Origin of the sequence: Clostridium algifaecis (assembly GCF_017874415.1) — a bacterium.
GTDB lineage: Bacteria > Bacillota > Clostridia > Clostridiales > Clostridiaceae > Clostridium_B > Clostridium_B algifaecis.
The window spans coordinates 1-115,343 of the sequence record NZ_JAGGLM010000005.1 but is presented as its reverse complement, the minus strand read 5'-3'; the positions used below and the strand labels follow the sequence as shown (position 1 = coordinate 115,343).

Sequence of the window (115,343 nt, the reverse complement as noted above, 5' to 3'; positions counted from 1 at the left end):
CAGTTTCCCCCATTGACATCAGAAGAATCTATATATATTTTGTGTAACTCCCTGCAATCTTTTCTTATAATAGAGTTTACCCTTTTATCATTTGTAGCAATTACTACAATATGCTTATCATATATGTACTTTTTATCATATTCTCCTATTAAACTGTGTACACTTATATTGTCCTTAAATTCATTAAACTCATCTGAAAATTCTTTTGATAAAATCCAAACGCTGCACTTTCTGCTTAGAAAAGTTTTTAATTTTATACAGGCAGCTCTTCCACCACCTATTATAATAATTTTTATTTTATCCGATAAAAGTGTAAGAAATAATTTTTCATCCAATTTAAACACCTCAGTACAGTTATATCATAACTATTAACTCTTAACTATTAATTTTTAAACCTTGAAGTATTTTTATAGCGCGATTATTTTTATCTCTATCCTTTATAGCAAGTCTAATATATTCTTTGGAAAGTCCCCTGTAATTGTCACACTGCCTTATCACCAATCCACTATCAAGACATTTTTTGTACAACACATCACACGTTATATTTTTAAGATGGCAAAGCACAAAATTTGCATAAGTTTTATATGTTTTATCTATTATATCAATTTTATTCAGCTGATTAAGCATAATTTCTCTCTCAATGCTTATCCATCTTAGAGAATTTTTTATGTATTCTTCATCTTTAAATATGTATTTAGCTGCCATTTCTGCAAAACAATTTATGTTCCATGGATTTTGCCTACTCCCGATGTTTTCCAAAATCAATTTATTCTTTGAAATTCCATAACCAAATCTTACACCTGGCATTCCAAAAAATTTTGTAATAGCTCTTACTATAAATAGACATTTATAATTTTTCAATTCATCAATAAAACTATTTTCCGTCTTTCCCGTAAACTCAACAAAAGCTTCATCTATTATTATAGTTTTATTATATCTCTCACAATAGTCCAGTATATTCTTGAAATTTTTCTTATCTATAATTCTTCCATTAGGATTGTTTGGATTTCCTATTATAAGTGCTTCAGAATCTTCCAGCTTTTTTATAATGTCCTTGTAATCAAAATCCATATTCTCGTTAAGAAAGGAATATTTTATATCTAAACCCCACTTTACTGAATTTTTTTCATATTCAATAAAAGAAGGAACAACTATACATATACTTTTAAAACAGCCTATAGAGAGATCTATTATTTCAGCTGCCCCATTTCCGACAATTATATTTTTTTCTTCAATAGAATCTGCATTTAAATAATCTCTTATATTTGTTTTAAGTTCTCTATATTCTGCATCTGGATATACATCTGAAAGTTTAACTGCTTCATATATGTTGTCAATAAAACTTTTTGGTACCCCAAGTGGATTTATATTCGAACTAAAATCAAGAAGTTTTTTCCCTTTTAAAATTCCATCTGTATATATATCTCCCCCATGTTCCATATAATCACATCCTATTTTATAGTACTTCTTTGAATATTCCATACGTTAAAACAGCCGCTGCAATGACCATAATAGTTTCTGATAAATACATAAGCTTTATACAATTATTTATATGTGAGAAATCAAGTTTTACTTTTTCATCTCCCAATGTTGGCTTATAGACAATCTCTCCAAAATAAATATTTGTTCCACCCAATTTTACTCCCATGGCACCTGCTGCCGCTGCCTCAGGATATGCACAGTTAGGACTTTTGTGGTTTTTTCTGTCCCTCACCATTATTTTTACAGTTTCTAAAATATTTCCTCCAACTGCAGGAGCTGCAATGCACATTAAAACACCTGTTATTCTTGCTGGTATTAAGTTAAAAATGTCATCTACTTTAGCAGGAAAAAATCCTATATGTCTGTACTTTTCATTCATATAGCCAAGCATAGAGTCCATTGTATTTACTGCCTTATACATCATTGCAAGAGGGGCTCCAAAAATAATTCCATAAAAAAGTGGTGCTATAACTCCATCTGAAGTATTTTCAGCTACAGTTTCAACTACTGCCCTTGTTATCTCATCTTTATTTAAATTTTGAGTATCTCTTCCTACTATATAAGAAAGTTTTACCCTTGCATCCTCTATATCATTTTTTTCCAAAGAACAGTATACCTTTTTTGCCTCTTTGCTAAGGCACCTTGCAGAAAGAGCAGTGCAAAGCAGCACAGTATTTATTATATTAAAAGCCAAAATATTTGTTTTAAATATATATAGGACTGCAAATGGGATTGAAAAACTAATTGAAATCATAATTAAAACTATAATTCCTCCAAAAGTTTTAATCGCTATTTCACTCTTAAATAATTGTCTGCCTCTCTTTTCCAAGAAAGATACTAACTTTCCCATAAAAATCACAGGATGTGGAAACCATGTAGGATCTCCTATTATTAAATCCAGCAAGACCGCTGCTACAACATCTATTAAATTCATAATTATAAAAGACTGAGCCAAATAAATTACCTCTTCCTTATTTTCCTGAAACTATATCATATATAATATCCATATCTATATTATTTCTAACTATATCAGCGAGTTTATCCAGCTCTTTATCTCTAAAATTTTCATAATTTTTTGATTTTCTAGTACACATGCCTTTGCTTTTTCTTACTTTATTCAATATGTACTGTCTAAAATTTATGCCATCAAAAACGCCGTGAATATAAGTTCCCATTATATTATTTTTATCATTTACAGCACCATCTTCCATGGACACCTTTTCTCCATTCTTGCTGTTTATACTAAATAACGACTTTGATCCTTTTCCATATTTCGAACTCCCCATATGAATTTCATAACCATATACTTCTGAATTACCATCCATACAATTTTTGCTTTCACCTTTTACTCTAGATGTAACTTTATCTTTTTCAAGTACAGTATCCACGTTTAAAAGTCCCATTCCATATGTATACAATGTACTGCTTTCGACTTCATATGGATCTTTTATAGAAGTACCCATCATCTGGTATCCGCCGCATATTCCTATTAAAATTCCATTTTTACTATATTCTTTTATACTGTCCTCAAGGCCGCACTCCCTTAACTTTATTAAATCATCTATAGTATTCTTACTTCCTGGAATTATAAGAATGTCAGGTCTTCCAAGTTCATCCTCAGAGCTGACAAATCTAACTGATACATCATCTTCCTGTTTAAATGCGTCAAAGTCTGTAAAATTTGATATATGTGGAAGTTTTATGACAGCTATATCTATTGGTTTAGCTGTACATTTACTATTAAATGAAATTGCTCCATCTTCATCCTCCAGCTTAAGATTGAAGTAAGGTACAACTCCCATACATGGCACTTTAATTATGTCCTCTAACATACTCAGCCCTGGTTTTAATATTTCTATATCACCTCTGAATTTATTTATTATAGTCCCACGTACTCTTTTCCTTTCATCATCTCTTAAAAGAAGCATGGTTCCTGCAAGAGATGCAAATACGCCGCCCTTATCTATATCTCCTACCAAAACTACTGGAGCATCTGCAATCTCTGCCATTCCCATATTTACAATATCTCTATCCCTTAAATTTATCTCCGCCGGGCTTCCTGCGCCCTCCATTACAACTATGTCAAATTTACTCTCCAAATTTGAAAAATGCTCCTTTAGCATATCTCCAAATTTAGTCTTCATATTATGATATTCTAATGCACTAGCATTACCATAAACCTCACCATTTAATATTATTTGGCTTTTTTTATCAGAAGTAGGCTTTAAAAGTATTGGATTCATATAAACCTCTGGCTCAAGACCACATGCATATGCCTGAAGTACCTGAGCCCGTCCCATTTCTTTTCCATCTAAAGTTATGTATGAATTCAAAGACATATTTTGGGACTTAAAAGGTGCTACAGAATATCCGTCCTGTTTAAATATCCTGCAAAGAGCTGTAACAATTATACTTTTTCCTACGGACGATCCCGTTCCTTGAATCATAATTTTACCCATAAAAGCCCTCCAAAATTACAAAGTTATTTACTTTATATTATTCTCTATTAAAAATTTATCATCATTTATCACAGCATCATAACTATCATCTCTTATTATCCTGTGATCTTCTGAAAACACAAGTGCCCTTTTAAAAACACCTTTTACATATTCAAAATCATGAGTTGAACATATTATAGTCTTTCCTGCATTATTTAATTTTATAAAAAGCTCTCTCAGAAATTTCTTTCCCTTAGGATCTATTCCATTCATAGGTTCATCTAAAGTAAGTACCTCTGGATTAAGTGCAAGTACAGATGCAATAGCTACTTTCTTCTTTTCACCGCCGCTCAAATTATATGGCTGTCTATGCTTCAAATCATATATGTCAAGTAAATTCAGGCAATCATCTACTCTCATCCTAACCTCTTTTTCATCCATTCCCATCTGCCTTGGACCGAATGCAATTTCTTCATATACATTCTGACAAAATAGCTGAGAATCTGAATTTTGAAATACAAATCCAACTCTTTTATGAAATGATTTGGAATACTTTGAATCATCAAGCTTTTTTTTACATATATTTATATTATCAAACAAATAATTTCCACTTGAAGGGAATATAATTCCATTTACAAGTTTTAGAAATGTTGATTTCCCACTTCCATTAGCTCCTATAAGTGCAACTGATTCCCCTTCTTTTATATCTATATCTATATTCTTAATTACTTGAAGATCATTATAATTAAAACAGACATCTTTAAACTCTATCATTTAAACCTTCACTCCTGCCATGTAAAAATACAACGCTATAACAAGTATACTGATTATACAATATAATAAATCCGACATTGTAAACTTAAATTTAGAAAAATTTTTATATTCTCCGGTAAATCCCCTGCATTCCATAGCAGAATACATTTCTTCACCCATTTCATTTGACTTTAAAAATAGAGTTCCAATTATTTTAGGTACTGAAGAATATTTTTTATTATTCTTTCCAACTGATTTAAGTTTTAAAGAATAAAACATATTTAACGCAAATTGGCCCAAAATATAAATGTATTTTATAGTTATATCAAATACCAATATAAATATATCCGGTATAAAAAATACTTTTAAAGATCTTGTTATATAACTCCACTTCGTGGTACAAGAAAATATATTTACAATCATTATAGTTCCAAATATCTTAGATATAAGAATAAAACTATTTATAATATTTCCCGTTAATATTGAAGGTATAAGCATTATAAGAGTAAAGATTGGTACAATCATGCTTAAAATAAGTATATTTTTTATTTCATCTGCATCCAAAGAACTGAGGAGTAATAAAAAATATATATCCACAGCAATTACATACATAAAATTTCTAGATACAGATAAAAATACTATATTTAAAATCATAAATATAAGTTTTATAACTGGATTTATTTTATATATAAACCCACTTTTTAATTTATTTCTTCTTTTGATAAGTGACAAAACCTTTAAAATAGAGAATATACTTTTGTCTATAAACTTGTCCGAATCTTTTTCAGGTATGTAATCATCTTTTTTTAAAAGCCAATCTTTCAAATTCGACCCCCCTGTCAGACACTCTTATCGCATTTTTATAAGGTATTATTTATTCTTGTGTGAAAACAACGTATAAAGTACAATTATTACTACTATAACACCACCAGCACTAATTATACTACAAATAATGATTAAATCCATTATCATTTATTAATCATCTCCAATGATTACATACAATTATTAATTGTGCTGTAATCCTCCAAAAATATACCACACACCAATTCCAACACCGACTCCATTTTTCTGTTCTTCCATTAAAAAATCAAGTATTTTATTCTTATCAATTAATATAACCTCTATGTCCTCGGAATCCTCCAGATTTTGTTCTGGATTTAAATTTTGCGGCAAATTCTCATCTATTTCAACATTGACTAACGTAACCGTATCCGACAGCAAAGCTGCATTAGAATAAAGAACAGGGCTTATTGATTTAACTTTTCCAGTATAGCCTGTTTCTTCTTTTAATTCCCTTAGTGCATTTTTTGCTGGATCACTGTCTTCCATAAGTCCTGCTGGAAATCCAATAATATAATTATCAATAGGTGCCCTGTACTGTTTTATAAGTACATATCTATTTGACGGACAAAGTTTAGCCAGCATTACTACAGTATTTACAGTATTTGTCCTTTCTATACTCTCCCACTTTAATTCTTCATTCTTTTTTCCTGAATAAGTTATTTCTTTAAGAGCTATCCAGTCACCTTTATACAATATATTTTCACGTATTTTTTTCATATAAAAGCCTCCATTATTATTAATATAATTTTTTAATTTCTTCTCCAATTATTTTAAAACCTTTTTCTATATCTTCATTGCTGACCCTTGGAAATCCAAGTCTGAAGGTATCTTTTCCGCCGCCATCCGTATAAAATATATCTCCAGGAGTAAATATAACTCCCCTGCTGCAGCAATTTTCAAGAAGCTTTCTTGAATTAATATTATCAAGTTTTACAAATATGTGAAGGCCTCCCTCACCATATATCCTGCTCCTTATAATATATTTTTCAGCAAGCTTTATTGCCACTTCATATTTATCTTTATAAAATTTTCTAGCTTTCTTAATGTACTTTTCAAAATTGCCTTCTCTAAGGTAATCACAGAATACTGCCTGGTCAAGAAAAGATGTATGTATATTTCTGCTTCTCTTTGCACTTTCCAGGTATCCTATGAGATTTTTATCTGCCAGTATCCATCCTATTCTAAGTCCAGGAAAAAGTATTTTTGAAAAACTTCCTATATATAAAACACTATTTCCGCTTCCACTTAATGCTGCAATTGGGGATACATGATCGCTTAAATATCTAAGTTCTTCGTTGAATCCGTCTTCAACTATAGGAACATTATGTTTTCTAAGAATATTATAGAGTTCAGTTCTTTTTTTAGGAGACATTACAATTCCTGTAGGATTGTGATAAGAAGGTATGAAATAAGAAAGCTTAAATTTATCCCGGTCAAGTTTTTGTGATAAATCATTTAAGTTAATTCCTGTACTTTCCATGTCTATCCCTGTTATATTCAACTTATGCAGCCTCATAATTTTTATAGCAGTATTATGTGTTGGGTTCTCGCATATAACTTTGTCTCCTTCGTTTGTAAGACATGAAAGTATTAAATCAAATCCTTCTGTAAAGCCATTTGTTATGAGTATATCTTTTCCTGATGTATCAACTCCCTTATTTCCCATATATTTAAGGAGATATTCAATTAAAGGTTTATACCCTTGAGCGTATCCATAATTTAATATCTTGCCGCCTTCTCTTGAAATACAATTCAAAAATGACTTTTTAAAATTCTCAACGTCAAACAATTTATCGTCAGGAGCTATGCTCTTAAAGGATATCATTCCTTTTTCCCATTTAATTTCACTTTTAATTATATCAAGTTTTTCAGCTTCACGTGCATAATTATTTATTCTTTCATCCCAGTTTATATCCCATTTTTTCTGAAAATCAACCTTTACATCGGAAACAAAAGCCCCTCTGCCCCTTTTTATATAAATGAGACCTTCATCCTGCAGAAAATCATAAGTATAAATTATTGTATTTCTACTTATCTTTAGCATGAGAGCCAATTCACGTGTGGATGGTAACTTTTCACCAGCTGTAAGCATTCCTCTAAGTATCATATTTTTTATATAATCTTTCAGTTGTATATATACAGGTCTCTTCTTATCAAGTTTTATATCAAAAAACATAATTTCACTCCCATTACCATTTGATATCCATACTTATATTTTTGCATAAAATTAGTTATGTTCACAAGCATAGATATATAATTAATATTTAGTTCATATTTCAAATATAACATAAAAAAACTGAGAACACTTATTTTAAAAAGTATCTCAGTTTCTCCACAAACACTGTAATTCATTAAAATGCTGGTATTATACTCCCTTTGTAGTTATCCTGTATATATTTTTTTATTTCAGGAGAATTTACAGCCTTTACAAGTGCCTTAACATAAGGCTTATCCTTATCTTCTTTTCTTACTACAATTACATTTGAATAAGGTGATTCCTTTGATTCTATTGCAATAGCATCTTTAAGTGGATTTAATTTTGCTTCAAGTGCAAAATTTGTATTTATAACTGCTGCATCTACATCTCCTAAAACTCTAGGAAGCTGTGGTGCATCTAGTTCCTGAAACTTCAAATTCTTTTTATTTTCAGTTATATCAAGTTTTGAAATGAGTTCTCCTGATTTAACTTTTATTACACCTTCACGTGCTAAAAGCTTTAATGCTCTTGCTTCATTAGTAGGATCATTAGGTACGGCAATCTCAGCACCATTTTTAAGTTCCTTTAAGTTCTTGATTTTCTTTGAATATACTCCCATTGGTTCAAGATGAACTTTTGCTACATATACCAAATCTGTACTATTCTTTTTATTATATTCATCTAAATATGGTATATGTTGAAAGAAATTTGCATCTATATCTTTAGACGCAAGCGCCTTGTTTGGAGTAACAAAATCTGTAAATTGTTGGATTTTCAGATCATATCCTTCTTTTTTAAGTATTGGCTTTACTTTCTCAAGTATTTCAGCATGTGGTTTTGGTGTTGCACCTATTGTTATTACCTTTTTGTCATCCTTTGCTGTATTCCCAGTGCTGCTGCTTTGTGTTCCACAGCCTACTAAGGCTACAATAAGTACTGAAGAAAACACAGCTGCTAGTATTTTTTTTATGTTTTTCATAATAAGTCCTCCTCATAAATTAAAAATAAAATAAATAAAACTCGAGGAAATCCTCGAGTAAAAAGACTCACTGATTTTCTCATCTTTCAGCTTTCGCTGCTGGAGTTAGCACCATGTATAAATACTGGTTGCTGGGTTTCATAGGGCCAATCCCTCCACCTCTCTTGATAAGTTAACTTAATATTAAATTTTACTTTAGAGAAAGTATAGCATTAGCAATATAAGATGTCAACGCCAGCTTTCAATATTCATAATATATAATAAAAATGCCTTATATATTGCAAATATCATATTTTTTTAATATATTTTTAGTTAATTATTCAGCACAAACTTTTTTTGCTTCCTTCAGTGAATATTCAACTATTTTATCAAGAAGCTGACTATAAGATATTCCTACAGCTTTTGCACTTTTAGGGAATAGACTATTTTTTGTCATTCCAGACAAAGTATTCAATTCAAGTACATATGGTATATTATCTTTTACAATTAAATCCACTCTTACATAAACTCTACATTTCAATGCTTTCCAGCAGTCAAGTGAAATTTTTTGAATTTTTTCTTCAAGTTCATCCGGAAGTTTAATTACTACTTCATCCGAGCCGCCATCTGTATATTTTGCTTTATAATCGAAGAATTCCGTTTTAGGTTTTATAGTAATTATTGGGAGAGTTTTCCCATTTAGAACACAACAGGTAACTTCTTCTCCTTTTATATATTCCTCAATCATAACTTCTTCATCATATTCAAGTGCCTCTTTGACAGCATTTTCTATATCTTCTCTTCTTTTAATTAAATTAGTTGCAACACTTGAGCCACCTGAATTAGGTTTTACAAATACAGGATATCCGATTTTATCTAAATAATCATAATCTATTTCATCTATAGATTTTACACACATCCACCTTGCAGTATTAATATCTTTGCTTTTAAGAACTTTTTTTGTCATATCCTTATCCATACATATTGCACTTGTAATAGGACTGCATCCCGAATAAGGTATATCTAAAGTATCAAGCACAGATTGAACCGTTCCATCTTCTCCAAATTTTCCATGAAGTGCAAGAAACGCAAAATCTATATCTTTTGTCTTTGTTATTATGTCTTCTTTTTTATCTATAACTACAGGAACTATTTCATACTTATCTTTGTCGAAACAATTCATTATTTCTTTTCCTGATTGCAATGATATTTCTCTTTCAGAGGATATTCCTCCCATAACTACTCCTATTTTCATATATATTCCTCCATAAACTACTGATTATATATTATATTTTATACAATAATTCAAATAAAGAAAGAGCCACCTTACATACAATTTATATATAAGGTGGTTCTCAATAAAATTCATTTTTCTACTTTCACGGCATTTTTCCAAGCTCCATGCTTTTAACTGAATTTTTTACTTCCTCCATGCTTTTATCTAAACTACTTTCAACAGCTGCTGTAATAGCTCCTTCTACAAAAGCACAATCAACTATTTCAACATTTTTTTGCTTACTCTCATCCAAAAATTCTATTGCCATCTGCGCATTCATATAGGAACTTCCAAGATCAAATAATATTATAACCCCATCATCGGAATATACCTTTTCTATAGCTTCAACAATCTTATTTACATCAGTTCCAAGCCTTCCATCTTCAGTTCCTCCTGCCGCTTCAATTTTTACATCACCTGCCATAGGGAGAGAAAGTTCTTTTATTCCTTCTGCAACCTTTGGACTATGTGAAACTAAAACTATACCTACCATTATAAATCTCTCCTTTCTAGTTTAAAGTCATTATTTTATAAAATTATAAACAGTTTCAAGTATAATAGCACTCGAAGTTGCTCCTGGATCTTTATGCCCTATGCTTCTATCTCCAAGGTAACTTGCCCTTCCTTTTCTTGCTGCTATCTTTTTAGTGTCTTCAGCTCCATTAATTGCAGCTGTACTTACTTCTTTTAATATTTCTTTTTCATCTTTTCCATCATCTTTTGCCTTTTTTGCTGCATCGTATGCTGGTATCAATGAATCCAACATAGTCTTGTCTCCTGCTTGTGCTTTTCCTCTCATTACAACACCATCAATTGATGCTTTAAGTACATTTATAAAATCATCAATGTCCATATTATCTTTTCCAGAAACTACGACAGCTGCCTTCATAAAAGCAGTTCCATAAAGCGGTCCTGATGCACCGCCTACATTCGATACAAGGGCCATTCCAGTTTTTTTAAATATATTTCCTATATTTTTACCATCATCATCTTTTAACTTTTCTTTAACTGCTCTGAATCCCTTACTCATATTAAGACCATGGTCTCCATCTCCTATTGCAGCATCAAGTTCCGTTAAATAAGATTTATTTTCTTCAATTTTATCTGCTATTTCATTTATTATTTGAATTACTTTTTCTCCAGATATCATAATAATAGGCTCCCTTTACAATTTACTTTATTAATTTAAATGCAGGTGTATTTGCAGTATCCCCCAAAAACTTTTTAAGCTCTGAATCCAATTTCAATACACTTATAGAAAATCCAGCCATTTCAAGTGAAGTCATATATTCACCCACAAATGTCTTATGAATTTTAACACCTAAAGCACTTAAAATTTCATTTACTTTTCTATTTACAATATAAAGTTCCATTAGTGGAGTAGAGCACATTCCATTCACCATTACTGCAACTTCATCTCCTGAATTTAATGGCATATCTTTTAATATTTTATCTAACATATGTTCTGTAGTTTCGTCTGCAGTTTTAATTTTTTCTCTGTGAGTACCTGGTTCTCCATGTATGCCCATACCAATTTCTACTTCATCTTCAGGAAGTTTAAAATTTGGTTTTCCTGCTGCTGGAACAGTACAGGAACTAAGTGCCATACCCATACTTCTAACATTTGATATTACTTTTTCAGCTACTCTTTTTACATCTTCAAGTTCAAGTCCGGCTTCAGCTGCAGCTCCTGCAATCTTGTGAACAAAAACAGTACCACAAATTCCTCTTCTTCCTGTTGTAAATGTACTATTCTCTACAGCAACATCATCATTTACAACTACTGATTCTACTTTTATTCCATCCATTTCAGCCATATCTTTTGCCATATCAAAATTCATTACATCTCCGCTGTAATTTTTAATAACCAGAAGAACGCCTTTCCCTCTATCAACTGCTTTTACTGCCTCATAAACCTGATCTGGAGTTGGAGATGTAAATACTTCTCCTGCAACTGCTGCATCAAGCATTCCTTCCCCCACATATCCACCATGAGCAGGCTCATGTCCGCTTCCTCCACCACTTACAAGAGCAACTTTATTTTTACTCAAGTCAGTTCTCACCAGTACATTTGCATTTTCAAGTTTCTTTAAATATTCAGGATGTGCCTTTGCTATGCCTTCAAGCATTTCACTTAAAACATTTTCAGGATTATTAATCATTTTTTTCATTATAAAATTCCTCCAGTTTTAATAATTCTATTAAAAATAATCTTATAAATTAAAATCAAGTTTATTAACACAAATATATTTAAGCAAAATTCATGCCAGGATTAATACCTTATTTATAGGATATTCTTAAAAACAGCTATAGTAAAAAGTATCAATATGATATTTTTTACCTTGATACTTTTTCCCAGCTTATTTTTTTCTCCAAGTTATATTTTCTTGCCTTAGATGCTATAGTTTTATGTGTCAGTCCAAGCGCTTTTCCTGCTGCATTATAGCTTCCATACTTTTTAAGTGCTTTTTCTATTATAAGTTTTTCATAATCTTTCATTGCCAGTACATCGTCTTCATCTAAAATTCTCCTGCTTATTGAATCTATTTTTTCCTCGCTGCATACATTTTTTCTATCTTCAATCTTGCATTTATTATTTAGCTTTGTTCCACATATATAAGGTGGCATATCATCTATTGTAATATATTCACCATCTACTAGAGCATATAATCTCTCAAACAAGTTTTCAAGTTCACGCACATTGCCAGGCCATGGATAGCTGAGAATAGCTTCCATAGCCTCATTTGTAATTCCACGTATCTTTTTATTCCTAAAATTCTTAAACTTGTTCATAAAATGTTCCACAAGCAGTGCTATATCCTGTTTTCTATCTCTAAGAGGCGGCAAAAATATTGGAATTACATTTAATCTATAATATAGGTCTTCTCTAAATTCACCCTTCTTTACCATTTCCTCTAAATTTCTATTTGTTGCAGCTATTATTCTAACATTTATTTTTATTGTCTTTTCTCCTCCAACTCTTTGGAATTCTTTTTCCTGTATAGCCCTTAAAATCTTAGATTGCATATCTTTTTCCAGCTCGCCTATCTCATCCAAAAACATAGTACCATTTTGTGCTAATTCAAATTTACCAAGTTTTCTCTTTATAGCACCCGTAAATGCACCTTTTTCATGTCCAAATAGCTCACTTTCTAAGAGATTTTTAGGTATAGCTGCACAATTCACTCTTATAAAAGGTCCCTTATAGTTTGTACTTGCATAATGGATTCCTTCTGCAATAAGTTCTTTTCCTGTACCGCTTTCACCTCTTATTAAAATAGTGGCATTACTTTGGGCAGCCTTTAATGCAATCGAAAGTGCATCAATTATTTTGCCACTTTTGCCAATAAAATTCGAAAACACCATTTCAGGCTTCTTGGTTCTTATAAGTTCCTCTTCTAAATATTCAGCTTTAGCCGATACCTTACTGAGTTTTTCAGTTAATTTTTCAACCTGCTTTAAATTTTTTACTACAGACACAACTCCTATAATTTTATTATCTACAACTACAGGATTTATATTAGAAATTACAGTTATTCCATTTTCTTTTTTAATTATGGCATTATTTATACTTTTTCCACTAACTAATACTTTATGCCTTGCTCCATTTGGAGATATTTCCCTGATATTCTTTTCAAGTATATCATTTCTGCTGATACCAAGTATATTTATATAGGCATCATTTACATAGTTTATATTTCCTTTTGCATCTATAAAACATATACCATCCTGTACAGATTGAAGTATTAGCTGTAGTCTTTTTTGAAGCTCCTTTACTTCATCCAATTCAAATTTTACTTTTTCAAAGCTTGATATATCTTGAAATATTCCAATTGCCCCTTTTACTTTTCCATCAATTACAACAGGAGTCCTGTTTATAAGAACAATTCTTTCCCCTATAACTTGTTTTATCATGAGTTCAGATTTTCCCGTGTTATTTACTACATTAAGCCTTGAATTTTCTATAACCTCATTTATTTTTTTACCTATAGCCGCGTTTTCCTGTATACCAAAAAATTTTTCCGCAATAGAATTAAAAATTATTATATTGTCTTTTTCATCAGTTACTATAATTCCATTTACTATATTCTGAAATATTTGTCCCATAGTAATGACACTATTATCTATGATATTATCAATTTGATTTATGGTATTATTATCATTTAGTCCAAAATCCTTCTTGAAAAAATCTACTACATCATCCAGTGCAGCTGTTTCATCCTTGCCCTGTACCTGAATAATTATTTTTTCCTTATCTTTGATTTTTAAATTTACAAGCGGCATCAAGCTTGTTGCAGATACCTTTTTTCTATCTTTAGCACTTATAAAAATTTCTACACCATATTTTCCTTGTATATCATTAGTCCTATGAACTATGGAAGCCGCAGCCCTGGCATGAATTCCTTTTCCGTGATTAATCACAATAGTTTTTTCAATCAACAAATTCACTCTCCATTAAAGATTTCTTAAAATATCTTCTGTTTTTGTCATGGCTAATGCAACAGAATTATCAGATATTCCATAATATATATAAATTTCATCATTCTTTTTAACAGCACCACAAGGAAAAACTACATTCTTGAAAAATCCTTCTGTTTCATAATTTTCCTTTGGTTCAAGTATTGGCTTTTCACTTCTTGAAATCACTTTAGACGGATCATTAATATCAAGCAGCAGTGCTCCCATATAATAGTGTTCATTCTCATCCACTCCATGATAAAGTTCAAGCCATCCTCTTTCAGTTTTTATAGGTGGTATTCCCGCCCCTATTTTACTTGAATCCCAATACCTTTCCCTAGTACAGGCTAATACCTTATGATTTCCCCAATCAATTAAATTTTTAGATTCTGATATCCATATTACAGGTTTTCCTGAACTTTTAGATACAGGTCTGTTTAATGCAAAATACTTTCCATTAATCTTCTCTGGAAAAAGAACTGCATCCTTATTCTCGGTACTAAAAATATTGCCTAATCTTCTATAACTTTTGAAATCACTGGTTGCAGCCAAACTTACTACTATACCATATTTTGATACAGCACTATACGTAATATAATAAATATCATCTATTTTGCTTATTCTAGGATCTTCAATACCAAAACCTTCATATTTATTTCCAGGAAAGATAAAAGGTTTTTCATCTACCTTAAAATTTATGCCATCTCTGCTCCTTGCAAGTCTTATATGTGACATTGAAGTAAGATATTTAAAATCCGAATCACTGCCCACTTCTTTAACTACTCTTGAGTCGCTAAAATCATACTTTTTATCATTAGTATTTAATTCAACAATCTTTATGGACTGGCTATTTTCATCTAAAACTGGTACTTTAATACAATCATCATTTGATTCTCTTACCCTTTCAGCTGTTCTTACGGCAAGTATTATTTCACCATTATATTCAGCTGCTCCCGGGTTAAATGCTCCTATAACCTGAAAATTTTTATTTGATGGTTTCACGTCTTTAAAAGTTATAATAGGATTATTCTCATATCTTTTCATATTGGTGTTCCCCCACTATATTTAATTTTCATGCATATATTCATAAAATGGATTGTCTATTTCAATTGTCTGTGCCTCAATATCACTTATGCCCGCAAACAAAATTGCTTTTTTATCTTTAAATTCAAGTCCTCCGCTAAATACTACATCATACAAGCTCACGTCCTTGCTTGGACCTGGGAGGAAATCTTCTCGCTCTGCAATTATCTGTACGTCCTTGTATTTTAAGGAATTAATATCTAAAACAAATGTCATTGGATAATAATGTTTTATTCCAGATTCATCCATCTTGGCTATATGTCCTAAAAGTCCTATATTGTCATTATCAATAGGATATATACTATTGATTCCACCCCATTCGTCGTCATTAAAAAAATCATTTAATATAGGTGCATCTTGAATTACCCCTATGCTTAAATCATTTAATCTCTTAATTTTCGTGAAACCTATTTTTCCTCTTCCACCTTTACTTCCCTGTGGTCGGGTAAATACTCCTATTGTTCCATCTTTTAACTCCGTTATACGTAAATCCTTCATTCCATCCGGACCCACAAAGAAAAGCTTTAAGTTAAAGATGTCACTACCTTTATACATTATTGTTCTCCATATGAGATCATTTGGATTATTTATGTCTTTAAATACTTCTACTCCACCTATTACCATTTCATTGCCTATCCTTGTAAAAAATGGATCTTCAAGATTTATAACAGGTGATTCTATTATATGGCACCATGCATCTTTATATTCTTCAAAGAATAATACCATAGAATCATTGGTTCTCCTTGACTCAACTCTTCCTGCTATAACCACTTTTCCTTTATTATAAAAAGGAGCAGTTATATTATAAACATTCTTGTTAAATATGCCTATAAAATTCATCTTTTTTGATTTTTTCTTACATTTCTTGTTTCTATAATTATTCAATAGTTCATCACATGTAATAATCATTTAATTTCACACCTTCTTAATCTACTATAAAATAAACCCCTTACTTACACTAGCAAGGGGCAAAAACTATAATGATGCTTTATATATATTTACTACATCTTCTTTAGAAAGTGGTTTGAATTCTCCCAGTTTTCCATGTCTTGTTGCACCTTCTGCCATCTTTTCAAAATTTTCATCTCCAATATTCAACTCACTGAGTTTAGATGGAAGTCCTAAAAGTTTGAAAAATTCTTTAGTTTTATCTATAGCTTCATGCGCTATATGAAATTTATCCTTGCCTTTATCAATATCCCACACATTAACTCCATATTCCGCAAAATTATTAACTGTATTCTCGTCAAGAACATATTCCATCCAGTTAGGTGTAAGTATGGCAAGCCCTACTCCATGAGTAATATCATAAAATGCACTTAATTCGTGCTCCATGCCATGTACAGACCATCCTTTCTTTTTTCCATATTCAATAAGTCCGTTAATAGCAAGACTTGAAGTCCACATCAAATTTGCCCTTGCATCATAGTTATCTGGTTCTCCAATAGCTATAGGGCCATATTTTATACATGTCTTTAATAGGGCTTCCGCCATTCTATTTTGAATGAATGCTCCTTTAGTATTATTAAAATAATTTTCAAGTATATGGCTCATTATATCAGCTGTTCCAGCAGCCGTTTGGCCTTTAGGTACTGTAAATGTATATGATGGATCTAATATAGAAAATACAGGAATCAAGCATTTGCTTCCTGTTCCAAGCTTTTCTTTTGTTTCTTCATTTGTAATTACTGCAAATTTATCCATTTCAGAACCTGTAGCTGCTAATGTCAGTATACTTGCAATAGGAAGTGCTTTTTTTATTTTAGATGAATCAACTACAATATCCCATGGATCTCCTCCATAGTAAAATCCTGCAGCTATTGCTTTTGAACAGTCAATTACGCTCCCACCACCAATGGCAAGTATAAAGTCCAGTCTATTTTCCCTGCAAATGTGAATACCACATCTTACACTTGATATTCTTGGATTTGGATCTACACCTGATAATTCCCAGAATCTTATCTTATTTTCCTTTAAAATTTTAACGGCTTTATCGTATATTCCATTTTTCTTTATGCTTCCTCCACCATAAACAATAAGCACTTTAGAACCATATCTTTTTATCTGTTTTCCTAAAACGCTTATCTGGTCTTTTCCAAAAAAAACCTGGGTTGGAATTGAGTAATCGAAATTAAACAACTTTAAACATCTCCCTAAAAATATATTCATACCTATTTAATATGCAGAAGTAACCATAAGTGCAAATACTTATGGTTACTATGAATCTTGATTGTAACTCAATATATCTATTTTAAAATTTCCAGTGCTTTATTTACTACATTTTCTACTGTGAATCCAAATTCTTTAAATAATACTTTAGCTGGTGCAGATGCTCCAAAATGATCAATTGATATAACTGCTCCATCTAGACCTACATACTTGTGCCATCCAAACGATACTGCTGCTTCAACTGCAACTCTCTTTCTTACCTGTTTTGGAAGAATTTTTTCCTTATATTCTTCACTCTGCTTCTCAAATAATTCAAATGAAGGCATACTTACTACTCTTGCATCTATATTCTTTTTAGCAAGTTCATCTGCTGCCTTATAAACAAGTTCTACTTCTGAACCTGTAGCCATAAGTATTATATCTGGAACTGGTTTTTTTGAATCTTTTAGTATATATGCACCTTTAAGAGCATCAATACCTGTCTCATTGTAAAGTGGAAGATTCTGTCTTGTAAGTACAAGGCAAGTTGGTCCTTGAGCCTTGGTAAGTGCATAATCCCACGCTGCTGCTGTTTCTTTTGAATCTGCTGGTCTAAACACTGTCATATTAGGAATACTTCTAAGTGCTGCAAGCTGTTCAACTGGTTCATGAGTTGGTCCGTCTTCACCTACACCTATACTATCATGTGTAAGTACGTATGTAACAGGAAGTTTCATAAGTGCTGATAATCTAATAGCACCTTTCATATAATCTGAAAATACAAAGAAGGTACCTACATATACTTTGAGTCCTCCGTAAAGTGTCATTCCATTTGCCATAGCTGCCATAGCATGTTCTCTTATTCCAAAATGGAAATTTCTTCCCGATCTATCCTTTGCTGAAAAGTCTCCTTCTCCATCTAAATAAGTTTTGTTTGATGGAGCAAGATCTGCTGAACCACCTACTAAATTAGGAACCAGTTTATCAAGTTTATTTAAAAGTTTACCTGAAGATGCCCTTGTAGCCATTGGTCCGTCAAAATCCCACAAATCCTTTTTAGTATCCAAATCAACTGAAACTTTTCCACTTAACCACATCTCAAGTTCTTTGGAAAGCTCTGGATATTTTTTATCGTATTCTGCTTTTAATTTTTTCCACGCATCTTCTTCGCCGGCTAATTCCTCTATTCTATTATCTAAATAATTTCTTACTTCATCCGGTACATAAAAATCTTTGTCATAATTCCATCCTAAAAATTTCTTTGTAGCCTTTAATTCTTCTTCTCCAAGTGGTGAACCATGAGCTGATGCCTTGCCCTGTTTGTTTGGAGCTCCATATCCTATTAAAGTCTTTACCATAACAAGACTTGGTTTATTCTTTTCAGCTTTAGCTTTCTTTATAGCTTCATCTATTTTATCTACATTATTTCCTTCTTCAACTTTAATTGTCTGCCATCCACACGCTTCAAATTTTTTTGGAATATTCTCTGTAAATGCAATATCTGTACTTCCCTCTATAGTTATATCATTACAATCATACACAAGTATAAGTTTTCCAAGTCCTAATTTCCCTGCAAGTGATATTGCCTCTAATGCTATACCTTCCATCAAGCAGCCATCACCTGTTAAAACAAACGTATAATTATCTATTATATTAAATCCCGGTTTGTTAAATTTAGCTGCCATAAACTCTTCAGCAGCAGCCATTCCAACAGCGTTTGCCACTCCTTGTCCAAGTGGTCCTGTAGTAGTTTCAACACCTGTTGTATGACCATACTCTGGATGACCAGGTGTTTTGCTTTGCCATTGACGGAAATTCTTTAAATCCTCCGCAGTTAAACCATAGTTAAATAAGTGAAGCAGGGAATAGAGCATAGCAGAACCATGACCGGCTGAAAGTACAAATCTGTCTCTGCCTAGCCATTTTGGATCTTTAGGATTGTGTTTCATATTTTTAGCCCAAATTGCATATGCTTCCGGAGCAGCACCCATTGGAAGTCCCGGGTGTCCCGATTTGGCTTTTTCTACCATTTCTGCTGAAAGTATTCTTATATTATTTACAACTAAATTATCCAAATTTTTCATATACCTTTCACTCCTCTTTTTGTTTAAAACTATCAATACACTTTTAACAACGTGATGTAAACTCTTACTTAAGATATCTACTATATTGTACAAAAGTTTTGTATTATATTCAATACACAATTTTCAGCATACAATTAAATAACTTTTTATTTATATAAATCGTACAGGAAAATACTAAAATATAACTATGACTTGAATATGAGACTGCAGCCTGTATTTTGTTCAAATTTATGCTTTATATTATCCATCTTTGTTATTTCTTCAGATTTTTCAAGCTTCAATAATAATGTTAAATCATTTCTATTAAAAGAAGGATTTTTTTTAAGCTTTATATTTTCTAAATTACACAGCAAAATTGCCATATTTATTATTTCATTTTGATTTACGCTATCCGATATTTTTATATTCCACCCTGTTTTTTTTGAAATATGCTCTATATTTTTTTCATATTTTTGTCCAATTACAGGAGTTATAAAACTAAGCTCTATGTATTTTCCATTAGCATAAGATTTTATACTTTTTTTATAAGGCTTAAAGTCCATATATTTAAATTCATCATCAATTAGATCCAAAGCTTTATTTTGTTCCATAATATTTGAATTATCACTTTCTATAATATGAGTTAATTCATCATTATTTATACCGTTACCTGAAAATTTAATAAAAAGCTTCATACCTGTACTATTAATAAATTTTTTCATAATTTCATCATTTACATCAGTTTTTGAATCCAAGCTAACTTCAACTTCATTTTTGTCCAATCTATAGGAAATTTTTTTAATATCAGCACCATTCATAATTTCTTTTATAATTCTGGAACATTCATTTATATTTACAGAATCTGAAATTTCTACATTCCATTTAGTATCACTTTTAAAATTTTTAATTACATCATATATTTTATTATCTACTATAGATGGAAAATTAAAGCTTAAAATTACTTTTTTTTCTTCATAAATGAGACTGGCCTTCTTGAATTTGAATTCTCCAAAATATTTATTTATAAAATCATTCAATTCATTTGGTTTTAACTCTCTTGGTTTCAATTCTTTCTCTACTTCTTCGCTGGATTTTGCTTTAAATAAAAAAAGTCTCTTAGTATTGTTTTCAAAATAAATGGAATTTAGTATATTTTTTTCAAAGTCAAGTATATAATTCGAATTTTTATCTCCATTCCACACTCCATTCCATATATATATAAGTTCTTCTACAGTAAAAAATCTCTGATTATAATTAATATTTACAAATTTCCAGAGTTCTTTCAAATTTTCTTTATTTAATTCTTCTTTTTTGAATAGACACTTATATATATTTCTATTCAACTGTTTTCTTGGATTATTTATATATATACTATAGCTTTCACCACAACCAGGAGAATATATCCTTGCCCTTACATCATATGAAATTTCCCTTGAGAATTTTTTAATTACTTCCTCATTTCCATGTACCATAAATATATTTCTCGGACTCAGCATCTTTATAACAGACTTTATCTCCTCTTTGTCACTATGAGCTGAAAGTCCAACTCTTTCCACCCTGCATTTTACTGGAATTGTTCTTCCATTTAATTCTATTTTTTTGTCTTTCTCATCTTCGTCAAGTAAGTTCAAAAGTTTTCTGCCAGGTGATTCTTCATCCTGATAGCCTGTTATAACTATATATGAATTTTCCATTGGAGCTATTTTTTCTGCATAATACTGACTAAAACCACCAGTAAGCATTCCCGAGCTCGAAATTATAATGCAGCTTTCTTCGCTCTCCAGTATATCTTCTCTAACTTTTTTGTCCTTCACCGCTGTTATATTATCATCATAGAATGGTTCTATTCCTCTTAATATTTTTTTCCCGAGAGAATTCTTAAGATAAAGTGGATTTAGCTTATACACTCTGTTTATGTCCCTTATCATACCATCAACATATATTTTTATATTCTTAATAATTCCTTTATTAATGGCCTTTTTCATTATAAGTATTACTTCTTGTGCCCTTCCAAGGGCAAATGCAGGTATTAACATTTTTCCTTTGTTTTCAATACAATCTCTTATAATTTCAATTAATTTTTGTTCTTCAACTTCTCTATTTGAATGAAGTCTATCGCCATATGTAGTTTCAAATATACCAATATCCGGTCTTAATTTAGGCAACTTTAACCCTTCAACAGTCTTCTGTGAAAATACAGAAAAATCTCCAGAATAAAATACAGACCCTTCAGGTGATTTTATATATACACATGAAGCACCTGCTATATGACCTGCCATGTAAAAACATATTTTTATATCTTCAAATATAGGAAACTCCACCATGTAATTTATAGGGAATACACGTGTTAACATTGCTATTACATCTTTTTCTGCATAAAGAGGTATTTCAGCTTCTCTATTATTCATTATTTTCAAACTATCATAGAGAAGTACTCTCATTAAGTCCTTTGTCATTACATTAGTATATATTCTTGCCATAGGATATTCTTTGCTTATTATAGGGAGACACCCTATATGATCCATATGGGCATGACTTATAATTATAGCATCTACTCCACCATTTTCTTGAATAATTTTAAAATCTGGAATAGGATCTTTTGAAGAACTCTGTCTTATTCCGCAATCTAAAAGTAGATTTTTATTATCAACCTTTAAAAGTATACAACTTCCACCTACTTCTAAGGCTCCTCCCAAAAAAGAAACTTTCAATTAATGCCACCTTCTGTCCAAATTACATTATTATTAACTATATTTTTACATTATAGCATACATTAATAAAATAAGCAGTAATATATTAATATATCAAGCTAAGCGCAGTAAATACACTTTATTTACTGTATAACTGCAATTTTATACTTTGTATTTATTAAAATTTTAAATTATAATGATCTTTATATTAAAGGTAAAGATGGAAATAAGTAATTAAGTAAATCACAAAGAGAGATAGTGCATGGTGTAAACTATTTGATATACTTTATGAAATACATTCCTGAATCGCAGGTTGAAATTTTTAAAGTAGGCTGAGCCGATTAATCCACGTTACGGATAAGAGATGAACAATATTGGTTTCTGAAATAGGGTGGTACCACGACATTAAGTCGTCCCTTAAATATAGGTGCTTTTTTTATTTTTAATTTTAATTTTAATAATTTCAGGAAACAATCGTTGTTTAAATTAGGGTGGTACCACGAGCATTTCGTCCCTTTTCAGGGGCGTTTTTTTTATGTAATTTTATAATCTCTTACTTTTACACTATACACTGTAATTGTGTAAAGTGTAAAATATCATGAACTATTAATTATTAACTATCAACTAAAATGAATGGAGGATATCAGAAATGAATATATCTTTAATAATAATCATAATTTATATATCTATGCTTTTTGTAATAAGTTTTTTTGCAAGTAAAAAAGCTAAAGAAGGCGGCGAAAGCTACACTTTAGCTGGAAGACAACTTACCACCCCTCTTGTAACCTGCTCACTAATAGGACTTGCTATAGGCGGTGCTTCGACTATAGGAGTTGCAGAACAAGCCTATGATTTAGGTCTTTCAGCAGGCTGGTACAATGTTGCCTGGGGTATTTCTGCTATAATTATGGGACTTGTAACCGCTAGTAAATATAGACAATTTAATGTATCTACAGTTCCTGAGCTATTTGGTAAATTCTACGACGAAAAAGGTAGAATTATCTGTGTAGTATGTCAAATAATTATTTTAATTGTAATAGTTTCATTGCAATATATTGCAGGTGGTGCAATGCTTTCATCTCTTTTACCTGAAATATTTACAATAAAAACAGGTATGATTGTAAGTGCCTGCGTATTCGTAAGTATAACTTTTATAGGTGGAATGTGGTCTTCAGGTTTATCAAATTTATTCAATGTCCCTTTAAAATATACCGGAATAATATTATGTACCATAATGGCTGTAATCAAAAGCGGCGGAATTCAAAATGTAAAAATACATCTTCCACAAAATATACCTTATTTCAGTCCGATAAAGGGTGTTGGAATATGGGTGATTTTAAGCTGGATGCTGGTTATGACTACACAAGTTATGTCAATGCAAGGTCCTGTACAACTTGCATTTGCATCTAAGAGTCCTAAAGTTGCCAAAAGAAGTTTTGTAATTGCTGGATTGCTGATGATTCCAATAGGATTTTTATGTGCGATAATTGGAATAACTGCCAAAGTGTCATTTCCAAATGTAAGTGCCACTTTAGCATTGCCTAAGATGATACTATCTCTTAATCCTGTAGTTGCAGGAATAACACTTGCTGCACTTTGGGCCGCAGATGTATCAACTGCCTGCAATTTACTTTTAGGAGCATCTACATTATTTACAAATGATATATATAAAAGATTTATAGATTCAACAATAAAAGATAAAAAACTTCTTATAATAAATAAAGCAGTTGTAATTTTACTTGGTATATTGACTTTTATTCTTGCCTTATCAATGTCAGGAATTCTAAAAACTATATCAATAGGTTTAAGTCTCTCTACCGCATTTACTATTGTATTTTTATTTACAATATTTCTTCCTAAATTATGTAGAAAAAGTTCGGCATTCTATACTACTTTAGCCGGAATAATAGTTTTATTTATGTGGGAGATAGTACCTTCATTCAGAATATTTCCCCATGTAATATTTATGGAGTGGCTTGTATGTCTCATAACATTTTTATTAATTTCAATAATTGATAAAAAATATATTACAATATAAATTAGATTACAGAATAATACATTTTTTAAAAATGTATTATTTTTTATGTTAAAAATACGATAATATGTTAAAATAGAGGTGTAATTATTAATAATTTTAATTATATATTTAAAATCTACTTTATATTTTAGAGAGAGACAAGGTGATATCATGAAAAGCATCAAGAATAGAATTATTATTTCAGTATTATCTTTAACTTTAATTTTATTACTATTTTCATCCTGCGGCAGTTATTTTTTATCAAAAAATATTCTTATGAATCAATATAGTAGTAAAATGGAGTTGGAATCACAAAAATACTCAGAAATTATAAATGGTTGGATTAATAATCAGACCACTATATTTAATGGAATTATAAATAATATGGAAGCTAATAATATTATAGGTGATAATAATAAATCTCTCACTTATTTTAAACAAGAACTTAGCTCAAATACGAATATTTCCGATTTATACATGGGCCTTCCTGATAATACTATTTTAGATGGCTCTGGATGGACACCACCATCCGGGTATGAAACTACTAAAAGGGATTGGTATAAAAATGCAGTTGAAAAAAACAGTTTAGTATATGTTCCATATTATGATCTAGTAACTAAAAAAATGGTAGTATCAATATCAATGCCTATATATAAAAATGGCAAATTCATAGGAGTAATATCTGAAGATATAAAAATGAATTCCATAACAGATGCCATTGAAAAAGAAAAGCCATCAAGTGATAGCTACGGTTATTTAGTAGATGACAAGGGTAATGTACTTGTTCATCCAAATAAATCCTTAAAGCCTCTTGGCGACAAGCTAAAAAATTTAAATAATTTCATGGGTGGAAAATATAAATCAATTACGTCTATAAATAATAATTTGATTAGCCTAAATGATTATGATGAAAAAGATAAATATTTTTTCCCTTGTAAAGTAAAATTAACAAACTGGATTGTAGGCTTTTCAGTTTCTAAAAATGAATTTACCAAAGACCTTAATTCACTTATAGTATTAAATCTCATAATTCTTGCTGTATGTATAATTATTGCCATATTAATTTCTCTTAAAATTGCCAGAACTATATCTGATCCTATAAAAGACATAAGAGATATTATATCAAATTTAAAAGAACTAAATTTTAATTACAATAGTCAAAAATTAAATTCTGTAATTAAAAATAATGATGAAGTTGGAGCCATCGGAAAAGACATAAGCGAACTTTCTAATACATTAATTGAAATAATAAAGGATATACAATCTATTTCCTCTGATGTACTTAATCATTCAGCAAGTATATCCAAATCGCTAAATGAAACATCAAAATCCATATATGAAGTATCAAAGACTACAGAGCAAATGGCAGAAGGCTCTATAAGTCAAGCAAATGAATCTCAAAATGGATTGGAGAAATTAAATGAGCTGTCTTCTCAAATAAATGAAATTTCAATTATGGCTGAAAGTATTAAAAATTACTCTTACAATACAAAAGATGTTAATTCAAATGGTATAAAATCAATACAATTACTGAATACAAAATTAAAAGACAATAGCAATGCTTGTAATAAATTGTCATCGAGTATTGAAAATCTATCAAAGAATTCAGGTTCAATAAGTGATATAGTAAATACTATAGAGTCAGTTGCAGAACAAACTAATTTACTTGCATTAAATGCTGCTATTGAAGCTGCAAGCGCTGGAGAAGCAGGAAAAGGCTTTTCTGTTGTTGCAAATGAAGTTAGAGTATTATCGGATCAAACTACCGCAGCTGTAAACAAAATTTCAAATGTGTTAGATGAAATACAAAAAGAAATAGAACTTGGTAAATTAAATTCAGATGCTGCCGATAAAACAAATCATGAAGCTAATGAGAGCATAATAAAGTCAAACGAATCTTTTAGTATGATAGAAAAGGCTGTAAATAAAATGCTTTCTAATATAGAAAATCTCGTTCCAAAGATTAACGAAGTGAACTCAAATAAAAATTCCGTTATAGAATCCATAGAAACTATATCTTCTATCTCACAGGAAGCTTCCGCCGGGAATGAGGAATTAGCTGCTTCTGTCGAAGAACAAAATAACTCTGTAGAAAATATAACTGATCGTATGAAAAAGCTTAAAGTCATTTCTTCTGATTTGAACAAAATAGTAAATAAGTTTAATTTGTAAATGTAAAAAATAGTAGATTGCATATAAAAACAATCTACTATTTTTATTATATAATTCTATTATTTATACAAATTTCAAGCTTATATCCAATGCTTTTACAGAATGAGTAAGAGCACCTATTGATATTATGTCTACTCCAGTAGCTGCAATATTTTTTATATTGTTCTCTGTAACATTTCCAGATGCCTCTAAAATAAATTTTTTATTAACCATTTTAACAGCTTTCTCCATAGTATGAATATCCATGTTATCAAGCATAATAACATCAACTTCCGCAGACATTGCTTCTTTAAGCTGTTCCAGGTTTTCTACTTCCACTTCAATTTTAGTAGTAAAAGAAAGTTTGCTTTTTATTCTTTTAACAGCTTCTTTTATAGATCCTACTGCCTTTATATGATTATCCTTAATCATCGCAAAATCAGATAAATTCATTCTATGATTATATCCACCGCCTACAGTTACAGAATACTTATCTAAAATTCTAAATCCAGGAAGTGTTTTTCTTGTATCTACTATTTTCACATCATAATCTTTTACTAAATTGACTATTTCATGTGTTTTAGTTGCAATACCAGACATTCTCTGAGTTATGTTTAGAGCTGCCCTCTCACCCTTAAGTATTGATTTAGAGCTGCCATCTATTTCTCCAATAATACTACCTTTCTGAACTTCACAACCATCTTTTAATTCACTTTTAAACTTTATATCACTGTCTACAATTTCAAACACTCTCTTTAACACGTCAATTCCCGCAATAACACCGTACTCTTTTGCAATAAATTTTCCATTTGACATTTCACTTTCAGAAAGTAAATTATCTGTAGTAACATCCCCATAATTTACATCTTCTATAAGAGCATCTTTAATAAGTTTATCTACTATTAAATAATTCAAATAAAATCACCTCACATCAAACTACACTATGTCTTGAATATTCTTCAACATAATTGCTTCCTATGGAATCCTTTGTATTTAAAATAGATTCAATAATACTTCTTGCTACCAGATACATATTATAAACTTCCGCATCAAGTACACTATTAAACTTTAAGTTTTCAATTTTAAATAAAACTTCATCTACAAAATTCAATGCATTTTGAAGTTTATCTATATTTCTAATTATGCCTACACTGCTATCCATTAATTTTTTCAAATCTATTCTGAGTTTTAAAAAATCAACATCAAATTCCTGTCTGCCTTTATTAGGCGGATTATTTCTTGTATTTATAGTGCTTATATTATCTTCAAAATCATAATTAATTCTTTTTGAAATATCCCCGGCTGCTCTCTTTCCAAAAACTACTGCCTCTATGAGAGAATTGCTAGCCAGCCTGTTTGCTCCATGTACTCCAGTACAGGCACATTCTCCTACAGCATAAAGATTTGTCATATTAGTTCTACTATACAAATCTACTTTAATTCCACCCATGAAATAATGTTCGGCAGGAATTACAGGAATATAATCCTTTTCTATTTGAAGACCATTATTTTTACATTCAGAATAAATTTTATTAAATCTATTCTTGAGGAAATCTCTATTATACATAGTTGCATCTAAATAAACACAATTTGAATTACTTTTATCAATCTCGTGACTTATAGCTCTTGCTACAATGTCTCTCGGAGCTAATTCCATCCTATTATCATATTTTTTCATAAATCTTTTCCCTGATGAATTTCTTAGCATTGCCCCTTCTCCTCTTACTGCCTCTGATATTAAAAATAGTTTATTATCAAAATCTTGTGAATAAAAAGCTGTAGGATGAAATTGAATGTACTCCATATTATCCAATTCTACATTTGCTCTAATTGCCATGGCAATTCCGTCTCCTGTAAGAATGTCAGCATTTGTTGTTTTTGAAAAAAGTTGCCCAATTCCACCTGACGCCATTACACACTGCCTTGATTTGAAATATACAAATTTATCTTTATAATATGCCACTATTCCGTTGCATTTATTGTCCTCTTCAATAATATCCAGTGCAAAAACATTCGGTATTACTTCTATGTTAGGAGCATTTTTAACTTCTTTTATAAGTGCATCCATTATTCCTTTACCAGTAGAATCACCATTTACATGAAGAATTCTTGGAATAGAATGATTTCCCTCAAAAGATCTATAAAAATTGCCTTTTAAATCCCTGTCAAAATTAACACCTAATTTTATTAAACTTTCTATTGCTTCTTCAGACTCATCCACAAGCGTATTTACAGCTTCTAAATTATTAACATAACAACCTGCATTTATAGTATCTTCAACATGGAGCTTCCTGTTATCATCTTGTATGCTAGCTGCAATCCCTCCCTGAGCCATACATGAATCCGAATCATATATGTCCTTTTTACTTAAAACAGCTATTTTTAAGTTTTTAGGCAGCATTAATGATGTATAAAGGCCACCTATTCCAGCTCCAACTATAACTACATCATAATTTCTATTTTCACAATGATTTTCATTATAATAAGCTAAATATCTTTTCAATTCATATCACCCTGCCTTAATTTATTCAAAACATAACATTTTCTTCATAGACTCAAGTGCATTTATCCTAATATCTTCTGAGATAAATATTTCATTTTCCATATTCAAAAGAGAATTATAGACATCCTCAAGTGACGTCATTTTCATGTTTTCACATACGAGCCTGGGACTTAGCAGATAAAATTTCTTTTGTGGATTATCTTTTTTCATTTTATGGAGAACCCCAATTTCAGTACCTATTATAAATTTCATTTTATCTGATTTGTCCGCATGGTCAATTATCTGTGCAGTACTTCCCACAAAATCTGCACTTTCTCTTATATCTGCTGAAACTTCAGGGTGTACAAGAAACTCAGCATCTGTATGTTCCTCTTTTGCTCTAAAAACATCTTCCACAGTTATCCTAGCATGTGTAATACAATTACCCGGCCATGAAATTATCTTCTTTTCCGGAACTTTTTCTGCTACATAACCTGCAAGATTTTGATCAGGTACAAATATTATTTCTTTAGAACTTATATTTTCCACAACTTTAACTGCATTTGACGATGTACAACATATATCACTTATAGCTTTAACCCCGGCTGATGAGTTAACATAGCACACAACCTTTGCATATGGATATTTATTTTTCTCAACTTGCAGCTGTTCTCTGGTTATTGCATCTGCAAGGGGACATCCTGCAGATTTTGAAGGAAGTAAAACCACCTTGTCAGGTGATAGAATTTTTGCACTCTCTGCCATAAATCTTACTCCACAGAAAACAAGTACTTTTTTATTTATTTTTGCTGCAGCCTTGCTAAGTGCAAAAGAATCTCCTACAATATCAGCTATATCTTGAACTTCGGGTACCTGATAATTATGTGCCAATATGCAGGCATCCCTTTTTATTTTCAATTTATTTATTTCATTTATTAAAGATGACTTGTCCATTTTTACACCCCTAAAACAATATTTTTTGATTAATGTATATACACAAGTATATACTATTTTTTATTTTTTAACAATATACAAAAACGTTACTACAGAATGGATTTCATGTAGTAACGTCTTTATTTTCATTATTTATATATTTTAAAATTATCCACGTGGAAAAAGATACAGAAGTATACATAAAAAGTGGCATGCACTTCCCCCAATTACAAACAAATGCCATATTGCATGATTATATGGTATCTTATCAAACAGATATAGAACTGCACCTAATGTGTAAATAATTCCACCTGCAAATAATAGTACTATCCCTGATGTTGGAAGCAGCTGAACAAGAGTTTTCATAGCAAAAACTATAATCCATCCCATTCCAATATATATCATTGTAGAAAGCACATTAAATTTTCCTATCCAGAACACTTTCATTATTATGCCGACAAGAGCCAGGCCCCATATTATTCCAAATATCAGCCATCCTATTGTAGGTCTTAATACTGTCAATGTAAATGGAGTATATGTACCTGCTATAAGAAGATAAATTGAAGAATGGTCAAATATTCTAAATAGCTTTTTCACTCTCATATTGGTTATACTATGATACAGAGTAGATTCCAGATAAAGCATAAAGAGTGAAATTCCATAAATAGTATAACTTATAACATACCACTTATCCCCTTTTTCTTCTGCAAATACAATTAAAAGTACTAATGCTGCAATTGATAGAAGCGCCCCAATTCCATGAGTTATAACATTTGCAATTTCTTCTTTTCGTGTGTAAAATTTTAGATTCCCTTCCAAACAAATCACTTCCTGAAATAATTTGATTATATTTCAACACATAGTTTTAAAAACTATGTGTTATATTTATTATAATATCACAATATATACAAGTGTTCAATATTTATATTAAATTTATATATAAATATTATGTTCAATATTTCATATTTCATATACTAAATATTTATATTTTTTATTTAAAATGTATTGTATAATAAATATTGAATAATTTTCAATGGAATGAGGTAATAAGATGTTAAAAAGAAGTATTACAAATGAACTAGCACAAAACTTCATTAACTATTTAAACGAATTGGACAAAGAGAAAAATAATAAAAATTATAATGAAGCTTTAAATTTAATAGATACAGCTTTTAAAGACATATTCAAACTTGATGGAAAATTTTTTAGTTCATTTTCCACTAAAAATCTTATAGATATGGCCAGTACAAAAGGAGGAATAAGCATTGACAAGTGCGTAATGATGGCAAAACTACTGGAGGAAGAAGCTATTATACTAGAAGCACAAAATAAACTTGATGAGGCCTTTTACATAAATCAAAAATCCTTAGATATATTTTTATATGCCTATATGGATGAAAATAGCACTTGTACCCTAGATAAATATTTTGATGATATACAACCTATAATAGATAACGTTTATGAATACAAACTTCCAGTTTCTCTTGAGACTAAAATAAGGGACTATTATGTAATTTCAAATAAATACAGCAATGCTGATAATGTAGTATATGATATATTAGAACAAAATGATTATAATGAAAATTTAATAAAAGATTCATTGGATTTTTATAATAAGATTTTACTAAAAGAGAATTCAATTTTGGAATCTGGCGGAATTACAAAATCTGAAATTAAAGAATCTATAAATGAATTAAAGTCAAGACTATAGCTAGAAATTAAATGACAGTATATCAGCTGATATTTATATAATCATCAACTCGTATACTGCCACAATTATTTTACTATTCTACCTGCTTACTATAAGATTTACTCTTAGCTGTAAGTGAAAAATAAGAACCAATAAGCATTAAGCATATTCCTGCAACCGTATTAAGTGGTATTTGCTCACCTAAAATAATAAGTGCAAGAATAGGTGCAAGTGCCGGTTTGATAAAAAATACTACAGATGCCATGGCTGCTGAAGTTTTATCCATAGCTAGAAAATAAAACATATATCCGAAACCTGTTACTACAATTCCTAAATAGATTAAAGCAACTACATTTGAATGATTTATTCCAGCTAAAATTGGTATATTTGACATAAATTCAAAGCTGCCTTTTGGATTTATCATGCTTCTAATTGCGGAAAGTTTTGATATTAATATAATTACAAGCATAATAACATCGCCAACAAGGAAGGTAATGCAATTTAAAGCTATACTTCCATACTTTGAAGATCTTTTCTTTCCCATAACACTATATACTGAAAAAGTTATTGCAGAAAGAATTGAAAGCACTATACCTTTCATATCCCCGCTTGTCCCAAAAGGATTTAATATAAAAACTATGCCTATCAAGCTTAGTAAAATAGATATAATGGTGTTTCTTGTCAATTTCTCCTGTAAAAAAAGATAAGCAAATAAAATTACAAACACAGGATTGGAGCTAAAAATTATGGCCACTGTTGATGCCTTTGTATAAACAATGGCAAGTTGAAAAAGTGACATACTTATAACCACACAGAAAAGTCCTGTACATAAAAAATAGTAAATATCATCTTTTTTTAATTTAACATCTTTCTTTTTCAGTTCTTTTACAGCAAATGGCATTAAAATTAATCCTCCTATTAGGAATCTAAGGAAATTTAATTGGAGAGGATTTAGTCCCACTGCTAATTTACCTGTAATTTCCATTGTACTGAAAATTACGGCAGCCAAAATAATATATGCATAACCCAATTGTACAACATCTCCCTTAAAATAATAATCTGGGCATACTAAAAAAATACAAAGTCCGCCATGCCGTAAGCCTAAGTTATTTGATCCCGTTCCTAAACAGGTGGGCACCGCCTTTATTGCTTCATGTTATCAATTATTTGAAATCATTCCACAAAAAGAGCTTAAGTTCCCTTTCAAAATGTGTTGGGTCAATATGAACTTAAATTTACGTACACAGCAGAACTTATTATTTAACTTTATTATACTACACAATTTTTGATTTATTCTAAAATAATACGATAAATTTCACTATTTGTCTTTTTCTTTTACTTCTATGCTGAGTTCTTTTAATTGAATATCATCTACAACATTTGGTGCTTCCGTTAATGGACAAAATGCATTTTGATTCTTAGGGAATGCAATTACATCCTTTATGTTATCTGTTCCAGCTAAGAACATTACCATTCTGTCAAATCCATAAGCGAGTCCACCGTGTGGTGGTGGTCCAAATTTAAATGCCTGGAGCAAAAATCCGAATCTCTCCCATGCAGATTCTTCCGTAAATCCTAAAACTTCAAACATTTTTTCCTGAAGTTTAGTATCATGTATTCTTATACTTCCTCCACCCATCTCTTCACCATTCAATACTATATCATAAGCCTTTGCCCTAACTCTGCCAGGATCACTTTCTAGATATTGTATATCTTCATCCATTGGCATAGTAAATGGGTGATGTTCTGCTTCAAATCTTCCTTCTTCTTCATTATAGGATAAAAGTGGGAATTCTGTTATCCATACAAATCTAAACTCATGGTTGTTTTCAAGAATACCTGTTTCCTTAGCCATATGGACTCTAAGTGCACCAAGGCTTTGAAATACAACTTTATTTTTATCAGCTGCTATTAAAATCAAATCTCCAACTTCAGCTTTAATTTTTGTAAATATTTTATCAATTGTTTCCTGTTTTAAAAATTTAGATATAGAAGATTTTATGCCATCTTCTCTATTTTGTATCCATACAAGTCCTTTTGCACCATAGTCTTTTACAAATTCAACTAATTTATCTATCTGTTTTCTTCCCATAGTTGCACAATCAGGTACTTTAATAGCCCTAACAGAACCGCCTGCATCAATAGCGTTCTTAAAAACTTTAAAGTCCATATCACGTACTTCATCTGTTATATCATTTATTTCCATGCCAAATCTTAAATCAGGTTTATCACTTCCGTATTTCTCCATAGCAACTTTGTATGGCATTCTCTCAATTGGAAGTTTGACATCCACATCTGCTATTTCTTTAAATACCTTTTTTATAAGCCTTTCATTCAATGACATTATATCTTCTGCTTCTACAAAAGACAATTCCATATCCACCTGTGTAAATTCAGGCTGTCTATTGGCCCTCAAATCCTCATCCCTAAAACATTTTGCAATTTGAAAATATCTATCATATCCAGACACCATTAGAAGCTGCTTAAAAAGCTGTGGTGATTGTGGAAGCGCATAAAATTTTCCCGGATAATTTCTACTAGGTACGAGATAATCCCTTGCACCTTCTGGAGTGCTTTTTGTGAGTACAGGTGTTTCCATTTCTAAAAAGCCTTCTTTATCCAAAAAGTCTCTTATTACTTTTGCAGTTTTATGCCTTATTTTAAATATTCTCTGCATATCCGGTCTTCTTAAATCAAGATATCTATATTTTAATCTTATATTTTCAGCTGCATCCAAATTTTCTTTTATATATATAGGTGGTGTTTCAGATTCTGAGAATATATTTATGTACTCACCTTTTAATTCAACCTGACCTGTTGGAATTTCATTATTTACTGACTGTCTTTTGACTAACGTTCCCTTTATTGCTATACAATATTCTGATTTTACCGTATCAGCTTTTTTAAAAGCTTCTTCATTTATTTTTTCTCCAAATACAGCCTGGATTATTCCTGTTCTGTCTCTCAAATCTACAAATATAAGTCCTCCGAGGTTTCGTTTTCTTTGAACCCATCCCATTACTGTAAATTCCTGTCCTATGTTTGTTTCTCTAAGCACACCACACATAGAAGTTCTTTTTAGTCCTTGTAAAGATTCTCCCATTGTTTTTTCAACTCCCATTATAAATATTATGTCTCGTAATTATTTTATTAAATTGACTATTTCATCTAAATCATCTAACTTTAATTCAAACTGTTCGCCATCACTCATTCTCTTAAATCTAGCTTTTCCAGTTTGTAATTCATTTTCTCCAAGTACTACTGTAAATCTAGCACTAATTTTATTTGCATATTTCATCTCAGCTTTTACACTTCTATCTGTATGATCACATTCGCATCTCAAATTTTTTTCTCTAAGTGTGTTTGCAAATTTTAATGATCCTACTCTTGCATCATTGCCCATAGAACCTATATATAAATCTATATAAGGCTTCTTTGGTATCTCTATTCCATTTTCTTTAAGTGTAAGCAGTGTTCTTTCAATTCCCATTCCAAATCCCATAGCAGGAATAGATGGTCCTCCTACTTCCTCTATAAGATAGTCATATCTTCCACCTGCACATATTGTTATGTCATTGTTTATTATCTCAAATACAGTTTTAGTATAATAATCTAATCCCCTTACGATAAGTGGGTCGACTTTAAACTCTATTCCAAGAGCTGTCAAATATTTTTTTAGTCCTTCAAAATGCTCCCTGCAGTCATCACACAAATAATCTAATATCTTTGGTGCATTTTTAATTATATCTTTCTTTCCATCTATTTTGCAATCCAATATTCTTAAAGGATTTTTTTCAAATCTAGTTTTGCAGGTATCACAGAGTTCATCATATCTATCCAATAAGTACTTTTTAAGTGCATCATTGTATTTTTTTCTACACTTTTCACATCCTATACTATTTATGTTGAGCTCTATGTTATTAACTCCCAATTCCCTGTAAACTCTCATAGCAAGACTTATTACCTCTGCATCAATTGATGGTCCTTTTGAACCAAAAGCCTCTATTCCAAATTGATGATGTTCTCTTAATCTTCCTTTTTGAACATTTTCATATCTAAGAGCTGGAGTAAAATAAAATAATTTTGTAGGCTGAACTTCATTATAAAGGCTTCCCTCTACAAAAGCCCTAACAGCAGGTGATGTACCCTCAGGTTTTAATGTAATGCTCCTTCCTGCCTTATCCTTGAATGTATACATTTCCTTCTGAACTACATCCGTAGTTTCTCCAACTCCTCTTTGAAATAACTCAGTATGTTCAAATACAGGAGTTCTTATTTCTCTATGTCCATAAGCTGCCGCTATATTTCTAAATTTATTTTCTAAGTATTGCCATTTATATATTTCATCAGGTAGTACATCTTTAGTACCCTTAGGTGCTTGAATAGCCATAAATAATTACTTCCTCTCATTTAGTTTAATACTTTAAGCATAAAACCATTATATATTCCATTTGTTATTTTTTCAAATTCAAAATATCAAGTTTACAAAAATGGATTTGAAATTTTCTCCCTTTCAATAGATGTCTTATCTCCATGTCCTGGCAGTACTATTGTATATTCTGGAAGTACCATTAATTTCTCTTTAATGCTTTTTATTATAGTATCAAAATCTCCGCCTTCAATATCTGTCCTTCCTACACTCTGACAGAATAAAGTATCTCCAGTAAAAACTATGTCATCTACTAAAAAGCTCACTCCTCCTGGAGTATGCCCTGGAGTATATAGTGCTTTCACTTTAAGCTTTCCAACATTAAATACGTCTCCATCATTTATGAAATTATCTACGGCTTCATCAACATTTCCATACATATAAGATCTTCGTTTCATCATATTATAATCCTGTTCATTTATGTATACTTCTGCACCGTACAAATTTTTTATATCCACTACTGATTCTGTGTGATCAGCATGACCATGAGTTAACAATATGTATTTTACTTTATTAATTTTCAAATCATCCATAGCACTTTTTATAATTTCTGTATTACCACCTGGATCAATTACTGCACATTCATTTGAATCTTCATCTAAAAGTATATAACAATTAGCTAAATACATGCCAACTGGCATTCTCTTTATTTTCATAACAGCACCTCTCTTCAATAATAATTTTTAAAAGTTCTTTTTACTATCTAAAAGCATAGTAACAGGTCCATCATTTTCTATAGAAACAAGCATATCTGCTCCAAATTTTCCAGTTTCGACTTTTTTTACTGAAACCTTACACTGTACTACAAATTCATTATATAACTTCTCCGACTCATCACCTGAAAGTGCTTGTATAAAACTAGGTCTTCTGCCTTTTCTACAGTCTCCATACAAAGTAAACTGAGATATCAAAAGAAGTTCTCCTCCTACATCCATAAGTGATTTGTTTAATTTTCCATTCTCATCTTCAAATATTCTAAGATTAATTATCTTGTCTTTTAAATATGTTATATCTGAAATTGTATCATCCTTTGTTATTCCTATAAGGACATTCAATCCTTTACCAATTTTTCCTATAACATTGCCGTCAACTTTAACGCTAGAGCTTTTAACTCTTTGGACTACAGCTCTCATATAATACACCTCTAATTATTTGTTCTAAAAACTTCAGTTACATTTTTAATCCTTCTAAGCTTTTTCATGACATCCCTAAGATCATTTACTTCTGTTATTTTAAGCTTCATTCTTATGATACATATACTATTTTTTACAGGCTTTGCATCTATTGCATAAAGTGAAGTGTTGCTATCACTTATTACCTCAATAGAATCTTTCAAAAGTCCCGGCCTATCTTCTCCTTTAAGCTGTATTTCAGTAATATATTCTACTCCCTTTGGTTTTCCCCAACCAACTTCAACTACGTGATTTTCTTTATTTTTCAATAAATAATCTATATTTTTACAGTCACTTCTATGGATGGATACACCTCTTCCTTTAGTTATGTACCCAATAATATCATCACCTGGCACAGGATTGCAGCATTTGGCAAATCTAACAAGAACATTGCTTTCACCCTTTACTATTACGCCGGGTGATTTATTTTTTCTTTTACCTAATCTATTATTTGATTTACTTATTTGATCCTGTACTGCTTCCAGATTATCTCCATCATTTTTCAAATCCTTGATGTAAACTTCTCTTAATCTGCATACTACAGTAGACAAATTTAGGGCACCTACTCCAACTGCAGCATATAAATCATCCATGGAATTCATTTTATATTTTTTAAGTATGGTGCCTATTGCTTCACTTTTTAGTGCTTCTCCAAAATTATATCCCTGCTTTTTAGTTTCTTTTTCCAAAAGTTCCTTGCCTTTTATTATGTTTTCTTCTTTCTTTGCTTTTTTGAACCATGATTTTATTTTGCTCTTGGCCTGATTGCTCTTTACAATATTTAACCAATCTATACTGGGACCCTTTGAGTTACCCGATACAAGTATTTCAACTATCTCTCCAGTCTTAAGTTTGTAATCAAGTGGAACCATTTTCCCGCTTACTTTGGCACCTGTGCATTTATTCCCTATATCCGTATGTATCTTATAGGCAAAATCTATTGGTGTAGCCCCATAAGGTAAATTTATAACTATGCCTTTAGGCGTAAATACAAATACTTCATCCGAGAATAAATCTATTTTAAAGCCTTCCATAAACTCTTCTGCATCAGAAGTTTCAGTCTGCCATTCAAGCATTTCTCTTATCCATGTCAGTTTTTTATCTATAGTATCCTCAGTTTCCACACCTTCTTTGTACTTCCAGTGTGCAGCTATACCATACTCAGCAGTTCTGTGCATTTCAAAAGTTCTTATTTGAATTTCAAATGGTTTCCCCTGAGGTCCTATTACAGTTGAATGAAGTGATTGATACATATTAGGTTTAGGCATTGCTATATAGTCTTTAAATCTCCCTGGTATCGGCTTATACATAGTATGTGCTATTCCAAGTGCTGCGTAACAATCCTTCACTGTATTTACAAGTACCCTTACTGCCGTTAGGTCAAATATCTGGTCTATAGTTTTATTCTTTTTTACCATTTTTATATATATACTGTAGAAATGTTTTGGTCTTCCTTCTATATCTGAACTTATTTTCGCATCATCAAGACTTTTCTTTAATTGATTTATTATATTTTCTATGTATTTTTCCCGTTCCGCCCTTTTTTCCGCTATTTTTCTAACTATAAAATAGTATTCATTTGGGTTTATATATCTAAGTGCCAGATCTTCCAATTCCCATTTAACCTTTGACATTCCAAGCCTATGTGCTAAGGGAGCATATATATCAAGAGTTTCTTTAGATTTTTCCTTCTGTTTTTCCACAGACATATATCTCAATGTTCTCATATTATGAAGTCTATCTGCTAATTTTATTATTATAACCCTGATATCCTTTGCCATAGCAAGGAGCATTTTTCTGACATTATCCGCCTGCTGTTCTTCTTTGCTTTTATATTCTAGCCGTCCAAGCTTAGTTACACCTTCTACTAAATTAGCTACTTCACTGCCAAATTCCTTTGCTATATCCTGATGGGTATATTCTGTATCTTCTACAACATCATGAAGAAGTCCAGCTATTATAGTATTAGTGTCCATGCCCATATCTGCAAGTATACAAGCTACATCTACAGGGTGTATTATATACGGTTCTCCTGATTTTCTTTTCTGTTTTTTATGGGCATTTTCAGCAAAATAATATGCTTTTTTTATCATCTCTTTATTTACATTTGTACAGCTCTTATCTATCTTTTCAATTAATTTTTCCAGCATACTCTTACTCCCTAAAATCAATGGCTGGTTTCACAAACCAGCCATTATTTTTTATTACCATTATATTATATACCGTATAAACTTTCAATTTAAAATTTCACTAAAATCATACAATATCAAGTTATACCACATAAGCTCATATAAGTTGAGGATAAAAGATTACAAATCAAACATTATATTTGACTAGAGAAATTACATCATAATCCTCTAGTTTTTCTCTTCCTTTCAAATCAGTCAACTCTATAACAAAATCAACCGTTACAACTTTTCCTCCCAATTTTTCTACAAGTTTAGCAACTGATGACATAGTACCTCCTGTTGCTAAAAGATCATCTATCAAGGCAACTCTCTGTCCTTGTTTTATAGCATCCTTATGAATTTCAAGTGCATCATTTCCATATTCAAGATCATAGGTTATCTTTACTGTTTCACATGGTAATTTTCCTGGTTTTCTTACGGGAACAAACCCAGCTCCTATAGCATATGCTACTGGTGCTCCAAATAAAAATCCCCTCGCCTCTGGACCTACAACTACGTCAATATCTTTATTTTTTAGATATTCAGCCATTTTATCTACTGTATATTTAAAAACTCTCTTATCTTCAAGAATTGTAGTTACATCTTTAAAGCTTATACCTTCTTTTGGAAATCCTTCTATAACCCTTATCTTATCTTTTAAATCCACTAATATACCCCCTTAAACTTAAAACTACAAAATCTATTACAACTTAATATATTATCATAAATGTATTAAAATTACCATTAATACACATTCTTCTATTCCACAATCTCATTCTTTAAATATTTTGCTATCTGCACTGCTCTATCCATATTTTCAGTAGTAAAAAGTTCTACAGCTATTCTTGAATTATCTATGTATCTGTTACTTACACTTGAAGGTGTCATATTCATTGAAAGTTTAAATATACTTTCCCTGTTTATTGTTTTTATGCCATAAACCTTTAATAATGCCTTAAATCCATAATTATTTGTGTAGGTTAGATGATATATCCCCTGATCCACCATTTCTTTGTTTTCTCCAGTTATCTTAATTTCCTTCGATAATGTACCAAGTACAACCAAGTCCAAATATTTACTTATGGATTTCATCTCATAATACATGGATATAGCTTGAGAAAGCTTAAATGCAACTCCAACAGCAGTTAACTCTTTAAATGCATAATTACATCCTTTTTGATTAGGATTTATAACAACTGCTTCAGAAATGACATTGTTACATTTATGATAATCTGTTACTATGATATCCATTCCAAGTTTTTTACATAGTTCTACCTGAGATACTGATTGACTTCCACATCCTGTAGTTATAATAAGTTTAGCGCCCAAAAATTTTATATGATTCTTTATCAGCCCGGAATTTATATTAAGTTTGTCATTTATATCATCAGAAATAAGATATTCTACATCTGCATTTAAATATTTCAAAACTAGAAATAATAAAGAAACTGCAGTTACTCCATCCAAATCGCAATTACCGTATAATACAATTTTTTCTCTTTCATTTACTGCCTTAATTATTCTTTTTAAAGCATGTCCCATATTTTTCAAACGAAATGGATCATGGATACCCAAAAAATTCAAATTATTAGCATTGTCCTGTCTTATCTCCATAATAAAATCCTCCAAATTTATCGAAAGCACTTATATTATAAATTATATTATCATTTTTTACAAACATAATATAAGCAGATTTCATACAATAAAAAATCCAGAGTTTCAATATACTCTGGATTTTTTATTGTATCATATTTAAATAATAATTTAAATATCTAATTTGTTTTATCTTCTACAGCTTTTAATTTTTTAGATTTAGCTAAATGTTTTTTTATTAAGACCCACGATGGACTAGCTATACATATAGACGAATAACATCCTGAAATAATTCCCACTAGAATAGGTTCTGAGAAGTTTCTAACAGATGGAACAAGTATATATACGGAGGTTAGCGTTATTACAACGGTAAGCACTGTATTTATTGATCTGGCAAGTGTCTGAGTTACACTCGCATCTGCTATAAGTTCAGGATCTTCTCTTCTCATATATTTTTGATTTTCTCTTATTCTATCAAAAACAACTATAGTATCATGAACAGAATAACCTATAACTGTAAGTGCCGCTGCTATAAAACTCGAATCTATAGATACCCTAAGCACTGCATATACAGAAAGCATTACAAGTACATTGTGAATAAGTCCTATAATAGCTGCTATACCAAAACTCAGTTCAAATCTTATACCTATGTATATAAACATAGCACATATGGCAACAATTATAGCCTCAATGGCATTAACCCTTGCTTCTTTTCCTATGGAAGCACCTATATTATTTTGACTTGTAAGACTGCTCTTTTTATATTTTGATTTTATAGCTTTAACAATACTGCTTACATTATTATTACTTAAGTTAGTACTTTTTATAGTTACAGAGTGTTCATTTGTTTTAGTTGATTGAAAGTTATCTGAATATTTTTTTATTATACTATCCACATCATTTTTGTTAAAGGTTCCACCAATATTTATTTCCACTACAGTTCCACCTTTAAAGTCAAGTCCATACTCAAGTCCTTTAGTAGCCATAGTAAAAATACCTACTGCAATTATTATGAGGGATATTGTAAACCATATTTTTCTTTTTTCTATAATTTTATATATTCCATTCATATTATTTTGCTATCCCCCTTACACCTTTTCTAAAGTCATGAACACCAAATGTCCCAATTGTTCCCTTATGACTGAAAAGACCTATGTTTGCAACTAACTTCATTAGTGTTCTTGTAACAGTTATAGCTGTAAACATACTCAATACTACACCTATTATAAGTGTAAGTGCAAAACCTTTAACAGACCCAGTACCTATACTATATAGTACAATTCCTGAAATAATTGATGTTATATTTGAATCAAGTATTGAACTCATTGCCCTTTTAAATCCAGCATCTATAGATGCTTTTATAGATCTGCCGCTTTTAAGTTCTTCCTTAGTTCTCTCAAATATAAGTATATTAGCATCTACTGCCATACCTACAGTTAAAAGGAATGCTGCTATACCAGATAAGGTTAAAGTTACATTTACATTTACAAATGCAGCCAATACTATATATATGTATAGTGTCAAAGCAACATCTGCAATTAATCCAGGCAATCTATAATATAAAATCATGAATATCATTACAAGTCCTATACCAATCTTACCTGCAAGTATACTAAGTGGCAATGCATTAGCACCAAGAGATGCACCTATAGTTGTTACTTGTACAGGTTTTACTTCTACAGGTAAAGCACCAGATTTTATAAGATTAGCCTGTCTTTGTGCCTCTTGAAGAGTTTTACTTCCGTTTATTTCAGCTTTTCCATTAGTTATATGTGCATCAACTTGAGGATTTGTAAGCATCTGATCGTCCAAATATATGGCAATCTTCTGCCCTAAAAATTTTTGGGTGGCATCTGAAAACTTTTTAGCACCACTATCATTTAATTCAAGTCCTATCATAGGTTGATTATTTTGTGAATCCAAATAAGCAGATGCATCTTTTACATCTTTACCAGTTAATATTGTCTTATTATCAGGACCTACAAATTTAAGCTGTCCTGTCTTTGCTACACCATCTACTACTTCTTTGGCATCAAACTTTCCTGGTATTTCAATTCTTATTCTATTTTTTCCCTCTTTATTTACTACTGTTTCACTTACTCCTAATTTATTAACTCTCATGGATAGGAGGTCTACTGTTCTATCTACTGTTTTCTGATCTACATTTTTTGATTGAATTTCTTCTAATATTGAAACTCCTCCCTGAAGATCAAGTCCTCTATTTATCACTTCAGTAAAAGGCTTTAGTTTATAGTCACCAAGTTTAACTCCATATGCACCAGAATATGCTAAAAATCCTATTAAAAAAAGACATAATACTAGAATTATAGTACTTTTTACCCTAGTGCCACTTTTTGCCTTAGATCTCATTTTTATCCTCCTTCATATGTACATAACTACTTTTTCTCTCAAATATATACATTAGAATTATATTACTTAAAAATTTTTCAGTCAATACATTTTAGTTCTGCATAATTTTAGCTTTAAGTGCAATAGCACATTCTATTCTCTTTTTCTGCATTTTACAGCCTAGTGAATATGGTATTTTCATATCGCCATTAAAGTTGTAATTATTTGCCTGACATCCTCCGCTGCAATAAAATCTTGCCCAGCACTTCATACACTCAGGCTTATTATATATATGTGCAGCTTTAAATTCATTTCCTATATTTTCTTTTATGTCATTAGAATTGCTTAGATTTCCCATCTTAAAAGCTTCATTACCTACAAACTGATGGCATGGATATATATCCCCATCAGGTGTTATAGCTACATATTCATGTCCTGCACCGCACCCAGATATTCTTTTATATACACATGGTCCACCATTTAAGTCTATATTAAAATGATAGAATTTAAATGAATTTCCTTCTTTATTTCTCTTTATCATTTCATCATAAAGCTTATCATATTGTTCAAAAATAGTAGGAAGATCCTCTTCCCTTAATGAAAGTGGATTTTCTTTTGGAAGCACTACAGGCTCTACAGATATTTCATCAAATCCCTCATCCGCCATAAATTTTATATCTTCAAAAAAATCTGTATTTTCTCTTGTAAAAGTTCCTCTTGCATAATATTGTTTTGATTTATCTCTCATTTCAACCATTTTCTTTATCTTTGGAAGTATTGAATCAAATGAACCACTTCCATCTACTCGTACCCTGACTTTGTCATTTACTTCTTTTCTTCCATCAATGCTTAAAACTATATTTCCCATATTCTCATCTAAGTACTTCATTATATCATCATTTAATAAAGTAGCATTAGTAGTCATTGTAAATCTTATGTTCTTATTATGTATTTTTTCCTGTTTTTTTGCGTATTCTACTATCTCTTTTACACTATCAAAAGCCATAAGTGGCTCTCCACCAAATAAATCTACTTCTATATTTTTTCTTGGTCCTGATTTTTCTATGACAAAATCTATAGCTTTTTTGCCTACTTCAGGTGACATAAGTTTTCTTTCTCCCTTATATTCGCCTTCATCTGCAAAACAATATTTACATCTTAAATTACAGTCATGAGCTATATTTAAGCAAAGTGCCTTTATAAAAGATGGCGTTTTGTCATTTTTAGCAGCTGCTTCTTTATATAAATCTTTAGAATATAAAATATCTTTTCCTACAAGCTGCTCAATTTCAGAATAAGCTTCTTTTATATCTTCTTCTTTATATTTAGCTTTAAGTAATTCTATTGTATCCTCTAAACTTCTTAATTTATCATCTTCCAAAATATCATATACTAATTCATCTATTAAATGTACAGTTCCAGAGTTAACATCTATTACATAGTATTCTCCACCCTGAATAAATTTGTGAATGTTAGCCAAAATTTTTTCCTCCTAGAATAATATTTGTTTAAAACATAAACTTAAGGCAGTAACATAAGTTACTGCCTTAAGTTTATGCTAGTTTTCACATGCTAAATTAGCAACTGTGCAAGAAGTCTTACATGCTGATTGGCAAGAATTAGCACATTCTTTGCAGCCTGGTTTTTTTAAACTATCTTTTATATTAGAATCATTTATAGTTCTTATATGTTTCATTTAATTTCCCCCATTCATAAGATTTCTGTTTGATTATAACATAAATTGCATGTAAAATAAAGTTTATAAAGCAAGATATACTGTGTGTTCACATACTTTTAACTATAAGTTCACACCAATCATACCGGATATACTGCCTACTACAATTGCAAGTGCAAACCTTTTAATACCATCTGCCCCTATAACAAATGAATTTCCAGAAATAATAGAAACCATATAAAGTATAGTTATATACATAATTGCAACTATAATCCCCACAAGCCACCCTTTTCTTTTTATTTTTTCCGCTGCATATATGGCTCCATACATTATACTTAAAATAGTTGTAACGATATAAAAGATAGAACTTATATATTCATTTACTTCAATAAATGTCATAACTACAGCAAATATTAAAAGCATAAGTACGGTAACTATGAAACTCCTAAGTACCCCTTCTGCAGTAGGAATATAATTATTGTACTTTTCCATAATAAAACACCTCCCATCTAATAGTATCTATGTAGATAAAAGGTGCTTTATTACTTATTATTTATCTTCTTTTGTTTTATCAGATAACACGTTGAATATACTATTTTTAGTAAGCTTTATTTTAACTCTGTCAGGACCAGTCTGAACTGTAATTTCCTTTTCCTGTATGTTTATTATTTTTCCAATCATGCCACCCTTTGTTACAATTTGATCATTAACTTTAAGCTCGCTAATCATCTTATTATATTTCTTTCTTCTCTTACTTTCAGGCAAAAACATAAAAAGATAGCAAACTACAATCACAACTAAAAGTGGTAAAAACGATCCTAAATTTTTCATTAATTATACCTCCTCATTATTCTTTTGCATTCCACTGTTCAATTTTTTCTTTTTTATACATTGGGAAATAATTCCCATCAATGGCATCTCTTATTTCTTTCATTAAATTATTATAAAAATATAAATTGTGAATTACACAAAGCCTCATTGCAAGCATTTCTTTTGCTTTGAATAAGTGTCTTATATATGCTTTAGTATAATTTCTGCAGGTAGGGCAATTACACTTGCTATCAATTGGACTGTCATCCAACTTATACTTTTCATTTAAAAGATTTATTTGCCCATGCTCTGTAAACACATGAGAATGTCTTCCATTTCTAGCAGGAAGTACACAGTCAAAAAAATCCACACCTCTGTCTACAGCTTCAAGTATGTTTGTTGGAGTACCAACCCCCATCAAATATATCGGTTTGTCTTGAGGAAGATATGGTACAACTTTTTCTATTATTCTATACATTTCTTCACTGCTCTCACCTACAGCCAAACCTCCGATAGCATACCCATCCAAATTCATATCACTTATTATTTTTGCATGTTCTATCCTTATATCGTCATAAGTACCTCCCTGATTTATTCCAAATAACATCTGATTTTTATTTATGGTATCAGGAAGTGAATTCAATCTATTCATTTCCACTTTACATCTTTTAAGCCACCTTGTGGTTCTCTCTACTGATTTTTGCACATAATCTCTTGGAGCTGGGTTCTTTACACATTCATCAAAGGCCATAGCTATGGTAGATGCTAAATTGCTTTGAATTCTCATGCTTTCCTCAGGTCCCATAAATATTTTTCTTCCATCTATATGTGAAGAAAAATATACTCCCTCTTCTTTTATTTTTCTTATCTGAGCCAAAGAAAATACCTGAAATCCACCTGAATCAGTTAAAATAGGTCTATCCCAGTTCATAAATTTATGAAGTCCTCCAAGCTTTCTAATTACATCATCTCCGGGTCTTAAACTCAAATGATATGTATTCGAAAGTTCCACCTGACATCCAATATTCTTTAAATCAACACTAGAAACAGCACCCTTTATAGCAGCTAAAGTTCCTACATTCATAAAAACTGGAGTTTGAACTACACCATGTACTGTAGTAAATTCGCCGCGCCTTACGCATCCCTGCTTTTTAAGCAATTTATACATCAAAATACACTCCTTTTACTTTATGAACATAGCATCTCCAAAGCTAAAAAATCTATATTTTTCATCGACTGCAATTTTATAAGCATTCATTATTTTATCTCTTCCACAAAGTGCACTTACCAGCATTATTAGTGTAGATTCAGGTAAATGAAAATTTGTTATAAGATTATCTACAACTTTGTATTTATATCCAGGATATATGAATATATCCGTCCAACCCGATTGCTCCTTTACTCTTCCATTTTCATATCCAATAGTCTCAAGTGTCCTGCATGATGTAGTGCCTACTGAAATTATCCTGTGGCCGCTTTCTTTAGCCTTATTTATCTTGTCTGCCGTTTCTTTTGTCATGGAATAATACTCTGAATGCATATCGTGATCTTCTATATTTTCAACCTTAACTGGTCTGAAAGTTCCAAGTCCAACATGTAGAGTCAAAAATGCTATTATAACTCCTTTATCTTCTATTTTTTTTAGCAGTTCTTTTGTAAAATGTAGACCTGCTGTAGGTGCTGCTGCCGATCCCTCTTCTTTTGAATATACTGTCTGATACATTTCCTTATCTTCTAGTTTTTCCTTTATATAAGGTGGAAGCGGCATTTGTCCAAGCCTGTCAAGAACTTCCTCAAATATTCCTTCATATTCAAATTTAACTATCCTATTTCCATCCTCTTTAACTTCAACTATTTCTGCCTTTAACTCTCCGTCTCCAAAATCAAACCTACTTCCAACTTTTGCTCTTTTTCCGGGTTTAACTAAAGTTTCCCATGTACCGTCTGGCAGCCTTTTAAGAAGTAATATTTCCATTTTACCGCCACTGCCCTCTTTAGATCCTATAAGCCTTGCCGGTAAAACCCTGGTATCATTTAACACAAGACAATCTCCAGGCTCAATATAATCTATTACATCCTTAAATACCTTATGTTCTATATTTCCTGTTTTCTTATCAAGTACCATAAGTCTCGCTTCATCTCTCTTTTGGAGAGGGTATTGAGCAATTAATTCTTTTGGTAGGTAATAATCAAATTCTGTAATTTTCAAATTGTTCACTCCATTTCGTTTGATTCATGATGTCTTTTAACTCTTATTTGTAAAACAATGATGACTGCTTTAAATTTTTACCTGATTTAGTTCTGTTTAAATGCCTGTATGCACTATCTGATGCTATCCTTCCCCTTGGAGTTCTTATTATGAAACCTTTTTGAAGAAGATATGGCTCATATACATCCTGTATAGTATCTAATTCTTCACCTATAAAATAAGCAAGAGTTTCAAGTCCAACAGGCCCTCCTTTAAAATTGTCAATTATAGCTTTAAGTATCTTATTATCTATACTGTCAAAACCTTCATTATCAACTTCAAGTAATTTTAATGCAGCCTTACTGGTTTCTATATCTATAGTTCCATTTCCTTTAACTTCTGAGTAATCACGTACTCTCTTTAAAAGTCTATTTGCGATTCTAGGTGTCCCCCTAGATCTTCTCCCTATTTCCTTTGATGCCTCTTTCTCTATTTTAACATTAAGTATATCCGCTGATCTAACTATGATTTCACTCAATTCATTTTCACTATAGAATTCCATAGGACACAGCATTCCAAATCTATCTCTTAGAGGTGATGTTAAAAGTCCTACTCTAGTAGTTGCCCCTATTAAAGTAAATTTAGGCAAATCCAGACGTATAGATTTTGCTGAAGCACCCTTTCCTATTACTATATCCAGAGCATAATCCTCCATAGCAGGATATAATATTTCCTCAACACTTCTATTTAATCTGTGAATTTCATCTATAAAAAGTACATCCATATCATTTAAATTTGTAAGTATTGCAGCCAAATCACCTGCTTTTTCTATAGCAGGACCTGATGTAACTTTTAAATTTCCACCCATTTCATTTGCAATTATATTTGCAAGTGTAGTCTTGCCGAGTCCCGGAGGTCCATAAAGTAATACATGGTCAAGGGCTTCTTTTCTATTCTTTGCAGCTTCTATAAATATTTTAAGCTTATTCTTTACATTTTCCTGTCCTATATATTCATTGAGTTTTTTAGGTCTTAAACTATACTCGCCCTGCCCTTCACCATCTAGTATAGTTGGGGTTACAATTCTATCTTCCATATATTAATCACCTAACCTAACCCATTAAAAATTTAAGTGCATCTTTGATTATAGCTTCAATAGAATCTCCTATTTTTATTGAAGCTAAAGCTTTAGATGCCTCTTTTTCAGAATACCCGAGCGCCTCAAGTGCCTCAAGTGCTTCTGAAATATTATCAGAATTATTTTCTTCTGCATTTAATTCTTTATCAAATCCAGCTATTTCCGTTGAATCTATCTTATCCTTAAGTTCAAGTATAATTCTCTGTGCAGTTTTTTTACCTATTCCTGGAGCTTTAATTATAGTTTTTTCATCTTCAGTTATTATGGAATACTTTAGATTATTTACATTAGTTATTGACAATAAAGACAGTGCAGCTTTTGCTCCTATACCATTTACTCCAAGCAGCAAATTAAACATATTAAGCTCTTCCTTAGTCAAAAATCCATATAAACCAATAAAGTCTTCTCTAACTATTTGAATTATATATATCTTTACAGCATCACCAACTTTAGGAATATGAGCAAGAGTACTTCCTGATGTATTTATCTTATATCCAATGCCATTGTTTTCAATTACTATATAATCTTTATTCATTCCTTCATAAGTTCCCTTTATATACTCATACACTAAAGATTTCCTCCATAATTGTAATGATATTTTACACAATAATCATATTATAACATAATATACTTTATCATTTTAAAAATCTTTATTCAAGTAAGCAATATTTAATAGAACTGTAAAAAAACCTTAAAGGCTATTATTCATAGTCTTCAAGGCGTGCTTTTGCATCTTCTAGTGTATCACACTCAAAATATTTATCTCCATTTGTCAAAAGTTCTATATCTTTTTGTTTCAATCTGCTTGTCTTTATGTCAGTTACATCTCTTGTAGAATCTTCTATAAACATATTTCCATTTTTATCTGTTTTATATATGGCTATGAAACCATCCTTTATCCCAACTACATATTTATTTGGAGCATATTTATCTACATTCCTTATGAGTACTACCTGAAGTGAGTTGAAACTATCTACATTATACCCTGATTTTTCGTATATGCTTTCAATTTCACTTTTAGTTTTTCCAGCCAATTTTGATGCAGATTCTTCATTTTCCGTTTGAATATCTCCACTTTTGCTGTATTTAACTTTAAATACCAAATTTCCTTTTGCAGAAACAGTCTTATTTAAATTTGAATTTGTATTTATTGCATTACTAACTTGATAAGTACTTTTTTTTGTATTATAATTCTTAAGTTTAGTTATACATATATAGCAACTTACCGTAAAAACTAAAATAGTTAAAATTGCTAATAAAGCTTTACGTAATTTTATTATATCCATAATATCCCTCCTTATTTGAATATTATGGACACTATTTTATACTATTATACACATATATCTATTTTTGTGGAAATTTTTTAGTATTTATTCTACTCCCCAGTTATTAAACTCATCTACAAGCCATCTATTTCCATTATAAATTAATGCAGCATCAATAGTAGACTCATCACCACCATAGTATCCTTTTATTTTAACACATACTTTATTTCCATCATATTTCTTGGATACTATCTGAGCATTTTTCACAATAATTGCCGGTTCGGGATTTCCATATCTCATATAAAGTTCACCATTTACATAAGTAAATGCAAAATCAACAGTACTATTTATAAATCTATCAGTATAATAATTACTGAACCCATACTTTTTATTTAAATATTCCTGAACAGACTTATAAAAACCAGTATAATCTTTTACTTTAGCATAACTTATACCTGATAAATCAATATAAGAATCTCCATCCACATTAGTTTTAAGCATTTTCTGAAAAGATTCATCTCCACTAATCATTAACTTTTTAATATCAGCATTAGATATTACTGGTTTATTTTGTTCTGATATACTATCTCCGTCTGTAAGTATTACAGGACAGTTTTCCTTTGCAGCTAAAGCACTTCCCGATAAAGCATCAGGAAAATTTTTTTCATTTGCAATAATCACACTTTTGAGTTTATCACTAGTAAAATTATTTGCTATATTAATTGAAGTTTCATATCTGCTTAATTCCGATATTCTATTTACTGAATATCTTGATTTAGCCTGTGCTGAGCCTCCTGTTCCTAGCATTATAGAAACTCCCATAACTAAAGCTATAACTTTTTTCATTAACAGTCCTCCCATAAATAGTAAAAAACTCTATAAATCTCATACTATATTGTCAACTCTTTTAAAAGTTACACTTTCTTAGATTATGTCTATTTGAAATTTACTTTTTATTCTTAGCTCCATCTATCCCACCTGCAACAGCTATTTTTGCAGCCACCAATCCATGTAGAGCCGATGATGCTGAGATCCCGGTAAGTGCAGTTCCTACCAAATCTCCTAAGCATAGTCCAACTGCACCGCCACCTATAATATTTCCTATAATCTTTGCTCTCTTTATTTGATCTTCATCTGCACCTTTAGTTTCCGCAATATATTTACCTATACTACCTCCAGCTTTAGATCCATATTCAACAACTTTGTCCATAGCAATTCCAAGTTCATTTCCTGATAATTCAGCAGTTTTGCACATGACTTTTCCCAAACCTTTTGAAACTTTATCTGATTTTTCAGCTATTTTTGGTTTATGTGCACACTTCACTCCAATCGATATAGTTTTTCCTACAGTCCTTATACTAAATTCTGCAGTTTTCCCTACAACCTTCCCTGTAATCTTAATTGCACCGCCTAAAAATCCCATTAACACTTGCCTCCTTATAATTTGAATTTATACATCAATATTATTATCTATTCTATCGGCATATAAGTATAAAATTTTGAGTTTTCTTCACCTTTATAATCCTTATCATACAATTCTAAAAGAGGAAAATTTGATAATCTATACTTTTCATTTAAAGAATTTATTTCGGATAAATCATCCATAATCAACTTTTGTATATTTTCGCTTTCTTTTGAAGAATAACATATGTATCTATGCTGAGGAACTTTAAACACCTTCATATCTTGTGGTATACTCTCGGCATTTGAAACCTGCACACCTACAACAAATGAAAACCCTAAATTTTTTATAGAAAATCTAGGCTCTTTATATTCAGGCAGGGCATTAATTCCTTTAATGACATATATATTATCTGCATTTATAGTATTTTTTATCTTATTAATTTTAGATTTAAAATCATCAATAAGATAATTAACACTTCCAAATGGTATTATCCTTCTATATTCACAAGCAACAAAAGTCATTTCAGGCAAACTAACCATACCCTTTTTAGATTTAGTATTTTCTTCTTCAATTTTTCTATATTTTTCACTGATTATTTTTAAATCGCCACTTATAAGCGAACATATGTAATTTTTATATTTTATATTTTTCTTAGTACTCATGTATTTAAACAAAATTTCACAAAAATTCATATCTTCTTCAGTAGCTGGAAAATTATTAAGTACATCTGTATAATTGTAAACACTATCCTCATTCATCATTGGATTATGCTTCTTCCTACTTTCAACTAACCTCTCAATTAAATCCCAGTTTATAGTATCAGCTTCTATATATTTTTTCATATCATCATTTATTTCTAAACCATCAGCATTACTTAACTTTTTAATAATACTCTGCCAGGCATCCTTCTTATCTTGAGTATCTAGAGTTTCATCTATTATATAATCTGAAATAATAAAAATAATATACTCTCCAAAAAATCCAGAAAAGTTTCTTTTTAATTCATTTTTCATGTTATCTTTTTTAGCTTCCATAAAATCATCTCCATAAAATTATCCTAAAATAAGAGTAACACATTTTTTATTTATGCAGTCAATATATTTTAATAAAATTTTTAATGAAACACTATAATCTTTAGTTTATAACTTGATTTAATTTTAAAAAAACTCTAATATATCAGTACAGATTTAAAACATTTTAAGATTAAATGTTTATACAAAATATGCAAATATTTCATGTATAAATTGCAATAATATGCAATTACTATTGAATTTTGTAAAATTTTAGTGTAATATAATTTATATTGCTACATTGATAATAGCACATTTATCGAAAGATAAAGTCGCAAAACTATGGGTCTAAAGGGATTCATTTCCTATGACTGCCAGGTTACCAAATTATAGTTTTAATAATCAATATTTATACTTATATTCTGGTACCTATTTATATATTAATAGGTACATTTTTAATTTATCAAAATTAAAAATGTATATTATAAAAAATAATATTGTTTAAGGAGATTAGTATGGGCATAAAATTAAGTTGTATTGATGTTTGTCATGCTTCCAGAGTTGTTTCAAATGACTTTTATTTAAAGCATTTTGAACAACAAAATAAGAATGTCGAACATTTATTAGTAGATGTAATGGGAAGAGATAAGAGATTTATGTTTGATGAAGATGAAACAACCTTATCTTTAGCTGTAAAAGTTTCAAAATCCGTATTAGACAAAGCAAATTTGAAAGGGCGTGACATAGATGTATTAGTCTATTCTTCTATATTATCAGAATATATATCACCAGCAACATCAATTTTATTGCATAAAGAATTAAATCTGAGAACAAATGCAATGTGCTTTGATATGAATGCAAATTGTGCTGGCATGGCTATTGCTTTAGAACATATGTCAAATTATTTGATATCTTCAAAACGTGCAAAAAGAGCTTTAATTGTCGGGTGTGATGATGATAATTCTTTAATTGATTCTAATAATGAACTTTGTTATGGTAATTATGGACATGCAGCATGTGCAATAATTTTAGAAAAGGTAGATGATGATTGCGGTGTAATTGATACTGAATATTATGTAAATACAAAAGTAAGTGACAAGGTTATGTATCCAAGCCGCGGTTTTTCCAATTTCTTTAAATCAAAAAATATAGATGAACTTTGTTTGAAATGGTTACCATTTAATAGCGGTTTTTTTGTTTATCCTGCAACAGAAATTATAAAAAGACTGTTAAAAAATAATGGACTAACAAGAAATGATATTAGTATGTTTTGTTTATCTCAGCTTGCACTTAAAAATATAAAAAAAATAAGGGAACTTATGAATATAGATGAAGGCAAGAGTATCTATATAGGCGATAAGTATGGATATACCGGTACTAGTAGTCCTTTTATAGCATTATATGAATCTATAAAACAAGGTAAAATCAAAAGAGGAGATTATGTAGTATTTTGGACATTTGGAGCAGGTTCTCAAAGTATAGTAATGCTTTATAAATATTAAATCAAAGATGAAGATAAAAAAATCAATATATTTAGGGGGACATAAAATGAACACTAAAGAGAGCTTTCAAATAACTTTTAATAAAAAATCACTTAAAGTTGTACTAATAATTTACATGGTATGCTGTGTTCTATCATTCTTATTCTATTCTTCAATAAAATTACTTGGGCTTAATGACAAAATAAGTGTAATTTCTTTAATCATACTTGGAATACTTATTTTAATTTATGGTATAGCCTTTTATAAATGTTATAAATGTACCATTACTCAAAATGGTTTTAATATGAAAGCATTTAATATAACAAAAATTGTACTTTTAATAATAACTTATTTTCAGTATTTATATTTGAACCTTACAATGTACTTAAATTCAATATGGCTTATAGTCTTCTTTTTCGTTATTCTTGGAGCCTTGTTTTTTGATATAAAAATGATTATAGCGTCAATAGCTTTAAGCCTTTTATGTCAAATCATAGTATTTGTAAATAATCCTTCAATTTTTCAGGATAAACAATTAATTATTGCAGAGTCAGCTATGAAAATTATTACTATCTTTATAACTTTGGCATTAATTTTCCTAGTTGTATACTTTGCATCTAATCTATTAAAGTCAATTGGTGATAAGGAAGTTGAGTTAAAAAAAGAAAAGCAACAATTGTTAGATTTATTTGGAAATATAGCTCAAATTTCTGCTACTGTTTTGTCATCAAGTGAAAACTTAAGTGCAGCTATTGAAGAACAAACAAGTTCACTTCTTGAAGTTTCAGAAACAAGCCAATCTGTATCAAAAAGTTCTGGTGAAATGCTTGATAAATCAAATAAAAATAAAGAAATATTAAATACTTTATTAAATGCTAATGAGGTTGTTGCTAAAAAAACCAAGGATAGTGAAGATAAAATAAACTACTTTATCAATGTTACAGATAAAAATCAGAAATCTTTAAATGATACTCTTTCAATTATTATGGATATAAAAAATAGTATAGAGGATACATTTAAGTCTACAAAAGATTTGGAACAAAAATCAAGACAAGTAGATGAGATATTAAATCTTATAGGAGATATATCAGAACAAACCAATCTTCTTGCTTTAAATGCATCAATTGAAGCAGCAAGAGCAGGTGAACATGGTAAAGGATTTGCAGTAGTAGCAGATGAAATAAGAAAATTAGCTGAAGGAACAAAACAATCACTTAATCAAGCAAGTACAATAGTAGATGAGCTGAAAAATAAAATTGATGTAGTTCAAAAACAAATGACTCATAATAACGAAAAGTCTCAGACCGGTAATAGTATTATTAATGAAACAGTCAGAGGAATAAATGTTATGACTTCCGATTTGAAATTATTTAGTAATAATATTCTAGATACAAATAATGCTTCTACTACATTATTTACAAAAACTAAAAATGTAGTTCAATTTAATGAAGAAGTGTCAAATATAACAAAAGATACAATATCAAAATATGAAATGATAACAGAAACGATATCTCAAAATGCCGCTACCAGTGAAGAAATAGAAGCTAACATTAATGAACTTAGAAATGTTGCTGAAGATATGAATAAACTTATTAAATAGATTTTGGTTGTATATAAAAATGTACCCAAATTTATGTAAATAATCTAGGTACATTTTTTAGTAATAATAAACATTAAAGACACCTTTTGAATATAAGTAATTTCATGCATACATTCAAAAGGCATTATATTGCATCATGGAATAGTAAAAAAACGTATAACATCACATTTTTCAACTACTTAAGTATGTAAAACATTGATATAGCTTATCCTTCAAATTCTTCCGGGAATTCAGCATTGTGGTAGACATCCTGAACGTCATCATCGTCTTCAAGTTTGTCTATAAGTCTTTGAACCTTTTCAGCAGCTTCCATATCAACAGCTGTAACATTATCCGGTATCATAGTGATATCAGCTGAAACAAACTTAAATCCATCTTTTTCAAGTGCATCACGTACAGATATAAAATCCTCTACCGTAGTTGTTATTTCAAATACCTCATCCTGAGCATCAAAGTCTTCAGCACCTGCATCTAATACCTGCATCATAACTTCGTCCTCATCCATGTCTTCTGTTCTTTCTATTACTATCTGCCCTTTAGTCTGGAACATCCAACCTACACAACCATTAGCCCCTAGATTTCCACCACTTCTTGTAAAAGCAGTTCTAACATTTCCTGCTGTTCTGTTCTTATTATCAGTCAATGCTTTAACTATTACAGCTACACCGCTTGGTCCGTATCCTTCATACGATACTTCCTCGTAGTTTACACCTTCAAGCTCTCCTGCACCTTTTTTAATTGCTCTAGTTATAGTATCCTGAGGCATATTGTTTGCCTTTGCTTTTGCTACTACTTCTCTTAATTTTGAGTTAGTTTCAATATTTGAACCATCCTTGGCTGCAATTGCAATAAGTTTACCTATTTTAGTAAATATCTTACCTCTTTTTGCATCTATTTTACCCTTTTTCGCTTGTATATTATGCCATTTTGAATGTCCTGACATATGATTTCCTCCCAACGTACTATTTGTATATAAAACCTTAAATATTATATCACATAAATATTTATAAATACAAATTAGCTAGATATTACCTGATAAGCTTGTCTCATCTTTATACAGTCTATTGCCCATTTTAAAGTAATATTGTTCATCTCCAACTATAACTTCACATTTTCCCCTTGTTATATTTATAACTCTATTTATTATTTTATCATTATCTTCAAGCCCACAATATATTAATATTTTAACTTTATCTTCATATTCTATATTTTCTATATGCCAGAATTTTTGTTGAAAATCATACTTGATTTTTTCTATATCAGCATAATCTACTACTATGTTAAGTTCTACACCTTTAATTTTTTCTATAATTCCAGCTTTATCTACAGCCCTGGCAGCCGCTTTAGAATAAGCTCTAAATAGCCCACTTTTCCCGAGTAAGATTCCTCCAAAATATCTTGTAACTACGATAACTACATCCGTTATCTTATTTTTTTTTATAACTTCAAGAACTGGTATTCCAGCAGAACCCTGAGGTTCTCCGTCGTCACTATACCTTTGTATATTCATGTTCTCTCCAAGTGCATAAGCAAATACATTATGCTTTGCTTCTTTTTCCAAGCTTTTTATTTCACTTATAAATTTTTTAGCATCATTTTCTGTATAAACTCTCTTTGTCCTACCTATAAATATAGATTTTTTTTCTTCAAAACTATCCTTAGCTTCATCCTTCACTGTAAAATAGCTCATGTTAAATTACCTCTTTTTATTTCATTATTAATAGCATTTATGTATTCTTCTGCCGATTTTCTAACATATTCCTTACATTTCAAATCTTTTATATATTCTATTTTTTTTAAAGCCCTATGACTCTTTATCTTCGCAAGAGCTTTTATAGCATACATTACTACCTGAGGATTTATATCATCTAAAGCTCTAATTAGTGCAACTTCTCCAGATTTATCACCAAGTTTTCCAAGAGCAGAAACTGCCATTCTCCTTACATTCACGTGATTGTGAACTGTACCTTTGATAAGTATATTAAATCCCAATTTGCTTTTCAGTTCTCCCAATATCCATATAGCATTCTCTTTATCTTTAGTTTTCATATCAGAATAATTACGATTTATAAACTCTACAAGTCTGTGCTTGTTAATATTATCTAAATTTTTTAGAATATCTATTTTGTCAAATTTTCCAGACGATGATATAGAATTAAAAAGTTCCCTTTCATTATTACTTTTAACTAAAATGCCATACTTTATCTTACCATTTATTATACCATTTTCAACTATATCTCTACTCAAATTTCTTATTTTACAAATAGCATCAATATTTTTACCTTCTAAATACAGAAAATAAGTTATTTCTTCATCAGTATATATATCTATATTATTCCAATCTATATTTAGCATTCCATTCAAAGACAAAAAATCACCCCATACACCATTTAAAAAATTTCAATATTAATATGTATCACTTACAATATCATAAAGTATACGTATTCCTTCCTCTATCTCCTCATCTCCCAATTGAGAAAACCCAAGTCTAAAATATTTTTGTCCTTCCTTAGGATTTTTATAAAATAATGTACCTGGAGTTATCAAAACATTTTTTTCCCTGGCAATTCTAAAAAGCCTTAAACAATTTATATTTATAGAATCAGAAATCTTAAAATAAAAATGCAGACCACCTCCAGGCTCATTAAATTTTATTTTATTTTTGAAATATTTTTTAAGACAACTTTTTGTATATTCATATCTTTTTGAATAAATTAAATTTAATTTACTTATATAATTTCTCCAAAGTCCCTTTCTAATGTATAAGTCCAATGCCCTTTGCATAAGGCTTGACGTAGATATATCGGTATTTATTTTGGAATTTTGTATACTGTCTTTAAATTTTTTAGGAGGAACTAAATACCCTATTCTTATACCAGGTAAAAATATTTTTGAAAAACTTTTTATATATATAACTCTGTCATTTAAGTCCAAACTTTTAAAGCTATTGTATTTTATACGCTTGTCATAAATAAGTTCTGAAAGATAATCATCTTCAATTATATAGAAATCATATATTTGTGCTAAATTAAGTATCTGTCTCTTTTTTTCAATGCTATAACTTACACCTGTTGGATTCTGAAAATAACTCATGGTATAAAAACATTTAATATTATTTTTCTTTAATATTTTTTCAAATATATTTATATCTATTCCATCTTTGTCCATGGGAACCTCAAATATATCTGCACGTCTCCATTTGAATACAGATAATGCTCCACTATAAGTTGGCTTTTCCAGTACTATACCATCATTAGTATTCACAATAGCTTTTGAAACTACATCTATCCCTTGTTGTGCACCAGATACTATGAGTATATCTTCACTATTTATTTTATTATTCCAAAACACACTACTTATGCTCTCCCTAAGTCCATCATACCCTAAAGCTTCCTGATAAGTAAGAGCTGCTGCTCCATCCCTGTCAAGCACTTCATCTATAACATTTTTAAAAGATTTTATAGGGAAAAAATCTCCATTTGGACTTTCATCTGTAAAGTCCAAATAATCATTATTACCACTATTTGCTATCTTTTTTAAAACATTGGAATATTCTCTTCTAAAATTTTTATTTATGTCCCTTCTCTTTGCATATGTACCACTGCCTATTTTTTGAAAAGCATATCCTTCACTTTCAAGCTTTTTATAGGTATTAATTATAGTTACATTGTTTACTTTTAAAAAACTAGCCAAATTTCTTATAGATGGCAATTTTTCACCATCTTTTATTTTATTACAATCAATTAAATTTTTTATGTGCTTCTCTATAACTTTATATTTAATTATTCCTTCTCCATCAAGTTTTAAAAAATACTTATCCATTCAAGCAGCACTTCCTATTAATATAAATTAACTTAATATTAAAATACAACTTATTATTATATAAAATATACATTTTCTTTAAATAGCATAAATTCATTTTTTATTTTATAATCTCTGGTTTCCTTTTTTATTATATTCTTTTCCCATAATTTATTAAGTATTTCTTCCATGCATATATCATACTCTTTAAATAACTCATCATTCTCTATTTGCTGTGAACTCAAAAAAGTATCTTTTTCTCTCATATAATTTATAAGCACATTTACAAAATTTCTTATGTTGTCATCCACGCTTTTTTGGAAATAATCAATTATTTTATTTACAGCTTCTTTTAATTCCTCTATTGTATCTCCATGAAAAAATAAATTATCTACATATCCTTTAAATTCGTCATTTAAGCTTATAGCAACCATTGTTGCATCTTTACTTATCATATGTCCTGTATAATTAACATATAATTTTGAAAATTCTTCTACTGACTTTACTGCAGAAATATATGCAGTATAAATTCCATCATTTTGAAGATATTTTTTACATATGGCTGCATTTTTCAGTAAGTTTCCAAGATAGACCATGCCCCATCTTTCTCTGTCAATATCTGGATAATACCTTATGCCATCATATATAGAAGTTATCTCCATATCTTTAGAAAAAACCAGTCTGGAAGAAGATATAATTCTATGGATAAATCCTCCTCTTATATTTTCTTCATTGATCTGCAAAAATTTATTTTTGCTCATAAGTTTAATATGAACCAATATATCTTTTTCTTCTGTATATATATTTTTAAACTCAGAATTTTTGTCATCATATATAACAAAAAGATCAATATCTGATTCATCCCATAGATCACCCGTAATCATACTTCCAAAAACCATAACGGCCAATATGGAATCATCTTTTTTTAATCTATCAACAGCACTATTAAATGCTCTTTGATACTTAAGTATTGTACTTCCCACTTTATTATGCCCCCTTTATTTATAACTGTGCATAATTATTCATTAATCATTCCCTAATATTTTTATTAAATATATAAAAATTATTATATATTATATACTAAATTTGCATATAAATACAATAGAAAATATATAATAAATTTGAATTTACACTTATATGACAAATTTATAAAGTTTATTATATATTTTTTTATCTACCAATGCACATATATAAGTACCATCATATCTGTACTCTTCTTCTTTAACTTTAGAATTTTCGTGTATTAAAGCAACTGTACTTTGATCCGTATATGGTATAAGAAATTTAGCTTCCACTACTTTATTTCCAATAAGTTTACCTATTTTTTTCAGAAGTAACTCCAGATTTATTTTTTCTTTCGCAGATATATAAACTATTTCCGATCCATTATATTTCTCATTAATTTTATTTATATTGTCATTTACCTCCCTGTCAATTTTATTTAATACTAATAAAATTGGCTTATCTCCTGCCCCAAGTTCAAGTAATACTTCGTTAACTGCTTCTATGTGTTCTAATGCTTCATTTGATGATACATCCACAACATGCAAAAGAAGATCGGAATAAATTACCTCTTCAAGTGTTGATTTAAAAGCTTCAATTAATTGATGTGGAAGTTTTTTTATAAATCCGACTGTATCTGTTACTGTAATTGCCCTTCCATCCTCTAATTCCAGTGCTCTCGTTGTAGTATCCAAAGTTGCAAAAAGCATATCTGCTTCAAATACCTTTTCTTTATTTATATTTTCTCTTAAATTTGCTATTTCACAAAGAGAATTTCTCAGGGTTGATTTTCCAGCATTAGTATAACCAACTAAAGATACTTTCGGAATATCTCTTCTTCTTTCTCTCTGAACTTTTCTAACTTTACTTATCTTTTTTAATTCAGATGCCATCTCATATATTCTATCTCTTATATGCCTTCTATCTGTCTCCAGCTTTTTCTCTCCAGGTCCTCTTGTACCTATACCTCCTCCTGTCCTTGAAAGGCTTATTCCAAGTCCTGAAAGCCTTGTAAGCCTATATTTAAGCTGGGCAAGTTCTACCTGTATTTTTGCTTCTTTACTTCTTGCTCTTCTTGCAAATATATCAAGTATTAAGGTAGTCCTATCTATTATTTTTATTCCAAGCATATCCTCTATATTTCTAATCTGTGATCCAGAAAGTTCATCATCAAAAATCATTACATTAGCTCCATTTAGCTGGGCAAGATATGATAATTCTTCTATTTTACCCTTTCCAACATAAAATACTGGATCCTGAACTGTTCTATTTTGAAATACTTTACTAACAACCAAAACATTGCAGGCTTCTGCAAGCTCTTCCAATTCATCTAAGCTTAATTTATTATCAATACCTACAATTATGGCCTTTTCAATATCATCTTGTACCGATATTTCTCTATTCATTAAATTTTCAATATACTCTACTCTATTCATAACATTATAATTTACAGCTTCATCCATTGATAAATTTTCCAAAGTTTCATATGCGAGCTTTTCATTGTATACATTACAGAAACCCAAGCTTATAGTAGTAACTTTTCCATCTTTTACACCAATAGCCGCAATACAATCAAGCTTTAGTTTTAAAAGTGCTGAAATATCAAGGCTGGAAAGTCTCGAATCACCATTCGGATGCGTATGTATAATTTTAACTCTAGATAATTTATTTTCTCTTGTATCTATTTCAGGAATTTCAACTGTACTGCTATCTCCAATTGAAACTCTAGATACATTCCCTTTTCTGTCGATAAGTACGCTTACCTCTTTGTTTAAATAATCCGTCATATATGAAAGGAACTCAATCAATTCATAATTACATATATTATTTTGTGGCAGCTTAAACTTATAAACTTCTTCCATTTTATCAAGTATAGAATTTTTTATGCCTTCTGTATTTCCATATATCACCATATCATCTCCAAACCATTTACATACATCTATTATTGCATTTTATAGCATAAAAATACGAATGTAAACTGTATTACACATAAAAACATTGAAAAATAAGAAAATTATTGTTACTATTAATAATATAATTTTATACTATATACAAGTTGGAGGATTACAATGGAAGAAAAAGCACGAAATATACTATTAACTAAAGAACAAATTTCAAATAGAATAAATGAAATCGGAAAACAAATAACTAATAATTATGAAGGCAAGAAACTTTACATATTATCCATCCTGCGAGGCAGTTTTATATTTACAGCAGATCTAGTACGAGAAATAAAATGTCCTTTAAAAGTAGGTTTTATGACTACATCAAGCTATGGTAACTCTGAAACATCTTCAGGCCTTGTAAAAATTATAAATGATATACCTGACAATATAAAAGGTTATGATGTGTTGATTGTCGATGACATAACAGATACTGGAATTACAATGGATTTTACTATAAATCATGTTAAATCTCTCGGGGTCTCTTCTGTTAAATGCTGTGTTCTACTTGATAAACCAGATAGAAGGAAAGTAAATTTAAAACCTGATTTTTGCTGCTTTAAAATTCCAGATGTATTTGTGGCAGGTTATGGATTAAATTATGGAGACTATTATAGAAATGTTCCTTATGTATTTAACTGGGAATAAAATAAATAATATCAACTTAAACTAAACTGTATTTAAAAATAAAACTGCAGATAAGTTTTACAAATATTTAAACTTATCTACAGTTTTTCTCATTGTTTTAATTTAACGTCTAAATTTCATTAATATTTTTTTTGTGTTATAATAATTAAAATTGATAAATCCATGTATAATTTTAACAAGGAGGACAATTATGGCAAAGAGACGCAAAAAGTCTCGGTATAAAGCTTTAAAGCTTACATTTACTATACTTATTTGTATATTTTTACTAGTATCTATGGCAACTATCGGAATTGGTGCAGCTATAATCAAAAACTCACCTCCCCTGGATGTAAATAGAGTACTTAATTTAAATGAGCCATCCATTTTATACGATGATAAAGGAAATTTTATGGACGTAGTAGCTACTACCGAGCAAAGAACTGTTATTTCTTTTAATACTATGCCTGATAATTTAAAAAATGCTTTTGTAAGTATTGAAGACGAAAGATTTTATAAACATACTGGCATAGACATAAAAAGATTAACAAGTGTAATTTTTATAGATATAAAAAATAAATTGACAAATAAATCTGGAATTCAAGGAGCATCCACAATAACACAGCAATTAGTAAGAAATATTTATCTATCTTCTCAAGTTAGCTTTAAAAGAAAACTACAGGAAATATATCTTTCTTTAAAATTAGAAAAGCTTTTAACGAAGGATCAAATTTTAGGAGCATATATGAATACAATTTTTCTTGGGGGAAGAGCTTTCGGAGTTGAATCAGCTGCGCAACAATATTTTGGCAAATCAGCTAATTCACTTAATCTAATTGAATGTGCTTTCATTGCAGGTATACCTCAAAGTCCATCAGTATACAACCCTTATTCCAGTGCAGCCAAGAAAAATCCATCTATATACTTAAACAGGACAAAAAATGTACTAAAAAAAATGTATGATAATAACTATATAAGTGAAAAGCAGTATTTAGATGGGATAAATGATATTTCAAGTGGAAAATTAAACATAAAACCGTATACTCCTAAAAGCAATAAATTAGAAAACGAATGGTTTTCAATGCCTGCTATAGACGCTGTGAAAAAAGATTTGAAAGTCAAATATCAGTACACGGATTCACAGGTCAATCAATTATTAACATATGGCGGCTTGAAAATATATACATCTATGGACAAAAATTTGCAAGAGCAGACACAAGAAACTCTAAATAATGACAGTGCACTTGGCAGCTCTTCTGATAAAAATGGTATAATACAGCCACAGGCTTCAGCTGTAGTTATGAATTATCATACAGGAGAGGTAAAAGCTCTAATAGGTGGTAGAGGTACTCAACCAGCAATGTCTTATAATAGAGCTTCATCAGTAAACTATCTAAGACCGCCTGGCTCATGTATAAAGCCTTTGACCGTATATAGTCCTGCTATAGATTTAAAAAAAGCTACCGCAGCTACTACTATAGAGGATTCACCATTATCAGACGATTTGGCACAAAAATATAGCTCAAATGGAACCCCTTACAATCCTAAGGATGATGAAGAAATGACCAATGGTGATATGACTTTAAGGAATGCCCTTATGAAATCAATAAATGTTATAGCAGTTAAATTGGAAGATACTCTAGGGCTTGAAACCGGTGCATCTTATGCTGATAAATTTGGAATATCATTAGATACTGACGATAGATCAAGTATAGCTGCACTTTCACTAGGTGAGCTTCATAATGGTACTAATACTCTGCAAATGGCAGCAGCTTATGGTGTATTTGGAAATAATGGCATGTATACTGCACCTAGACTTTACACAAAAGTTACAAATAGAAATGGAAAAGTAATACTAGAATCAAAAGTTGATACTAAAAAGGTAATTTCACCTGCTACTGCATACATAATGTATGATATGCTAAAAGGTCCAGTAAGCAAGGATGGAACAGGTCCTTCTGCAAATTTTAGTAGTATGGTAAGAGGTAAAACAGGTACTTCAAGCGATAAAAAAAATCTATGGTTTTCAGGACTTACACCTTATTACTCAGCTTCAATATGGATAGGTAATGATGATAATTCATCAATAAATTCATTAAACAGTAATTCAGCAGCTGCAATTTGGGCAGACGTAATGAGACCTTTTCATGATGGGTTGCCTGCAAAAGATATATCAATGCCTTCTGGTGTTGTAATTTCAAAAGTTTGTTCTGAATCAGGATATTTACCTTCTCCACTTTGTTATATTGATCCAACTGGCAGCAAGGTTTATGATGAACTCTTTTTAACTGGTACTATACCAACAAATGAGTGCAACCTTGGTCATACCTGGTTCAGCAGTAATCCTTTATCAACAAATAAAAATAAAAGTAAGAAAACATACGGAAATCAAAATGAATCTAACAACATTAATAATGAAAATGAACAAAATAATAATCCAGCTTTTACTATACCAAATAATACTGATTCTAATAGTAGTACTAAACAACAAGATAATAGTTCTAATGACAACAAAGATGCCAATACAACCGATAAAAAATCAGACGACAATTTAAATTCTACTAAATAAAATTAGTCTATTGTACTGTGTATATTTAAATATTTATACAGTACAATAGACTAATTTATATACTTTTTAAAATTATTCTTCTAAAATATCTTTCATCATTTTTAATACTTTTTTCTCAATTCTTGATACCTGAACTTGGTTTATTCCTAACATTTTTGCAACCTGTACCTGTGTTTTATCTTTAAAGTATCTAAGCATGATAATCTGTCGTGATTTTACATCTAAATTTTGAAGAGTTTCTTTTAAAGCTATCCTATCTACCATTTCTACATCTTCATTTGGATTCTGACTTAACTTATCTATTAAAAGCACCGGAGAACCATCATCCTGATGTATAGTGTCATACAAATATTGCATACTATTTGCTGATTCTGATGCAAATATTAAATCATCTACATTAACTCCAGAATAATTTGATAATTCTTCAACAGTAGGTTCGCGATTTAACTTTTTTGTCAGCTTCTCTTTATCATAATGAAGTTTCTTAGCAGTATTTTTGACACTCCGGCTTACCTTTATCATACCATCGTCTCTTAGAAACCTTTTTATTTCACCCATTATCATAGGTACAGCATAAGTTGAAAATTTAACATTGTACTTTTCATCAAAATTGTTAATGGCCTTCATTAGACCCATACAACCTATTTGAAATATATCCTCGTACTCATATCCTCTATTTAAAAATTTTTTGCTTATTGAGGTCACCAGAGGTAAATTAACCTCAACCAGTTTATTCAATGAATCTTTATTACCTTTTTTTGCAGATTTTATAAGTTTTAAATTGTCGTTATAGTCATAATTAGATATTTTTACAGCTTCTTCACTCATATTATTCACCTAACTTAATGATTTAAAAACTTTTTTCATTGTAACTCTTGTCCCTTTGTTCTTTTCAGATTGAATTTCAAGAGAATCCATAAAAGTTCCCATGACTGTAAATCCCATACCAGATCTCTCAAGATCCGGTCTTGAAGTATACAGAGGCTGCATTGCAAGTTTAATATCCTCTATTCCGACACCAGTATCCTCTATTACTAGAGTAAGTTCTTTTCCCTTTATATATGCATTAATTTTTACTATGCCTTCATTATTTTCATAGCCATGAATAATAGAGTTTGTAACTGCTTCTGACACTGCTGTTTTTACATCAGCGAGTTCATCTATGGTAGGATCTAATTGTGCTGCAAAAGCTGCTACTGCTACTCTTGCAAATCTTTCATTTTCTGACTTACTAATAAACTCTATTTTCATACTGTTATCATACATTTAATTATCCCCCCATTAAATATTCTCAACAGCTTGCTCAACACTGTCATAAAGCTTTATTATCTTAAACATACCTGATAATTCAAATACTCTTTTTACTGAATCATTCACCCTTGCAATGCAAATACTCCCCGCTTTTGAATTAAGCTTTTTATACCTTCCAATAACAACACCTATTCCTGAACTATCCATAAAGCTTACGCTAGAAAAATCAAGTATAAGCTTATTAAAATTATCTCTATCAAGCCTATCATCAATTTTATTTCTAACTTCTTCAGCACTATGGTGATCCAATTCTCCAATCATATGAACTATAAGTTTATCATTTTTAACTTCAAATTCTAAATTCATATACATCAAACTCTACTAAAATCACAATAAATTTAATATGGTCATATATGATCTCAGCGTTAAGCTGCTGCTTAACTTTAATTTGCAAATACAGCAATTACAATGACCTATTGCTGTATACCTAAAATTTATATATAAATACTATATAAACCTTAGTATGTGCAAAATATTGCACAGTCCGAGTCAGACAACATCTCCCCCCTCTCTTTTATAAAATAGAAAATCCTAATAGATATATTCTCTATGTGGTATAATTTTCCTCTATTTTTCATTAGTTTTTTCTAGTCACCTTAGTATATATTTTTACCATATATTATATTTTTAAACAAACTTAATTAATATGTTTTATATATTTTTACTATAAATTAATTGCACTTGCTTTCTATTACATTAATTTCATTTGCAGTAAATTCAAAAAATTTATATAAGTATTTATTGTTGTCAGTATTACTAAAATGGAAATTTAGAAGTGGTATTTTTAGCTTCATGAGATTACTTGGATAATATTCATATACATCTTGTCCTAATTTTTTAGCAAAAGTTTTAAAATAGAATTCATATACAGTACTGTTTAAAATATAAAGAAGATCATTATAATTAAAAATATCTGTTCTCTTTAAAGTGATACAATATATGTCTGCACTAAAATAACTGCCACTGTCTATAGCAAATTTATTGCTGTTTGATTTATATGGAAACACAATTTTTTCTTTTTCAAATATTTCTGGTTTTCTACACCATTCAAGTTCATACCAGTTCCTGTTTCCAGATTTGCATTCTCTTCTATTTTCTAATTTGTCTTTATATCTACTTATAAACTTTATTGAATTTTTATATGTATCGGGGTTCTTAACATAATTTAAATATATAATATATTTTTCTGTACGAATAACACTGTATTTGTCAATATAACTGCTTTTTATCCACGGTTTAACTACATTCAATTCGATATTGTATTTTTTTATAGAAGTATAATCTAAAATAAACGCTTTATCACAGCCAGTTATTATGCCCTGATGACTTTCACATATATCAGACAATAAAATTTTTGCTTTTTTCTCTATTTTTTTTAGTATATTTTCTTCAATTTTATTTACAAATACCCATCCATTCTCTTTCAAATTACTTTGTAAAATTGAAAATTTTGTACATCTCTCTTTATAATTAAAAAAATTTGAATCTTGAAGTTTATTATTTTTAGGTCTTATAATTTCTATATCATTTTCCTTAATATTTTTTTCCTTTCGCAGAAACATTATTATTGGATCTATTCCTATATATCTAAAAGGTCTTATTCCATAGAAATCTACAATCTTATGGACTTTTGTATTTTGTACTATAAATTTTCTAAGTTTTCCTCCACTTTTGGATTCACAAAAATATCTAGATGCAATAAAAGAAAGTTTTCCACCTAACCCAAGACATCGTATGGATTTGCTAAAAAAACAATATAGAATATCCCCTTTGCCATTATACACATCAGTATATTTTTTCTTTAATATCTTAAAATAATTCTTATCTCCAGATTTATGTCCAATATATGGAGGATTTCCTATTAAAAAATCGAATTTTTCGTTTATCCTATCAATTAAAAAATCTTTAACTATGAAATTTTTTTCATTTATATTACCACTTAATCTAAATAAATCAATTTTTAAAATCATAATTGCAATTTTATCTATATCAAATCCAAATAAATTAAAATTGACTATATGTTTTTCTATATCACAATAATTTAATTTTATGTTATTCTTTTTATTTATCTTATCAATATTTTTTAAATATATATCTTTTAAATATTTAAAACATTCAAGCATTAAATTTCCGCATCCACAAGAAGGATCTAAAATTTTTATATACGGATTGTTTATTATATTTTTTTCAACTATTAAATTTTTAATTATAAAATTCGCTATTTCCTTAGGTGTATATACTATTCCATACTTTTTACTTTCTCTTATCAAGCTATAATACTTACTAGAAAATCCACATTCACATGGAATTTTCAGTTTTCTCTTACAGTAATCTATAAACTTATATTTTTTATCTATTGTAAAATTCTGATTTATATAAAAATATACGTCATTAATAATTCTATAAAATTCATTCATTTTATAAACCTTCGCCTTATTAAAATAAATTTTTATTTAATTTATAAATAATTTAGAATTTATTTCTAGCATATTAGTAGTATAAATTATTTTATCAAGTATACCATAAATATATCATACTTATGGTAGGTGATGTGTATATGAAGAAAAGTTTAATATCATTTTTTTTAATATTTATAATTTCCATGTCGCTTTTTTTTAGAGCAAAAGCTTGCAATATAAGCGTTTCAAATAATATAGGAAATAAATATACCAATATTTTTAAAAATGATGCTAAAGAAAATGACGAAAATCTGCTCAAAGGACTGGATATTTCTCAATTAAGTAAATCCGAAAAAAATTGGTTTTTTAAACCTAAAAATGATGGAACTCCATCTGAAGAGCCTGCTGAGATCTTAAATCTCATAAAAAAATATTCAGGATATTATTTGGGTGATACTTCAAAAAAAGTTATTTATTTAACCTTCGATGAAGGATATGAAAATGGATATACCGATAAAATTCTCGATATTCTAAAAAAGAATAACGTAAAAGCTGCCTTCTTTGTTACCACTCCATATATAAAAGATAATGAAGATCTCATAAAAAGGATGGTAAATGAAGGACATTTAGTATGTAATCATACAGCAAAACATCTTTCCATGGCAAAGCAGGCAAAAAACACACAAAAATTTCAAAATGAATTTACAGTAACAGAAAAAGCTTACACAAAAGTTACAGGAAAGGAAATGCCTAAGTTTTTTAGACCTCCGATGGGAAAATATAGTGAATTATCGCTCTTTTATACCAAGAAACTAGGCTATAAGACGATATTCTGGAGTTTTGCTTATAATGACTGGAATAGAAATAAACAGCCTTCACCTGAATTTGCAAAAAATAAAATATTAAGCAGAACTCATAATGGTGCTATAATTTTACTTCATGCAGTTTCAAAAACAAATTCAGAAATTTTGGATTCAGTAATTAAGGATTGGAAAGCTAACGGTTATACTCTTGAGAGCCTGGATAAATTACCATAACTTGTTTTATCCTTCCCCAAAATATAATTACTTTATGATTTTACTTTATATTATATAAAAACTTAGTTATAATTAATTATATTATGATAAACTAATTATTTTATACTAATTTAAATATTAATAGAATGTTTAATTAATCTAATTTATATTTGAGGGAGATATTATGAGAATTACGCAAGAAGCGGATTATAGCTTTAGAGTTATACTATACTTGTCTAAACTAGGTTACGGTGAAAAAATTGAAGCTAAATCCATATCAAAAGATCAAGGTATACCACTTAGGTTTCTTCTAAAATTACTCAGGAAACTAACTCATTCTGGTATTATAAAATCCTATAGAGGTGTAAACGGTGGTTATTCTCTAAATCATACACCGGATGAAATCACTTTAAAAGATGTTATTGAAGCTATAGACGGGCCAATATATATAAGTAGGTGTCTTAACGATCCTAATGAGTGCAATATAAATAACGCTTCTACCTGTGAAGTACATTTAGCTTTGTCAAAAATACAAAATAACCTGGTTCTTGATCTTAAAAACATAACTTTTGGAGATTTATTAAAAAAAAGCTAAAAAGTTATAGAGTACACTGAATATTAATTTACTCTATTGTACTCTATAACTTTTATCAAAAATTTAGGTATGGATGACAATCTTCTTATTCTCCATGGCTCTTTGATAACTCTGTACAGCCACTCTAATCCAAACCCTATCATCCATTTTGGTGCCCTTTTTACATTTCCTGAAAATACATCAAAGCTGCCGCCAACTCCCATAAATATACTGCATGGAAGTTTTTCTAAGTTTCTACTTATAAATATATCCTGTTTCGGCGAACCCATAGCTACAAAAATAGCATATGGTCTGCTTTTATTTATATCATTTATAATATCTTCACAGCTGTCCAGATTAAAATATCCATTATGACTTCCGGCTATTTTTAAATTTTTATAAGTACTTTTTAAATTCTTAATACAATTTTCAAGTACATTCTGTTTAGCCCCTAAAAAATATACAGTCTTATTTTCATTCTCACATTTTTCAATAATGCTTTTCATAACATCTATTCCTGCAATTTTTTCTGCTACAGGTTTTTTTATTACTTTAGAAGCCAGTACAGTTCCAACTCCATCCGGTATTATTACTGAATTATTTTGTGTGAAACATTCAAACAATACAGGATCATTAATACCATTATATAGTACTTCAGGATTCCCGGATACTATATTTATCTTATCAAAATTTTCTATATACTTAATAAAATCATTCTTTGTTTTATTAAATACATCATAGCCTAATATTTTTGTAAACATATTTTCCCCCATAGTTTTTTAAAACGCTCCTTCACTCTTAAATACAGAGAAAACTGTCTTAAAAAGTATTTTTATGTCCATAAATATAGAAAAATTTTTTATATAGGTTAAATCATATGATACTGTTTTGCCAAGTTCAATTTCTCCTCTTCCACTTACCTGTGCAAGCCCGGTTATTCCAGGTGTAACCATAAGTCTCTGAGCATACGATTCAGTATAAAGTTTAACCACATCAGGTATTTCAGGTCTAGGACCGACTAAACTCATATTTCCCATTAATACATTTACAAGCTGCGGAATTTCATCCAAACTTGTTTTTCTTAAAAAAGCACCGGATTTTGTAACTCTATTATCACTTTTGCTCTGAAACACAAAATTTTTTAAATCATTTTTATCTATATCCAATTCTCTTTTTTTTTCAGCGTTTACTATCATGGTTCTAAATTTATATATAGTAAAATTATTTCCACCTTTTCCAACCCTAATTTGCTTGAATATAACCGGACCTTTTGAATCATGCCTGATCCAGATAGCAACTATTAAAAATATTGGGCTTAACACCACTATTCCTATAAGCGAAAGTATAAAATCAAATATTCTCTTTATAAAAAATTGTATCTTCTTTCTATTTATATCTCTATCCAAGTCAATTTTTATATCTTCGGCCTGCATAAATTTCCTCCCTCTATAATTTACTTAATTATAAAAACTTTTTTATTCTATTTATTATTATAGCCCCAAAGAATGTAATTAAAATAGCTTTTAATTCAAAATGCGCGCTACCTATTGCATAACTATTATCGATGTAATATTTAGTACAAAAATAAAGTATACCTGCATGACACAGATAAACAGTGTAACTTCCATCAGATATATATCTTACTATACACATAAATAAACCATTTTTCCAGTTTATGCTCAATATACACAGTATAATAAGTACACTATATACTATAACTGAAGGTCTCTGAAATGTCACTATATGTTCAAGATTTCTTGAATATTGATTGCCTAAAATAATGGCATCCAGAAGATAAAATATTGAACATATAAACATTATAAAAATTAAATATTTATATTTTTGAAGCTTTTGAAAAAAAATTTCTCTATTCTTGCCTATATAACCTCCAAGTGAAAAATAAAAAAGCCAATACAACAAATTTTTTTTGTCCCAGAACCACATATTAGTTGTAATATTTCCATAATAATACGTATATACAATTACTAAAACACTAATAATACAACTAATTAACAACCATAATTTATTTCCTATAAATTTATAAATAAATGGGAAAATCACATAAAATTCAACTATCAGAGGTATAAAATAAAAATGATAAAATACTTTACCATATATTATATAATTTATATCCTGTCGTATATTGAAATTTTTAGTAATTACAAATATATAAATCAGACACCATATAAAATACTGTGGAATAATTTTTTTTAATCTCTTCATTAAGAAATATAAATATCCCTGTTTTTTATTATAGCTTATAGTAAGACCCATACCTGATATAAATATAAATGCAGGAACAGAAAATCTTGAAATTTGATTTAATGCATATGTAAAGTTATATGTACTGGAATAAGGTTTATATCCAAGTACAGTTGCAGAAACATGGATACATATTACTGCAATTATTGACATTGCTCTAATTACATCCATTTGCAAAATACGTTCCTTACTAATTCAAAACACCTTCTCCATTTTATTGTATATTTCTTTTTAACATAAAATTTTTTAGTTTGTTTATCAAATCACTGTATTCTTTAATTTTTACAATATAAAGACACATGAAATAAACAATACTTCCCAATACAAAAGATACTAAAATTGAAATTATACTGCTCTTCATAGCATTTGTGAATTCAACAGCACATATTTTGTTGATAAAAAATATAAAAAGAGCCATTACCATTGATGCTATTGATACTTTAATAAAATTCACAAAAATATTCTTTAAATCTATTCCTTTAATCTTTTTATTCAAGTCCCATAACATGAGAACAGTAGTCATAACTGCAGATATAGTAGTGGCAAGAGTAAGCCCCGATACCTTCATATATTTTACTATGAATATATTTATTATTATATTTATTATTATTCCAAACAAGCTATTTATCATTGGTGTTTTTGCATCCTTTAACGAATAAAAAGCCTTATTTAATATATCCCTTACACCATAAGCAATCATCGCAGGACAGTAAAATAAAAGGGCACCTGCAGTTAAATTTACATCTTTTACAGTAAAAGCGCCTCTGCCGAATATTACTGTAACAAGTGGTATTCTGAGCATTCCTATAGCTACTGACGCAGGAACCATTATCATAATTATTGTTGTAAGTGCACTACCCAGTGATTTTTTATACTTAGTAAAATCTCCTTTAACTGCAAACTCAGATAAAGTAGGATATACAATCATGGCAATACCTATAGCAAATACTTCATATGCAAGAGTATTTATCTTATTTGAAAAGTCGAGTACCGTAACTGCTCCAAAATATATATTGTTTGCAAATGATCTATTGACAAATACATTAAGTTGTACTACTGATGTACTTACAACTATAGGAGTCATAAGTTTGAACATCCTGACTGTACTTTCATCTTTAAAATTAAGTGTTGGAAAATATCTATACCCTAGCTTCCTATACTTAGGTAAATTTATTATAAGCTGAGCAAAAAATCCTATTACTGTTGCTACGGCAAAACCCTTTATGCCATATTTTTCCGTTAAAAATATCAGATAAACTACATATACTAAATTTGATACAAGCGCCATTGCAGCAGGTTCATAAAATTCCTTATGAGATTGAAGCACTCCAGCAACTACACTTTGAATAGTTATAAATATAAGCGCTATAAACATTATCCTTGTTATCTCAACAGAAGTATTAAAGACTACAGGCTTAGACGTAAACCCATGTCCAAATAAATATATTATTTGCTTTGTAAATAGCATAAGTACTATTGTAATAAATATAGTAACTATTGAAGCTATACTTATTACATTATTTACAAATCTATTTCTATTTTTTATATTGCCTTTTTCTATATATTCAGTATTTAATGGTATAAATGTAGTTGTAAGTCCATAACTTATTGTAGTTAAAAGATTTACTATACCTATGGCAACATTATATATATCTGTAACATAAGTTGCCCCAAATTTTGATGCTATAAGAGAATCTCTAAAAAGAGCCACTATCTTTCCAGCTACTATTAAAATCATAACTATTATAGAACTTTTTATGAATGTCTTTTTTTTCATATATTACACTCCACTTAAAATCTGTTTGTAGGCATTATAATAATTTTGCCAGAATTTTTCCAAAGAAAATTTTATGACCATATCATTATATAAGTTTTCTCCCATATAGCATAAATTTTTTCTATTTAAATAAGCTGTCTTCATATTAGTAAAAATATCTCTTTCATTATCTGGATTTACTAAATATCCACTGCCTTTATTTATACTTTTGTCCATATCACAAACATTTGAACATATAATTGATTTTTTTAAGATTGCACTTTCAAGTATTACAAGTGGAGGTGCCCCACCTTCACTAAAAGATGTTAAAACACTTATATCTGAAGCATTTATAAAATCAAGAGGATTATCTCTGAAGCCAGCAAATTTTACACTATCTCTAATTTTTAAATCATATGACAGCTTCTTTAGATGTTCCTCTAAAGGACCATCCCCTACTAAAAGCAACTTTACATTTTCAAACTCTTTTTTTAAATATGAAAATGCTTTTATAAGTTTTTTGTGATTTTTAATAGGATGCATCCTTGCTATCATAACATAAACAAAGTCTTCACTTCTAATATGAAATTCCTGTCTAAGTATATCAGGCGAAATACTTTCCTTAAAAGAATCAAACTTCACTCCATTATTCACTACGTACTTATTTCCTTTAAAATTATTATCTTCAAGCAGTTTTTTCAAATAATCAGATACACATATATAGCTATTAAATTTTTTGAGCCCAATAATACTAAGTGGTGTATAAAAATACCTTTTAAAGCTATTATTTAAAAAATCATATCTATAATCGCTGTGAACAGTAGCTATACATGGCAAATTCAATTTTTTATTCATTATAAAATATAAAAAATTAGACTTAGCTCCATGAAAATTCAGCATATCTATATCGTTCTTATATATAATATCTTCTAATTTTCCATTAATTATCTGTTTAAATGTAAAATTAAAAGCACTTATATTATTTTTTAATGCTTTATCATACAACGGCCCGCTGCCTATGCACAATATAGAACATTTCATATCATCTATATCATTGGAACATATATTTATGACATGATTTCCGCCGCCGCCATTATCATTTCCGGATATTATATGTAATACATTCATATTAATCACCAATTTTTAAATTATTTTTCGTTTATTCTCCATATCCTTTTTTAAATATAATTCTATTATACTAAACATAGCAAACATTATTATTGTTCCCATTATTATACCTTTATGATCAAATTCATTTCCCGTAATTAATGAAAATACAAAATATATGAAAATAGAATTGAATGCACCCCTGCTATAGTTCAAATTCTTAGCAGCTGTTTTTAATCTGTTTATTATAATTAAAACAAATATACATGCTGCTGCTATGCCAAATTCAACTCCTATTTGTAAAATTAAATTATGGGCATTTTCCAGAGTATAACTTGGTGCGATAGCTCTATATCTTATATATTTTGGCATAGCAAAATATCCTTCAAGTGAAAAGTTCTTATATGCTTCGGCAAAGTTTCCTCCACCTATTCCAAATGGATATTTTTTCATAAGTATTATATCTGTAAATATAGATTGCAGCCTTGCTACCGCAGATTCGTTATTCAAAAATGATGTTGTAGTACCCCTGCTTATTATATAATGAAAAACAGGTTTAGCTATAAAGAGTGCCGGTACCAATAGTGCTACGAAAACTTTTCTGTATTTTTTGCTGTATAAAGACATAAATATTATAGCTATATAACAAATCCATGCGCCTCTGCTAAAAGTTATTAGTAAAGATATGGAATAGAGCAAAAACGAAGAATACAAAACAAGTTTTTCCTTTCTACTGTTTTTCTTATATAATATCATTTCAATAAGCAGTGGAAATACAGCAATTAATATACCTGCAAATATATTTACATTATTAAAACCAAATGTTAAAGATATTCTGTTATCTCTAATTGAAGTTAATGAAATTCCTTTGCTTAAAAGCTGTACAAAACCATATAAACAGCTAAAATCAAGCGCACTAATCAAAATATAATATATTTTATTTTTATCATCTTTATTAAAATATGTCATAAAACATAGCATGAACATTATAGGGGTTAAAACACCTATGTATACTTCACTAAGTGCTCCCAATATATCTACAGAATAAAAACTGCTATTTACACAAAATAAAAAAAATGCCAATATCATAAACATAAAATTAAATGATAAATTTTTTACAGTTTTAATCACATCTCTAAAACTACTTGCAAATAATACTGTTATGTAAATCGTTTCAAATGTTACCTTAATAAAAAATATATCAAAATAACATATTCGTCTAACTGTAGTATAAATTGGCAGCAAAAGTAAAAATATAATTATAGACTTTCTTCTATCCTTATATATTAGATACAAGTCTATAATTAAACATAAAAGTGCTATGAAAAGCATAAATGATGTACTCATTCCTATATTTTTATATAAAATCAAACTAGATGTAGCTGATACACCTATAGATATTAGAATTATCTTACCACATTCTTTTAAATACTTATGTATACCTTCATACATTTTATTACTTCTCCAATCTCCTAAAACCATCAATTTTACTTTTTATAATAGTTGAAATCAAATTTTTCTTTATCAACGGCAAAATCGCAATAATATTTATATTTTTGATTTAATTTTTCAATTGATGAATTTATTGTACTTTTACCCTTTATTGCATCTGTAATTAACTTTATCTCATAAGATTCTGAATCTCTATTCAAAAAAAGAGTTGGATCATAATTTTCACTATGAAATTTACTTACATCATTATATTCAGCATATTTATCGCCTTCAAATACCGTACTTTTTAAATTTACAGGCAATTCATTTTTTGTTTCAAGTATTTGCTTGTTTACATCTTCGCTTAGCATATACTCATATACTTTTTTTATTGCTTCTTTCTTTTTTTCATCTTTAGCAGATTCCTTATTTATAACCAAAAAATCATTATTTTTTATATAATAATAAATATTTTTATTTTCTTTGCCTATCTGAACAACATCTCCTATTCCCATTGAAAAATGTATCGGTACTACATCAGAAAAATATTTTTTGTCTTCAAAAGTACTTATCATCATTGCAACATTTCCCTGGCAAAATTGAGAACTGATCTGTTTGCTGCTATTTTCATCAAAATTATTTGCTATTAAATTTAACTTATACATTTTATTATAAACATTAAGTATATCATAAGCATATTTAAAATCATATTCACCCTTTTTATAGTTCCAAAAGCTTGTATATATGTCCCCCAAGTTTACACTTGGTTCACCAAGAGATACTTTCATATCGTCTGATTCTTTCATTGGAAATGCAAAAGGTGTAACTTGTGGAAATCTTTTCTTTATTTTTAATGAATAATCTATTATCTCTTCCCATGTCTTAGGTGGTTTTTCAGGATCTAACCCTGCCTCTTTAAACAGTTCCTTATTCCAAACCATTTTTACGTTCGTATCCGTTAATTTTACGCCTATAGGCATATCCTCATATTTAACTATATTAGAGTTATCAACCTTGCTTTTGTCAAAATTAATGCCATCCAAACTTACTATTTGATTATTCTGCATAAGAGTTTTAAAACCATATTGAAAAATATCTGGAGCATTTAGTCCAGATGCCAATGTAGTTCTTATTGCATTATCATAATCTTGTTTATATTGGGTAAGTATTATGTATATATTATCTTTATTATTTTTATTGAATTTTTCTATTTGAAATTTTCTTGCAGGAGATACATCACTCTTTTTAAGCCACAATCTAACTATTGTTTTATTTTTTAATGGCAGTGATACTTTTTTATAACTTGAATAGCTTTTATAAAATTCAGCTCTATATATAAAGGATATAAAAAGTACCAGTATTATAATTAAGCTATATACAATAATTCTTAATTTACTGCCTTTCATTTTAACTTCTCTCCTAATTTTTCATATGCATCTAATAATCTTTTCTCACAAATATTCCAATTGTATATTTCTTTAACTTTATTAAATCCATTGTTGCCCATAACCTTCACCATTTCTAAGTTCTCTGCCAATTTCAAAATCGCCCTTGATATGTCTTGAGGTGAATCAGGTTTAACTAAAATTCCATTTTCACACGAAGATATTATATTTTCAACCATAGGGAAATTGCTACCTATAACAGCAATCTTACTACTCATATATTCAAATAATTTTACAGGTTCAGAATTTACATATCTCCAATTATCAGGTTGAAGTATTACAAATCCAACATGAGATATATTTAAATAATCAAATACTCTTTTATGAGGAATCTTTCCTGTAAATGTAATATCCATATTATTTAATTTATTGTTTATAAATTTTCTACATTTCAATTCAAATTTTTCCGTTTCAAATGATCCGAGAAATATATATTTAAAATCCCTGTCTTTTATAATATTTATAGCTTGAAGTATTTTGAATATACCTCTATCCTCTCTTAGTCCCCCTACATATATAAATGTTGGTTTTTTATTTAACTTATTCTCAAAGTTTCTATATTTTATAACAGGATAATTTGGTATCAATTGCACATTATCATGATATTTTTTAAATTTATCAACTAAAATATTGTTTACAGTAATTATACAATCAGCTTGCTTAGCTAGCCTTTTTTCATACAAATATATTATATTTTTTACTAATGAACTTATAAATCCAAAATGTTCCGCAAAAGCTTCGGGGTAATATTCATGGGAATCATATATTATTTTAGCATTTAATTCTTTTTTTAATTTTGTTGCTACTTGAAAAGAATCAGGCTCATGTGCATGATATACATCTGCATTTATCTCCTTTGCTATATTAAATATATCTTTCATAGGTCTCATTCTATCATACCATTTTTTTCTTTTTGGAAAACACTTTACTATTATGCCATGTTCTGTTACAAAGTCTTTGTCTCCCGGTGCTACTAAATATATTTGATCATATCTTTTCTTCAAAGATAAAATTTCTTTATAATAAATTCTATTGTCAAATACATCATGTCCTGATGTAAGCATACATATCTTCATAAATTACACCTCATAGGTTAGTCTATTATTCATTTTATCAGTGTTGTTTCTTTGTTGATATCATTTTTTCGTATAACTTTATAACTTTTTTGGCATTGCTATTCCATGTAAAATACTTTATAACTGTATTTCTACCATTTTTTGCTATTATATTCCTTTTTTTATCATCTTTTATAAGCATATCCAAAACATCAATCAAACTTGTTACATCTTCTCTTTTTACAAGAAAACCATTATATCCATTTTTTATGGCATCTTCAATTCCTTCGCCTTCTACTCCTATAACAGCAACTCTTTTCGACATTGCCTCTATATAAACAGTACCAAATCCTTCATTATAACTTGGAAGCGAAAATATATCATAATCAGACATACTCTTTAATACTTCGTCATGTTCTTTTTTACCTAAGAAATTAACAACATCCTCTAAACCAAGCTCACGTACCAACTTTCTAAGTTGAATCTCAAACTCTCCTTCTCCTATTATATCATACTGTATATTACCATATTTGCCCTTTAGTTGACTTATTGCCCTCAAATTTATTTGTATTCCTTTAGTTTTTTTCAAATTTGATACACTTAAAATTTTTATTTTATCTTTAATCTCATTCTTTTTTATATTTTCAATATTATTTTCAATATTATTTTCAAAGCAGTCATCATCTATGCCATTATTTATAACGTTTATTTTATAACAAAATTCCTGTTCTTTTACTATATTTTTTAATTTATTACTGACTGTTATTATCTTATCTGCACTATTTAAAACTCTAAATACTGCTTCTCTACATTTTTTATTCTTATTTATAGTATTTTGAAAATCCTGACCGTGTATTGTAACTATATGCGGCACATTAAAATAGTTATTTATAAGCATACCACTATATCCATCAGGTAATGCCACATTAGAATGTATTAAGTCAAATTTAAAATTTTTATATATTTTTCTTATTATATTTTTTATGCCTTTCGCCATAAAATAACCGGATTTCTGAAATAAAATTCCACGTGGAAATTCTAAGTACCTTGGATAATAAACTTCTATAGAATCTATTACATCCTTGTCCGGTATATTGTTATATCCCTTCCATTTCTTATTAACCACATTAAAAGGAAAAGGAGTCCATGGTACAGGGCTCACAACCTTTACTTCGCATCCATTTTGTACTAACGCTTTAGCCTGTTTGAATACGAATATTCCAGACATACTATTAAAATTTGAAGGATACATATGTGAAATTATTAAAACTTTCATCTTTTCCACCCATAATCAGATTTATTTCTTTCTAGTATAAGTTGGTACCTTCTGTTCCATAAGCTTGAATATCTGTTCCCTGTCACCGTCATGTGAAACCTTCCTGAATTCATCTATGGAATCTTCAATATACTTGATGTCTATTTTGTTTGGCTTCTCTACAAATATCTTCTTGTGTTCTGTAGATGTAAGCGCTATTTCATCCATCAGAAGTTCCTCATACAGTTTTTCACCCGGTCTAAGCCCTGTATACTCTATTTTTATCTCCTCATCTGGTTTATATCCAGAAAGTGTTATCAAATCTCTCGCAAGGTCAGCTATTTTTACAGGCTTACCCATGTCAAGCACAAAGATTTCCCCTCCGTTTGCTATGGCTCCTGCCTGTATTACCAGCTGCGCTGCCTCCGGTATCGTCATAAAAAACCTGTTTATTTCAGGGTGTGTTACCGTCACAGGTCCGCCGTGGGCTATCTGTTTCTTGAAAAGCGGTATTACAGAACCGTTGCTTCCAAGCACATTTCCAAACCTTACTGCCACGTACTCCGTACTGCTCACTTCGTCAAAGGCTTGAACCATCATCTCACAGAACCTCTTTGTCGCACCCATTATATTCGTTGGGTTTACTGCCTTGTCCGTGCTTATCTGCACAAACTTCTTAACGCTGAATTCACTGCAGCACTTAAGCACATTGTACGTTCCTATTATATTGTTCTTTACTGCCTCTCCAGGGTTCATCTCCATAAGCGGAACGTGTTTGTGTGCCGCCGCATGGAACACAACATCCGGCCTGAAGTCCCTGAATACCTCCCTCATTTTGTCAATGTCCCTTATTGATGCTATTATTACCTTCTTGTTGAGTTCGGGGTGGTTATAGTTTAGCTCCATCTGAACATCATACACGTTATTTTCATATATATCCAGTATCAGAAGCTCACGTGGCTTGAACTTTGCTATCTGCCTGCACAGCTCAGAACCTATAGACCCGCCTCCGCCAGTTACCAGTATAACTTTATCTTTTATGTACCTGTTTATATTATCGCTGTTTAGTTTTACCTCTTCCCTGCCAAGCAGGTCCTCTATATTTACATCCCTGAGTTTGCTTATATTTACCCTTCCGTCTACTATCTCGTATATACCGGGTAAAATCTTCAATTTACATTCTGTCTCCTTGCAGATATTTATTATTTTCTTCTTCCTCTGCATATCAACCGAAGGTATCGCTATTATTATCTCCTCTATACCTTTTTCACTGCATACTCTTATTATATCGTCCCTTCCGCCAAGGACCTCTATACCGCTTATCAATTTTCCCTTCTTTGAGAGGTCATCATCTATAAGCCCTTTTATATCATAGTTTAAATTGCTGTGCCTCTTTATCTCCTTCACCAGCATTGCTGCCGCATCTCCTGCACCTATTATAAGCAGTTTCTTACTCTTCCTGCAAATTTTCTTTCCAGCTGCCGGCTGTTCTCTGCTGCCCTGCTCGAACATCCTCAGTAAAAATCTGGTGCCTCCAAGTATAACTACAGACAGTATCCAGAATATTATATGCACTGAAAAAGGAAACCTGTAATACCTGTTCTCCAAAAACTTAAAACTTATGATATAGCTGTAGAGTACAAATATAATGTTTGATAGTGAAACAGAATATATAACAGATACCAGCTCCTCCACGGAGGCATATTTCCATATGCTGCTATATAACTTAAAAAACTTGTTAAATACAAGCGTTATTACTATTACCGGAACTATGGACAATTTTAAAAATCCCATGTATTCAGCCGGCATACTAAAATTAAACCTAAGCAGTATGGCCAGATACAGTGAAACTGCGAGCAATACCGCATCGTATATAATAAGCTTCCTGTCTTCCTGCATTTAAACACTTCCTACTGTTATTTTTCTATTTTCTTTCATTAATCTCCCTTTTTCTATTTTACATCATAAACAAAATTATTCAATAAAAAGTTATTTAACATATTTAACGAAATATACATTTGATATAATAGAAGATAAAATATAAACTGAAACTGTAGCTAATGATGCTCCTAAAGATCCAAATTTACTTATTAAAACTATGTTAAGAAATACATTAACTAAAGCAGTTATAAGTGAATTATAAAAATTCACCTTTACCAATTTCATACTTGAAAGTATATTGCCTGATGGTATTCTAAATGTACCAGCTATAAGATATCCTATAGACAATATTCTAAAGTTAGTCACTGCATCCAAATACTTTTTAGTAAATACTATTCTAATAATATATGGTGCTAAAATTATAAGTACAATAGTTATTATGCTATTTAATATAAATAAATATTTCACAAGTATTTTATATTTATCCTTAATCCATTTATTGTCATCCCAATGTCTGGCAAAGTATGGATATGCAAAAGTTATTATAGCTGTAGGTATAAATGTCAGATTAAATGGTATAAGCACAGCATTGTTATATGATGCTACCACAGCACTATTTTTTGTTATAAACCCTACAAAGAAGACATCCATTAAATACAAAAGTTGTGACATGAAATTTGTGAACCAGCATGTTATAGAATATTTTAAGAAATCCATCTTTTCTTTTACTTTTGGATATTCAACCTCTATAATTTTCTTTAGTTGATGCCTTATAAAATATATTCCAATAATAATAGATACTATGTAAGCTATATATCTTCCTATAATTATACCCTTTATGCTAAAATATCTGCCAAGTACTATATTTCCGAGGAAATACAGTAATGTATTTATAACTGTCAGAGAGGAAAATTCGCTATTTCTAAATTCAGTTCTAAGAAACGTCTGAATTTCATTAAAAAATATAGTCACAAGTGGTATCAATGACATATAAAAAAGTATTTCTGAGCTTCCCTCTATAGGGAGTTTAAAAAAGCTTGCATATATCATAATACATATGGCTAAAAATATATTAAACATACTTCCTATTTTTACAGCATATTTAAAATACGAAAGTTTTCTAGTTTCAGTTTTTTCCATGCTGCAATACTGTAATGATCCTGATACCATTCCCAGGCCATCTAAGAGTAAAAATATATTTAATATATTTTGAGCATATATAAATTTTCCATATAGACTTACTGATAGTATTCTCACCAGAAGCATACTTATGCCAAATTGTATTATTTTGTTTATAAAGCTTGCACTGAATATCTGAAAAAGTCCCTTTTTCAAGGCTTTTTTCAGAGTATTTACATCTTGCATAAATAAGCCTCCAGATTAAATATAAAAATAAGCAATTTATCTTTTTATATTTTCTAATATATCTTCTAATTTTTTTGTTATAGTATCTCTGGAATAGTTTTTCATGACATAATTTCTTCCATTACTACCCAATGTACGTCTTAGTTCAACATCCTCAGCCAATTTTAAAATTGCATCTGCCATAGCTTTTGAATTTTCAGGCTCAACTACTATTCCAGCCTTAGCTTCATTTATAAGATTTGCCGCTTCACCTTCTACTGCAAGAACAATTGGAAGTTCTGTTGAAAGAGCTTCAAACATCTTGGATGGAAGTGCACCCTTAAATAAATCAAGTTTCTTAAGTGGTATAACAGAGGCATCCATTGAAGCAATTATTCTTGGCATATTTGCTTTTGGTTGAACTGGTAAAAATGTAACATTTTTAAGACCTTTATTATTAACCATGTCTATTAATTTCTTCTTCTCAGGTCCATCACCTACAAAAACAAATTGTATGTTTTCCTTATCCTTTAAAATTTCTGCTGCATTTATAATAACTTCAAGTCCTTGTGCAAGTCCATGTATTCCACCATAACAGGCAGCAAATTTATTTTCTATTCCTATGCTCTTTCTAAATTCATCATCTCTGTTTTCCTTCTTGAAAAATTCAGTATCAACACCATTTGTTATGAGATGAACTTTTTTCTCGTCAAAACCTCTGTCTACTATATTTTTGACTATTCCTTTGGTCTGTCCTGTAACAGCATCGGCCTTTCTATAACAATACTCTTCAAGCAAGGTAGATGCTTTTATAAGTAACTTGTTGTGAAGCACTCCGAGCTTAACAGCAGATTCAGGCCATAGATCCGATATATTAAACACAAATTTAGCCTTTAATTTTTTAGATATAACATATCCTGACCACCCCAAGAAAAGCGGCGGTGATTCAGTCAAAACTACATCCTGATTACCAACATGTTTTGCACCAGTAAACACAGATGAGAAAGTAAACGAAAGATAATTTCTTAGTCTCTTTGTAAAACTCTTTTCTTTGGTAGCATATATGCTTGTTCTAACTACTTTTATTCCTTCAATTTCCTCTATCATAAGCTTCTTACCTTTATATCCATCAAATATTTCTCCTTTTGGATAATTAGGCATAGCTGTAAGCACAGTAACTTCATGTCCAAACTTCTTTAACCTCTTTGCGAATTCAAAAATTCTATTTTGAGGTGCACCTACTTCAGGAGGACAATACTGTGTTAAAAATAATATTTTCATATTTTCACCTCTGTCTTATCATATTCTCTGTCTCAATATATTTAATATTTTTTCTCCTGCCTTGCCATTACCAAATATATCTTCTTGTGGCTTATCAGGAACAAAATCAACTATAGATTTTAAAATTTTGGATTTATCTGTCCCTACTACAACATTCCATCCATTTTCAACAGTTTCAACCCACTCTGTCTCATCTCTCATTGTTATACATGGTTTTTTCATAAAAAATGCTTCTTTTTGAACTCCGCCGCTATCTGTAACAATCTTTTGTGAATGCATTTCCAAGCTTATCATATCTAAATATCCAACAGGTTCAATTAACTTTATATTGTCACCAAACTTTAATCCATAATCTTCTACATATTTTTTTGTCCTTGGATGTAATGGAAGAACTATCTTTCTATCACTTTCATTCAAAGCTTCTATAATATTTTTCAATCTGTTTATATCATTAGTATTTTCTGCTCTATGTATAGTTGTAAGTATATACTCTTTATCTTCTAAATTTAATATGTTAATTATGTTAGATTTTTCTGTAGATAACTTTTTAAAATTAATTACAGCATCAAACATTACATCTCCTACATTATGTACATTATCTTTTATTCCTTCATTATTTAAATTTTCTACAGCTGTTTTCGTAGGTGGAAATAATATTTTAGATATATGGTCTGTCAAAATTCTATTTTGTTCCTCCGGCATATTCATGTCAAAGCTTCTAAGTCCAGCTTCTACGTGAGCTACAGGTATGAGAAGCTTACTAGCTGCAAGTGCTCCTGCCAAAGTTGAATTTGTATCTCCATATACTAAAACCATATCTGGCTTTTCTTTAAGATATATTTCTTCTAATTCTATAAGCATAGTACCTGTTTGTTTTCCATGATTTCCAGATCCAACTCCTAGATTATAATCTGGTTTTGGTATATTTAATTCATCAAAAAACACTTTAGACATATTTTCATCATAGTGCTGTCCTGTATGAATTAGCACTTCATCAAACTCTTTTCTTATAATATTGGATACTGCCGCTGCTTTTATAAATTGAGGTCTCGCTCCAACTACTGTTAATATTTTCATAATTTCACCGCCAAATGCAAATTTATATATTTATTATTTCATTATATATTTTAACCACTTTATTAGAATTATCTTAACTTATGAAATAAACCTAAATATTATTATATCACGTTAAAAAAAGTACAGCATTAAAATACCTTACATTTTTGAATGTTTATAATATATTTACTTTTATTTTTCATATGTTAACAATTTTTTAATATTGTTATTAGTATTCAATTACTTTATAATAGTACTATTAATCATCAATTGAAAGGAGCAAGCATATGAGAAAAATTTTTAAGCCACTTTTTGTTTTATTATTACTATTCTCATTTTCATTTCCAGCAAAAGCAGCATCCTTTAACAGCGATGATCCTGTAGATATAGATAAAAGCTGGATTATTAACTTTTCAAAATCTATATTTGATAACCAGGATTTGAATAATTTAATAAAAATCTACGATAGTAATAATAATGCATTAAATCTTCAATTTGAAAAAAGTAATGACAACAAGACATTAAGTGTATCTTCTTTGAATCAATATGAAAAAGGCGTAAAATACACACTTGTTGTAAATAAAGATCTTAAATCTACAGATAACCATTCGCTTGGCAGCGATACAAAAATGGAATTCACAACAAAAAATGGTTCTACATATTATGTCTCACCTGATGGTAATGACACAAATAATGGTTCTACATCATCTCCATTTAAAACAATTTCTAAAGCTGTAGAAAAAATGAACGCTGGAGATACTCTTTTATTAAGAGGTGGTACATATTACGAAAGACTGGACTTAACTAAATCCGGTAATGCTTCAAGCTATTATACAATAAAGGCTTATCCCGGTGAAACACCAATTTTAGATGGTTCACAGGCAAAAGATTCTCTTAGCGGAGATTCCGCACTGGTTTTCCAGAGTAATAGCTACTGGAAGATAGATGGACTTTCCATTCAAAATTATCATAGTGCCGGAATATACTTAAAAAATGGTGCAAATAACATTAACATGAACAATCTTAAAATATACAGCATAGATCCTTTGACTGATACAAATTATGGCTGTTCAGCAATCTTCTCAGAAGGCAATGTTCAAAATTGTTCTGTTACAAATTCGGATATTCATAATGTTGGTCTAAAATATGATAGAAACTGGCACCATGGTATATATATTACTGGTGGAGCACAATATTGGAAAATAGATAATAATAAAATACATGATAATGGCGGAAGTGCTATACACTTATATAATGGTTCATCATTCAGTGGCAAAAATATTACTATAACAAACAATACTCTATACAATAATCATAAAACTGGATTAACCATGTGGACAAATGCAAATAACAACACCATTAAAAATAATATTTTTTACAATAATACTTCCTACGATTTAGAAATAGATCCAACGTCAATTCAAAATACTTTTACATATAATACTTTTGGATCTCATAATTCAGATTACAATATATTCTTCAGGGATCCAGGTCCTGGCTCAAGTGATAAAAATACACTGGATTACAACAAATATTACAAACTAAATTTAAGCAAAGTTGTATATGCTCACAGTTTAGCTCTTGATTATAATAAATGGAGATCATATTCACAAGAATCGCATGGACAATTCTTTAATAATCAGTATACACCCAGGTAATTAACAAAATAAAAGCTCTCAATATTTTGGGAGCTTTTATTTATATCTCTTCATATTCTCTTTTTCTATACTTTATAAGAGCTTGACCTATTCCTAAAACTATCCAGAAAAAAGCAATAACTTTAGGTGCTGAGAAAAAATTATCAATAAAATTCATAAATGCAAATGCAGAAAAAGAAACATATGCTCCTTCATAAAATCCACTTATAAAATTATTTTCTTTATAAATTTTTGAAACCTTCTTTGACTTCAATATAGAAGATATTATGATTCCTATAATTGAGACAGATCCTAAAATTCCAAGCTCACATTGAGATTTTAAATATACATTGTGTGGATGAAATTTATCATATGCTCCATATCCCATTTCTGGAACTTTTGCTTGATATGTATCATACATTGCTCTGTAGTTTCCACTTCCTACACCAAGTACAGGCTTATCTTTAATCATAAGAAGTGCAATTTTCCATAATCTTACTCTTGACTCGTTTTGAGATGCATCAAATATCTGCCTTATCCTGTTTCCAACTTGTGGTATAACAAATGCAAGAACGCCTAACACACCAAAAACACTTATAAACTTAATACTATATGATATTGTAAGAATGAAAATTCCAACTATGAGACCTACCCATGCATTTCTTGAACCACTAAAAACTATATTTAAAAAACATATTATAGTTCCAATCAAATATAATAATTTATTAAATTTAATCTTTTCTTTAAATAATAATATAATCATAGGAAATATTGCAAATACAAAAAATGCACCCAGGTTATTAGAATTTTCAAGAGTAGATGCTACTCTCAACTCCGATGTCAGGCCATTTTTTTGAATTGTTCCTATTCCTGAAATAAAATCAAAAATACCTATAATCCCAACTAAAGATGATAATAATAAATAAACTTTGATTAGTTTCTGAAATAATTTTAAATTATTTATTTCATATACAATTATAAAGTAAAGTACAACATAAGATAAAAATCTTACACTCTCCCCTGCTGCCAATCCTTTATCTTTTGCATAGGATATTGAAACAAATAAAATTAATATCCACAATGAGATAAATATATTTAAATAATCTTTAAAAAAATCCCTTATTCCATAAATAAAGTTACTTCTTACATTCTTGTTTATCAATATTGAAATAAGATAAATAACTATTATAATCCCAAGCACAGCATCACCATTAATAGGTATGCCTTTAAATACATATTTACTTTGAAATAGCACAAGTAATAGCATATACATTACTATGAGATAGCAAAATAAACTGTTTCTATTCTTCATAAAATATTCTCCCAATTTTAAATATTTATAAGGATTTACTATTACAAGCAAATCCTCCACAAAAATTAAATTCAAATTTTTATATTACACTAAGCTTTTAGTCTTTAAAAAGCTTAGCCATTCTATCAACTATAGTCGAAATATAAAACTCATTTATAACCATTTTATAACCATTTTCTGCTATTTGTTTTTGCAATTCTTTACTATTAATTAATTTTTCAATGCCTTCCTCTAGTTGTTTAGCATTTTTTTGCTCAATCAGAATACCGCAATTATCCCGAAGAAGCTCATAAATACCACCTGTATTAGTTGATATTACCGGTACTTTTGCGGCCATTGCTTCCATTAATGATACTGGTATTCCCTCTTTTTCTCCGTCTTCTGTAACAATGCTTGGAAGAACAACACAATCTACTTTTCCATCTGTATACTGTTTGATAAGTTTATCATGTGCAATCTTTCCATCAAATGATACCATATCATCTACATTATATTCTTTTGCCTTATTCTTTAGGCTTTCTTCTAATGGTCCATCACCATAAAAATGACAATACACCTTATATCCTTTATCCTTTATATTTATTAACGACTTGAGTAAATATATATGACCTTTTTTATCAATAAAGTTTGCAGCCATAACAATGATAAAATTGTCTCTCTTCTCTCTAAAAAATTCACTGGATGATGACATATTCACACCAACATGGATTTTTGTACACTTATTTTTGTTTTCTTCACCAATAAATCCTATCATTTCGTTATATCCAGGATCATCTATAACACGAATAAATTTTGCAGTTTTTGCTTTTTCTACAAGCATGTTATTTTCTGCAATATCCCATCTATGTGAAGTAAAACTCCAACTTGTATTTGATATGCTAGCTGCTATGTATCCTACAGTTGAAGGTGTAGAAGCCCAGTGACAATGGATGTGATCTATATTTTTCTTTGATATTATAATACCTGTAACTATTCCTTTAGGTAAAACGGCTAAGTTCTTCAACACTTTTTTAAATGTTCCAGAGTATTTAAATATCTTAAAAACAATATTAAATACTTTTGCAGGATGAGATAAAAAATATCCAAGACTTTTTGCAAATACTTTAAAAGCAAACAATGGAATATATATTGTATCTTTTGCTATAGCTTCTGGTTCTTTACCCGCTGCTAATTTTGCTTCTGGTTTTATTGGTATAATAATAACATCATTATTTTTTTCCTTTAATTTGAGCACTTCTGGTAGAATAAATTGTTCTCCGGTTCCATATGGTGTCTGTGATGTTATGTAACATATTCTCATTAATTTTCACCTCAACTCAATTTTACTCTTATCTTATTTAGAATGAAGCTTATCATTTTTTTAATTTCTTTTATATTTAATAAAGCTCCTACAAATATAAATACCAATATAGCACATAATGATATTATACATATTTTTACTAAAATTAGAATTTTCGATACATCGTTAGTCATTATTAATTTATTTAAACCAACTAAAACTAAACTCATTGCACCTGATGCAACTAAAGTTTTTATTCCCGTTTTTAAAATATTTTCAAGCTTCAATTGTCCTAATTTCACTCTAAGACTAATTATAAGTAGAAAACTTGCTATATAAGTTGAAGTGGCATTTGCAAGTCCTAATCCATAAAGTCCAATAAATTTTTGAAATATAAATATAAGTATAATATTAGTAAACATACCAATCGCACTATTTATCATTGGTGTTCTAGTATCCTGCAATGTGTAAAAAGTTTTACATAAAAAATCCCTAAGTCCATAAGCAAGAAGTCCTATAGTATAAAATCCTAATAGTTTCCCAGTTATGAATGTTGAATTTTGTGTAAATGCTCCTCTTTCAAATAAGATACATACAATATTTCTACTTTGCAAGATAACTATAAGTGAAACCGGAATTAAAATTACAATTAAAAAATTCAAGTATTGTTTTAAAGTGCCTCTTATTTCATCAATTTTATTTGAAGCAGCTTGTTTTGCCATCATTGGATATATTACTGTAGAAATTGCTACTACAAACATATCTACAATTAACGTAAATACCCTATAAGCATAGCTCATAGCTGAAAGACTTCCTGATCCAAAATTAGTAGCAAATGCTCTTTCTACAAAACTATTTATCTGTTGTACACCTGTACCTAAGATTACTGGAAGTATCATAATTCCCATTTTTTTAAGATGTTCATCTTTAAAATCCAAAAAAGGTTTATATCTAAATCCTACCTTACGCATATATGGAATTTGCGGAATAATTTGAGCAAAAGTACCTATAAAAGTAACTATAGTAAGACCTAAAATTCCATATTTCCTGCCAAAAATAAATAAGTAGGCAATTATTATAACATTTAATGGCAGAGAATTAAGTGCCGTAACTGAGAATTTACCTTCCGATTGCAAAACCCCATTGAAAATATAAATTATAGCATTAAAAATTAATGTAGGAAGCAGTATTATCGTTAAAATTCGTGTAGTGATTACCTGATTTCCTGTAAACCCTGGATTTAAAATTCCAACAACCTGTTTACTAAATATCATACCAATTATAGCTATAATAAGAGTGATTAAAATAAAAAAGTTTAAAACATTATTTATAAATCTATATGCTTTTTCTCTTCCTTCATTAAGTTTATCATTGTAAAGTGGTATCAATGTAGTAGCTATTGCCGTTCCAATTGTCATAAATAATATCATAGGTAAGTTTGAAGCTGCAAAATATGTATCTAATTTTGAATCAGCTCCAAACTTTGATGCTACTATAACATCTCTTAAAAGCCCTAGAAATCTCGTACAAAGAGTTAAAACAGCAATTATACTTACACTCTTGATAACTTTGCTTACTGAACTGCTCATTTAAGGTTTATCCTTTCAATCTTTATATTCTAATAATGGAGATAAGCTAAGTCCAAATAATATCCAATGAGGCAGAAAATATGTGACAGAACTTGGTGCAAAGCTTCCAAAGAAAAATCCAGCTGTTGCTGTACATAAACCATAGCATATATATTTATTGTTATTACCTAATCTTCCCTTTCGATAGAGTGCTCTTATAAGTGCTAGATAGAATATTACATATAAGATTGTGAAAGGAATACCAAAATCGCCAAAAAGTTCTATGAACCATCCATGAGGATCGTATGTTTTGTGAGTATTACCTTTATATTTAATATATTCAGCGGTATTACCTGCTCCAAATCCAACTATATGTTTATCTGTAGTTACTCCATGTACTACATCATACAATATAGTAAGCCTTACATATATAGATCCATCGTTTCCTACTACATTATCTCCCTTTTCCACCTTTAAATAAGCCTTATTTAAGGCAGACATCTTTGTATTTAAATCAGTATGTCTTGTTAAATATTTTGCATTTTTGTAAATAGCACCAAAACATAATACAAATACAAGTGGATAAATTAAAGCTTTAATACCTTTTTCTTTAAACAAAATGAATGCATATACTAAAAGTATTAATCCCATTGCCGCAAAAGTAGCTCTAGATGTCGTAAGTACTAATACTATAAGACTCAAAATAATTAGTATAAAAGCTAACACTTTTTTTAATTTCTCTTTGCATGTGAATGCATAATAAAGTATAAATGGAATAAATATCGTTATAAAGGTTCCATAGTTATTTGGATTATAAAAGAACGATATTGGTCTATAATGAAGATCTAATAAAGTAATAGCTGAAAGTTTATATTGTGAAAATCTATCATAATAATGTACTACGGGTAATTGTGTACCAAATAATAATTCAACAATTCCAACAACTATTGATACAGTAAACATTACTAATAATATTCTAAATGTAATATTAAAATTCCTTCTACTATCGTTAAAAATAATTATATTTGTTAATAGCAAGAACATCATTGCATAAATAACTATATATTTTATTACTGCTCCCCTGTTAATTGCCCATGCATACGTTGCAATTATATATACAAAAAAGAAGGCATAAAAATATATAAATTTGCTTTTAAATCTTGCTATAATTTGTCTATCCATAGCAACTCTAACTATATTAGCTAAAGTAAAAATTGCTAAGAAAAGATGAAATACATATATTTTTGAACTATGTGGAATAGAATATGTGTATTCAAAAATTGCAGAAACTATTAAAGTACAATATATATATTCATAAAAATTATCACTTTTAGACACCAATAAACTTGCAAAAGTGCAAACTAAAAACAATACACTCATAAAATAATCTTTGTTAAGAAGAGCTATAATCATACAGAATATAAAAATAATACCTGCATAAATAATCTTACTCTTATTTATCCTTTGCATATTAACCTCCAAAATAATTACTGATTTTTTAACAGCTGATCTTCTGGTACTTTTCTAAAATATTTTGCAGGATTTCCTGCTACTATGCTTTCAGCCTTTACATCATCTGTAACAACACTTCCTGCTGCAACAAATCCATCTTCTTCTATATTTTTTCCTGGAAGTATAACTGCACCTGCTCCTATTCTTCCACCTTTTTTAACTGTAACGCCCTTGAATTTTCCAAATCTTTCTTTTGATCTGGCAGCATAATTGTCATTTGATGTTACAACACATGGTGCTATAAATACATAATCAGAAACTTTAGAATAAGCTGTTATATATGCATTAGTTTGTATTTTACAATTGCATCCTATTGTACAATAGTTTTCAATTGTAGCACCTTTACCAATTATAGTTTTTTCACCTACAGTTACATTTTCTCTTACTACAGCCAAATCTGCAATCAGAGTTTTGTCTCCAATGCTGCACCCTGCATATACAATAGAACCTGCTCCTATTAAAGAGCCTTCTCCTATTTTAGCAGGTTCAAGCAACTTTTCATCGCCCTTAAATATGCTATTTGCCGCCCTCATCGGCTGTTTTCCTATAACTGCATTATCATCAATTCTAACATCATTTCCTACTACTGTTCCTTTGTGCACAACTACATTATTAGCAATGCTGCAATTGTCTCCTATAACTGCACCATCCTCTATAACTACGAAGTATCCAAAGCTTACATTTTTACCAATACTTGCTTTTTCAGATATAAAACATCTATCCATAATTTTAACTCCTCTTAACAATACTATTTATGTATTTTATCTACATTTACCATGTCCATGGTAGAAAAATTATCAAATGGAAACTTAACTGGAAGTCCTGTCAATCTTGACTTGTAAGCAGCAAGAATTATAGACATTCCCTTTATTCCCTCTTCTCCAGATACAAGAGGCTGTCTGTTGTTATTTATAGCATCTATCATGTCTTTAAATAATGGAATGTGTCCAAAACCATATACAGTATCAGGATCGCCTTCCTGATCTTTCAATATGTCATCTTCACAATCTTTATTATCTGCAAATCTCCATGTTTCTATTTTATTTACTGCAAGTCCTCCTATAGCTACAGCACCTTTTTCTCCAAATATACTTAAAGTTTCCTCCAAATTCTTAGGATATACACAGGCACTTCCTTCAACTATTCCAATAGCTCCATTCTTAAATCTTATAATTATAGCTCCGAAATCTTCTGCTTCAATATCACGAATAAATGTATCACACTGTGCATATACAGTATCTATTTCCCCTCCAAGCATCCATTGAAGCAAATCTATGTCATGAATACATTGATTCATTAATGTTCCACCATCCAGTTTCCATGTTCCTCTCCATGGAGCCTGCTCATAATAACTCATATTCCTGTTCCACAGTATTCTAGATGTACCATTTATAATTCTGCCAAACCTATTTTCACAAACGGCTTTTCTTAACTTTTGAATTGGTTTGTTGAATCTATTTTGATGACTTATACATAGCTTTACATTATTATCCTTAGAACACTTTATCATATTTTTAGCATCATCTATGGATAATGCCATTGGTTTTTCTACTATTGCATTTTTCTTCTTATTCATGCAATACATCGCAATTTCTGGATGGTAACCACTCTCAGTAGCTACTGTAACTACATCTATATCTTCCTTGTCAAGCATATCCTTGTAATCTGTATATACTTTTACTTCAACATTTTTTCCTATTTTATCTATGTATTCCTGTCTTCTTCCTTCAGCTTTTTCTTTTATTACATCACATGTACATACAAGCTCTGCTTCTTCTTTATTGTTTGCTAAAGCTTCTATATGTTTATATGAAATTCTTCCACATCCAATTATAGCAAATTTTAATTTTTTCATAAAAGCACCCCTATCAATATCCAGATTTAATTTTTCAATAATATAAGCCCTATAAACTAGGACTTATATTATAATATTCACTATTTCTATTATAGTTTATGAATTTTATTTCTATTATTTTTAACATCCTTAGTTGCATTCCTTGTATCATATACAAGTTTTGCCCTTTTAACAATTTCTTCATAGTCATAGCAGCTATGATTTGTAGTTATAATTACGATATCTGAATCATCTATTACTTCTTTCCAATCTACAGTATTATATTCCTTATCTTTATGTTTGAATTTTGGTATAAATGGATCATTTATCATAAGATCAGCACCATTAGCCTCTAAATGCTCTATAACTTTAAGTGCTGGTGACTCTCTCATATCATCTATATCATTTTTATAAGCCACACCTAAAAGAAGTACCTTTGCACCATTCATAGCTTTTTTCTCATATTTATTTAAAAGCTTCATTGCATTATCTACTACAAAAGATGGCATAGAATCATTTATATCACCTGATGCTTCTATAAGTTTAGTATGGAAATCATATTCTTTTGCTTTCCATGAAAGATAGAATGGATCGAGTGGTATACAATGTCCTCCAAGTCCTGGCCCTGGATAAAATGGCATAAAACCGTAAGGCTTGGTTTTAGCAGCTTCTATTACTTCCCATATATCTATATTCATTCTATTACATAAAACTGCCATTTCATTTATAAGTCCTATATTTATATTTCTAAATGTATTCTCAAGTATCTTTTCCATTTCAGCTATGGCTGGAGATGAAACTGGAAATACATCATTTTGAAGTACACTTCTATATAATGTTGCTGCTACCTCTGTACATTCCGGTGTGCATCCTCCTACTACCTTTGGAGTATTCTTAGTTTTATATTTCTTGTTACCTGGATCAACTCTCTCTGGTGAAAATGCCAGGAAAAAGTCCTTTCCACACTTCAGCCCACTCTCTTCAAGTATTGGCTTTAATACTTCTTCTGTTGTTCCAGGATATGTTGTGCTTTCAAGCACTATAAGCATTCCTCTATGAATATATTTTGCCACACTTTTAGTTGAATTAACCACATAAGATAAGTCTGGCTGTTTATACACATCAAGTGGTGTTGGCACTGATATAGATACTGTATCTACATCTTTTACAAAACTAAAATCAGTAGTTGCTTTAAGTTTTCCTTCCTTAACCAATTTAGCAAGATCTGTATCTACAACATCTCCTATATAGTTATGCCCTTCATTTACCATTTTTACCTTTTTATCTTGAACATCAAATCCTATAACATCATATCCTGCTTTTGCTTTTTCTACTGCCAGTGGAAGACCTACATAACCAAGTCCTACAACTCCTAATTTAGCAGTTTTATTATTTAATTTTGAAATCAATTCATCTTTTAATTGTGACATTGTTTTTCCTCCTAGTTTAAAGTACATCTATAATTTTATATAACTTATTATTTCAATAAATTATTTTATGCAGATTCTTTTTCATTTTTCTTTCTAGTATAAGTTGGTACCTTCTGTTCCATAAGCTTGAATATCTGTTCCCTGTCACCGTCATGTGAAACCTTCCTGAATTCATCTATGGAATCTTCAATATACTTGATGTCTATTTTGTTTGGCTTCTCTACAAATATCTTCTTGTGTTCTGTAGATGTAAGCGCTATTTCATCCATCAGAAGTTCCTCATACAGTTTTTCACCCGGTCTAAGCCCTGTATACTCTATTTTTATCTCCTCATCTGGTTTATATCCAGAAAGTGTTATCAAATCTCTCGCAAGGTCAGCTATTTTTACAGGCTTACCCATGTCAAGCACAAAGATTTCCCCTCCGTTTGCTATGGCTCCTGCCTGTATTACCAGCTGCGCTGCCTCCGGTATCGTCATAAAAAACCTGTTTATTTCAGGGTGTGTTACCGTCACAGGTCCGCCGTGGGCTATCTGTTTCTTGAAAAGCGGTATTACAGAACCGTTGCTTCCAAGCACATTTCCAAACCTTACTGCCACGTACTCCGTACTGCTCACTTCGTCAAAGGCTTGAACCATCATCTCACAGAACCTCTTTGTCGCACCCATTATATTCGTTGGGTTTACTGCCTTGTCCGTGCTTATCTGCACAAACTTCTTAACGCTGAATTCACTGCAGCACTTAAGCACATTGTACGTTCCTATTATATTGTTCTTTACTGCCTCTCCAGGGTTCATCTCCATAAGCGGAACGTGTTTGTGTGCCGCCGCATGGAACACAACATCCGGCCTGAAGTCCCTGAATACCTCCCTCATTTTGTCAATGTCCCTTATTGATGCTATTATTACCTTCTTGTTGAGTTCGGGGTGGTTATAGTTTAGCTCCATCTGAACATCATACACGTTATTTTCATATATATCCAGTATCAGAAGCTCACGTGGCTTGAACTTTGCTATCTGCCTGCACAGCTCAGAACCTATAGACCCGCCTCCGCCAGTTACCAGTATAACTTTATCTTTTATGTACCTGTTTATATTATCGCTGTTTAGTTTTACCTCTTCCCTGCCAAGCAGGTCCTCTATATTTACATCCCTGAGTTTGCTTATATTTACCCTTCCGTCTACTATCTCGTATATACCGGGTAAAATCTTCAATTTACATTCTGTCTCCTTGCAGATATTTATTATTTTCTTCTTCCTCTGCATATCAACCGAAGGTATCGCTATTATTATCTCCTCTATACCTTTTTCACTGCATACTCTTATTATATCGTCCCTTCCGCCAAGGACCTCTATACCGCTTATCAATTTTCCCTTCTTTGAGAGGTCATCATCTATAAGCCCTTTTATATCATAGTTTAAATTGCTGTGCCTCTTTATCTCCTTCACCAGCATTGCTGCCGCATCTCCTGCACCTATTATAAGCAGTTTCTTACTCTTCCTGCAAATTTTCTTTCCAGCTGCCGGCTGTTCTCTGCTGCCCTGCTCGAACATCCTCAGTAAAAATCTGGTGCCTCCAAGTATAACTACAGACAGTATCCAGAATATTATATGCACTGAAAAAGGAAACCTGTAATACCTGTTCTCCAAAAACTTAAAACTTATGATATAGCTGTAGAGTACAAATATAATGTTTGATAGTGAAACAGAATATATAACAGATACCAGCTCCTCCACGGAGGCATATTTCCATATGCTGCTATATAACTTAAAAAACTTGTTAAATACAAGCGTTATTACTATTACCGGAACTATGGACAATTTTAAAAATCCCATGTATTCAGCCGGCATACTAAAATTAAACCTAAGCAGTATGGCCAGATACAGTGAAACTGCGAGCAATACCGCATCGTATATAATAAGCTTCCTGTCTTCCTGCATTTAAACACTTCCTACTGTTATTTTTCTATTTTCTTTCATTAATCTCCCTTTTTCTATTTTACATCATAAACAAAATTATTCAATATATTTTTATTCATCAATTTGTAAACTTATTTTTACCAGTTCCATCTATTACTTCTTTGTTTACTTTTTTGAATAAATCCGTATCCTTTAAATTCATAAGATATTTCATAAAAGGTTTTTTCAATTCGTCTCTCTTGAGGGCGTATTCTACAGTGGCCTGAAGGAATCCCAATTTATCACCAACATCATATCTTCTTCCTTTAAAATTATAAGCATACATGGCCTCTGTTTTTACAAGAGTTCTAAGTGCATCCGTAAGTTGAATTTCTCCTCCCTTTCCAGGAATGGTGTTCTTAAGTATTTTAAATATAGATGGAGTTATTATATATCTGCCAAGTATTGCTATATTTGAAGGTGATTCTTCTACCTTTGGTTTTTCAACCAACCCCTTGACCTTGTATACCCTGTCTTCTATATACATACCTCTAACTATACCATATTTATATACATCTTCTTTAGGTACTTCCTGCACCCCTATAATAGAGGTTTTATATTCATCATAACAATCTATAAGCTGCTTTAAACAAGGAATACTGCTGTCAACTACATCATCGCCAAGCATTACAGCAAATGGTTCATTTCCAACAAAAGTTTCAGCACAACTTATAGCATGACCAAGTCCCTTCGGTTCCTTCTGTCTTATATAATAGATGTCGACCATATTTGATATTTTTTGAACTAAATTCAACAGTTCAGTTTTTCCATGAAGCTCCAGCTCTTTTTCAAGTTCTACAGATTTATCAAAATGATCCTCTATAGCTCTCTTGTTTCTGCCTGTAATTATAAGAATTTCCTCAATTCCAGACGCTACAGCTTCCTCTATAATATATTGTATTGTAGGTTTATCAACTATTGGCAGCATTTCCTTAGGTTGAGCTTTAGTTGCTGGAAGGAATCTGGTTCCAAGTCCTGCTGCCGGTATTATTGCCTTTTTTACCTTCAAAATAAAATCTCCCTTCATCAATCATCATTTAATGATAATAACTATATTTAATGCTTTAACTTTTTTAATGTATCTTCAAGTTCTTTAACTATTTCATCATCAGGATCAAGTTTTTTTGCCAATTCAAAATGAGTCCTTGCGTTATCTAAATCACCAGAATTTAAATAGCACATCACTAAATTAGTACATATCTCAACAGATTTAGTCGCTTCAAAAGCTTTTCTAAGATAGGCAATAGCTGTTTTATAGTCTCCTATAGATGCATAATTTATTCCCATTTCATTTATGACTTCCACCATACTGCTATCTATAGAAAGTGCTTCATTTAAGTAATATATGGCTTTTTCATAATTTGCGAGCATTCTGTAGCCTACCGCTATATAATAATAAAGCGAAGGATGATCACCAAAAATATCTATTAGAGGTATGAGAATTTTAAGTGCCTTTTCAGGATTTTCATTTAAGATTTCTTTGCCATTATCAAAATCTACTACTGATTTAACAGATTCTTTAAAATCTGAAACCTCTAAAGTTTCTTCCCCTCCCTTTGATATATAACTGTTTATATAAAAAAGTGCTTTCTCACAATCCCCTGTCTCTTTTTCAATTATAGCATGATAAAAATATGGGAGAGCATAATTTTCTATGCTCTCAGCTTTTTCAAGTATCCCCAGCTCTTCATCCTTATAGCTGCTATCACTTCTTCTCATATAATCAACTATTAATATTATTTTATCATATGTTTCTTTAGTATTTTCAATATTAAGTAATCCCTTAAGAAGCAGATAGGAATCTTCATATTCTTTATTTTTTACTTTGTCTGCTATTACGCCTTTAATAAATTCCGTACTATTAGATCTATTTTTTAGTATATTTTCATAATAATGATTATATTTAAAATCTTTATCTGCTCCCATTACATAAAACATACCTTCTATAAAAAATCCTACAGGAATTTTATCCATATTGTTTTTAGTTCTAACACTATCAATTACTTTTTTAGAATTCACCGGTACATATATATCTTCTTCAAATTGTACATTAAAAATTTTATTTAAATTCTTAGTATCTATTTCGAGAAATAACATATTTGATAATTTATTTTTAAATTGTGTTATTATATTCATAAACTTCACCTGTATTTTTTAATATTTATTATTAGCCATTATATGCTTCATGAAATATTTCTTCAATCTTACTTTTGAAAATTTCCATTTTATTATCAGCATCATCCATGCTGCTGCCTATTACAGAAAGATACAACTTTATTTTAGGCTCTGTTCCTGAAGGTCTCACTACAAACCATGATTTATCCTCTAAAATAAATTTAAGCACATTTGATTTAGGAAGGCTTATAGGTCTTTCAGTTATATTTATCAGATTTTTTTCTAAACTCAATTTGTAATCCAATTTCTTGACTATCTTAATGTTATCCAGCTTATTCTTCATAGAATGTCTTAAATACTGCATTACATTTTCAATTTTTTCATGTCCTTCTTTTCCTTTAAGTTCTACGGATATAAGCTTTTCTTTATAAAATCCATATTTTTTGTAAAGATTCATAAGTGCCTCATAAAGATTTATTCCTTTAGTTTTATAATAAAGTGCCATTTCACATATAAGTGTAGATGCTATTACTGCATCCTTATCCCTTACAAAATCACCTGCTAAATATCCATAACTTTCTTCAAATCCAAATAAAAATTTATGTTCTCCATTTTTATTAAACTCTTTTACTTTTTCTCCTATATATTTAAATCCTGTGAGTACATCAATTATTTTAACTCCATAGTCTTCTGCTATCTTAGCTGCTGCTTCAGTTGTAACTATTGTCTTTATTATGGCTCCATTTTTAGGGATTGCATTCAATTCCTTTAATGATGAAAGAATATAATGTGTTAAAAGGATACCTGTCTGGTTTCCTGTAAGTGTTTTATACTCTCCATTTTCGTTTTTAACTACAACTCCAATTCTATCACAATCAGGATCAGTTCCAAATATTATATCCGGCTTTATTTCTTTAGCCATATCAAGAGCTATATTAAATACTTTAGGATCCTCAGGATTTGGATATTGTGCCGTTGGAAAATTTCCATCCGGTTTTTCTTGTTCTTTTACTACATAAATATTTTTATAACCAAGCTCTCCTAAAGTTCTTCTAACAGGTATATTGCCGCTTCCATGAATTGGAGTATATATTATTTTTAGATCATCTGCCCTTGACTTTATAAGTTCCTTCCTTATTCCAAGACTTTTTACTTTTTCTATATAAGATTTATCGATTTCCTCTCCAATTATATTTAATAGCTTTTCTTCTCTTGCATTATCAAAACTCATAGTTTTAACACTGAAAATATCATCAATTTTTTCTATATAAGAGAGTATCTCCTTTGCTGCAGCATCTGTAACCTGTCCTCCATCTTCTCCATAGACCTTATAACCATTATATTGTTTAGGGTTGTGAGATGCTGTTATAACTATGCCTGCTTTGCTCTTAAGCTCTCTAACTGCATACGAAAGCATTGGAGTAGGTCTTAAAGAATCAAATAAATTTACCTTTATACCATTAGCACATAAATTAAGTGCAGCTGCTTGTGCAAATTCTCTGGAATTTAATCTGGAATCATAACCAATACTAACTGATATGTTTTCTCCCCCTGCATATCTGTTTAGTAAATAATCAGACAGACCCTGTGTTGCTTTTCTTACGGTATAAATATTAATTCTATTAGTTCCCATTGCCATTATACCTCTAAGGCCACCTGTTCCAAATTCCAAATCTTTGTAAAATCTGTCCTCTATTTCTTTCTCATCTTTAATATTTTTTAGTTCTTCTTTTTCCATTTCACTAATAAATGAAGAGTTAATCCAGTTTTCATATTTTTCCCTATACATATTTTTACCCCCTAAAGTTAATTATAAATCTATATAATATATTTAAGTTTAAACACACAATGTAATATTTAACATTTACAATTATACTATAAATATGCTTTAAAATCACTCATATATATCTTTGTTAACACTAACATTAAAATTAATTCATATTTTATCAAACAAAATTTAATCATATTATTGAATTTATAAATCAATTAACATATAATAGTATTAGTTTTTTATAACTGTAAAAAGCCCTTTAATTTCAACAGTTAAAGGGCTTTTTATGAAGGAAGGTGTATTATCAAGGTGTATAGATTAGATCAAAATGAAACTCCTTTATTTGATGCATTAATGGAATATGTAAATAGAAATACTATACCATTTCACGTTCCCGGCCATAAAAAAGGTGTAGGTGCAGATACAGAATTTAAAAACTTTATGGGAGAAAATCCATTTAAAATAGATGTTACAGTCTTTAAATTAGTTGACAGCCTCCATCATCCTACAGGTCCAATAAAAAAAGCACAAGAGCTGGCTGCAGATGCTTATGGATCAGATGCCGCTTTCTTTTCAATTCATGGAACTTCTGGAGCAATTCAGGCAATGATTATGTCTGTAGTAACTTCTGGAGATAAGATTATTATACCAAGAAATGTGCATAAATCTATAACTGCAGGAATTATATTAAGTGGAGCTGTACCTGTTTATATGCAGCCTGAACTTGATAAAAGAGTAGGTATTGCTCATGGAGTTACTCCTGAAACAGTTTCTAAAACTTTAGAAGAAAACAAAGATGCTAAAGCCGTTTTGATTATAAACCCAACCTATTATGGTGTAGCTACTGATATTAAAAAAATAGCAGATATAGTGCACAGTTATGATATTCCTCTTATAGTAGATGAAGCTCACGGTCCTCACCTTGGATTCAATGAAAAGCTCCCAATGTCTTCTATGGAAGCCGGAAGTGATATGTGCTGTCAAAGTACTCATAAAATAATAGGTGCTCTAACACAGGCTTCACTTTTGCATGTTAATTCAAATCGTATAGATGTTCGTAGGGTTCAACAGGTTTTATCACTGCTTCAAACTACATCACCTTCTTATATATTAATGGCATCACTTGACTGTGCAAGAAGACAAATAGCTATTCACGGCGAAGATTTACTCAACAAAGCTATAAGTCTGTCAAACTATGCCAGATCAGAGATAAATAAAATTCCTGGTCTGTATTGCTTTGGAGAGGAAATATTAGGAAACAAGGGTGTATATTCTCTTGATCCAACAAAAATGACTATAACTTGCAGAGATTTAGGCATAACAGGTTATGATCTGGACATGATTTTATCTAATAAATATCACATTCAGATGGAACTTTCAGATATATATAACGTCCTGGCTGTAGGTTCTTTTGGAGATACAAAAGAAAATATAGATGCTCTGCTATCGGCTCTTAAAGAGGTAAGCAGCGAATACTTTGGAAATACATCTAAAAAGTCTGATTTTTTGGATGTACCTGATATTCCAAAACAAGTCGAAATTCCACGAGATGCTTTTAATTCTCAAAAGAAAAGTGTATTTTTAAAAGATAGTGTCGGAATGATAAGCGGTGAATTTTTAATGGCTTACCCTCCCGGAATTCCAATTTTGTGTCCTGGAGAAGAAATAACTCAGGAAATAGTTGACTACGTAAGGCAGCTTAAAGATATAGGTCTTTATGTTCAAGGAACAGAAGATCCTGAAGTAGAATATATTAAAGTGGTTGAGAATAGTTAAGAGTTAATGTAGAATAACGAATTATTCATAAATGAATGATTCGTTATTTTTATTTTAATAAGTAATATTATCTATTTCTTCTTTTTCTGTATAAACTTTAATCCCATTTCTAATAAACAATTCTGCTGTAATTCCGTTTCCTGATATCTTATTTCCTGTAAAGCTGCCATCATAAATTTTTCCACATCCACAGGAAGGACTGTTGGATTTTAATATAGCTGTATTTGCCTCGCATATTTTTGAAATTTTTAAAGCTTCATAAGCCCCTTTCAAAAACTCTCTAGTCAAATTTTCGTTGTCCTTACTTATTACCGCTGCAGTTCCTTCTATAACGTCTTTTCCTGAACCAACTGATATTTCACAGGCACATCTTGGAGTTTTAAGTCCCCCAAGCTGTTCCGGACATATTGGTATAGCTTTTCCTTCTTTTAATAGTTTCAGTACTTTCTCATTTGAACTACTTCCACCATCATATCTTGTATTTATTCCACAAAGACATGCACTTACTATAATCATATTTTCCTCCTATTTAAGTTCAGCTACTGTAACACCGGTTCCACCTTCACCATATTCTCCTAGTCTATAGTTTTTAACATGAGAGTGATGTTTCAACATATCATTTATAGAATTTCTAAGTACACCAGTTCCTTTTCCATGTATTATAGTAACTTCGCTAAGTCCTGCCATATATGCATCATCAAGGTATTTGTCAGTAACATAAGTTGCTTCAAGTGAATCCATTCCCCTTAAGTCCACCGAACTTGGTATAGATCTCAAATTCAATTTTGATTCCCTTTTTTTATTTTTTCTTTCTTTTTTCTGTGTACCCTTTGCCCTCCTCAAATCCTTTAATTTTACATTTATCTTCATTATACCTGCTTGAACCTGAACTTCTCCCTTATTATCCGGCTCAGTCAAAACTATTACATTTTGGTTCAAAGATGGAAGCAGTACTTCTTCTCCCTCTTTTACAACTTCAAGTTCTTCTCCAACATATTCCCTGCGAACATACGATTTACTTTCAGCATCATCAAGCTTTTCTCCAAGCTTCCTTCTCTTCTCTTCAAGTTTTTTTCTTGCATCGGAAGTATAACCGAGTTTTTCCAATTCGCGCATTTCCCTCATAATATTATCTGCTTCTTCTTTTGCTTCCTTTAGTATATTTTTTGCCTCTCTATTGGCCTCTGTAACAGTTTTGTCTCTTACATTTTGAAGCTTCAACAGCTTATCATCATACTTTTCTTTAATCTTTAAAGCTTCAGCTTTTAAATCTTCTGATTCCCTTCTGTACCTTTCAGCTTTTAGGTTTTTATCCTGTAAACTTTGAATTAAATCCTCAAACTTTAAAGTTTCATTTTCTATACTTTCTTTTGCATCATCTATTATAAAATCAGGGAGTCCAAGTCTTTTTGATATTTCAAAAGCATTTGATTTTCCTGGTATTCCTATTATAAGTCTATATGTAGGCCTCAGTGTTTCCACATCAAATTCTACAGAAGCATTCTCTACATCTTTCGTTTTAAGTGCATATACTTTTAATTCACTATAATGGGTAGTAGCAACTACAGTCGATCCTCTCTTTTTTAAATTTTCAAGTATGGCTACTGCAAGTGCTGCACCTTCCGTAGGATCTGTACCTGCTCCAAGTTCATCAAATAATGCAAGTGATTCATTATCTGCTTTGTCTATTATATTTACTATATTGGTCATATGAGATGAGAATGTTGATAAATTTTGTTCTATGCTCTGTTCATCTCCAATATCGGCAAAAACTTCCTTAAAAAATCCAACCGTAGAATTTTCTCTGGCAGGTATCATAAGTCCGCTAAGTGCCATAATATGAAGCAATCCTATAGTTTTTAACGTTACTGTTTTTCCTCCAGTATTAGGTCCTGTTATAACTAAAGATTTAAAATTCTTTCCTATATATATATCCATAGGCACAACAACTTTTCTATCTATAAGTGGGTGTTTAGCTTGTATTATATCAACAAAACCATCTTCACTTACAGAAGGTATAGTACAATTTAAATCACTTGCAAATTTAGCTTTGGCAAATATAAAGTCAAGCTCCCATATTATATCCGCATCCGTTTCTACCACAGTTATGTTGTCATATATCTCTCCTGAAAGCTCCTGCAATATTCTGTCTATCTCAGCTTTCTCCTTTAGTTTAAGTTCCTTGATTTCATTATTTAAATTTACAAGTCCCATAGGTTCTATATATAAAGTAGCGCCGCTTGAGCTCTGGTCGTGTACAAGGCCTGGCACCATTGCTTTATATTCTGACCTTACTGGAAGTACATATCTGTCTCCCCTCATAGTATACAAACTATCTTGAAGGTATTCAGAATAATTTCTCATAAGAGAATTTACTTTATCCCTAACAGAAGCATTTTTATCTCTAAGGTTCTTCCTAACATTATATAATGTAGAACTTGCCCTATCAGATATCTGTTCCTCACTTTCTATGGATAAAAATATTTTATCCTCAAGTTGTTTTAATGCTGTAATTCCCATGCAAATATCTTCTATTATTCTAAAAGACTCCTCATCTTCTCTGTGACTTACATATTTTTGAAATCTTCTTCCTGCCCTTAAAATTGCTGCTATTCTCAAAATTTGTACTGGCATGAGGACTGAACCTTTCTTAGCCTGCATTATACCGGATCTTACATCATAGATTCCTTCAAAAGGTGGAGTTCCCTTTGTAATAAGAAGTCTAACTGCCTCCCTGGTTTCCTCCAAATGCTCTCTAACTTCATATATATTATCATAAGGTACTAATTTATCTGTTATTTCCTTAGCTGCCCCGGTATTCGTATATTTTTTTAATCTTTCCTTTATCTTGTCAAACTCTAATACTCTTAAAGATTTTTCATTCATAAAAACACTCCTTTGTTCACAACACTTGATTTATTCTATTTCATTTTTGTAGTGTCCCCTTGTATATTTGGAAAAGTCACATTTCCACTCTTCTTTAGAAAACTTATCCAGTATTTCTTTTGCCTGTTCATAATTTTCATCCAAAAAATCTATTCTAAAACTTTTAATTCCCATATTCCTAAGTTCAGGAATATTTGGTATTAAATTTAGTGGAACACTATTATATATATAACTTCTGCAAAATTTATCAGTTTTTAAAACGAATTCTTTATTTTTTCTATCTACGAGATAATATTTTTCATTATCACAGGCACCACTGCATTTTTTTGATTCAGTTTTGCCTCCAAAGGTACTTCCTATAGCGCAATATTCACTCACCATAAGTTCAACCTTGCCATATACCAGAATTTCAGCCGACTTCCTGCTTTCATTCAATAAATGCTTAATCTCATTTTTACTTAACTCCGTGCTTATACAATTTCCATCTGTTATTTCATTATAAAAGTCAAGAGAATGGCTATTATATATATTAAGTTTATAATCTCCTATTATGTTTAATTTATTTTTAAATTTATTTATTATTCCCAAATTACAAGTAATTAAGCCCTGTATTATTTCAGAATTCTTTTCTATAAAATCACATACATAATTGAATTCCTGTTTTACTATACCAGGAACTTTAATATATACTTTTTTGTCTTTTATATTTTCTAAGCTAATTAAGTTTTCACGTTGAAATGGATTTATACACAAATATTCGAAATTTGATTCTAAAGCTGCCTTAAGCTGTTCTAAATTTGTTATACACACTATTTTTTCCGGCAAATCATTATCATTTCCACAAAATATTTTTTCATTAAATTTAAAATTGCCTGATTTATTTCTATTTGAATTTTTATATAAAATATACTTTTCAACCTCATTTATAATTTGTCTTCTTATACAATTCAAAGAAGCCATAGGTAAAAACCCTTCCTCATAATTTAAAAATTCTATATTATAAAATTTAAAAATCGTATCTCCTGTTTTTAATAAGTTTTCACATATTCTTTCTTTAGTAACAGGTCTCTTTATTGCCTTCTGTACGATATCTCCAGTTACTTCAAAAGTTTTTTCATGATAATAGACCTTAAGCTTAATTGGTTTATTTACTTTAAAGTCAACCTCCAAATTTAAATTTATTTTTTTATTATAAGGATTTTCATAAATTTTTTTCAGTTTTTTATCCTGTTCTAAATCTAAAGTCTTATAAATTTTATTTCCAGTCTTATACTTTTCAGGTAAAATTTTTACCGTATATCCTCTAAAAGCTCTCTCTATTTCTCTTCCATCTTCAATTATTTTAGAAATAATAAAGCCATCTTTATTGTTTCTAACTCCATCTCCTTTTGATATATCTTCTCTTAGTAAAATCTTCATATCATAATTTATTTTTCCTATTTCTATTCCTGTATTTTTAGGAAATGAATACGCCATCATAGTTTTCCCTGTGTTTTTAAAAAGATATGCTTTGGAGAAACCTTCTCTATTGAACAACTGAAGCAGCCTTCTTTTTCTTTCTTCTATATCCTTTTCAGATTTCTTTGAATTCAGTAAATTATCTATTACTTCCCTGTATTCACTTACAACTCCAGCCACATATTCAGGTTTTTTCATTCTGCCCTCAATTTTCAAAGATGTTACGCCGGTTTTTATTATTTCATTTATATTTTCAATAGTGCATATATCTTTAGTACTTAAAATATATCCTTTTTTTTGCACTTTATTTTTTGAACCTACTATATTATAAGGTAATCGGCACGGCTGGGCACATCTTCCCCTGTTTCCACTTCTTCCACCTAGCATACTGCTCATAAGACATTGCCCTGAATAGCACACGCATAAAGCCCCATGTATAAACATTTCTGTTTCTAATCCAATATTTTTAGATATATATTTTATTTCTTTAATTGAAAGCTCCCTTGAAAGTACTATTCTCTTAAAACCTAATTGTTTTAAAAACAAAGCACCTTCCAAATTATGTACTGTCATCTGAGTTGATGCATGAAGTTCAAAATCAGGTAATGCTTTCTTTATAATGACTGCTAACCCTATATCCTGTACAAGTAAGGCATCCACTCCTATATTATAAAGAAATCTAGCATACTTTATAGCTTCTTTAAATTCAGTTTCTTTAATAATAATATTTATAGTAACATATATTTTAACACTATATAGATGGCAGTATTTAACCACCTTTTCCATTGATTCATTATCAAAATTATCAGCATAAGCCCTGGCTGAAAATTTGCTTCCTCCCAAATAAATTGCATCCGCGCCAGATTGCACAGCTGCATATACACTCTCCATATTCCCTGCCGGAGCCAATAACTCTACTCTTTTCATCAGTTCATCTCCTAATTATACTGATACTCAATTTATATATTAATTTTATTAAAATAAAAATTCTTATTTATATTATCATAAACTCTCCTGATTACACAATAATAAAAATCCAAACTAACAATTTATATTAGTTTGGATTCACTTTGATTTATTCTTTAAAAGTGGATTTTTTCTTTTCTTTTCTTTGGCCAGATTTATCTCATTTTCTACAAGTTTATTTTGAAAATATATTACTTTGTATTTTAAAGATTGGATTTGAAATTTATAGTTTTTATTTTCATTCAAACGGTCTTCAGCTAATTTTTTAATATCATCTACTTTTTCTTTTAATTCTTCGATTTCATCATCTTTTTCCTTAGAATATTTGTTTTTATCAAATTCCTTTAATTCTTCCTGCAATTTTTGATTGTAATTTTCCATATGCTCTATCTGTTTTTTTAAAGAATTTATCTGATCGTTATAAACTTTTTCACTTTTTTTAAATTGCCCGGCTTCCTTTAACAATTTATCATTAGACTCTTTTATCTTAAACATTTCATCTGCTACATTAACAGCTGATAATATAGCCGCTGAGGAAGTGCTTAATTTATTGTTATTTTCCAGTATACTTTTTACCTTCTTGTCCACATAGCTGGAAAGCTTATGCAAATATTCTTCTTGTTCTTCACCCTTTAAATTATAGTCCATTCCATTTATTGTAACTGTTACCACATTCATTCGAACACCCTCTCAGATATTACTATTTATCAGTATTTTATAAAACCATTTTATCACAAATTGCTTTTATATGAAACTATTATTTAGCTATAATTTACAAAAATATGTAATTTGAGTAAAATAATTCTTAAGTGCTATTTGTTATATATTTTTATAATAACAGTATAATAACAAATAGCACCTAAATTTTTATCTAAGTTTTGCTCCGAGATTGTTTTCTAATGATTTTAATATTTTTTCATGTACCTTATTTACTTCCTTATCAGTTAATGTTCTATTTTCAAGCCTATATGATATAGAATATGCTATGGATTTCTTGCCGCTTTCTATTTGTTTTCCTGTATAAACATCAAATAGCTGTGCTTTTTCCAGCATATTGCCACCCTGCTTTTTTATGATACTCTCTACATCCTGTACAGGTACATCATTATCTACAAGAATTGCAATATCTCTAGATACTGCAGGGAATTTTGGAAGTGGCCTATATTTAACTTCTGAATTGCTGTTTTTATAAAGTAGATCTAAATTAAGTTCTGCAATATAGCATCTCTCTCCAATTCCATAATTATCAGTTACATTTGGATTGATCTCGCCAATTATTCCTATCAAATCTTTCTTTATATAAAGTTCTGCTGTCTTTCCTGGATGATAACTTGGATTTTCGCTCTGTCTTTTAAATGATACTTTTTCTATTTTAAGAGCTTCTAATAAATTTTCTACTACTCCCTTTAAATCAAAATAATCAGCTTTTCCATACATACCTATAGTTACTATATTTTTTTCATCAGGTAATTTATCAGTATGATCATTAGGAACATATATTCTTCCTATTTCAAATAATCTTACGAATTCGTTATTTCTTGAATAATTTCTACTAAGTGCTTCCATCATGGAAGGTATAGTTGTGGTTCTCATTATACTATAATCCTCACCAAGTGGATTCCTTATGACAACTGCCTTCCTCAAATTGCTATCTTCCGGTGCACAAATTTTATCAAATACCTTCCTGCTGAAAAAAGAATAACTTATAGATTGATTTAATCCACTAGCAATCAATGTATCTACAATTTTGTCATCCAGCTTTTGCTTTGGATTCTTTCCTCCTTTTGTACTTACACTCTCTATTATAGTAGTTGGAATTTTATCATATCCATATATTCTAGCTACTTCTTCCGCTACATCTTCTCTTATGTTTATGTCACTTCTGAAGGTAGGAACATTTATCTTTAATGTATCTCCATTTATCTCTGTTTTTAACTCAAGTCTATCCAGATACTTTGCCATATCTTCTTTTCTAATATCTGTTCCTAAAAATTTGTTAATCCAGTTAGAATCAACTTCTACACTGTGTTCTTCACGCTTTTTATTATAAATATCTATGTTACCTTTAACAATTTCACCTGCACACAGTTCTTCTACCAAATGACAGGCTCTGTTCATAGCAGTTTCAGCCAAATTAGGGTCCAGGTCTTTTTCAAATCTTGAAGATGCTTCTGTTCTAAGAGCTAATTTTTGAGTGGATACCCTTATATTTGTTCCATCAAAATTTGCACATTCAAATAATATATCCTTTGTATCATTTTTTATTTCAGAATTAAGTCCACCCATTATTCCTGCAAGACCAATAGCTCTATCTCCGTCTCTTATAGTCAACATATCATTATTAAGTTTTCTTTCCTCGCCATCAAGTGTAGTAAACTTTTCTCCATCTGCTGCTCTGTTTACAACTATGGTATTTGATTTTATTTCTCTTACATCATATGCATGCATTGGCTGACCAATCTCAAGCATTACAAAATTAGTTATATCAACTATATTGTTTATAGGTCTTACACCAGCTTCTAGAAGTCTTTCCTGCATCCATCCAGGGGATTCCTGTATCTTTACATTTTTTATTTCCTTTGCTATGTATCTTTTGCAAAGATCATCTTTTATTTCAACCTTAAATTTATCTTTAATATCCTCATTAGCTGAATCAGTATATTTAAAGTCTGGCATTCTATATTTTTCATTTAAAGTTGCAGCAGTTTCTCTTGCTATTCCAATAACACTCAAACAGTCAGGTCTATTTGAAGTTATTTCAAAGTCTATTACGCTGCTTGTCATATCTAAAGCTTCTTTTATGTCCTTACCAATTTGAGTATCTTCTGGAAGTATCATAAGACCATATACAGGTTTATCTCCTGCTATTCCAAGCTCCTGCTCCGAACAGAACATGCCATTTGACATAAGTCCTCTTAATTTTCCTTTTTTTATTTTAACTCCACCATGTAATGTAGAACCGTGAAGAGCCACAGGAACTATATCCTGCTCTTTCATATTTTTTGCAGCAGTTATTATTTGAATTGGTTCTTCTTTACCTATATCTACCTGACATACTACAAGTTTATCTGCTTCCGGGTGTTTATCTATCTTTAAAATTTTACCTGTAACTACATTCTGTATTTCATCTCCTGTAGTTATAACCTCCTCAACTTTTGATCCGCTTAAAGTTAATTTATCTCCTAATTCTTTAGCTGGAATATCTACATCTACATAATCTTTTAACCATCTAACTGGAACTTTCATAAATAATTTCCTCCTCAATTTTCTATATATACTATAATTTTTAGAATTGTCTTAAGAATCTCATATCACTTTCATACATATTTCTTATATCATCTATGCCATATTTCATCATAACCATTCTGTCTACACCCATTCCAAATGCAAATCCGCTGTATACATCAGGATCGATGCCACAATTTCTAAGCACCTGAGGATGAACCATACCACAGCCAAGAAGCTCTATCCATCCTTCACCTTTGCATACATGACAGCCCTTGCCGTGACATACAAAACAAGTAGCATCCATTTCTGCCGAAGGTTCAGTGAATGGAAAATGATGTGGTCTGAATTTTGTTTTAACTTCGTCTCCAAAAAGCTTTTTTGCATATAATTCAAGGGTTCCCTTTAAATTTGCAAAAGTTATCCCCTTATCAACAACAAGCCCTTCCATCTGATAAAATATAGGTGAATGTGTTGCATCTGCTGCATCTGAACGGTAAACTTTACCTGGCGATATCATTTTTATTGGAGGTTTTTGTTTTTTCATAGTTCTTATCTGTATTGGAGATGTCTGAGTTCTCAAAACTACATTGTCATTTATATAGAATGTATCCTGCTCTCCCCTTGCTGGATGATTTTTAGGAATATTAAGAGCTTCAAAGTTATAATAATCTAGTTCTACCTCAGGACCTTCCTCTATAGTAAATCCCATTGAAATAAATATCTGTTTCATTTCCTCCAAAGTCTGTTCAAGTGGATGTCTTCTTCCTACAATCTGCTTTTTTCCAGGCATTGTTATATCAATTGTCTCACTTTTAAGCCTATTTTTTATTTCATTATTCTTTAACTTACTTGAAGTTTCCTCTATGGCACTTTCAAGACTTGCCCTAATCTCATTTGCAAGTTTTCCAACTACAGGTCTTTCCTCCTTGGAAAGTTCTTTCATACCTCTAAGTATCTTGGTGAGTTCTCCCTTTTTACCCAAATACTTAACCCTCAAGCTTTCTATATCTATATCCTTGCTTTTTAATTCTTTAATGGCATTTTCTTTTATCTCCATTAATTTTTCTTTTATCATAGTTTTTCCCCTTTCATATTAGATGCTTATGTAAAATATTCCAAAATAAAAAAAAGAGCACATCCCACATAAGGGACGAACTCTGTATCCGCGTTACCACCCAAATTGATATTATAAAATATCCTCTTGTAAATTTAACGATTTTATCCGCTAATTGCTAAATTATTTCACAATTAGAACTCCAGAGTGAACTTCAAAATACAATAAAACTTTAAGAAAGCTCTCAACCTTGACTTTCTATCTCTGTAAAAAATTATACTTCTACTCTCTCTATCAAAGTAAAATATGTAATTATAATATTATTTAGTGTTAATATTACAATTATCCAATTACATTGTCAATATAAAATTTTTATTGACCTCTTTATTAATCTTAGCTACAAGCCTCGGGTCTTTGACAGTTGTATAAATAAATTTTCCTTGAAAACCTTGATATAGGCTTATTTTTTTGTCAATTTTCTCATTTTAATATATCGCACTTT

The 115,343-nt window shown here is 30.1% G+C and carries 96 protein-coding genes, 1 other RNA gene, 2 riboswitches and 2 other annotated features (1 of these 101 running past the window's edge); of the genes, 11 read left to right on the top strand and 86 right to left on the bottom strand.

Features of this window, described 5'->3' with window-relative positions; all coding sequences use genetic code 11:
* From J2Z42_RS05930 to J2Z42_RS05840, 19 genes are all read right to left on the bottom strand, one after another.
* On the bottom strand, nucleotides 1-335 hold the 5' portion of the coding sequence (locus tag J2Z42_RS05930; RefSeq protein ID WP_209701729.1) for an NAD(P)-dependent oxidoreductase. Its footprint begins 286 nt before the window's first position; the window shows 335 of its 621 coding nt (coding positions 1-335); its start codon is at nucleotides 333-335; its stop codon lies off the left edge, out of view.
* A 40-nt stretch (nucleotides 336-375) separates the two neighbouring features.
* A complete protein-coding gene (locus tag J2Z42_RS05925; protein WP_209701728.1) occupies nucleotides 376-1,440 on the bottom strand; it encodes a pyridoxal phosphate-dependent aminotransferase in 1,065 nt (354 codons plus the stop codon).
* A gap of 16 nt (nucleotides 1,441-1,456) precedes the next feature.
* Nucleotides 1,457-2,416: an adenosylcobinamide-phosphate synthase CbiB gene (cbiB, locus tag J2Z42_RS05920; protein ID WP_209701781.1), complete on the bottom strand. Its 960-nt coding sequence runs from the start codon at nucleotides 2,414-2,416 to the stop codon at nucleotides 1,457-1,459.
* A 37-nt stretch (nucleotides 2,417-2,453) separates the two neighbouring features.
* Nucleotides 2,454-3,941, bottom strand: coding sequence for a cobyric acid synthase (locus J2Z42_RS05915; RefSeq protein WP_209701727.1), 1,488 nt, complete (start codon nucleotides 3,939-3,941; stop codon nucleotides 2,454-2,456).
* A gap of 27 nt (nucleotides 3,942-3,968) precedes the next feature.
* On the bottom strand, nucleotides 3,969-4,694 hold the full coding sequence (locus J2Z42_RS05910; protein ID WP_209701726.1) for an energy-coupling factor ABC transporter ATP-binding protein: 726 nt from the start codon (nucleotides 4,692-4,694) through the stop codon (nucleotides 3,969-3,971).
* Entirely contained in the window at nucleotides 4,695-5,498 is an 804-nt protein-coding gene (locus J2Z42_RS05905) for an energy-coupling factor transporter transmembrane component T family protein (protein ID WP_209701725.1), read from the bottom strand.
* 180 nt (nucleotides 5,499-5,678) lie between these two features.
* Nucleotides 5,679-6,233, bottom strand: a complete 555-nt coding sequence (locus tag J2Z42_RS05900; protein WP_209701724.1) for an NUDIX domain-containing protein — start codon at nucleotides 6,231-6,233, stop codon at nucleotides 5,679-5,681.
* A 19-nt stretch (nucleotides 6,234-6,252) separates the two neighbouring features.
* Nucleotides 6,253-7,692 carry a MocR-like pyridoxine biosynthesis transcription factor PdxR gene (pdxR, locus tag J2Z42_RS05895; RefSeq protein ID WP_209701723.1) on the bottom strand — a complete coding sequence of 480 codons (1,440 nt, stop codon included), beginning with the start codon at nucleotides 7,690-7,692 and terminating at the stop codon, nucleotides 6,253-6,255.
* Nucleotides 7,693-7,867: 175 nt separating this feature from the next.
* Nucleotides 7,868-8,692, bottom strand: coding sequence for a MetQ/NlpA family ABC transporter substrate-binding protein (locus J2Z42_RS05890; protein WP_209701722.1), 825 nt, complete (start codon nucleotides 8,690-8,692; stop codon nucleotides 7,868-7,870).
* A gap of 76 nt (nucleotides 8,693-8,768) precedes the next feature.
* A riboswitch (SAM riboswitch) is annotated at nucleotides 8,769-8,866 on the bottom strand.
* Between the two features lie 142 nt (nucleotides 8,867-9,008).
* The gene (locus J2Z42_RS05885; RefSeq protein WP_209701721.1) at nucleotides 9,009-9,926 is read right to left on the bottom strand and encodes a D-alanine--D-alanine ligase; all 918 of its coding nucleotides are present in this window, start codon (nucleotides 9,924-9,926) and stop codon (nucleotides 9,009-9,011) included.
* Nucleotides 9,927-10,050: 124 nt separating this feature from the next.
* Nucleotides 10,051-10,440 carry a dihydroxyacetone kinase phosphoryl donor subunit DhaM gene (gene dhaM / locus J2Z42_RS05880; RefSeq protein ID WP_209701720.1) on the bottom strand — a complete coding sequence of 130 codons (390 nt, stop codon included), beginning with the start codon at nucleotides 10,438-10,440 and terminating at the stop codon, nucleotides 10,051-10,053.
* Between the two features lie 30 nt (nucleotides 10,441-10,470).
* On the bottom strand, nucleotides 10,471-11,097 hold the full coding sequence (dhaL, locus tag J2Z42_RS05875) for a dihydroxyacetone kinase subunit DhaL (protein ID WP_209701719.1): 627 nt from the start codon (nucleotides 11,095-11,097) through the stop codon (nucleotides 10,471-10,473).
* 22 nt (nucleotides 11,098-11,119) lie between these two features.
* Nucleotides 11,120-12,118, bottom strand: coding sequence for a dihydroxyacetone kinase subunit DhaK (gene dhaK, locus J2Z42_RS05870; protein WP_209701718.1), 999 nt, complete (start codon nucleotides 12,116-12,118; stop codon nucleotides 11,120-11,122).
* A 166-nt stretch (nucleotides 12,119-12,284) separates the two neighbouring features.
* Nucleotides 12,285-14,390, bottom strand: coding sequence for an HPr family phosphocarrier protein (locus tag J2Z42_RS05865; protein WP_209701717.1), 2,106 nt, complete (start codon nucleotides 14,388-14,390; stop codon nucleotides 12,285-12,287).
* A 12-nt stretch (nucleotides 14,391-14,402) separates the two neighbouring features.
* Nucleotides 14,403-15,449: a glycoside hydrolase family 130 protein gene (locus J2Z42_RS05860; RefSeq protein ID WP_209701716.1), complete on the bottom strand. Its 1,047-nt coding sequence runs from the start codon at nucleotides 15,447-15,449 to the stop codon at nucleotides 14,403-14,405.
* Between the two features lie 21 nt (nucleotides 15,450-15,470).
* Nucleotides 15,471-16,397: a DUF1861 family protein gene (locus J2Z42_RS05855; RefSeq protein ID WP_209701715.1), complete on the bottom strand. Its 927-nt coding sequence runs from the start codon at nucleotides 16,395-16,397 to the stop codon at nucleotides 15,471-15,473.
* A 66-nt stretch (nucleotides 16,398-16,463) separates the two neighbouring features.
* Complete coding sequence (locus J2Z42_RS05850) at nucleotides 16,464-17,627, bottom strand: iron-containing alcohol dehydrogenase (protein ID WP_209701714.1); 1,164 nt, start codon at nucleotides 17,625-17,627, stop codon at nucleotides 16,464-16,466.
* Nucleotides 17,628-17,734: 107 nt separating this feature from the next.
* On the bottom strand, nucleotides 17,735-19,720 hold the full coding sequence (tkt, locus tag J2Z42_RS05845) for a transketolase (protein WP_209701713.1): 1,986 nt from the start codon (nucleotides 19,718-19,720) through the stop codon (nucleotides 17,735-17,737).
* Nucleotides 19,721-19,905: 185 nt separating this feature from the next.
* Nucleotides 19,906-22,410 (bottom strand): MBL fold metallo-hydrolase, encoded by a 2,505-nt coding sequence (locus tag J2Z42_RS05840; protein WP_209701712.1) that lies wholly within the window; start codon nucleotides 22,408-22,410, stop codon nucleotides 19,906-19,908.
* A gap of 187 nt (nucleotides 22,411-22,597) precedes the next feature.
* Nucleotides 22,598-22,810, top strand: a binding site (T-box leader).
* Nucleotides 22,811-23,038: 228 nt separating this feature from the next.
* Here J2Z42_RS05840 and J2Z42_RS05835 point away from each other — a divergent pair.
* The gene (locus J2Z42_RS05835; protein ID WP_209701711.1) at nucleotides 23,039-24,427 is read left to right on the top strand and encodes a sodium:solute symporter family protein; all 1,389 of its coding nucleotides are present in this window, start codon (nucleotides 23,039-23,041) and stop codon (nucleotides 24,425-24,427) included.
* A gap of 150 nt (nucleotides 24,428-24,577) precedes the next feature.
* The gene (locus J2Z42_RS05830; protein ID WP_209701710.1) at nucleotides 24,578-26,578 is read left to right on the top strand and encodes a methyl-accepting chemotaxis protein; all 2,001 of its coding nucleotides are present in this window, start codon (nucleotides 24,578-24,580) and stop codon (nucleotides 26,576-26,578) included.
* A gap of 63 nt (nucleotides 26,579-26,641) precedes the next feature.
* On the opposite strand, the gene nadC is transcribed toward J2Z42_RS05830, so the two are convergent.
* From nadC to trhA, 4 genes are all read right to left on the bottom strand, one after another.
* Nucleotides 26,642-27,472, bottom strand: coding sequence for a carboxylating nicotinate-nucleotide diphosphorylase (gene nadC, locus J2Z42_RS05825; protein ID WP_209701709.1), 831 nt, complete (start codon nucleotides 27,470-27,472; stop codon nucleotides 26,642-26,644).
* Nucleotides 27,473-27,488: 16 nt separating this feature from the next.
* Nucleotides 27,489-29,060: an L-aspartate oxidase gene (locus J2Z42_RS05820; RefSeq protein WP_209701708.1), complete on the bottom strand. Its 1,572-nt coding sequence runs from the start codon at nucleotides 29,058-29,060 to the stop codon at nucleotides 27,489-27,491.
* A gap of 21 nt (nucleotides 29,061-29,081) precedes the next feature.
* Nucleotides 29,082-29,993, bottom strand: coding sequence for a quinolinate synthase NadA (gene nadA, locus J2Z42_RS05815; protein WP_209701707.1), 912 nt, complete (start codon nucleotides 29,991-29,993; stop codon nucleotides 29,082-29,084).
* Between the two features lie 147 nt (nucleotides 29,994-30,140).
* Nucleotides 30,141-30,791: a PAQR family membrane homeostasis protein TrhA gene (trhA, locus tag J2Z42_RS05810; RefSeq protein ID WP_209701706.1), complete on the bottom strand. Its 651-nt coding sequence runs from the start codon at nucleotides 30,789-30,791 to the stop codon at nucleotides 30,141-30,143.
* A gap of 232 nt (nucleotides 30,792-31,023) precedes the next feature.
* On the opposite strand from trhA, the gene J2Z42_RS05805 reads away from it, so the two are divergent.
* Nucleotides 31,024-31,683 (top strand): DUF6483 family protein, encoded by a 660-nt coding sequence (locus J2Z42_RS05805; RefSeq protein ID WP_209701705.1) that lies wholly within the window; start codon nucleotides 31,024-31,026, stop codon nucleotides 31,681-31,683.
* Nucleotides 31,684-31,756: 73 nt separating this feature from the next.
* On the opposite strand, the gene J2Z42_RS05800 is transcribed toward J2Z42_RS05805, so the two are convergent.
* The 23 genes from J2Z42_RS05800 to J2Z42_RS05690 form a co-directional block, all read right to left on the bottom strand.
* Nucleotides 31,757-32,692 (bottom strand): DMT family transporter, encoded by a 936-nt coding sequence (locus J2Z42_RS05800; protein WP_209701704.1) that lies wholly within the window; start codon nucleotides 32,690-32,692, stop codon nucleotides 31,757-31,759.
* A 48-nt stretch (nucleotides 32,693-32,740) separates the two neighbouring features.
* Nucleotides 32,741-32,918: non-coding RNA, 6S RNA (gene ssrS, locus J2Z42_RS05795), on the bottom strand.
* 62 nt (nucleotides 32,919-32,980) lie between these two features.
* Nucleotides 32,981-34,765 carry an aspartate--tRNA ligase gene (gene aspS, locus J2Z42_RS05790; protein WP_209701703.1) on the bottom strand — a complete coding sequence of 595 codons (1,785 nt, stop codon included), beginning with the start codon at nucleotides 34,763-34,765 and terminating at the stop codon, nucleotides 32,981-32,983.
* Nucleotides 34,766-34,804: 39 nt separating this feature from the next.
* Nucleotides 34,805-36,052 (bottom strand): histidine--tRNA ligase, encoded by a 1,248-nt coding sequence (hisS, locus tag J2Z42_RS05785; RefSeq protein WP_209701702.1) that lies wholly within the window; start codon nucleotides 36,050-36,052, stop codon nucleotides 34,805-34,807.
* Between the two features lie 92 nt (nucleotides 36,053-36,144).
* Complete coding sequence (locus J2Z42_RS05780; protein WP_209701701.1) at nucleotides 36,145-36,747, bottom strand: MBL fold metallo-hydrolase; 603 nt, start codon at nucleotides 36,745-36,747, stop codon at nucleotides 36,145-36,147.
* 27 nt (nucleotides 36,748-36,774) lie between these two features.
* On the bottom strand, nucleotides 36,775-37,224 hold the full coding sequence (dtd, locus tag J2Z42_RS05775; RefSeq protein ID WP_209701700.1) for a D-aminoacyl-tRNA deacylase: 450 nt from the start codon (nucleotides 37,222-37,224) through the stop codon (nucleotides 36,775-36,777).
* Nucleotides 37,225-37,235: 11 nt separating this feature from the next.
* A complete protein-coding gene (locus J2Z42_RS05770; protein ID WP_209701699.1) occupies nucleotides 37,236-39,413 on the bottom strand; it encodes a RelA/SpoT family protein in 2,178 nt (725 codons plus the stop codon).
* 166 nt (nucleotides 39,414-39,579) lie between these two features.
* A complete protein-coding gene (locus tag J2Z42_RS05765; RefSeq protein ID WP_209701698.1) occupies nucleotides 39,580-40,098 on the bottom strand; it encodes an adenine phosphoribosyltransferase in 519 nt (172 codons plus the stop codon).
* Between the two features lie 92 nt (nucleotides 40,099-40,190).
* Nucleotides 40,191-41,045 carry a DHH family phosphoesterase gene (locus J2Z42_RS05760; protein ID WP_209701697.1) on the bottom strand — a complete coding sequence of 285 codons (855 nt, stop codon included), beginning with the start codon at nucleotides 41,043-41,045 and terminating at the stop codon, nucleotides 40,191-40,193.
* 158 nt (nucleotides 41,046-41,203) lie between these two features.
* Nucleotides 41,204-42,085 (bottom strand): protein translocase subunit SecF, encoded by an 882-nt coding sequence (gene secF / locus J2Z42_RS05755; protein ID WP_209701780.1) that lies wholly within the window; start codon nucleotides 42,083-42,085, stop codon nucleotides 41,204-41,206.
* Nucleotides 42,086-42,095: 10 nt separating this feature from the next.
* On the bottom strand, nucleotides 42,096-43,394 hold the full coding sequence (gene secD, locus J2Z42_RS05750) for a protein translocase subunit SecD (RefSeq protein ID WP_209701696.1): 1,299 nt from the start codon (nucleotides 43,392-43,394) through the stop codon (nucleotides 42,096-42,098).
* A 91-nt stretch (nucleotides 43,395-43,485) separates the two neighbouring features.
* On the bottom strand, nucleotides 43,486-44,853 hold the full coding sequence (scfB, locus tag J2Z42_RS05745; protein WP_209701695.1) for a thioether cross-link-forming SCIFF peptide maturase: 1,368 nt from the start codon (nucleotides 44,851-44,853) through the stop codon (nucleotides 43,486-43,488).
* A gap of 78 nt (nucleotides 44,854-44,931) precedes the next feature.
* The gene (gene scfA / locus J2Z42_RS05740; protein WP_209701694.1) at nucleotides 44,932-45,069 is read right to left on the bottom strand and encodes a six-cysteine ranthipeptide SCIFF; all 138 of its coding nucleotides are present in this window, start codon (nucleotides 45,067-45,069) and stop codon (nucleotides 44,932-44,934) included.
* A gap of 102 nt (nucleotides 45,070-45,171) precedes the next feature.
* Nucleotides 45,172-45,540: a TIGR04086 family membrane protein gene (locus J2Z42_RS05735; RefSeq protein WP_209701693.1), complete on the bottom strand. Its 369-nt coding sequence runs from the start codon at nucleotides 45,538-45,540 to the stop codon at nucleotides 45,172-45,174.
* Nucleotides 45,541-45,597: 57 nt separating this feature from the next.
* On the bottom strand, nucleotides 45,598-45,879 hold the full coding sequence (yajC, locus tag J2Z42_RS05730) for a preprotein translocase subunit YajC (RefSeq protein WP_209701692.1): 282 nt from the start codon (nucleotides 45,877-45,879) through the stop codon (nucleotides 45,598-45,600).
* Between the two features lie 16 nt (nucleotides 45,880-45,895).
* Nucleotides 45,896-47,026, bottom strand: coding sequence for a tRNA guanosine(34) transglycosylase Tgt (gene tgt / locus J2Z42_RS05725; RefSeq protein ID WP_209701691.1), 1,131 nt, complete (start codon nucleotides 47,024-47,026; stop codon nucleotides 45,896-45,898).
* A gap of 15 nt (nucleotides 47,027-47,041) precedes the next feature.
* Nucleotides 47,042-48,067, bottom strand: coding sequence for a tRNA preQ1(34) S-adenosylmethionine ribosyltransferase-isomerase QueA (gene queA, locus J2Z42_RS05720; protein WP_209701690.1), 1,026 nt, complete (start codon nucleotides 48,065-48,067; stop codon nucleotides 47,042-47,044).
* Between the two features lie 43 nt (nucleotides 48,068-48,110).
* Nucleotides 48,111-49,142 (bottom strand): Holliday junction branch migration DNA helicase RuvB, encoded by a 1,032-nt coding sequence (gene ruvB, locus J2Z42_RS05715; protein ID WP_209701689.1) that lies wholly within the window; start codon nucleotides 49,140-49,142, stop codon nucleotides 48,111-48,113.
* Nucleotides 49,143-49,158: 16 nt separating this feature from the next.
* Complete coding sequence (ruvA, locus tag J2Z42_RS05710) at nucleotides 49,159-49,752, bottom strand: Holliday junction branch migration protein RuvA (protein ID WP_209701688.1); 594 nt, start codon at nucleotides 49,750-49,752, stop codon at nucleotides 49,159-49,161.
* Between the two features lie 133 nt (nucleotides 49,753-49,885).
* Nucleotides 49,886-50,470, bottom strand: coding sequence for a hypothetical protein (locus tag J2Z42_RS05705; protein ID WP_209701687.1), 585 nt, complete (start codon nucleotides 50,468-50,470; stop codon nucleotides 49,886-49,888).
* A gap of 84 nt (nucleotides 50,471-50,554) precedes the next feature.
* The gene (locus J2Z42_RS05700) at nucleotides 50,555-51,295 is read right to left on the bottom strand and encodes a cell wall-binding repeat-containing protein (RefSeq protein WP_209701686.1); all 741 of its coding nucleotides are present in this window, start codon (nucleotides 51,293-51,295) and stop codon (nucleotides 50,555-50,557) included.
* A 100-nt stretch (nucleotides 51,296-51,395) separates the two neighbouring features.
* Nucleotides 51,396-51,872 (bottom strand): hypothetical protein, encoded by a 477-nt coding sequence (locus J2Z42_RS05695; RefSeq protein ID WP_209701685.1) that lies wholly within the window; start codon nucleotides 51,870-51,872, stop codon nucleotides 51,396-51,398.
* Nucleotides 51,873-51,919: 47 nt separating this feature from the next.
* Nucleotides 51,920-52,888 carry a GyrI-like domain-containing protein gene (locus J2Z42_RS05690; RefSeq protein WP_209701684.1) on the bottom strand — a complete coding sequence of 323 codons (969 nt, stop codon included), beginning with the start codon at nucleotides 52,886-52,888 and terminating at the stop codon, nucleotides 51,920-51,922.
* Nucleotides 52,889-53,163: 275 nt separating this feature from the next.
* Nucleotides 53,164-53,251: riboswitch (cyclic di-GMP riboswitch) on the top strand.
* Between the two features lie 128 nt (nucleotides 53,252-53,379).
* On the opposite strand from J2Z42_RS05690, the gene J2Z42_RS05685 reads away from it, so the two are divergent.
* Both J2Z42_RS05685 and J2Z42_RS05680 read left to right on the top strand, forming a co-directional pair.
* Nucleotides 53,380-54,366 (top strand): 3-oxoacyl-[acyl-carrier-protein] synthase III C-terminal domain-containing protein, encoded by a 987-nt coding sequence (locus tag J2Z42_RS05685; protein ID WP_209701683.1) that lies wholly within the window; start codon nucleotides 53,380-53,382, stop codon nucleotides 54,364-54,366.
* 46 nt (nucleotides 54,367-54,412) lie between these two features.
* A complete protein-coding gene (locus J2Z42_RS05680) occupies nucleotides 54,413-55,945 on the top strand; it encodes a methyl-accepting chemotaxis protein (protein ID WP_209701682.1) in 1,533 nt (510 codons plus the stop codon).
* Between the two features lie 205 nt (nucleotides 55,946-56,150).
* On the opposite strand, the gene J2Z42_RS05675 is transcribed toward J2Z42_RS05680, so the two are convergent.
* From J2Z42_RS05675 to hflX, 6 genes are all read right to left on the bottom strand, one after another.
* Complete coding sequence (locus J2Z42_RS05675) at nucleotides 56,151-56,888, bottom strand: YebC/PmpR family DNA-binding transcriptional regulator (RefSeq protein WP_209701681.1); 738 nt, start codon at nucleotides 56,886-56,888, stop codon at nucleotides 56,151-56,153.
* Nucleotides 56,889-56,966: 78 nt separating this feature from the next.
* A complete protein-coding gene (locus J2Z42_RS05670; protein WP_209701680.1) occupies nucleotides 56,967-57,635 on the bottom strand; it encodes a YigZ family protein in 669 nt (222 codons plus the stop codon).
* Nucleotides 57,632-58,300 carry a HEAT repeat domain-containing protein gene (locus J2Z42_RS05665; RefSeq protein WP_439897315.1) on the bottom strand — a complete coding sequence of 223 codons (669 nt, stop codon included), beginning with the start codon at nucleotides 58,298-58,300 and terminating at the stop codon, nucleotides 57,632-57,634. Before J2Z42_RS05665 ends, J2Z42_RS05670 begins: the two co-directional genes overlap by 4 nt.
* A 51-nt stretch (nucleotides 58,301-58,351) precedes the next feature.
* The gene (pdxR, locus tag J2Z42_RS05660) at nucleotides 58,352-59,767 is read right to left on the bottom strand and encodes a MocR-like pyridoxine biosynthesis transcription factor PdxR (RefSeq protein WP_209701679.1); all 1,416 of its coding nucleotides are present in this window, start codon (nucleotides 59,765-59,767) and stop codon (nucleotides 58,352-58,354) included.
* A 56-nt stretch (nucleotides 59,768-59,823) separates the two neighbouring features.
* Nucleotides 59,824-60,729, bottom strand: a complete 906-nt coding sequence (locus tag J2Z42_RS05655; RefSeq protein ID WP_209701678.1) for a nucleotidyltransferase domain-containing protein — start codon at nucleotides 60,727-60,729, stop codon at nucleotides 59,824-59,826.
* Nucleotides 60,730-60,879: 150 nt separating this feature from the next.
* Nucleotides 60,880-62,658, bottom strand: coding sequence for a GTPase HflX (gene hflX / locus J2Z42_RS05650; RefSeq protein WP_209701677.1), 1,779 nt, complete (start codon nucleotides 62,656-62,658; stop codon nucleotides 60,880-60,882).
* A gap of 159 nt (nucleotides 62,659-62,817) precedes the next feature.
* Here hflX and hpt point away from each other — a divergent pair, with 159 nt between their 5' ends.
* A complete protein-coding gene (gene hpt / locus J2Z42_RS05645) occupies nucleotides 62,818-63,339 on the top strand; it encodes a hypoxanthine phosphoribosyltransferase (RefSeq protein WP_209701676.1) in 522 nt (173 codons plus the stop codon).
* A gap of 190 nt (nucleotides 63,340-63,529) precedes the next feature.
* Nucleotides 63,530-65,884 (top strand): transglycosylase domain-containing protein, encoded by a 2,355-nt coding sequence (locus J2Z42_RS05640; RefSeq protein WP_209701675.1) that lies wholly within the window; start codon nucleotides 63,530-63,532, stop codon nucleotides 65,882-65,884.
* A gap of 72 nt (nucleotides 65,885-65,956) precedes the next feature.
* On the opposite strand, the gene sigF is transcribed toward J2Z42_RS05640, so the two are convergent.
* The 4 genes from sigF to J2Z42_RS05620 form a co-directional block, all read right to left on the bottom strand.
* Nucleotides 65,957-66,712 carry an RNA polymerase sporulation sigma factor SigF gene (sigF, locus tag J2Z42_RS05635; RefSeq protein ID WP_209701674.1) on the bottom strand — a complete coding sequence of 252 codons (756 nt, stop codon included), beginning with the start codon at nucleotides 66,710-66,712 and terminating at the stop codon, nucleotides 65,957-65,959.
* A gap of 9 nt (nucleotides 66,713-66,721) precedes the next feature.
* Nucleotides 66,722-67,150 carry an anti-sigma F factor gene (gene spoIIAB / locus J2Z42_RS05630; protein WP_209701673.1) on the bottom strand — a complete coding sequence of 143 codons (429 nt, stop codon included), beginning with the start codon at nucleotides 67,148-67,150 and terminating at the stop codon, nucleotides 66,722-66,724.
* 15 nt (nucleotides 67,151-67,165) lie between these two features.
* Nucleotides 67,166-67,501, bottom strand: a complete 336-nt coding sequence (gene spoIIAA / locus J2Z42_RS05625) for an anti-sigma F factor antagonist (RefSeq protein ID WP_209701672.1) — start codon at nucleotides 67,499-67,501, stop codon at nucleotides 67,166-67,168.
* A 365-nt stretch (nucleotides 67,502-67,866) separates the two neighbouring features.
* The gene (locus J2Z42_RS05620) at nucleotides 67,867-69,612 is read right to left on the bottom strand and encodes an Eco57I restriction-modification methylase domain-containing protein (RefSeq protein WP_209701671.1); all 1,746 of its coding nucleotides are present in this window, start codon (nucleotides 69,610-69,612) and stop codon (nucleotides 67,867-67,869) included.
* A gap of 140 nt (nucleotides 69,613-69,752) precedes the next feature.
* Here J2Z42_RS05620 and pdaA point away from each other — a divergent pair, with 140 nt between their 5' ends.
* Nucleotides 69,753-70,631, top strand: coding sequence for a delta-lactam-biosynthetic de-N-acetylase (pdaA, locus tag J2Z42_RS05615; protein WP_209701670.1), 879 nt, complete (start codon nucleotides 69,753-69,755; stop codon nucleotides 70,629-70,631).
* A gap of 163 nt (nucleotides 70,632-70,794) precedes the next feature.
* Nucleotides 70,795-71,205: an RrF2 family transcriptional regulator gene (locus J2Z42_RS05610; RefSeq protein ID WP_209701669.1), complete on the top strand. Its 411-nt coding sequence runs from the start codon at nucleotides 70,795-70,797 to the stop codon at nucleotides 71,203-71,205.
* Between the two features lie 23 nt (nucleotides 71,206-71,228).
* On the opposite strand, the gene J2Z42_RS05605 is transcribed toward J2Z42_RS05610, so the two are convergent.
* From J2Z42_RS05605 to wecB, 13 genes are all read right to left on the bottom strand, one after another.
* Entirely contained in the window at nucleotides 71,229-71,945 is a 717-nt protein-coding gene (locus J2Z42_RS05605) for a WecB/TagA/CpsF family glycosyltransferase (protein ID WP_209701668.1), read from the bottom strand.
* Between the two features lie 18 nt (nucleotides 71,946-71,963).
* Complete coding sequence (locus J2Z42_RS05600; protein WP_209701667.1) at nucleotides 71,964-72,617, bottom strand: sugar transferase; 654 nt, start codon at nucleotides 72,615-72,617, stop codon at nucleotides 71,964-71,966.
* Nucleotides 72,618-72,645: 28 nt separating this feature from the next.
* Nucleotides 72,646-73,617, bottom strand: a complete 972-nt coding sequence (locus J2Z42_RS05595) for an acyltransferase (protein ID WP_209701666.1) — start codon at nucleotides 73,615-73,617, stop codon at nucleotides 72,646-72,648.
* Between the two features lie 43 nt (nucleotides 73,618-73,660).
* Nucleotides 73,661-75,223, bottom strand: a complete 1,563-nt coding sequence (gene murJ, locus J2Z42_RS05590) for a murein biosynthesis integral membrane protein MurJ (RefSeq protein WP_209701665.1) — start codon at nucleotides 75,221-75,223, stop codon at nucleotides 73,661-73,663.
* Nucleotides 75,224-75,226: 3 nt separating this feature from the next.
* Entirely contained in the window at nucleotides 75,227-76,330 is a 1,104-nt protein-coding gene (locus J2Z42_RS05585) for a glycosyltransferase (RefSeq protein ID WP_245331502.1), read from the bottom strand.
* A gap of 15 nt (nucleotides 76,331-76,345) precedes the next feature.
* Nucleotides 76,346-77,761, bottom strand: coding sequence for an O-antigen ligase family protein (locus tag J2Z42_RS05580; RefSeq protein ID WP_209701664.1), 1,416 nt, complete (start codon nucleotides 77,759-77,761; stop codon nucleotides 76,346-76,348).
* Nucleotides 77,762-77,796: 35 nt separating this feature from the next.
* Complete coding sequence (locus J2Z42_RS05575) at nucleotides 77,797-79,146, bottom strand: ABC transporter substrate-binding protein (RefSeq protein WP_209701663.1); 1,350 nt, start codon at nucleotides 79,144-79,146, stop codon at nucleotides 77,797-77,799.
* Complete coding sequence (locus tag J2Z42_RS05570) at nucleotides 79,143-80,261, bottom strand: glycosyltransferase family 4 protein (RefSeq protein WP_209701662.1); 1,119 nt, start codon at nucleotides 80,259-80,261, stop codon at nucleotides 79,143-79,145. Before J2Z42_RS05570 ends, J2Z42_RS05575 begins: the two co-directional genes overlap by 4 nt.
* Nucleotides 80,262-80,298: 37 nt before the next feature.
* A complete protein-coding gene (locus J2Z42_RS05565; RefSeq protein WP_209701661.1) occupies nucleotides 80,299-81,516 on the bottom strand; it encodes a glycosyltransferase in 1,218 nt (405 codons plus the stop codon).
* Between the two features lie 21 nt (nucleotides 81,517-81,537).
* Nucleotides 81,538-83,394, bottom strand: coding sequence for a polysaccharide biosynthesis protein (locus tag J2Z42_RS05560; RefSeq protein WP_209701660.1), 1,857 nt, complete (start codon nucleotides 83,392-83,394; stop codon nucleotides 81,538-81,540).
* A gap of 90 nt (nucleotides 83,395-83,484) precedes the next feature.
* Nucleotides 83,485-84,741, bottom strand: coding sequence for an oligosaccharide flippase family protein (locus J2Z42_RS05555; protein ID WP_209701659.1), 1,257 nt, complete (start codon nucleotides 84,739-84,741; stop codon nucleotides 83,485-83,487).
* 36 nt (nucleotides 84,742-84,777) lie between these two features.
* The gene (locus tag J2Z42_RS05550; RefSeq protein ID WP_209701658.1) at nucleotides 84,778-86,001 is read right to left on the bottom strand and encodes a glycosyltransferase family 4 protein; all 1,224 of its coding nucleotides are present in this window, start codon (nucleotides 85,999-86,001) and stop codon (nucleotides 84,778-84,780) included.
* A gap of 18 nt (nucleotides 86,002-86,019) precedes the next feature.
* On the bottom strand, nucleotides 86,020-87,078 hold the full coding sequence (gene wecB, locus J2Z42_RS05545; protein WP_209701657.1) for a non-hydrolyzing UDP-N-acetylglucosamine 2-epimerase: 1,059 nt from the start codon (nucleotides 87,076-87,078) through the stop codon (nucleotides 86,020-86,022).
* 266 nt (nucleotides 87,079-87,344) lie between these two features.
* Here wecB and J2Z42_RS05540 point away from each other — a divergent pair, with 266 nt between their 5' ends.
* Nucleotides 87,345-88,715, top strand: a complete 1,371-nt coding sequence (locus J2Z42_RS05540) for a right-handed parallel beta-helix repeat-containing protein (protein WP_209701656.1) — start codon at nucleotides 87,345-87,347, stop codon at nucleotides 88,713-88,715.
* A gap of 40 nt (nucleotides 88,716-88,755) precedes the next feature.
* On the opposite strand, the gene J2Z42_RS05535 is transcribed toward J2Z42_RS05540, so the two are convergent.
* The 11 genes from J2Z42_RS05535 to J2Z42_RS05485 all read right to left on the bottom strand — a co-directional run bounded on the left by J2Z42_RS05535 (nucleotide 88,756) and on the right by J2Z42_RS05485 (nucleotide 103,491).
* Nucleotides 88,756-90,006, bottom strand: coding sequence for an O-antigen ligase family protein (locus J2Z42_RS05535; RefSeq protein ID WP_209701655.1), 1,251 nt, complete (start codon nucleotides 90,004-90,006; stop codon nucleotides 88,756-88,758).
* Between the two features lie 97 nt (nucleotides 90,007-90,103).
* Entirely contained in the window at nucleotides 90,104-91,306 is a 1,203-nt protein-coding gene (locus J2Z42_RS05530; RefSeq protein WP_209701654.1) for a glycosyltransferase family 4 protein, read from the bottom strand.
* An 11-nt stretch (nucleotides 91,307-91,317) separates the two neighbouring features.
* Nucleotides 91,318-92,874: a murein biosynthesis integral membrane protein MurJ gene (murJ, locus tag J2Z42_RS05525; protein WP_209701653.1), complete on the bottom strand. Its 1,557-nt coding sequence runs from the start codon at nucleotides 92,872-92,874 to the stop codon at nucleotides 91,318-91,320.
* 15 nt (nucleotides 92,875-92,889) lie between these two features.
* Nucleotides 92,890-94,323 carry an O-antigen ligase family protein gene (locus J2Z42_RS05520; RefSeq protein ID WP_209701652.1) on the bottom strand — a complete coding sequence of 478 codons (1,434 nt, stop codon included), beginning with the start codon at nucleotides 94,321-94,323 and terminating at the stop codon, nucleotides 92,890-92,892.
* 17 nt (nucleotides 94,324-94,340) lie between these two features.
* The gene (locus J2Z42_RS05515) at nucleotides 94,341-95,090 is read right to left on the bottom strand and encodes an N-acetyltransferase (protein ID WP_209701651.1); all 750 of its coding nucleotides are present in this window, start codon (nucleotides 95,088-95,090) and stop codon (nucleotides 94,341-94,343) included.
* 23 nt (nucleotides 95,091-95,113) lie between these two features.
* The gene (locus J2Z42_RS05510; RefSeq protein ID WP_209701650.1) at nucleotides 95,114-96,220 is read right to left on the bottom strand and encodes a Gfo/Idh/MocA family protein; all 1,107 of its coding nucleotides are present in this window, start codon (nucleotides 96,218-96,220) and stop codon (nucleotides 95,114-95,116) included.
* A gap of 89 nt (nucleotides 96,221-96,309) precedes the next feature.
* Entirely contained in the window at nucleotides 96,310-97,629 is a 1,320-nt protein-coding gene (locus J2Z42_RS05505; RefSeq protein ID WP_209701649.1) for a nucleotide sugar dehydrogenase, read from the bottom strand.
* Between the two features lie 65 nt (nucleotides 97,630-97,694).
* Entirely contained in the window at nucleotides 97,695-99,569 is a 1,875-nt protein-coding gene (locus tag J2Z42_RS05500; RefSeq protein ID WP_209701648.1) for a polysaccharide biosynthesis protein, read from the bottom strand.
* Between the two features lie 97 nt (nucleotides 99,570-99,666).
* A complete protein-coding gene (galU, locus tag J2Z42_RS05495; RefSeq protein ID WP_209701647.1) occupies nucleotides 99,667-100,596 on the bottom strand; it encodes a UTP--glucose-1-phosphate uridylyltransferase GalU in 930 nt (309 codons plus the stop codon).
* Between the two features lie 47 nt (nucleotides 100,597-100,643).
* Nucleotides 100,644-101,723, bottom strand: a complete 1,080-nt coding sequence (locus J2Z42_RS05490; RefSeq protein ID WP_209701646.1) for a tetratricopeptide repeat protein — start codon at nucleotides 101,721-101,723, stop codon at nucleotides 100,644-100,646.
* A 31-nt stretch (nucleotides 101,724-101,754) separates the two neighbouring features.
* A complete protein-coding gene (locus tag J2Z42_RS05485; RefSeq protein ID WP_209701645.1) occupies nucleotides 101,755-103,491 on the bottom strand; it encodes a phospho-sugar mutase in 1,737 nt (578 codons plus the stop codon).
* 291 nt (nucleotides 103,492-103,782) lie between these two features.
* Here J2Z42_RS05485 and J2Z42_RS05480 point away from each other — a divergent pair, with 291 nt between their 5' ends.
* Nucleotides 103,783-105,249: an aminotransferase class I/II-fold pyridoxal phosphate-dependent enzyme gene (locus J2Z42_RS05480; protein ID WP_209701644.1), complete on the top strand. Its 1,467-nt coding sequence runs from the start codon at nucleotides 103,783-103,785 to the stop codon at nucleotides 105,247-105,249.
* A gap of 54 nt (nucleotides 105,250-105,303) precedes the next feature.
* Here the strand turns inward: J2Z42_RS05480 and J2Z42_RS05475 are convergent, their stop codons facing one another.
* The 6 genes from J2Z42_RS05475 to pheS all read right to left on the bottom strand — a co-directional run bounded on the left by J2Z42_RS05475 (nucleotide 105,304) and on the right by pheS (nucleotide 114,862).
* Nucleotides 105,304-105,765, bottom strand: coding sequence for a 2-thiouracil desulfurase family protein (locus tag J2Z42_RS05475; RefSeq protein WP_209701643.1), 462 nt, complete (start codon nucleotides 105,763-105,765; stop codon nucleotides 105,304-105,306).
* A 9-nt stretch (nucleotides 105,766-105,774) separates the two neighbouring features.
* Nucleotides 105,775-108,135 carry an endonuclease MutS2 gene (locus J2Z42_RS05470; RefSeq protein ID WP_209701642.1) on the bottom strand — a complete coding sequence of 787 codons (2,361 nt, stop codon included), beginning with the start codon at nucleotides 108,133-108,135 and terminating at the stop codon, nucleotides 105,775-105,777.
* Nucleotides 108,136-108,165: 30 nt separating this feature from the next.
* Nucleotides 108,166-110,520, bottom strand: coding sequence for a U32 family peptidase (locus tag J2Z42_RS05465; protein WP_209701641.1), 2,355 nt, complete (start codon nucleotides 110,518-110,520; stop codon nucleotides 108,166-108,168).
* Nucleotides 110,521-110,658: 138 nt separating this feature from the next.
* Nucleotides 110,659-111,237, bottom strand: coding sequence for a cell division protein ZapA (locus J2Z42_RS05460; RefSeq protein ID WP_209701640.1), 579 nt, complete (start codon nucleotides 111,235-111,237; stop codon nucleotides 110,659-110,661).
* 189 nt (nucleotides 111,238-111,426) lie between these two features.
* On the bottom strand, nucleotides 111,427-113,805 hold the full coding sequence (gene pheT / locus J2Z42_RS05455; protein WP_209701639.1) for a phenylalanine--tRNA ligase subunit beta: 2,379 nt from the start codon (nucleotides 113,803-113,805) through the stop codon (nucleotides 111,427-111,429).
* Nucleotides 113,806-113,845: 40 nt separating this feature from the next.
* The gene (pheS, locus tag J2Z42_RS05450) at nucleotides 113,846-114,862 is read right to left on the bottom strand and encodes a phenylalanine--tRNA ligase subunit alpha (protein WP_245331500.1); all 1,017 of its coding nucleotides are present in this window, start codon (nucleotides 114,860-114,862) and stop codon (nucleotides 113,846-113,848) included.
* Between the two features lie 68 nt (nucleotides 114,863-114,930).
* Nucleotides 114,931-115,148 (bottom strand) — a binding site (T-box leader).
* Between the last annotated feature and the right edge of the window lie 195 nt (nucleotides 115,149-115,343).

Coding starts and splice junctions, on each gene's coding strand:
- pdxR (WP_209701679.1), bottom strand. CDS start 59,767: ATGGATAAGTATTTTTTAAAACTTGATGGAGAAGGAATAATTAAATAT.
- J2Z42_RS05535 (WP_209701655.1), bottom strand. CDS start 90,006: ATGAAGAATAGAAACAGTTTATTTTGCTATCTCATAGTAATGTATATG.
- J2Z42_RS05560 (WP_209701660.1), bottom strand. CDS start 83,394: ATGCAGGAAGACAGGAAGCTTATTATATACGATGCGGTATTGCTCGCA.
- J2Z42_RS05670 (WP_209701680.1), bottom strand. CDS start 57,635: ATGAGCTATTTTACAGTGAAGGATGAAGCTAAGGATAGTTTTGAAGAA.
- J2Z42_RS05685 (WP_209701683.1), top strand. CDS start 53,380: ATGGGCATAAAATTAAGTTGTATTGATGTTTGTCATGCTTCCAGAGTT.
- J2Z42_RS05550 (WP_209701658.1), bottom strand. CDS start 86,001: ATGAAAATATTATTTTTAACACAGTATTGTCCTCCTGAAGTAGGTGCA.
- scfA (WP_209701694.1), bottom strand. CDS start 45,069: ATGAAACATATAAGAACTATAAATGATTCTAATATAAAAGATAGTTTA.
- J2Z42_RS05910 (WP_209701726.1), bottom strand. CDS start 4,694: ATGATAGAGTTTAAAGATGTCTGTTTTAATTATAATGATCTTCAAGTA.
- J2Z42_RS05475 (WP_209701643.1), bottom strand. CDS start 105,765: ATGATTATAGTAAGTGCATGTCTTTGTGGAATAAATACAAGATATGAT.
- J2Z42_RS05490 (WP_209701646.1), bottom strand. CDS start 101,723: ATGAATATAATAACACAATTTAAAAATAAATTATCAAATATGTTATTT.
- J2Z42_RS05890 (WP_209701722.1), bottom strand. CDS start 8,692: ATGAAAAACATAAAAAAAATACTAGCAGCTGTGTTTTCTTCAGTACTT.
- J2Z42_RS05600 (WP_209701667.1), bottom strand. CDS start 72,617: ATGCAGGCCGAAGATATAAAAATTGACTTGGATAGAGATATAAATAGA.
- murJ (WP_209701653.1), bottom strand. CDS start 92,874: ATGAGCAGTTCAGTAAGCAAAGTTATCAAGAGTGTAAGTATAATTGCT.
- hisS (WP_209701702.1), bottom strand. CDS start 36,052: ATGGCTATTCAAGCACCTAAGGGTACTAAAGATGTACTACCTGATGAA.
- pdxR (WP_209701723.1), bottom strand. CDS start 7,692: ATGTTTTTTGATATAAAACTTGATAAGAAGAGACCTGTATATATACAA.
- J2Z42_RS05575 (WP_209701663.1), bottom strand. CDS start 79,146: ATGAAAGGCAGTAAATTAAGAATTATTGTATATAGCTTAATTATAATA.
- aspS (WP_209701703.1), bottom strand. CDS start 34,765: ATGGGAGAATCTTTACAAGGACTAAAAAGAACTTCTATGTGTGGTGTG.
- dhaK (WP_209701718.1), bottom strand. CDS start 12,118: ATGAAAAAAATGATTAATAATCCTGAAAATGTTTTAAGTGAAATGCTT.
- ruvB (WP_209701689.1), bottom strand. CDS start 49,142: ATGGAAGATAGAATTGTAACCCCAACTATACTAGATGGTGAAGGGCAG.
- J2Z42_RS05805 (WP_209701705.1), top strand. CDS start 31,024: ATGTTAAAAAGAAGTATTACAAATGAACTAGCACAAAACTTCATTAAC.
- J2Z42_RS05855 (WP_209701715.1), bottom strand. CDS start 16,397: ATGATTATTACATGTGATGAACTATTGAATAATTATAGAAACAAGAAA.
- sigF (WP_209701674.1), bottom strand. CDS start 66,712: ATGAGTGAAGAAGCTGTAAAAATATCTAATTATGACTATAACGACAAT.
- J2Z42_RS05760 (WP_209701697.1), bottom strand. CDS start 41,045: ATGGAGATAAGACAGGACAATGCTAATAATTTGAATTTTTTGGGTATC.
- J2Z42_RS05695 (WP_209701685.1), bottom strand. CDS start 51,872: ATGGGATTTTTAGGCGGTGCAATTAAGATTACAGGGAAGGTTGTAGGG.
- murJ (WP_209701665.1), bottom strand. CDS start 75,223: ATGAAAAAAAAGACATTCATAAAAAGTTCTATAATAGTTATGATTTTA.
- J2Z42_RS05460 (WP_209701640.1), bottom strand. CDS start 111,237: ATGAATGTGGTAACAGTTACAATAAATGGAATGGACTATAATTTAAAG.
- spoIIAA (WP_209701672.1), bottom strand. CDS start 67,501: ATGAATTTAGAATTTGAAGTTAAAAATGATAAACTTATAGTTCATATG.
- J2Z42_RS05520 (WP_209701652.1), bottom strand. CDS start 94,323: ATGCAAAGGATAAATAAGAGTAAGATTATTTATGCAGGTATTATTTTT.
- J2Z42_RS05620 (WP_209701671.1), bottom strand. CDS start 69,612: ATGAATGAATTTTATAGAATTATTAATGACGTATATTTTTATATAAAT.
- J2Z42_RS05515 (WP_209701651.1), bottom strand. CDS start 95,090: ATGGATAGATGTTTTATATCTGAAAAAGCAAGTATTGGTAAAAATGTA.
- J2Z42_RS05705 (WP_209701687.1), bottom strand. CDS start 50,470: ATGGATATAATAAAATTACGTAAAGCTTTATTAGCAATTTTAACTATT.
- J2Z42_RS05555 (WP_209701659.1), bottom strand. CDS start 84,741: ATGCAAGATGTAAATACTCTGAAAAAAGCCTTGAAAAAGGGACTTTTT.
- spoIIAB (WP_209701673.1), bottom strand. CDS start 67,150: ATGTATGATAACAGTATGAAAATAGAGTTTATTAGTAAGTCAGAAAAT.
- wecB (WP_209701657.1), bottom strand. CDS start 87,078: ATGAAAATATTAACAGTAGTTGGAGCGAGACCTCAATTTATAAAAGCA.
- J2Z42_RS05565 (WP_209701661.1), bottom strand. CDS start 81,516: ATGAAAGTTTTAATAATTTCACATATGTATCCTTCAAATTTTAATAGT.
- J2Z42_RS05505 (WP_209701649.1), bottom strand. CDS start 97,629: ATGTCACAATTAAAAGATGAATTGATTTCAAAATTAAATAATAAAACT.
- dtd (WP_209701700.1), bottom strand. CDS start 37,224: ATGAGAGCTGTAGTCCAAAGAGTTAAAAGCTCTAGCGTTAAAGTTGAC.
- J2Z42_RS05540 (WP_209701656.1), top strand. CDS start 87,345: ATGAGAAAAATTTTTAAGCCACTTTTTGTTTTATTATTACTATTCTCA.
- J2Z42_RS05700 (WP_209701686.1), bottom strand. CDS start 51,295: ATGAAAAAAGTTATAGCTTTAGTTATGGGAGTTTCTATAATGCTAGGA.
- tgt (WP_209701691.1), bottom strand. CDS start 47,026: ATGTATAAATTGCTTAAAAAGCAGGGATGCGTAAGGCGCGGCGAATTT.
- J2Z42_RS05770 (WP_209701699.1), bottom strand. CDS start 39,413: ATGCTGGAAAAATTAATTGAAAAGATAGATAAGAGCTGTACAAATGTA.
- hpt (WP_209701676.1), top strand. CDS start 62,818: ATGGAAGAAAAAGCACGAAATATACTATTAACTAAAGAACAAATTTCA.
- J2Z42_RS05830 (WP_209701710.1), top strand. CDS start 24,578: ATGAAAAGCATCAAGAATAGAATTATTATTTCAGTATTATCTTTAACT.
- tkt (WP_209701713.1), bottom strand. CDS start 19,720: ATGAAAAATTTGGATAATTTAGTTGTAAATAATATAAGAATACTTTCA.
- nadA (WP_209701707.1), bottom strand. CDS start 29,993: ATGGACAAGTCATCTTTAATAAATGAAATAAATAAATTGAAAATAAAA.
- J2Z42_RS05485 (WP_209701645.1), bottom strand. CDS start 103,491: ATGTATAGGGAAAAATATGAAAACTGGATTAACTCTTCATTTATTAGT.
- J2Z42_RS05665 (WP_439897315.1), bottom strand. CDS start 58,300: ATGCTAAATATAGATTGGAATAATATAGATATATATACTGATGAAGAA.
- J2Z42_RS05510 (WP_209701650.1), bottom strand. CDS start 96,220: ATGAAAAAATTAAAATTTGCTATAATTGGATGTGGAAGAATTTCATAT.
- pdaA (WP_209701670.1), top strand. CDS start 69,753: ATGAAGAAAAGTTTAATATCATTTTTTTTAATATTTATAATTTCCATG.
- J2Z42_RS05605 (WP_209701668.1), bottom strand. CDS start 71,945: ATGTTTACAAAAATATTAGGCTATGATGTATTTAATAAAACAAAGAAT.
- J2Z42_RS05690 (WP_209701684.1), bottom strand. CDS start 52,888: ATGGAAGCTAAAAAAGATAACATGAAAAATGAATTAAAAAGAAACTTT.
- J2Z42_RS05860 (WP_209701716.1), bottom strand. CDS start 15,449: ATGAAAAGATATGAGAATAATCCTATTATAACTTTTAAAGACGTGAAA.
- J2Z42_RS05915 (WP_209701727.1), bottom strand. CDS start 3,941: ATGGGTAAAATTATGATTCAAGGAACGGGATCGTCCGTAGGAAAAAGT.
- secD (WP_209701696.1), bottom strand. CDS start 43,394: ATGAGATCTAAGGCAAAAAGTGGCACTAGGGTAAAAAGTACTATAATT.
- dhaM (WP_209701720.1), bottom strand. CDS start 10,440: ATGGTAGGTATAGTTTTAGTTTCACATAGTCCAAAGGTTGCAGAAGGA.
- J2Z42_RS05680 (WP_209701682.1), top strand. CDS start 54,413: ATGAACACTAAAGAGAGCTTTCAAATAACTTTTAATAAAAAATCACTT.
- J2Z42_RS05470 (WP_209701642.1), bottom strand. CDS start 108,135: ATGAATGAAAAATCTTTAAGAGTATTAGAGTTTGACAAGATAAAGGAA.
- pheS (WP_245331500.1), bottom strand. CDS start 114,862: ATGATAAAAGAAAAATTAATGGAGATAAAAGAAAATGCCATTAAAGAA.
- J2Z42_RS05900 (WP_209701724.1), bottom strand. CDS start 6,233: ATGAAAAAAATACGTGAAAATATATTGTATAAAGGTGACTGGATAGCT.
- J2Z42_RS05675 (WP_209701681.1), bottom strand. CDS start 56,888: ATGTCAGGACATTCAAAATGGCATAATATACAAGCGAAAAAGGGTAAA.
- J2Z42_RS05885 (WP_209701721.1), bottom strand. CDS start 9,926: ATGAAAATAGGAGTAGTTATGGGAGGAATATCCTCTGAAAGAGAAATA.
- J2Z42_RS05595 (WP_209701666.1), bottom strand. CDS start 73,617: ATGGATGTAATTAGAGCAATGTCAATAATTGCAGTAATATGTATCCAT.
- pheT (WP_209701639.1), bottom strand. CDS start 113,805: ATGAAAGTTCCAGTTAGATGGTTAAAAGATTATGTAGATGTAGATATT.
- J2Z42_RS05835 (WP_209701711.1), top strand. CDS start 23,039: ATGAATATATCTTTAATAATAATCATAATTTATATATCTATGCTTTTT.
- J2Z42_RS05925 (WP_209701728.1), bottom strand. CDS start 1,440: ATGGAACATGGGGGAGATATATATACAGATGGAATTTTAAAAGGGAAA.
- J2Z42_RS05500 (WP_209701648.1), bottom strand. CDS start 99,569: ATGCAGGAAGACAGGAAGCTTATTATATACGATGCGGTATTGCTCGCA.
- J2Z42_RS05780 (WP_209701701.1), bottom strand. CDS start 36,747: ATGAAAATAAAGAGAATGCCAGTTGGCATGTATTTAGCTAATTGTTAT.
- J2Z42_RS05585 (WP_245331502.1), bottom strand. CDS start 76,330: ATGAATGTATTACATATAATATCCGGAAATGATAATGGCGGCGGCGGA.
- yajC (WP_209701692.1), bottom strand. CDS start 45,879: ATGAAAAATTTAGGATCGTTTTTACCACTTTTAGTTGTGATTGTAGTT.
- J2Z42_RS05570 (WP_209701662.1), bottom strand. CDS start 80,261: ATGAAGATATGTATGCTTACATCAGGACATGATGTATTTGACAATAGA.
- J2Z42_RS05465 (WP_209701641.1), bottom strand. CDS start 110,520: ATGAAAAGAGTAGAGTTATTGGCTCCGGCAGGGAATATGGAGAGTGTA.
- J2Z42_RS05640 (WP_209701675.1), top strand. CDS start 63,530: ATGGCAAAGAGACGCAAAAAGTCTCGGTATAAAGCTTTAAAGCTTACA.
- J2Z42_RS05735 (WP_209701693.1), bottom strand. CDS start 45,540: ATGGAAAAGTACAATAATTATATTCCTACTGCAGAAGGGGTACTTAGG.
- J2Z42_RS05580 (WP_209701664.1), bottom strand. CDS start 77,761: ATGTATGAAGGTATACATAAGTATTTAAAAGAATGTGGTAAGATAATT.
- J2Z42_RS05610 (WP_209701669.1), top strand. CDS start 70,795: ATGAGAATTACGCAAGAAGCGGATTATAGCTTTAGAGTTATACTATAC.
- dhaL (WP_209701719.1), bottom strand. CDS start 11,097: ATGATATCTGGAGAAAAAGTAATTCAAATAATAAATGAAATAGCAGAT.
- cbiB (WP_209701781.1), bottom strand. CDS start 2,416: ATGAATTTAATAGATGTTGTAGCAGCGGTCTTGCTGGATTTAATAATA.
- J2Z42_RS05530 (WP_209701654.1), bottom strand. CDS start 91,306: ATGAGAATATGTTACATAACATCACAGACACCATATGGAACCGGAGAA.